This window comes from Neobacillus sp. NPDC097160 (genome assembly GCF_044762155.1).
GTDB lineage: Bacteria > Bacillota > Bacilli > Bacillales > Cytobacillaceae > Neobacillus.
In genome coordinates, this window is record NZ_JBIWDU010000010.1 from 1 (window position 1) to 115,343 (window position 115,343).

The following is a 115,343-nucleotide window of genomic DNA, read 5'->3' on the forward strand; positions in this document are numbered from 1 at the left end:
GACTCATATCAAGGACTAAACGATATTTTATCTGAAACAAATAATAATTATTTGTCTTACTAATAAGAGTTTTGATGAACATATATATAATAAATAATTTATCATTTAAGAAGGTGTTGATTATCAGCACCTTTTTTATTTTGGTGTAAAAAAGAAATTAATAGGGGGATGATGTGATGACAATAAACAAAAACCAAATACCAGTACCTTCTTCACTTAGTCCTGAACAAGTAAACCTTGCAAAAGCTTTTGTTCAGGAACGACATACTTCAGGAATCAGTGTTTCAGATTTCCTTTCTAAACATGGGAAAAGCACTAAAACGTGGTACGAATGGCAAAAGGATGAAGTATTTGATAGTTACCTGAAAGCTTTGGGTGGAACTATAGTTTCAGATGATGAAAGGGAAGCTTTTCAGATTGTAAAAAAGAAAATAATGCAAATGGCAACAAAACAAAGTGCATCAGTAAAGGAAGTTGAACTATTTCTTTCAACTTTTCAATATGTGGTTGAAGCAGAAAAACAAGATCGAATGAAGGAACTTGGTATTCAACCAGCACATGAAAAGGCACGTAATGAAAGAACTGTTGAAGATAGAAAAGCGGTACTTCTTCAGCGTTTAAAAGGGTAAAACAACCAAAAAACAAACAGGGAGAAATGGAAATGAAATTTAAAGCAATGGAAACATTATTTTCAAAAGCAGATACTACCGAAAGTAAATATGAAGCCGTACTTGAACAAAAACAGGAAGAACTTCTGAAACTTCAAGCTAAACTTCAGGATCAGAATAGTATGCTTCGTGATATGCACAAAGAAACCCTTCTAGGAACTATCAGTTCTGAAACATATGAAGCTGAAAAGAAAAAGGTTGAATCACTTCAGGAGAAGGTTCAGGAAGTACAGAAGGAACTGCACATGATAGAAGTGTACCAGACTGAAGATATTAAAGCAGTGATTGAAGAATTGGATGCTGAAAAATCAAAAGCTTTTGTAAAGCATCAAGACGAATTTAAAAAACTACAAATGGAACTGCTTGAAAGTAAGCAATCCTATCTGAAAAAGATGGTGGAAGCAAAGGCAAAATATGATGAACTGGTGGCACCTGAAAGAAAGCTTGATGCTTTGAAAATTAAAATGGGTATCAAGAAAAACTCTTATATTGGTAATGCTTTTGAATCTTTGAACATGGTTTCAGTTGGTGCTGGTTATGAACCCCTAAGGATTGACCAAAAAGAAGTACAAGATGCTTTGTGGTATGGAAAGATACCTGAACGATTAAACAAAGTGATAACTGAAGAAAAAGAAAAAAGGAGTCTTGAAAATTAACTGAAAAAGGAAAAATGTTTTAACTAAATATGTCTTTTACAAAATCAAATAAATCAAAAAAAGCCCACTTCATGAACAGTGGGCTAAAAAAATACTATAAGCTAACTACTAATATTCTCTCTTTCCTTTTCAAATTCTCTCTTTACCAATCTAACAGCCCTTTCAGATTCCACAGACATGCTTTCTTTGTTAGTTTTGTTAAACCCACATTTAATACAAGTCCATTTATACCTTCCGAAAAAATTTACTTTTTCTTCTAGTTCAGTTTCACATTTTGGGCATCTAGCTGGAGTTAAAGCTTCAAGTGAGTCAATATTAATATTTCTTTCACCATAACTTCTTATACTGTAAATAGGATTTTGTATGATCCAGATTACGTCACGGAATGGGACTTTTGCAATTTTCTCCCAACCATATGTTGGTGATTGAAAAGAAGTAAAGAACCTATCATTTCTTCTTTTCATCACCACTACCCTTCTATAAATCAAAGATGCAATTAACCATACTATTAGTAGAGAGGTGCTAATAATAAAGTAAGGGCTACTTAACCATTCAAACCATTCCCCGGTTTTAATTCGTGAAACAATAACTGTTATAACTGGGTTTAGTAGGTTCATGATGATGGATATAACAATTCTGCTTAGTAAGTTCTTAACAAACTTCAATTGAAACTCCCCCAAATTATTTTATTTTTATAGTATTATTATAGGCAAAAATTTTTCCATTTATACCTATATTTTGATATAAAACACTATTAATCTACATATTTATTATTTAAGTGTCAATATATAACATTCAGAAGTCTACTTAAGGAACACAAACAAAACCATAGAAGTCAGTTTTACTGTTAGATATTGTAAAGGTTTGTATTGAAAACTATTAATATTACTGTATAATATACTGTAGGATTTAACGTAAAATACTAGTGATTTTTCAAGTGAATACAAGTGTATAATTCTAATAAACGTTGATTTGACGGTGATTTGAAGGGGTTAAAAGGTTGAAGTTTTTTCCCACAGTCTTCAAAACTGCTTGAGACCTGCGTGCCAGGTCTGGTGGGTTCGATTCCCACGCAGTCCCGCCAATCCTTACACGAATGTATCAAAGAATCTCATACTTGGATTGCATAAGGGGCCTTTCTATAATCGGCTTACTCCTTGTAAACATTACATCATTTAGTTGGCCCGAACTTTACGATTCATCTCCTAACTCATTTTGGAATACTCCCATAGAAAAAGTCATTTATGTATTCCTTACAATTTTTATTCAATCAAACTTCTATCCTATTTTTGCCTTACTGTTTAGTATTAGTGTTAATTTGGTCTTTGAAAGTGCCATTAAAAAAGGATTAGAACCATACCGTATATTAACCAAGCGGATGCTATCTCTATTACTAATCGCCGCAGCATATGCTTTCCTCATTTTGTACGGAGATATTCTAATGGTTTACGCATTGTTTGGACTGATTTTGCTAACATTCTACTGGTGTAAATGGAAAACCTTATTATTCATAGGAATACCCTTATTGTTGATCCCATCTATACGGAGGATTGCTGTATCTTACTAAGACCACAATAATATCATTTAATAATTCTTCGACCATTCAGCTTGTGGTCGATAATTATCAAAATGGTACGATAAAGGCGCAAAGTCAAAATCTTGCTGATTGGAGGACACTCGGTTTATTTTTTTTGATTGTGCCAAGATAATGATAGCTTATCAAGGAAGTAATACCTTATGTGCTGATTACTTTGACGTGATTGTATGATTAATGATAGGAAGTATCCTGTAGGTATTTGTATTAGAAAGGGTGTAATGAATGTACCAAATAAAACAGTATAAAGATAACCATTTCGATATTTATGAACTATTGGACTCAGGATCAAATTCATGGTTAAAAGTGGCACCTGAAAGAGGTGGAATTATTATCGGATTTGGTGTTCAAGGAGAGGAGATATTGTTTTTAAATAAGGAGACCTTTTATGATCCCGAGGCAAATGTAAGAGGGGGGAATCCAATCCTTTTTCCTATATCCGGTCAGCTGGAGAATGGAGAATATGAATGGGACGGGACAACCTATAAGATGAGAAATCATGGAGTGGCTAGAAATCATCCTTGGGAAGTAGTCGAAACTAATGTGAAGGATGAAGCTTCGATAACCATTCGTTTGAAAAGTACCCAAGAAATGAAACATTCATATCCGTTTGGTTTTGAAGTTATTTATACCTATGTCTTACGAAAAAATAGCTTCACCATTTATCAGGAATATAAAAATCTGTCAGATAAGGATATGCCTATATATCCTGGCTTTCACCCATACTTTCGGACTGCTCAAAAAAATATCTCATACGAAACAGATGCAAAAAATTATCTTGATTACAACGATATGAAAATAAAAGAGGTCAGCCAAGGCTTGGATCTAACAAATAAGATAGAATCCCTGGTTCTTTTGGATGCGAAACAAAAGAAGATCTCCTTCGAATTACCGGAAATAAAAAAGAAAATACATATGACTTACGGTGAAGAATTCAAATATGTATATTTATGGACCGAAAAAAATCAGGAATTTATCTGTGTAGAACCATGGATGGCAATGACCAATGAATTAAATCGGAAAGAAGAACTTGTCTTCGTAAAACCAAACGAATCAATAAAAACAGAACTGACCATTTCAGCTGAATAAACAGGCACTTGATTAAAAATATTAAGGGCCATGTAGTATAACTACTACATGGCCCTTTTGTATGTTACTGTCTAAGCGGTGTTTATGCCTTAATGGTCTGATTTTTCAGGTTGAAAAACGTATTTAACGCCAAGATAACGCCATCATGATCATTATCCTCTGTCACGAAATCAGCACTTTCCTTCACACATTCAGGTGCATTTCCCATGGCAATCCCTAAACCGGCTGCTTTTAACATGTCGATATCGTTCGTTCCGTTGCCAATCGTTACAACCTCTTCAGGGGATATTCCGAACTCATTGATGATAGGTAAAATCCCAGACCATTTTGATGCAGTCGGAAAAACCTCTAAACGATCTCCTTCATCAAAACATGCAGCACCGGTTACTTTTTGGTGCAGCATTGAACGCTGAGTTTGATCGAGATACAGGACTAAACGATGTGCTTCCTGGTCGGTGTCCAGTAGATCAGAAACTTCAGCTGTTGGCAGCAAGTACTCAATTCCTTCTGGCTGACGATTACACCGGGATGTTCTATTGGAAAAATGGATATAAGCACCGCCTAATTTCTCGGTTTCGCTACATAATTGATAGGCTAGTGAGGAAGGGATTTTGTCATCATGTATGATTTTCCCGTCCATAAGAGTAAACCCTCCATTATATGTTACGTATAGTGAACACCCGAGCATTTCTCCATATTTTAACGCACCATCAAAAGAGCGTCCAGTAGCTAATCCCACATGAATCCCTTTCTGTTGAAGAGTTTTAATTGTTTCGATTAAGTTGATATCTAATTGCCCTTCAGAATCTAAGATGGTTCCGTCGATATCTAGAAACACCATCCGATACATTTTACTCACCTCGTTATATATTGTTATAACAGTACATTAGTAATAATATACAAAATACATTTTTTTGTATATTAAAATTAATCCTAAATATTTTTTAAAAAAAGTATTGTAAACGCTTTTCAACCATGTTACATTATGTGTACAGAAAGTACAAAAAATTGTATATTCAAAATGAACAGTAGCTCGATGCTAAATATTTGAGAAACGCTTTAAGCGATTTTTATTTTATTACATTATACAAAAAATTGTACATTGAGAGGATGGTGATAATGGAAAGTCTTGAAAACCTTTTTTCAAAAAAGGGAATTATATTGCAAAAGATTGCGGAAGAGCTGATGTTCATAGAGGTAAATGAGCGACTGCCAAAAGTTGGTGACTTTGCTGCTGAATTTCAGGTAGGACGCGGGACCATTCAAACGGTATTAAAAAAATTGGAGAATGAAAACTGCATTAAATTAGAAGCAAGAGGTCATCTTGGAACATTTCTGCGATACAAAAATATTTCGAATTTATTAAAATTCTCTGGAGCTAATCAAATTACAGGCGTCATGCCGCTTCCGTACTCCAAAAAATATGAGGGTCTAGCGACAGGAATCACTTCGCAAATTGAACAGCTGGGACTATCATTGAACATTGCGTTTATGAGAGGATCAAAACCACGTGTTAATGGAGTGAGTGATGGAAGATATGATTTTGCGCTAATGTCTAAGTTTTCAGCGATTGAAGAAATGAAAAAAGACAGATCTTTAAAAATTGCCTTGGAATTTGGGGCAAAGACCTATGTGTCAGAGCATGGAGTAATCTTTTCCGAACCTAGCATGGAAAAAATCACGAGTGGAATGAAAGTTGGGATTGATAGCTTCTCTACTGACCAAAAAATATTAACCAATGCTGAAGTTATGGATATAGATGTTCAGTATTTAGAATTTAACTATATGCATTTATTGCAGCATTTGAAAGCGCATACGATTGACGCGATGATATGGAATGTAGATGAAGTTGATTCGTCATCCTATAACATTAAGCCGCTTACTTCACCGCTTGCAATTAAATTTGAGAAACAGATGAATGAAGCTGTTTGTGTCATCCATGCGGATAATCGAAAGATGGAATACATTATTAAGCTATTATCTTTAAGTAGAATTGTAGATATTCAAAAGCAGGTAGTAAACGGGGATATGATTCCTGAATATTAATTTTTTAAAACTTAATATACAAATATTTGTATTTTGGTGGAGGTGGTTATTTTCGTATTGCGCATCAATAAAAATCACAAAATAAGAGTAATAAACTCATCTGATATACAGTTTTTGGTATATTGATAATCTTAAAAGAATAGAAAGGGGCATTATTGATGGATGCTACTTTAAAAGAAAGAATCGATTTATTACACGATACCAACCAAATTAATGATGAAATATATAACCGTCTGCCTTCACTATTGGAGGAAGTCGAAGAGTTTCTTCATGTAAAACTAACGGAAGAGAATGCTGGTTCTTTTACCAGTCACATTTCGGTGGCCTTGCAGAGAATTAGGGATAACCAGCCGGTATCTGAAATTTCGACTGAGTTAGAAAGTGTAATCGGAAATAACCAAGAGTATTTTCAATTTGCTAAAGAATTACTGAAAAATGACTATACAAATATTGAGGCTGAAGCTGCCTTTATTACATTGTATTTCTGTTTGTTAACTGGAAAGGAGAATGCGTAATGTTACGAATTGTTGTTGGAGGTCTTAAGAAGGACATTATTGAGAGAAGTGCAAAAGCAGCTGGAGGAGAACATGTACTAGTAACGGTTACATCTGATTTTGATGCGGCTAAAAAAGTAAAAGCAGGAGATGCAGATTATTATTTTGGAGCATGTAATAGTGGTGGCGGTGCGGCACTTTCGGTTGCAATTGGGATCCTAGGCTATGGCAAATGTTCTACAGTAGCCAAAAACGGAAAGAAACCAAATCCGCAAGAAATTGAAAAATTAGTGAATGACGGAAAAATCGCTTTTGGTATGGCTGTAGAGAGTATAGAAGAAGCTGTACCAGTCATTGTTAATAGCTTGCTTAAAAAACATGAAGTTGTATAGGAGATGTGGAAATGGATATCTTTCAAAACTTATCTATTATTGAAATTGCAGTTGTTGTCTTGCTTACAACTTTAACTGCATTGGCAGCACATTGGGGGAAATCTGTTTTCCATGATGGAATTCGCCCAATCTTACCTGAGTTTTTGGAAGGGCGAATGAAGCGTCCGGAATTGGCTTCTATCTCCTTCGGATTAAGTATTGGCTTTATTGTATCTGTAGGAATTTCCTTTGCAGTTTCCTTCAAAATGTTAAACCCATGGCTGCTTTTCCTTCCAACCGATATTTTGGGAGTAATGTCTACTAGCTGGTGGATGGCGGCAGGGCTAGGAGCAATTTGGGGACTTGTTGCATTATTTGGACTAGCAGGAGTACAGACTGCATTTTCCTTCTTGCCAATTGATTTACTAGGTTCTTTAGGGGAATTATCAACACCAGTTCTCGTTGCATTTACTGCGTTTCCAATTATCGCGATACTATATCAATTTGGCTGGGTGAGAGCCCTCATTTCCGGGCTTGTGGCATTAGTAGTTCGTCAATTGCTTCCATTTGTAGGTGGCATTTTCACAGATAAAGCGAATGCCAATTTAAATGAAGCAAGTGAAATTGCAGGAGTTACTTTCGCGAAAGATGCAGACTTTGCTGGTAAAGTGAAGGCGCTTCAGGACGCAACTTCAAGTAACCCACAGATTCAAGATTTACTAGCACAAGCAACGAATAATTTTTCTTTGGGAAGTACGATTTCCGGTTTTACCATGCAAGTTGCCGTATTGATGTTAATAGGAATGATTCTATTAATTACGTTTGCCATTATGAAAGATATGAAAGATAAGACTGAAATTACTATCGACGCAGAAGAAGAAAACATTTTTGAAGCACGGACAAAAAGAATTTTTAAAGGTTTGCCAATTTTAGCAGCGATTGGTGCTTTACTTGCCATTGCTACGAATATGGGATTAATGAATGGTTCCGAGGTCGATGGTCCAATCTTACAGCAAGCATGGGCAGCTGAAGGGGAAGAGCGAGCTAATCTTCTTCAAAGTGCGGCTATTGCCGACATTATCAGAGGGATTAGTTTCATTCCATTAATTGCCACAACAGCGCTTGCGACAGGTGTTTATGGTGTAGTAGGTTTAACCTTTGTTTTCCCTGTTGGTCTATTAATGCCAAATCCCATTCTCGCTGGTGTTGTCGGTGCACTTTGGATTTGCATAGAAGTAATTACGCTTCGTGGAATTGGCCGTTTCTTACAGCGTTTCCCATCATTACGTGAAGCGTCAGATAATATTCGTTCATCCATGAACTCTATGATTGAACTTGCTTTATTCATCGGTGGTGCTTTCGCAGCAATGAAAATGGCACCAGAAGCCGTTGGTTTATCTTTAACAATTTATATTCTATTATACGCTGCAAACGAAGGTCTTGGCCGTCCAGTTATGAAACTTGCAGCAGGTCCAGTAGCGATCATATTAACTGGTATTATTTTAAACTTATTATATTTTCTTCATTTAATTTAAAACATTGAAAGGTAGGATTAACCTCCCTTTCCCTTTGGGGGTAATAACATTGAAAGTTCTTTCCGTTACAGGAGCAATCGATCCGCAGCAAGTACAGAAAACGATGATCCATGAACATCTGGTCTTTGATCTTTCTGGAGTGCGTCAAGAAGTAGACCAGGATTCAAGGCTTGAAGACACTCCAATCTTAGACCGAGAAATCGAAATCCTCAAGGAATCAGGCTGTAACACCATTGTAGAGGTTTCAAATCTAGGGATGGGCAGAGCTGCAAAGGCACTTTATCACATAGCTAAAAAGCATGATTTAGTCATTGTTGCTTCAACGGGTTTTTATAAAGAATCCGTGTATCCAGCTTTTGTTTTTGAAAAATCAGCAGAAGAGCTTGCCGATATCATGATCCGAGAAATCACAGAAGGAATGGATGATACGGACATTAAAGCGGGACTCATTTCTGAAATTGGCAGCAGCCTCAACGAAATCACAGCAACGGAACAAAAAGTATTTCAAGCTTCAATTATGGCCCATAAGAAAACAGGTGCACCGATTAGCACACATTGTGAGATTGGAACAATGGGAAAAGGACAGCTGGAGATTTTTCAAAGAAATGATGTAAATATGACTCAGATCTCTTTCGGTCATCAAGATTTAAACACAGATATAGAAGAACAACTTCTCCTTTTAAACAGTGGCGCCTATATCCAATTTGATACGATTGGAAAAAATAGCTACCGCAAGGATTCTGATAAGGTAAATAACCTGCTTGTATTACTAGACCGTGGGTTTGAAGACCAGATTATGCTGTCTTGTGATATTACAAGAAAGTCCCATTTGAAAGCACACGGCGGACATGGTTATAACCATTTATTTGAAAGCTTCATTCCTGCGCTAATAAAAAGTGGCGTAACCAATGAAATCATTGAAAAAATGCTTATTCACAACCCTCGTAAATTTCTTGCATTTTAATACAGAAAGAAGGGTAGGAAATGAGTAATAAATATGAAACTTCTGTTTTAAAAAATATGACTGTAGATGAGGCGAAGAATCTACAGTTTCTACTAATGGATGAAGTAACGAAGGAGTTTACACATAATGAATTCTTTCAAATCGGTGATATAGGTCTTCATCCTGACTATCATCGTCCTAAGATGACAGCCAGAGTAGAAAAAGTCATTGCCAAAACCTTTGGTGCGGAGGCATGTGCATTAGTTCGCGGGAGCGGAACAGGTGCTATCCGTGAGATTTTAAGTATATTACTTGAACCACGTGATCAATGCATTGTCCATTCCGCACCGATGTACACCACAACGAAAGAAACATTTCGTTTAATGGGATTAAAACAAAATAGGGTCAATTTTAATGATAAATCGGATTTCATTCAAGTATTAGAACAAGATCAAGAATCAAAAGTGGTATACGTTCAGCATTCACGACAACAGCCTGTCGATGAGTATACCTTAGAGGAAATCATAACGATAGTAAAAGAGTTACGTCCTGATTTAACCGTTGTCGTTGACGACAATTATTGTGCGATGAAAACGGTCTTGATTGGTACACAGGTAGGTGCCGATTATTCAACTTTTTCAGGATTTAAATTGTTAGGTCCTGAAGGTATTGGTGTGATTTTAGGAAAAAAAGATGCAATTGAACGACTTCACCAACGAAATTATTCTGGTGGAGGGCAAGTACAAGGTTTTGAGGCGCATGAACTGCTTCGAAGCTTGGCGTTTGCTCCTGTTATGATTGCCATTCAAAATGAGCAGGTTGAGGAATTGTGTCAGCGGTTAAATAGTGGAGAAATACTAGGAGTTAAAGATTCCTATATAACCAATTCGCAATCCAAAAACGTGATCATTGAATTTGAGAAACCAATTGCTCAAAAAGTGATCGAACTTGCTTCAAAATATGGTGCAGCAACTTATCCAGTTGGTGCGGAATCACGATATGAATTAATCCCTATGATTTACCGAGTATCTGGAAGTTTTCTCGAAAGTCGACCAGAACTCTCTCAGCATGGGATCAGAGTAAATCCGATGAAATCTTCTGCATCAACAGTGGCTAGAATTTTGCAAAATGTACTAGAAGAAATCTCAAGGGGATGAACAACCCATGTTTATTAATATGACAAAGAAACGAAATCCAGGTCTAATCCAAGCAGCAGTAAAACTTCACCAAGATGGAGTTATTCCTGCGAATACGTATGTAATTGATTTGGATTCGTTAGAAGATAACGTAAGAAAACTTAGCCAAACAGCAAAAGAGCATGGACTAAATTTGTATTATATGTCAAAGCAAATTGGAAGAAGCGGATTTGTTGGACAGGCAGTCGAGCAAAATGGAATTGAACGAGCTGTTGCCGTTGATATCGATGAAGCGTTTGAACTTAAAAAGCAAGATTGCAAAATAGGTAACATTGGTCATATTGTCCAACCTAGTAAATCACAATGGGAAGAAGTATTGACAAAGCTAAACCCTGAGGTTGTTACTCTTTTTTCAGTGGAAAAAGGTAAACAGCTTTCAACAGCAGCAGAAAAGTTGGGTGTCGTTCAGGATGTCATACTTCGCGTGATCAAGCCTTCAGATATGGTTTATCCAGGACAATTCGGTGGTTTCTTAATCAATCAACTTGAAGATAGTTTAGAAGAACTACTGAAACTTAAAGGAATCAAAGTGATTGGTATTACTAGTTTTCCTGTACTACAAATCAATAGTGAAAAAAGTGATTTTGAATTTACTTCCAATATGGAAACGATAAAGCTTTCAAGAAAAATCCTTGAAGACAAGGGGATTACGGTTATCCATGTGAATGCTCCAAGTGCGACAAGCTGTCATACGATACCAATGCTTAAAGAATATGGAGTAACACATGGTGAACCAGGACACGCGTTAACTGGGACGACTCCATTGCATGCCTATAAAGAGGACTTGCCAGAAGTACCAGCGATGATTTATGTATCCGAAATTTCTCATATGGATGATAATTATGCCTACACGATTGCAGGCGGATTTTACCCGCGATCCAATATGGAAAACGCTCTTTATGGCAGTAACGAAACAGAAATTTTGGAACAGCATACAAAAGTCGATTGTGTGTCGCCTGAAAATATTGATTATTATGGCTGTCTAAAGCGTGAGAAAAATATGAAGGTTGCTGATACCGTTATATATGCTTTTCGCACGCAAGTATTCGTAACCCGGGCTCATGTGGCATTTGTTCGTAAGGTAAATTCCATTCAGCCAGAGCTTGTTTATTTTCAGAGAAGGGGGAATTAAGGTATGAGTAAAGTCACGTTACTAGTATTGGATGGATTTGGAGTCGGAGCAATGGAGGACTGCAAAGAACAAAAGATTGAAGATATCAATGCCAATACGTACAAACACATCAGGGAAACCGTTGAGTTAAATATTCCATGCCTTTATAACCTAGGATTAGGAAAAATCGTGGACCAGGTTGGGACTCCAAGTGCTGCTTATGGGAAGAGCAATCTGGCACATCCAGGTGCAGATACCTTTATGGGGCACCAGGAACTTATGGGAAGCAGGCCGCAGGTTTCCAAAAAACGGTTAATGAAAGATATAAGAGGAACACTAAAACAGGCATTAGAAGAAAAGGGCTACTCTGTAACCAATCCGATTAAAGAGTCTACTATTTTACTAGTCAATGGCGCTGTTGTCATTGGCGACAATCTCGAGTCGCAGCTAGGGAATATTATTAACGTAGTGGGAGATTTAAATCAATTATCTTTCGCTGAAGTTACGAAAATAGGAAAAGTAGTAAGACAAAACGTAGATACAAGCAGAGTGATTATTTTTGGCAATAAAAAATCCAATATCGAAACCATTCTTTCAGTGGTCAAGGAGAAAAACCCTGGGCAATGGGGCGTAGATGCTCCTAAAGCCAATGTGTATGGAGAAGGGTACCAAGTTCTCCATCTAGGATTTGGTGTCGACTTTGAAAAGCAATTTGCTCATATTGCAGAAATGCACAATATCCCGGTATACCGAATTGGAAAAACAGCGGATGTTATTCAAGCAAATGGATTTAAAGATCCAGTCGTAAATACAAAGGATGTTCTCGAAACCTATGCTAAGCATTATAAAAATAGTGAAGAAAATGCAGTCTTCTTGGTAAATGTCCAAGAAACCGATTTGGCAGGTCATAAAGAAGACAGCCAGTGGTACAAAGAAGTGTTAGAGGAATCAGATACCTTCTTAGCTTCTTTTCTTCCGCAATTAGGCGAGGATGATATCGTTATCATCACGGCTGATCATGGAAACGATCCAACAATCGGTCACTCTAATCACACAAGAGAAAAGACTCCCATTTTAGTTGTTGGAAAAAAGGTCAAGCCTGTTTCAATTGGAACAAGAGAAACAATGGCAGATATTGCAGCAACAATGGCTGAATTTGTTGGTGTTGAAAAACCTGAATACGGAGTAAGCTTTTTACGAGTTATATTGTGATAAACGTAAGGATCGTTCTTTTAAACATGGAGATAAGAAAATGAGAATAGTGACATTTAAAAGTCATGAAGAAATGAGCGTATTTGCGGCTAAATATATCCTAAATAAAGTGAAGTCATATTCCAAGGTGAACCTGGGTCTCGCAACAGGAGGGACTCCTTTGCGCACATATGAATTGTTAATCGATGATTTTAGAAGAAACTTTACGTCTTATCAGAATGTTTATACCTATAATCTGGACGAGTATTGTGGAATTGCACAGAATCACCCTAATAGCTATCATACTTTTATGTTTGAACATTTATTTAATTATATCAATATCCCAAAGAAAAATGTTCATATCCCAAAGGGACTTTCAGATGATATTCATCAGGAAGCCCGAATCTATGAATCTATCATTGATGAGTTAGGTGGAGTGGATTTGCAATTACTAGGGATTGGTGAGAACGGTCATATTGGGTTTAACGAACCCGGTACCCCATTTGACCGTGAGACACATATTGTCAAACTAACGGAATCAACGAGGAAGGCAAATTCCCGTTACTTTGAGAGTATGGACCATGTTCCTGAAAAAGCCATAACGATGGGAATCGCCAGTATTCTAAAAAGCAAGGAAATTCTACTATTGGCTTCAGGTGAATCAAAAGCAGAAGCCATTTATCAGATGTTTACAGGGGAACCAAATATCGACTGCCCGGCATCAGTGTTAAAAAATCATCCTAATGTAGTGGTCGTAGCGGATAAACAAGCGGCCTCAAAATTAGCACCTATTAAAGTATGAGTAATAGCTAAACCATATATCTATCTGATTCTATTAAAAGAAGCCGTAAAAGTCGCGGCTTTTTTGATGTTTTGAAAATTATGGAATGAATTAGTGTGGATAACTTGGATTTTATGAGATTGTCTCAAGAGAGTTGCTTGTGACCACCGCGCGCTTGCCTATTTGTTCTTTTTGATTTTTTTATTTAATGATAGTCATTTATTGGAATCTCTTTACCAGCAGGCATTAAATTGATATATTCAAGATACAGAATATAGGATTAGTCTGAAGGCGGTTTGATTTAATATGTGGGAAAAGTTTTATTCGAAAAACGGCTTGGCAGCAAGAAATATAGCACTCGAGTTATTAGGTTTAGAATTAGGGAGTAAAATTCCAACTGTTACTGATTTTTGTGATGAACTTAGCTTGGGAAGAGGTACGGTCCAGGGAGCCATTAAACTGCTTGAAATGCTCGGAGCCATTGAGCTAGAGGCAAGAGGTCACTTAGGCACGTTTTTAATAAGAAAGGATGTAAGTCTGCTTCTCGATATATCTGGTACAGGTCCATTAGTTGGAGTGATGCCGTTACCATACTCTAAAAAATACGAGGGATTAGCAACAGGCATCATTGATGGTTTTGATCTTCTTAACAAACGTATTAGCCTTGCTTATATGAGAGGTGCCAGCAATCGTTTGGAAGCGCTTAAAACTAGACGTTATGATTTTGCCATTGTGTCACGCTTAGCAGCAGAAGAGGGGACCCAACACCATAAAGGATTGGAGATTGTTAAATCCTTTGGATTGGGCACCTATGTGTCAGAACATAAGATATTCCTGGCCGATCCTAAGAAGGAAAAGATTGAATCAGGGATGCGAATAGGTATTGATCGTTCGTCACCAGACCAAACAAGCATAACACTGCTGGAATGTGAAGGACTCGATGTTGAATTCATTGACATAAATTATATGCAGCTTTTTCAGATGTTATTGGAAAACCGCATTGATGCGGCAGTTTGGAATTATGATGAAATACGATCCGTACAACATTTTAAATCAGTAGATTTTCAATCAGAAAAAGCAAAAAGCTTAACGAAGAAAACCTCAGAAGCCACGATTGTAATCGATACGAGCAGAAGTGGTGTATTGAGGCAGCTCACTTTGCTTGACACAGAAATTGTTCTAAATGCGCAAATGCAAGTGGAGACAGGAGAAAGATTTCCTCACTATTAATAAAATTTAAATAGGTACTGAAGGAGCTACTTTAGACTACTATCAGCCTGCTTATGGAAAGAATAGACTAAACATATGAACATAGTTAATCAGCTCTGGTTTTTGGAGCTGATTTTTTTAATAAAATATTAAAAAAATAATAAAAAATAATAATTGATATTGAAAAATTTATAATTTATTATGTAATTAAATGAAAATTTTGAATTTTTAGAGGAGGATGAGTTCCATTAAAAAGGTTGAAGAAGCCCCACTGAATTTGGATGAACTAGATTTCGACATCATTAAAAGGTTACAAACGGATGGCAGAACTTCCTATACTGAGATTTCGGAGGAATTAGGTATTACTGTCGGGACCGTCAGAAACAGAGTTCAAAGACTGATAGAAAACCAAATTCTTAAAATTGTAGGTGTAGTCAATCCATTTAAGACAGGAAGTCCTAGTGTGACCATCTTTGGAATGAAGGTGCGTCTTCAAAAATTAGACCATGTTATAAAAAAACTAGTTGCGATCCCTGAGGTCCGTTTTGTAGCCGCCGCAACGGGTGTCTATGACTTATATGTGGAAGTAATTACGTCCTCGAATGAGGAACTTTATCGGGTTATGAAGAATGGCATTAGCCCAATCGATGGTATTGAATCGATAGAATCTTCGTTGATTTTGGAAATCTTTAAGCAGAGCTATGATTGGGAAGTTGGTTCACAATCTTCTCAATAATTAGAATCAGAAAAGGGGGCTACTATGAACGATCTCGTCGAAATTCTAAAGGAAAATCAAGCGGAGATGCTTGAGACATTAAAACAAATAGTAGAAAAAGAATCACCTACTCGGGATAAAGTATTAACTGATGTACTGGCTATTTTCATTGCTGAATTATTTGAAAAATAAACTTCTGGGAAATCATACATTATTCAAAATGAGCTTTTTGGTAATCATGTCAGAGGGGAATTTGGAGATGATGATGAACAAATTCTGCTCCTAGCACACTATGATACAGTTTGGCAAAAAGGGGATATTGTAGAAAAAATCCCTTTTAAAACTGAAGGAGATATCGCCTATGGACCAGGAGTCTTTGATATGAAAGGCGGTATTGTCCAGGGGTTATATGCACTGTGGGCACTAAAAGAAACAAATGCACAATTAAACAAAAAGGTCGTTTTTCTATGTACATCTGATGAAGAGTTGGGAAGCCCATCCTCTCAAAAACTAATAGAAGAAGAAGCAAAAAAAAGTAAATACGTGTTGGTATTAGAACCAGCAATATCGAGGCAAGGCGCATTAAAGACTGCTAGAAAAGGTGTAGGAATATTCAAATTAAATATTAAAGGTAGAGCAGCTCATGCCGGAGTGGAACCTGAAAAAGGAATAAGCGCTATTCTTGAATTAAGCAAACAAGTAACTTATTTACATGAATTAACTGATTATAGTAAAGGAACCACCGTCAATATAGGCAAAATCACAGGTGGAACAACCGTGAATGTCATTGCAGCAGAAGCGGAAGCAGATATCGATTTACGTGTTAAAACGAAAGCAGAATTTGACCGGATCATACCAATCATCAAAAATCTGAAGCCAAGTATGGCTGGTGTAGAAGTTAGAGTAGCCGGCGGTATTAATCGACCGCCATTTGAACGAACAGATCAAGTTATTTCACTTTTTAACATGGCAAAGAAAGTGGCCCAGGAAAATCTGGGTTTTAAATTGGAAGAGAAAGAAACAGGTGGAGGAAGTGACGGGAACTTTACAGCACCGTTTGCTCCAACCCTGGATGGTTTAGGTGCAGTTGGTGACGGGGCACATGCTCTTAATGAACATATCATTATTTCTCAAATGCCGAAAAGAAGTGCATTAGTAGCTTTGTTGATCAAGGAGTTAGCAAATTAACCAATAGGGGGATTTTTGATGAAGGTCAATTTAGAATCTATTAAAAGCCAAATGCTTGAGGAAGTAAATCAGGATCTATTAATGGAATATACTCAAAACATTGCTTCAGAAATTCGTCTATCAGGAACGGAGGAAGAGCTCCGTGCCTTTTATTATGCAAAATCAAAGCTTGAAGAATCTGGCTTAACAACAGAGTTAACATTTAATGATGCTTACATTAGTCTTCCAGGAAAAACGGAGCTAAAGGTTAACGGTCAAAGCTTTCCTGCCATTACTCATTCAATGGCCGTTTCTACGGATGAAACAGGGTTAGAAGGGGAAATTGTGTATTCAGGTAAGTCAGTAAGTGTAGACTATCAAAAAAATCCTGTTAGCGGAAAAATAGTCCTGTTAGATGGTCTCGCTATTCCAGGAGCGGTACTTCAGGCTCAGCAAGCAGGAGCAAAAGCAATTATCTTTATAAATGCTGAATATACGCATGAAATGATCGTTTCACCAGTATGGGGAAACCCCACACCTCATACTTATGACAATTTGCCAAAGATTCCAGTTGTATCGGTAAATTTTCATGATGGACAAAAGATGAAAAGCAATGTAAAAAATCACACCAATTGTCAAGGATGGCTAAAAACTAAGGTTGATACTGGATGGAGAAAAATTCCAACTTTAACTGCTGAGATTCCAGGTAATGACGAGAATGATCATTTTATATTATTTAGCGGCCATATTGATTCATGGCATTATGGGGTAATGGATAATGGAACAGCAAATGCAACGATGTTGGAAGTTGCACGAATACTTGCCCTAAATAAAGACAATCTTCGTCGCAGCTTAAAGCTTGCCTTCTGGTCAGGCCACTCGCATGGCCGTTATGCAGGTTCTGCTTTGTATTGTGATGAACATTGGGAAGACCTTCACGAAAATTGTGTTCTTCATATTAATATTGATTCAGTTGGCGGCAAAGGAGCAACGATATTAACAGAGGCTAATTGTATGGCTGAGACTAGGGATCTTGCTAAACGGTCTATTAAGGAACTAACCGGAGATGAGTTTGAAGGATCACGATTTGGCAGAGCAGGGGATCAATCCTTCTGGGGCCCTGGTGTTCCGTCACTTTTTATGGGGTTATCTGAACAGCCTCAGTCCAATAATCCAGCATCAGAAGCGTTTTCTCAATTATTTGGAGCAGGAAAAGCCGGTGGATTTGGCTGGTGGTGGCATACAACAGAAGATACACTTGACAAGATTTCTCCAGAAAATCTTGTCCGTGATTGCAAAATTTATTTATCTATCGTGTATGAAGCATGTACTACTGAGATTTTACCTGTTAACCAATTAGCAACGGTCGAAGAATTGGAAACATGCATAAAGGACTATCAAAGCAAAACAAATGACCACCTGAATTTTAGTATTACAAATAACCGTATCGAGGAATTGAAAAATAACTTAACACAGTTTGGCAGTTTGTTAGCAACACTTACAGACCCACAAGTTACTCATGCTAACAAAACATTAAAACAACTTTCCAATATTTTAGTTCCCCTTAATTATGTAAAAGGGGACATATTCAACCATGATACAGCATTAAAGCAGCCTCCAATCCCGTTACTAGCGAATTGTGAGAAATTAGCAGACTTAGAGGTAGGAAGTCATCAATATCATTTAGTTCTAACCGAATTAAAACGCAATCTCAATAAAGTAAACTATGCCCTATTAGAAGCAACCCGGACCGTTAACCTCGCCGTTGAGCAAATAAATAAGTAAATAATGATATAAAAAAGGGAGAATGGTCGATCCATTTCTCCCTTTTTACAAAGTCATTTTTAACTTTTCATTCTTTTGTACGGCGACCATTCCAAGGGTTATTTTTAAACCCACCAATAGTAACAAGATGGTTACCGTTACAATTGCATACCACCCAAAATACTCCCAAACAAAACCTAAGACATAACTCCCCAGGCTTCCTCCTGCATAATAGAAAAATAAGTAGAGAGAGGAGGCACTTCCTTTTGCCTCTTTCGCTAGGATACTTACCCAGTTTGTTGCAGCTGCATGTACGAAGAAAAAACCAAAACAGACAATGATAAGACCGATTAAAATCATTAAAAGCGAACTAAAAAGCGTTAGCAAAACACCGACTAACATAATGAGGAGACCTGCACACATCCGATTAGGAATACTCATAACGGCATCCAGTTTCCCGGAAAATGTCGAGCTAAATGTTCCAGCAAGGTAGGATAGAAATAATAGACCGATTATGCTGGAAGATAAATGATACGGTGCCCCGTGTAGATGGTAGGATAAATAATTAAACAACCCCATGAAAATAAAAAAGATGATTCCAGCAATATAATACGCCGATCTTAGTTCGCGATTCTTTAGATGGATAATAAAATGCCCTAAAACCTCCTTAAGCTCCAAAGAGTTGGGGGAAAAATGTTTTGATTTAGGTAAATAAAAAACAAATAACAGAAAACAGAAAATACCTATCAACCCCATTGTTAGATAGGCGTATCGCCATCCCCATAAATCAGACGTGAATCCACCGATGATTCTCCCGCACATTCCCCCAATGGTGTTTCCGCTAATATAAAGACCGATTGCAACTCCTATAGCTCTTTTTTCGAATTCTTCTGCAATGTAGGCATAAGCAATAGCCGGCAAACAAGCTAATGTGACCCCTTGGAATGTTCGTAAAATTAGAAGGAACCAGAAGTCCGAAACAAAAAAGATCGCAAGGGAAAATAAAGATGATGACAAAAGCCCGAAAGACATTAAGTTTTTTCGGCCGATATGGTCAGACAAAGGGCCAGCAAATAATAAAAACAAACTCAATGACAATGTTACAAGCGAAACGGTTAAACTTGCCATTGCAGGAGAAACTTCAAATTCTCTGGATATTAACGGAAGTAACGGCTGTGTAAAATGTAAATTTGAAAATACGAGGAAAGAACCGAAACTTAGTGCTATAGTAGCCTTCCAGAATTGGCTTGTTTTTTCTTTGATATAGAAATTGAGATCTTGTTTCATGTGCTTCACAACCTTTGTATTTCTACTGTTCATCATATTAAAATGCAATTTTTATGCCAATCGAACTTGATGTCCTAAAACTGGCATAGAACTTGCAAGTATTACTAACGAAAACGTAAAAGGAGGAATGACAATGAAAATAGTTTATGTACTGCCAGGACCGATAAGTAGGACGGAACCAGGACGTCAAGAAATGGAGAGAAGATTAGAAATCCTGCGCTCCTATGCAGCGCCTGGTACACATGTTGATATCGTCGATGTAGATGAAGGCCCTGCGTCCATTGAATCTCTTTATGAGGAATACCTAAGTATACCAAATACTGTAGATCTTATGTTGGAGATGGAGAAAAAAGGGTATGATGCAGCCATTTTAGGTTGTTATGGAGACCCAGGTTTGGATGCAGTTAGAGAAGTAACGGGAAAAATGGTGGTAGTGGGACCTGGCGAAGCGGGTGTAATGGCGGCAGCAATGTGTGGTTACCGATTTTCAATCATAACCGTTACAAATAGCATTATAAATCCACTGCATCACCTAGTGGAAAAAGCAGGGGTTGGTAAGAAGCTAGCATCCGTGCGTGCCATAAATACACCTGTTCTCGAACTTGCCAACGACCGTGAAAGAACGATCCAAAAGCTAATTGAAGAGGGGAAAAAAGCGATTCATGAAGACCGGGCAGATACGTTGGTATTAGGCTGTATGTCAATGGGCTTCCTCAATGTTGCAGAAGAAATGTCTAAAGCACTAGGTGTGCCTGTTATCAATCCTGGCAAAACCTCATTAAAGATGGCCGAAGCATTGGTTGGAGCAGGGCTATCACACTCCAAGCTTGCCTATTTTACACCGCCGAAGATTTCAACAGGAACGGTTACTTCTTCTAAAGACTTGCTTGTGAAGAAAAACAAAATCGTCCAATAATGGAATAACCTTATTATTTCAAGAAAAAGGTTATTATTAAAAAGTCTAATCAACCCTAAAACAACCTAATACTCCAAAATAAAAGATCATGATTTTACATTTTCCATTTCTGAGGTAGGAGGAAGCTTTTTGTACATTACAAAGGTAGAGGCAAAGATCGTACGAACACCATTTAAGGTCCCTTTTAAAATGACATATGGGAAAATGCCTCCATATCAATCCCATCTTATTGTTCGAATCACCACCAACACAGGATTGACAGGTCTTGGGGAAGCATCCGAATTACCTTTTTTCACTGGAGAGACTGTTGAAACAATGAAGGCGTTAGTGGAAAAAAAACTCGGCCCTGCCATTATTGGAAAACCGGTTTATTCGGTAAGAGAAATACATCATTCAATGGGAATCATTCTCGGGAATGCAACTGGTGCAAAGTCGGCTATTGATATTGCTTTATGGGATGTTCAAGGAAAAAGGTTGAAAACTCCCGTATATGAGCTTTTAGGTGGTGAAAGGAAACAGCCTGTCAGAGTTGCCTACGTATTAGGGGATGAATTCCCAGAGGAAATGGCAAAAGCTGCAAAAGAAATGGCGGAAGCTGGTTTTGATACGCTGAAAATTAAAATTGGCAGCGACTTTCGAAAAGATATCGAAGCCATTTCTCAAATTCGACAGGCGATAGGTCCAGCCATTCATTTAAGAATTGATGCAAATCAGGGATATAAAGTGAAAACGGCCGTCCAGGTGATTAAAGAAATCGAACCATATAAGATTGATTACATTGAACAACCAGTCCCCGGATGGGATCATGATGGATTAAGACAAATTAGAAGTGCAACATCTATTCCCATCATGGCCGACGAGAGTGCCCATACGTTAAAGGATGTGTATGAGCTTGGAAAAAAGGAAGCCATCGACCTGATCGGTATTAAGCTAATCAAATGCGGTGGTATCACACCATCTGTTCAAATCGCGCAATTTTTAGAAGCGATAGGTCTTCAATGTGTGTTAATCAGTCCATGGGATACTTTGCTTGGAACATGTGCAAGTCTCCATCTTTCCACTATTTTACCTGGGAACTACTCGCATGAAATGGTTGGTCCTTATTATTTAAAGGACGACCCTTTTGGAGTGGTAGAGATTAAGGGAGTGATGGATATACCGAAGGGTATTGGATTCGGGATGGAAGATATTTTCGATGAGATTATGGAGGAGTAGTACCTTGAATAAATTTCAATGGTTCATGGTCTGTTTCGTCAGTTTTATTCATTTTTTAGCTCTATCTCATCGAATGGAAGTCGTTCCTTTTCTGGTCGATCTAAAAGATATGTATCATGTAGGATTTACTGAAGTAGGAGGGCTTTTATCTTCCTTTTTGCTTGGATACGCAATTTTCCAAATTCCTGCAGGAACTCTTGCAGACCGATATTCACCTGTATCGTTAATCGTGCTAGGATTGTCCCTAATGATGATTTCATCGATGATCTTTTCAATGACGCATTCACTTTATCTGGCCCTTATTTTAAGGTTTAATATGGGGGCTTCAGCAGCCATGATCTTTTCTCCAGCGATAAAACTAATTTCAATCCATAGCCCTAGAGAAAAACGGGGATTAAGCATTGGCATACTAGAAGGTGCCGCAGCTGCTGGATCGTTATTAACTTTAACTGTTTTTCCGATTCTATCAATCTATGTAGAATGGAACACATTATTTCTTATGTTATCTATTCTCCTTTTGCCAACATTGCTGCTATTCCTAAAGGTGCCAAAGGGTAAAATCAAATCAGAAATACAGGGAAAGAAAGAAGTCCAGCCCAGGGTTTTCTTGAATTTGTTTAAAGATAAAAAAATCCACCGTCTTTTGGGAATTTCCTTTTTTGGCTTATTTGGACTTTATGGCTTTCTGGCTTGGATGCCCACCTATTTGGAAGCGGCTATGGGATATACGAAGCAAGAGACCGGTCTGATCATGGCGATTATGATGATCGCTCAAATCATCGGAGCCCCTCTTTCAGGTAAACTTTCTGATATAGTAGGGCAAAGAAAATCAACTCTCATCATCGGTTCGATCTTAGCGGCAGGATGTTGTTTATGGTTGATATTCCTAAACGACACGGGGATATATTGTACTGCTTTTGTGATTGGCATCGCTATTTCATGGTCTTTAGCCCCGATGCTGACTCTCGCCACTGAAATGGTTCATATTAGTAGCGCGGGATCGCTTATTAGTATCATGAACACGGTTGGTCAATTAGGATCAGCGATTTCTGGGTATGTATTTGGTATGCTCTATGATACTTTCGGGAGTTTCCAAATAATCTGGATTGTCAGTTTTATTGCTTGTCTGATTCGAATTATGTTCACTTTCGGTGAGCTTGAAAATCATCAAGTCATAGAATCAGAGAAAGAAATTAGTATTTAATTTTTTAGAATTAGTTTCCAGATTATTCATAACTAACAGAATTTGGTGTCAAGAAAAGATACTAGGATTCTCGAAACCATCAAAAGCGAAATGAAGGGGGAAAGTGAAATGAAAAGAATAATCATGTTGCTATTCGGCGTGATGCTGCTTTCAATTAATACCGTTTCGGCAGAAGAAGCAACGCCGGTTTTAAAAAGCGCAAACCTTGAAGTTATGTATGAAGATGTTATTAAAGTAACGGAAAAAATAACGATCGCCAACTCCGAAGCAATCCCTGAGGGAACATTAGAGCATATCCTAACCAAAATCGGGGGTGCGCGGTTTGAAGATTTAGTGATTAATGGAGAGGATCAAGAGCTTACCTATGAGTTAAACGAAGGAAATTCTGTTAATAGAGTACTAGTATCTCTACCTGAAGGCAGTAAAGGAGAATTTACCTATACGGTAAGTTATCAATTTTCAGATACGAGAAATGAGAAAATTCCATTTGTCGTACCGGCTGTTAATACAGCTGGAGATGGTAATGTAGTCTCATTAAATATCAATCTGCCAAAGGGGAAATATCTGCATGAATCATTCCCAATCATTGATTCTGGAGATTCGGGGATGGTCAACGAGGATATGATGAACGTTCCAAGTTACGTAAATCTTGAAACAGGTTCTTCCCCTGCAGGATTATTTACAACCTCGAATCTATATACCTTTTTCGGATTGGCTGTCATCTTGGGAATTATTTTGGCTTGGATCATTAGTGAAAGAAAAAGTAAGGGTGGTGAAGTAGTAAATGTTTAATCTTGGTGCTCCCTTTACCTTTTTTGTCCTCTATACCGTTGTTTGGATTGCTGGGTATTTCCTATGGGCTGTTAAAAGTGAAAAAAATAAATAAAAGGAGGGGATCGTGAATGTTTGAAGTAAGTACGACGTTTTATGTGGTGTTGGTTTTATATTTTGCCGTCATTCTTGGTATCGGAATCTGGTCGGGAACAAAGAACAAAGGTACAGAGGATTTCTTGGTAGCAGGAAGATCCATTGGGCCATTAGTCGGTGGTGCAGCATTTGCAGCTACACAAATGAGTGCAGGTACATTTGTAGGAACACTTGGTATACATTACTTAACTGGCGGGAGCTTCCTTTGGATTTGGGCTGGACTTTGGTTCGGCTGGTTAATTGCGGCTACCCTGGTCGGCCCTAAGTTTCAATCTTTTAAAGGGTTAACGGTACCTGACTACGTAGGTACTAGATTTAATAGTAAAGCGGCTCGGGGAATATCAGCCCTTTTAATATTAGTAGCCTATACCGTTTACCTAACTGCACAGTACCAAGCAGGAGGAAATATTTTTCAGACACTATTCGGAATTCCGTTCATCTGGGGAGCGATCATAACCGTTGGGATCACTTTACTTTATACGATGATTGGCGGAATGAGAGCTACAGCTTATAGTGATTTCGTTCAGGCGATTATTATGGCCGGCTGCTTTTTTGCTGCCCTTCCATTGCTCTTTAATCAAGCAGGTGGAACAGAATTTGTCGGGAATTTCTTAGCCGAATTTAGTCCTAATATGTTAAGCTGGCATTTCGGTTTTAAGGAGTTGCTTGGTTTTGGTGCAGCCTTTGGGTTTGCAATGGCCGCAGCGCCATATGAGTTAGCAAGAATGTATACATTAAGAGATAGGAAAACCGTTAAATTAGCAATCGGCTTTTCATTTGTTTTCCAAGCAGTTGTTGGTATTTCTGTAGCAGCAGCAGGCATGGCCATTCGAGCACTCTTCCCATATATGCCTACACCTGATATTGCTTCTACCATCATGGCCATTAATATACTTCCGCCAGTTGTGGGGTCCTTGATTATTTTAGCAATCCTCTCAGCGATAATGAGTACAGTTTCCGGCATTATGATGGTATCTGCTTCCGCGTTTTCACATGATTTCTATGCCACGATGATCAAGCCTAACGCCAGTGACAGTGAAAAAATGAAGGTAAACCGAATTGCGGTACTAGTACTAGGAATTATCCCTATTTTCTTGGCCTTAAGACAGTTGGACATTGTTCAATTCATAGTCGTTCTCCAGGCATCCTTAACAGCGAGCTTTTTCTTTGCAACGGTGATTCTTGGCCTTAACTGGAAAAGAGGTACAGCTGCGGGCGCCATTGTTTCGATGATCGGCGGCTTCTTCACAGCATTGTTCTGGTATTTAGCAGGTAATCCGTTGGGGATTAATGAGGTTATACCTGGAGTCATGGTCAGTTTCGTCTCATTTATTGTTGTTAGTCTAGTAACGAAACCTGTGCCAAAAGAAGCGCTTCAGCCATTCTTTGAGGATGTGAAGTAAATGTTCAAGGGGGGATTTATTCCTTCCCCTTTTTTAATTGTCATTTGAAACAAATATAAGTTCGTTTAGGTTAAAAAGTAGGCCGTGTATCCTCACCTAAATGAACCTAATTCCTATCGAAACTTTAATATATAATATTAAAAACCTTGTTAACAGATTGGCACAGAACTTGCATTAATATTGTTGTAAAGAGAAAGGGGTGCAAACATGTATGTAGCAATTGAAAAAGTAGTAGATTCGATGAGTAATGAAATCGTATCTCTATTGCAAAAAATGATTCAAATTCCTAGTGGAAATCCACCAGGAAACTATGAGGAAATTTGTAACTTTCTAGAAAAGGAACTATTATCGTTAGGATTTGAGGTAAAGGTAGTCAATGTGCCTGAGGAAGAGACGAGAAAATTAAATCTGCCAACACCCCGGAAAAATGTTATTGCTGTCATGAAGGGGAATGGAGGAGGGAAAAATTTAATTTTTAACTCTCATATTGATACGGTTCCAGCAGGAGACTTGGAACAATGGACCTACCCGCCTTTTTCAGGAGCCATTGCTAATGGTAAGGTATATGGAAGAGGTGCAACAGACTCCAAAGGGCGATTAACTTCTTATATTATGGCTGCTGTGGCGTTAAAGAAATCCGAAATTCCTTTTTACGGTGATATTGTGATCACAGCTACTTGTGATGAAGAAACTGGCGGTGTTCTAGGAGCAGGTTATATAACTGGTCAAGGATTAGTTACCGGTGATATGGTGGTCGTGGAAGGTTACAGCAATCATATCGTTCGCGCTATGGCTGGAGTTCTTCAGTTAAGAATTAAATCAACAGGCCGTCCTGCTCATGCAGCCTTCAAATGGAAGGGAATAAATGCCGTTGAAAAAATGGCAAAAGTCATACTAGAATTAACTAACCTGCAAGAACAATTAAAAAATGAACCTTCAGAAGTTGAGGGAATGAGTTATACAACCGTCAATGTTGGAGTTATCAATGGGGGAACCAAGGTGAATGTTGTCCCTGGGACCTGTGAGATTGAGGTGGACTTTCGGGTGATTCCAGAACAAACCCTTGATGATATTTATAATCGGGTATCTACTACGATCGAAAGGCTTCAGATGGAAGATCCAGAGATGAACATCCAGGTAGAGCGAGTGCCGGATTTTCAAACCAATCCAACCGTAACTGAAGCGAATTCACCTCTAATTGAGGAATTGCAATCGGCCATTCAAGAGGTATCAGGAACCACACTTCCTGTAGTAGGAATGTTAGGGCAATCAGATACACGCTGGTTTATTCAAAATGGAATCCCAGGTATTAATTATGGCCCTGGTACAAACAACAATAATCTCCATGGTTATGATGAGTTCATGGAAATCGAGGATTTAATCCAAACGACAAAAATCTTAACGGTTCTTGCTAAAAATTTCTGTGGAACAAAAGAATTCGTCACAGAATAGCAGAATTTTATCTTGATTTTTCGGAATATAGAAACAATTGAAAAAGGGGTTGGAGAAGAATGGGTACATTTTTGGGGTTATCGGCATCTAATTGGTTTATTTGGATCACTATGGGTGTCTTCATTATCGCCTATTTTGTTGTCACCGAAGCGATCACTAAAAAGGAGGAGAAAAAATAATGGCTATCGCTGTTCTTGTCGCTTATATGCTCGCTGTTATTGGGATTGGATATTACATGAAATCTCGCATCCAAAATGAAATGGATTTCTTAGCGGCTGGCGGGAAATTAGGGGTCTGGGTCGGAGGTATGACGCTTGCAGCTACTCAGATGAGTGCCGGTACAGCCATTGGAACGGTGGGCTTCCACTATCAAGTAGGCTATAATTTTGCTTGGATTTGGCCAGCGATTTGGGCTTCATGGGTCATCATGGCCATCTTTATTGCACCTAAAATGAAAGCATTCTTTAATTCTAATAAGGCCTTAACCATTCCAGACCTATTAGGAACCCGCTATGAAAGTAATGCCATCCGAGTGATTTCTGTTCTTATTCTATTAGTTTGTTATGGGATGACAGTAGTTGCTGAATTAGTTGGGGGATCGTATTTATTAAATGTTGTTTTCGATATCCCTATTACATGGGGGGTATTAATTATTGCATTTATATTTATTGCTTACACTGTAATGGGCGGGTTATTTGCCATTGCTTATACAGACGTGCTCCAAATGATTGTTTTTGCTCTAGGATTTGCGATTGCGGTGCCTTTTGCAGTATCAAAGGCAGGGGGCTTTAGTAAATTAAATGAAACATTATCTTCGATTGATCCGAATCTTGTTGCCACCGGGATGCCTTCATCGGCTTTAACGGCAGTCGCTCTGTCATTCTTTATCATGATGATCGGATATCCTATTATTGCTGTTCGTTTTTATTCAATAAAAGATAATAAAACTATCCGTCGTGCAGTAGGTATATCTTTTATTTTTCAGGCAATTGTAGCGGTTTCTATCGCCATCCTTGGGGTTAGTGCAAGAGTTCTATATCCTAATTTAACTTCACCTGATTTAGCCAGCTCTACAATCGCCATGGATCTATTGCCGCCAGTATTGGGTGGATTGCTTTTAGCAGCGATTTTAGCAGCGATTCAGTCTACTGTAAGTGCCGTTTTGTTGATGCTTGGAAGTTCAATCTCTCATGATATTATGAAAAATGTAATGAAGAAAAAATTAAGCGACAAACAACAATTAAAGATTACCAGAATAGTGGTATTGATTATGGGGATTTTACCAATACCGTTTGCGTTAAACCCGCTGCCATTAATTCAGCAAATTTGGATTAATGCAGCTGCCCTGATTGGTTCATCCTTCGCAGTCTCTATTTTGTTAGGGTTGTACTGGAAACGGGCAACAAAAGCTGGTGCTATAACTTCCATGGTTGGCGGAATAGGCAGCGCTATACTTTGGTTATCACTTGGCAACCCATTTGGATTGGATCCTGTTTATATCAGTGTACCGGTAAGTCTATTAGGAATGGTGTTTGTCAGCTTACTAACGAAGCCGGTGTCAAAACAAGCATTACAACCATTTTTTAAAGATGTCCAAGCATCGGAGTCTGGAAACACAATAGCAGGATAAAAAGGAGGAACTTACATTGCCTTCAACAGATACGAAGCAATTGCTTTATAAGTCAATTGAAGAAATCAGTACATTATACAGAAAAAAAGAGGTATCTCCGGTCGAGATTACGGAAGCAACTTTAGACCGCCTACAGGAATTGGAGCCAAGGCTAAATGCATTTGTTACGGTCCTTGGTGAGCAAGCTTTGGCGAAAGCAAGAAAAGCTGAAGCGGTTTTCGTAAAAGGGGAAAATGCCAGTAAGTTATTTGGGATACCTGTATCATTGAAGGATATTTTTATGACAAAAGGGATTCGTACTTCACTTGGATCAAGAATTATGAAGGACTTTGTTCCAGAAGAAGATGCTTTTGTTTATAGTGCATTACAGGATAATGGTGCCATCATCATTGGGAAAAATAGTATGCTTGAATTTGCTTACGGGTCCGTACACCCAGATTATGGTCAATGCAATAATCCGTGGAATGTAAGCCGTACAGCTGGTGGATCCAGTACTGGGTCAGGCGCGTCAGTTGCCGTAGGGATTGGATATGCCTCAATCGGAACGGATACAGGAGGCTCCATCCGCGTTCCATCTTCCTTTTGCGGTATTGTTGGGCTGAAGCCAACCTATGAAACGGTTTCACGACAAGGGTTGTTCCCTTTATCTCATTCTTTAGACCATATCGGGCCGCTAACTAGGACTGTCCGAGATAATGCAATTGTTCTGGAGCACATTTCTTCCCGCCGCTTTAATGTCGATTCCTGGGGAGAGATTCGCGGGATAAAAGTGGGCGTCATCCGATCATTAACCGATTCTATAATGAATCCGGAAGTATCTGCGTTAATGGTATCGGCCATTCAGCAACTTAAGGAATTAGGTGCTCAGCTTTACGATGTAGAGATTCCAGGAATTGAATCAATCGAAGAAGCTGCCATGCCTATTGTCCTTGCGGAAGCTTCGACGTATCATCAAAAATGGTTTGATTCGAGGGAAAAAGATTATTCTCCAAACACCTATGCCAACCTAAGAGAAGGTTATAAGGTTACAGCAGTAAGCTATTTGGAAGCGTTAGAGAAGAAAAAGGCGTTCACAGAAGCAGTTGATCAAGTATTAAAACAGGTGGATGTGCTGATTTGTCCAACGGTCCCATATCCTGCTACTGAAAAGGACCCTTCCTTTGAGGATGGAAATATCGATATTTCTCAGCGCACGATTCCATTTAATATGAGTGGACATCCGGCTCTAAGTTTGTCAGCAGGGAATACAGGATCAGAAAATCTGCCTGTAGGGCTGCAAATCATTGGACGATACTATGATGAAGAAACGATTTACCGAGTAGCAGATGCTTTCCAACAATCTACTGGCGGCTACAAACAGCCTCCAATATAAATGAAGAAATGAATCGATGGAAGGAGGGGAGCTATGTTAAAAAGTCATTTTAACAATAATATCAAACCAAAACATGTTTCTGATACCATGAAAGCTGTTGTCATCAGGGCACATGGCGGACCAGAAGTACTAAAGTTTGAATCCATCACTACTCCCGTACCTGGTCCAGGAGAGGTATTGCTTAAAGTTGAGGCAACTGCATTAAATCACCTTGACATTTTTGCAAGAGAGGGCTTAAAAGGACCTGGGGTCCCAGAAATCACATTACCGCATATATCGGGTGTAGATATTGTCGGAACCGTTGAATATTATGGGCAAGAGCTCCCTGGACAGAAAGGCGGACCTGCCATAGGAGAAAGAGTCATCATCAATCCTGCTATTGGTTGTAATGAATGCCGCTTTTGCAGACGTGGAGAACCAAGTATGTGCCATGACTATCAAATATTGGGGGAACATTTTTGGGGTGGTTTGGCTGAATATGTAGTGGCCCCTGCACGCAATATTATTCCTGTACCTGTTCACATTCCATCGGAAGTAGCTGCAGCTGCTCCAGTTGTTTACACTACTGCATGGAGAGGCGTTATGACGGTTGCGCAGGTAAATCCATCAGACGTTGTCCTCGTAGTTGGGGCATCTGGAGGTCTGGGATCGGCCCAGGTGGAAATTGCGGCAGCAGCAGGCGCCACTGTAATCGGAATTGCCAGTACGGAAGAGAAACGTCAAAAAGCACGTCAAAAAGGCGCTGTCGCGGTGTTTGATTCAAATGGTGATTGGGAAGCAGACGTAATGGAATGGACCAATGGCCAGGGGGTAAGTGCCGCTTTTGATGCGGTAGGAGCTCCTACCATTAGGAAAAGTTTGCGGTGTCTGGATATGGGCGGGAAACTGGTCCTTTCCGGAGCAACCGCTGGTGATTCGCCTAATTTAAGCATAAGAGAAATCTATCAGCGTCACCGCCAAATACTAGGCGCTCCGATGGGGAATTGGGAAGATTTCTTGCAGGTGACGAACCTGATTTGGAACGGAAAATTACATCCAACTATTCATAAAGTATATCCTTTCGAGGAAATTGCTGAGGCACAGCGAGAGTTGGAAGAGAGAAAGCATTTTGGAAAAATAGTAATAAAGATAAGTTGAAAAAATTGTAAGAGTAAAAACAGCCGCTTGGCTGTTTTTATTTTTTTGAATAGTCCTCATTGACTAAAAAATCAAAAAACTTTAAAATATCCTTTAAGATAGGTTGAATTAGGGGGAGAATAGGTTGCCTAAGATTTTAGCGGTCACGAAAGATAATCGTACATATAAATTGTTTTTTAATCAAATTTCTGACTTTTTTAATGGAAAAGTGACCATTTTATCAAGCGAGCAATGTCAAGATTATGAAAACGTTGATATCATATTGCTCTCTAATAAAGAGCTTCAAGACGACCAGTACCCCGAAGAAAAAGTCTTAATTGCTAGAAGGACGATAAATATTGCAAGACTAGAAGAATTAATCTCTTTGCCGGCAGGAACTGAATGCCTTGTAGTCAATAACTTAGCTTCCACTGCCTCTGAAACGATCGAAATTTTGGAAAACTTCGGTTTTGAATTAAAGTTCTATCCCTATTACCCTGGAATCAAAACGTATCAAAAAGTAGAGGTCGCCATTATTCCTGAGGCACTTGAAATGGTTCCAAAAGGGATAAAAAGAATGATCGATATCGGGTTGCGCCCATTAGATTTTTCAACCCTCATTGAACTTTCACTTAAGTTAAACATCAATATCGATCGAGCCAATATTCAGTCAGCCAGATACATTCAAGAAATCATAAAATTAAGCAGAAACCTTTCACATTCCTTTAAAGAGGTCGCCCATCTCAATCATCAATTAGATGCGATTTTAAATACTGTACATGATGGAATTCTTGCGACAGATGCCGAAAAGAAGATTATAAAAATAAACAGATCCGCAAAATCGATGCTCGGTATGCATCATTCAGAGAATGAGATCATTGGAAAGAAAGTATCAGAAATACTTCCAAAATTGAAGCTGGATTCCTACATAAATGATGATTTATCGCAAAAAAACCATGTTATATCCTTTAACGAAAGAAAATTAATTATCAATAATAGTTCCATTGTAGTGGATCAAAAAAATAGTGGAGACGTCACAGCTTTTCAGGATGTAACACGGATTCAGGCTTTGGAGCAGGAAATCAGAAAGAAGATACAAAAAAAGGGCTTTTCTTCAAAGTATTCCATATCGGATATCATTGGTAAAAGTCAGCAAATGAAGGATATTTTGCATATTATCAATAAGCTAGCAAAAACAGACCGGACTGTATTAATTTTAGGGGAAAATGGAACGGGGAAAGAATTGTTTGCCCATTCTATTCATCAATTATCATTCCGTCATAACGGCCCATTTATTCCCGTGAATTTTGCCGGCTTACCAGAATCATTAGCCGAAAGCGAACTCTTTGGATATGAAGAAGGGACATTTACAGGTGCAGTAAAAGGAGGCAAACAGGGGTTATTTGAATTAGCACATAATGGTACCATCTTCCTCGATGAAATAGGGGATGCACCAAAAAACCTTCAAACGCTGCTGTTACGCGTATTGCAAGAAAAACAAGTGATGCGGGTTGGTGGGAGAAGCATCATCCCAGTCAATGTACGTGTGATCGCCGCAACAAATAAGGATTTAAAAAAAATGGTCGAAGAAGGAAGCTTTCGCGAAGATCTCTATTATCGATTATTTGTATTGCCGCTGCGCGTCCCGCCGCTTAGAGATCGGAAAGAGGATATTCCGGAATTAATCACTCATTTTTTTGAAGAATATTGTCCAATCATTCCAGCTATATCGGACGATGTCTTGGATGAGTTAGTGAATTATGATTGGCCTGGTAACGTAAGAGAACTGGCAAGTGTGGTCCAATACATGATTACGGTGATGGAAAATAACGTTATCACTTTTCTTGATTTACCGGAACAATTTCACCGGACGGGACCAACCGTTATAATAGATGATACCTTAATGCATTTGACTAAAGAAGGAGATTTGGTAGACTTTCATACAATACTATGTAGTTTACTTGAAGCCATGCAGGAGCGGAAGAGCATGGGCAGAGGGAAAATCGTTTCGTATGCTAAGGAAAAAGGAGTCCTCTTAACGGATCAACAAGTTCGGCGCAGAATGGAAACGTTGAGGGATCTGGGATTTATTCAATCTGGAACAAAAGGCCAGGGTAGCAGATTAACCCAAAAGGGTATGAATACCATGAAACAAATGGAAAGAATCATAAATGAAAACGAAAAAGTTATGAAAAGGCTGTCCTAATAGGACAGCCTTTTTTAGCCTATTAGACCCTAAATAGGCAACCTTTGTCGCAGGTGAGTTCTTTATTTCTACGACTTTTGTAATTTAGTAAATTGGCACAATACTTGCATTAATAGTATATGAAACCATGTATCCAAGAAAGGGGATAAAATCAATGTCAACTGTTACAAATATTGCTCTTGAGAAAAGCTTACTTGATGAAATTAGTATGGAGGTTCCCAAAGCCGTCCTGGAAAGATTCAGCACGTTAATTCGTGAATCTGGTAGTGAAGATGAAAGAATTGCCGCTGACTTCTTAACGAATTATTTACAAGAATGGGGTGTACCTCATAAGGTCCATCACCCTGAATTATATTTAAGCGTTCCAAAAAAGGCTTATCTAAAAGTAACAGCTCCCTTTGAAAAAGAAATTCGAGTTAAAACACCTTCTTTCTCAGTTGCAACCGGTGATGATTCGGTCAGTGGCGAGCTTGTTTACATAGCTACTGGATATGCAAAAGGCATTAATGATATTTTCGGAACGGCAGTAGATGGCGACTTAGGAGATTTACAAGGAAAAATCGTCCTAACTGAAGGGTATGCGATGCCAGGAAAGGTAAGGGAATTTGCCGAAAAGGGAGTAAATGCGATGATTTTCATCAACCCTGGCAAAAACATTCACGAGGGCATATGTACACCAATCTGGGGAGCACCGGATTTAGAAAACATGAATAACGAACCAACCATCCCGGTCCTTGCGATCAATAAAAACGATGGCGATGAGTTAAAAGCATTAATTGAAAAAGAAAGCGTAACGATTGAATTCAAGACATATCTTGAAAAAGGCTGGATGGAATGTCCAGTAATCGATATTTTTATAGAAGGAACAGAAGAACCAGAAAAATATGTTCTCCTACATGGCCATTTAGATTCTTGGCATGAAGGAATCGGAGATAATGCTACTGGGAATGCTGCATTACTAGAAATGGCACGGATTTTTTATAATTACCGCCACAAGTTAAAGAGAAGTGTGCGAATTGCGGTTTGGACAGGTCATTCAACGGGCAGATATGCCGGTTCGAGCTGGTTCGTTGACCAATTCGGATTAGATTTAGATAAAAATTGTATAGCACAGGTGAACTGTGACTCTCCAGGATGCCGCTGGGCAACTTCTTATGAATATATGATGTGGATGAGCGAAGTCGATGAATTCTGTACAGATGTTATTACGGATGCTGTCAATCTTCCTTCAAAAGGATCAAGACCACTTCGTGCAGGTGATTATTCATTTAATAACATTGGTATTACTTCATTCTTTATGCTTTCTTCCAGCATTCCAGAGGAGCTTCTAAAAGATAAAGGCTACTATCCTGTAGGCGGGTGTGGAGCAAACATTGAATGGCACACAGAAGAAGATTTAATGCATATAGCGGATTTAGATATCCTTTTAAAGGACATTAAAGTCTATATTACTGGGGTGTTACGTGCAGCTAATAGCACGGTTCATCCATTTAATTTTGTGAAGACCGCGGATGAGTTTGAGAATACGATTAAATCCTATCAGGACGCAGCAGGCTCCAATTTTGATTTTACTCTAGCATTAAATGAAGTGTCTGCACTTCGCGAAGATTTACTAGCATTCTATGACAAAGCAAACACATTAAAAGGTTTGGAAATCAGCAACCCTGTAGTGAAACAAGCAAATCAAGTCATTGAAAAATTAGCGAGAATCTTTGTTCCCATCAACTTCACAAAGCGTGGGAAATTCTGGCATGATCCTGCTCTTAATGTTCCAGCCCTGCCAGACATTGCACCTGCCTTAAACTTTAAACAGGTACAAGAAGGAACTCATGAGTATAAGGTTTTAAAAACTCATTTAACTCGCGGCCAAAACCGTGTCATTTGGGCCCTTCAACAAGCCCGGGAATTACTATCTTAAGAGTGTCTGCTGCTGGGAGTGTCAGGAGCTTGCTGACACTCCTTTTTACGAGAAAGAATGTAGCATTTAAGGCTCGTCCAGACCAGCCTGACAAAATGAGGAGAAACCCACATGGCCATAACAAGTGCAAAAGATTTACTATTTAAAACAATCGATGAAATTGGAACGATGTATCGCCGTAAGGAGGTATCACCGGTTGAAGTAACAAAAGCAACTTTGGAACGTTTGGATGAACTCGAGCCTAAGTTAAATGCTTTTATTACAGTGATGGCCGAAGATGCTCTCCAGAAAGCTAAAGAAGCAGAAGCAGTATTTCTAAAGGGAGAAGCAGTCGGTAAATTGTTCGGTGTGCCTGTATCGATAAAAGATATTTTTAATACACGGGGAATCAAAACGACATTAGGCTCAAGAATTCTACAAAACTATGTTCCAGATGAGGATGCGTATCTATATACAGCGCTGCAATCTTCAGGTGCGATTATTTTTGGTAAGAACAATATGCTTGAATTTGCTTACGGTTCTGTTCATCCTGATTATGGTCAGTGTAATAACCCCTGGGATGTCAATAGAACTTCCGGAGGCTCAAGTACAGGTTCAGCATCATCCGTAGCCGCCGGAATTGGGTTCGCCTCGATCGGAACCGATACAGGGGGCTCAATCCGCCTGCCATCCTCATTTTGTGGGGTTGTCGGTTTAAAGCCTACCTATGATAGAGTTTCGCGTGAGGGATTATTCCATTTATCCCATTCATTGGATCATATTGGGCCGTTAACGAGAACGGTTCGCGACAATGCCATTGTATTGGAAAGTATTTCTTCTATCCCTGTTAACTTTAATTCTATTTTTACCGGTTCGATCAAAGGTATGAAAGTAGGATTTATCCGTTCTTTAATCGACTTATCTGCCATCCATCCAGAGGTAAGAGAACTGGTGAATGCAGGGATTAATCAGCTTACTGAATTAGGTGCTGAAGTTGTGGACATCGAAATACCTGAAATTGCAACCATAGGCGAGATCGCTCTTCCAATATTGATGTCAGAAGGATCTTTCCATCATCAGAAGTGGTATCCAGAACGTGCAGTCGATTACGCAGAAGGCACCAAGATCGTTTTGGCGGAAGGATTCAAGGTTCCAGCTGTAAGTTATATACAAGCACTTGCTAAGAAAAGAAAGTTTGCTGAAAAAATCGACAATCTATTCGATCGTTTCGATGTACTTGTTTGCCCAACCTCACCAAGTCCTGCAACGGAACGTGATCCTTCATTTGAAGATACAACATATGATTATCTCCAACGAACCATTCCGTTTAACATTGCCGGCAATCCTGCATTAACGGTGTCCGCAGGTCTAACGGCATCGGAAAACTTACCTGTAGGTCTTCAGTTCATTGGGCGTCACCATGATGAAGCAACCATTTATCGCATCGCCGATACATTCCAAACAGCCAATGGAGGATATAAACGCCCGCTCATTTAAGGGCGCATTTTTCAAAAATTTATTGGGGGTTGTCCATATGTCATCAATCACTATTGCTGCTGTAGGTGATATTACTCTATCGCAGAAAGTTGGAAAGGAATTATTTAGGGGTGTATGGGATGCTGCGGATATTCGGATTGGAAATCTGGAGTCGCCAATCATGCATACACCGGGTGCTCCTGCTGATAAGCAATTTCGATTGCAACAGCCAATAGAAGCAGGGGAATGGTTGAAAGAGTTGAATCCAACAGCCGTTTCGATTGCTAATAATCACACGATGGACTGGGGCCCAGAGGGACTTTTTCAAACACAAGAAGAACTGGATCGAATTGGCGTAAGCTATGCTGGAGGTGGCCGGAATCTAGAAGAAGCCATTAAACCTGTATATTTTCATGCAGGCGATTATAGAATTGCATTCCTATCTTGGGCCACAACGCTGTCACCAGGATTCCAGGCCATGCACAATCGTCCAGATATAGCGGGTGTAAGGGTTACATCCTTCTATGAATTAGGACCAAGTCTTGATTTGGAGCAGCCTGGAACAGCTCCGTATATTAAATCAGTACCGTTTGAGGAAGATCTAGTATTACTTGAAAAAGTGATTGAGGAGGCGAATAGGGAAGCAGATTTCGTTATATTAGCTCTTCATTGGGGTGTACCGCCTCAGTGGTGTGTTCCATATCAAGGTGTGATTGCAGAATATCAACCAATTATTGCGCAACGTGCAGCCAATGCTGGTGTCGATATTATACTTGGGCACCATGCACATGCTCCATATGGAATGGAAGCATTCAAAGGCAAAGATGAAAAAGAATTGCCTGTGCTTTACAGTCTTGGAAACTACATTTCTCATTACGAATACTCAGGAGTAGGGCTGGATATGTCTTCCTGTACCATTAAATTCCCTCCTAAGCTCCCAGAAAACCGCCAAAGCTGTATTGCAGAAATCAAACTAACTACTTCTAATAAAAGACTTAGTGTTGAACGGGTTACGATCCATCCAGCAGTAATCAGTGAAATTGGTGAACCAATTGAAACTAGTAACCAAGATTGTTTAGACATTGCCAGGCGATTAAATGAGTTTAATAATCAACGTGGTACAGTAACAGTAATCGAAGATAATAAAGTTGTGTGGAATAGCAATAATTAAAACACTGCCTAAAATTTGAATGCATGATTTCTAATATAAAAACAAACCGACTAATGATTTGGAGAGACCCAGATAAATGAGACAAGGATAAAACACCCCCTGAATCGAATTTATACAATATGATTCTTAGAAGGGTGTTTTTCTATGAGCACGAGAGTACATTACCCAGAAGAAATAAAGTGGGAAGCGATTAAGATGAAACAAGCTGGAAAGACAAACAAAGAAATTATGGAGCAGCTTGGGATAAAAAATAAGCCCCAAATTAAATCATGGATGAGATGGTACAAAACAGGTCAAACCTATTGGTTTTCTCAACAAGTGGGAAAACAATATTCCTACGGTAAGGGAACGGAGGAATGAGTGAGCTTGAACAATTGAAACTATAGAATAAACAGTTAGAGGCTCGATTGGCATCTTAAAAAAGTACCAGGAGATCGAAAGGAGTTGAAGCCGCAAATAGTTGTACAAGTAGTAGAGATCTCTCATCCAAGTTTAAAGTAATCGATATTCTTAGTGTCTTAGGCATTCCTAAGGCAACGTATTATCGGTGGAAGAAGAAATATAAAGTTAATGAGTTAACCCCTATAGAGGAACTAGTAATCAAACTGTGAGGAAAATTTTATCTTTATGGTCACCGAAAAATTAAATCATTACAAAACAGAAAGCACGGTATAAATGTTAACCGCAAACCAGTATAAAAGATTATGCAGAAATTCGAGATTCAGTGTCGAGTTAAGAAGAAGCGACAGAAGTACATAATCGTGAGAGTAATATTGTTGTACCGAACATTCTTAATCTAACTTTAAAGCGAGTCAACAAAATGAAATATGGGTAACGGATATTACCTATTTACCTTATGGCTCGACTATGATGTATTTATCAACGATTATGTAATTCTAAAGTAGTACAAATTGTAAATCAATACATATATCTCATAGCTATCTAGCGTTTTCTGGACTGGAAAAGCAGCTTGTTTCAGTCTTCTTTGTCTTTGATTTTCTTCTCTAGACTCTGATTCTGCTTCTAATAAAGCTAATAGAAATTCCTCATAGCTTAAGTTACGATCTTCAGCCTCTCTTGCGAGAGAACGATATTGTGCTGCAATAGTCGGAATTCGTAGTTGTTTAGTAAGGTGATCCAAAAGTAGTTCAGTTGTCATTTCCTAGTTCCTCCTGTCAATTGACCGTACTGTTCTATATTGGACTTGTTCACTTTATAATCAAGTAGATTGACAGGTGTTTTGTCATTTTGAAAGTTTCTTAGAAGCGAGGCAGAAACTAATGAGCGATGCACTGAAATCTATCTTATTGTGAGGTCACGGTTATCCGGTGGTTCGATACTTATCCATATGTAGAAATGAATGCTTACTTCTGTTGCTTTAAGGAGGCAGAGATTGGCGCTTACAATAAGTTGTTAGGTTAGGGAGTGCAGTGATTATATGATTATAGAATGTACAAAAAAGCTGGCTGAAGCCATGAAAATCAATGTAAGTCCATATGATGCTACAAATGCTGACTCGTTTTATGAGTGGCACGCTAACTTGTTTATATTTGATAGGAGAAAAGGTGTTCTTCTTATGAACAATAAGACGAGATACTGTATCGTACTTTACGGAGTGAAAATGGAACACTTCAAGAGATTTGATAAAGTTGTTCTTGATGCAATCAGAGAAACCTTTTTAGCTGAAGGATTTAGTGAAAGCATAGTGAGTAAATACATTGATAACTGCGGTAGCGTAGGTTTTACAAAAACACATGACCGTAGAGTTTTAGGTCAGATGAAAGACTTTGATATCAGCATATCGTGGGAAATTGAAGAGCATTTACTCAGTGAAAACATAAATCTTGTCGAGCTTAATAAATGGATTGGCAGTACTCAAATGTGTGGTTCTTTGGACTATGCACATCCGACCGATTTATTAAGAGAAGCAATGAAAACTGTTGAAAGTGAGAAAAACAATTAGATTCAATGGGTTAAATTGGTAAAAACATGGATTAGAGGTAGAAAATATGGGGTACTCATATAGTGGCACAGTAGATGGATTGAAAACATTTTATAGTTCTATGCGTAAGCTCAAATGTGGAGATAGGGACTTTTGAGCATACATACAATAATGTCATATCAGATGCGATATTTGACACCAGAGATTCCGAAGGTTGGCATCTAACTTTCATAAAAAGAGCAAGTGGCGATGTCCTCCGTATTCCGATTAAAAAAGGATACCGTTTTTCCATTACTGGGATTAAAGAATATGATGCTTTAATTAAATATTTCGGGATTGGGAATGGAAAAGGACAATTCAGTATTAGAGATTTTGTTAATCATTTAGATAATCAAATTCCTGCTCAATATAGACTATCTGATAACAAGAGAACAACAATACTTAAGTATAATAAGTTGGATAACGAGAGTGATGGAATCTATCCTATAGGTATTAAAAATTGGGAAGTTATTCATGCTAAAAATCCCAAACTACCAGAAGATAAATATCATAGAACTTCAAAAAACCTATTAAAAACTAAGGAGCTATATCCAGACATATATAATGCAACTAAAGATATGGATCTAACAATTATGTACGGAATAGATCCCGGAGAAAATACAGAAAAAATTAAGTCTGGAAAAATAGATTATAAGAATTGAGTTAGTCGACTTATCCCCACCTACCTACTAAAAAATACACCCTATCGACCTGTTCCCACGAACGTAGGAAGTCAAAAAAGGGGAAATTCACACACTCAACCCGGGTTGACATCAATCCGAACGGCTCGTTCCATGTGGAGTGGGGAAACATCCATTTGTTACTCACCTAAGTCTACTATTAAATAATTAAATTTAATTGCAATGGACATTAATGTGAATAGTGGAAAAGAGTACGTTGGGGTCAATTGAGAGAGTACAATGTTTAGGTAATCTTTGTTAAGTAGAGGTGAAAGGAAAGTTACTTGGAGGAATTATTAAAAAATAAATAATATTTATTTCATTAGGTTCAGTCTTTACAATCATATTTAATTAATCCGTGTGCTATCAAAAAATTTCCTCCTTTTTTGTGTGACCTTAATAATCATAATATTGATTTTAGAAAAAATTCGGTGCCGAGTTTGGTGCCCATTTTAAAAAATTTAATGGTACTACAAGATACTCTAAATCACAGAAACCTTATTCTATAGTACTTTATGGGACTTTGTGATACTAGAAATCACATACTGTCTAGAACTTCAAAACTGCTTGAGACCTGCGTGCCAGGTCTGGTGGGTTCGATTCCCACGCAGTCCCGCCAATCCACTCATATCAAGGGTTCTATCGAATTCCTTACATACTTAGACCGAGGGCCACTCGGTCTTTTAGCTGTTCATCTCTATAAATTAAATCGTTTTTTTAAAATTATCCAAAAAGTCATTCATAAATTCCTTAGCTACTTTCGTTAAATTTTTCGTTTCTAAATAAATAAACCAGAAATCAACTGGAAAATACTTTTCTTCCTTTAATGGAATAATTTTTATATCGCCGTTCATAACCATTGAACTGTTTTTAATAGAAAAATCATGCAAATACAAGATGGCTTGACTTTCTGTTACCAGCTTATAAAGAAGGCTGCTGCTATTCGATCTAACTAACACATGATTTAAATTCGGTTTTGTTAATTTTAATACCTTTTTATAGTCAGATGAATTATACATCACTAATTTTGAATCTTTTAATGCACTAAGTGTTACATAATCATGATGATAAAAAGGTGAACTTTTACCAACAGCTATACAAATATGCCCTGTATGAATATGTTCAAAAAGAATATTTTTTTCTTTTTTTAACTCTTCTAAAGAAGCGGGAATTAAAGCAAAGTCATAATTTCCCTTGTTGAAATTCTGAATAATTTCTGTAGGGTTTTGCTCTATTAATTCGAATGTAATATCTTTATTTTCCGAATTAAAATATACCATTGTTTCTTGAAGTATTAAAGTAAAGGTAGGAGCAGTTAAGATTTTTAAATGAGTTTGATTACTATTTTTATGCTCAAAAATTTCTTTATTTAGTTCTTTAATGGTGTTTAGTAAAGTCATTGCTTTAGAAATTACGATTTTACCTTCAAAAGTAGGAGTAACTCCTTGTTTTGATCGGTTAAAGATTTTTATACCAAGCTCATTTTCCAACTGGGTAATAGATTGACTCATCCCTGAAGATGAAATGAATAATTTTTCCGCGGCTTTTGAAATTGACATCTCGTTTGCAACATTTACAATATACTCCATTTGTTCGAAATTCATCATTCCACCTCCACTTAAGCAGATTACATCATTATATTTTCATAAATCCTACACTTGATTTTAATTTTTAAAAAAAGAAGATAAGCAAATCTGACCATAATCCCATCGAGCCCTTTCGTGCACAGGGTGAATTTCGAGTGCAATGAAATTTCTCCTGTATCTAAAAGTTCAACCCTCACTTTTGTCCGAATCGGTACGGTAGTATAGACGAGAATTCCATTTATTTTTAACCCGGTTCCACCGATCGGGTTGATGAACGGTGAACTCTATTACAAACTGCAGAACTTTATTTTAAATTCACACCCTTCAGAATCAAATTTTCTTTTTTGCTAAATTGTAAGTGACAAATATTAATAGAGAGTAAATCGAATGTAAAAGTTTCGTAAATGCGTTCTGGGGCAAAAAGATTAAATTGCATTGCTAGTAGTATCTAAAGGTCATTTTAAGTTTTACTTAATACGTTATACAGATTTATGGAATTAATTAAACGTTTCGAACCATGATATGCTTCTTTCTGGCAAGGGACACGACCGCATTATCTAAAATCAATGTTCATTGCCTCGTATTTTTATTCAAAATTATTAAAAGGCAAAAGGTAGGGAGAAAAAATGAAAAGAGTGAAATGGAAAGGGCAACAAATAATCATCTACATGCCAAATAAAGGGATAGCAAAACGATGGAACGATTGATAGAAGTAGTATCTAAACGTTCTGTGCTGGTTTTGATGATGATCCTTCTGATTATGCTGTGGGGCGGGATCTCAGCTTATCAAATGTAGCGTGATTACATGCCAGCGATTAACAATTCGACGTTGATGATTACGGTAAGGGCGGAGAAATTTGATGCCAATCAGGTGAAAAGCGATGTTGCAAGTATGGTGGAAAAAGCTGTGAGAGGAATAGATGGGCTTCAATATCTAGAAACCAGCTCCTATGACGGCGGGTTGTTTGCCAGTCTTTATTTTCCGCTCAATTTTGACGTGAAAAAGGCGGAACAGGAGATTATTCAAGCCTTGAACGGTTATCAGTTTCCAGCAGGAGTCGAAAAGCCGATGGTCACGAGAGTCAGTACTCACTCTTTTCCTATGATGAGAATTGGGTTAGTAAGTGAAGGGACATCGACCGACGAGAAACAGCTTCGAACAGCAGTCCAAACAATGGTAGCAAAGGAGCTGGAGTATGTTTCGGGGGTAAAAGAAGTACGCCTTACGGGGACAGGAAAGAACGGTTATGTCGTAACGGTCCACATGAATGAATTGAAAAAAAACGGACTGATGTTGAAAGACGTCGAGGAGGCGTTGTCTTCCGCCAATACGGTATGGCCGAAAGGAAAGATTCAGAGTCAGCAGGCTCTGATTCCGATTCAAGTAACAGGTGAGACTATCAATCCTGAGCTGCTGAAGCAGATAAAGATAAGGAATGCTGAGGGGGAAACGGTTGCTCTTTCCTCTGTGGCCGATGTATCCGAAGGCGTGGTAAACCTAAAGACGATTTCGCGGACGGACGGTAAACCGAGCGTTCTCATCGATGTGCTGAAAACGCCCTCCTCCAATGTGACGGATAACCACCATTTCAGTTTAATGAGAGCAGCAGAAGGAGAAAATCAAGGTTCCACTATTGGAAACGAAAGGGGGATTTCCGTGACGAAAAATCTCCTCTCATCCCGATCGATGGGAGGATGCCCGCCATCCTTGTAAAGCGGGGCGACCTTCTCCAGCACAATGGAGTCGTCGACATGATCGATATAATCAATGAGTTCCGCATCAAAGTTTCGCTACGGTTTTGTTTTTCACTCAATTTTACAAGTTTTTTGAACAGTCTCTTAAAATACATAAAATATGGAGGTTTTCTGTAATGAAAAGAATTTTATCTATTACACTCGTATTAACGATGATATTCGTTATGTTATCGACCACCACAGACGCACTTGCAAACGAATCGGGCGACAAACTCGTCAAAATCGACAATATGCAGCCGGTTTACGGTCAAACGATCACCGCCAGTGCAATCATGAATCAGGGTTCAATGGGCAAAAATCTAACATTTCAATGGCAAGTACAGGAATCACGTATAAGCGATCAATATATTAATGTAAAATCGGGTGGTACATCCAAAAGCTACACCGTAACGTTAAATGATATTGGTAAAAAATTGCGCGTTGTAGTTAGTTTACCATCAAATGGTGACAAAAAAACTTCATTGCCCACGAACGCAGTATTAAATGCCAACCCCCTTATTGCATCGATGAAATTCGACAATAATTTAAAGGACGATGCAAATCAAGAGAACTTGGAAGGGAAAGGAAATAATAGTTATGTAGACGGTGTATTACCCGGGACCAAAGCTCTGCACTTAGAAAGCGGAGACGACAATTATGTCGGTACGACGCATAGCTTGAATTTTGGTCATGACAGTTTTACCACATCCTTCTGGTATAAGGGTGACACTAACAATAATCAGGTAATATTATCAAACAAGGATTTTACTAAGAGCTCTAACGAAGGCTGGGCGATTTATACATCAGCCAATTCGGTCAATATGAATTTAGGATTCCCGACCACATCAGTAAAATTTGGGCGCGACACGTTTAATGCTTCCGATTGGCGTTACGTGACATTTGTTGTAGACAGAGATAAAATGCTCGGATCGTTGTATATTGATGGTTACAAAATGACTGAAACTACGCTGGGGATCGGAACTTTAGATACATCGAACCCATTAAATATAGGTAGCGACGGATTGGGTAATCATGGCGGTAATTCATTCGATATAGCTGATCTGAATGTTTGGAAAGGTGCATTTAGCAGCGATGTAGTTCAAGCTAATTATAATAGTTACGCTGTAAATAAAGTAGATTTGAATGCACTTAACGACACAATATTAGAAGCAAATAAAATAATAGCAGACGGTCTCGGCAACGGCTTCAGCGAAACCGATTTTGATCATTTGAAAAAGGTTTTGAATACGGCATCTACGGTTGCAACAACGCAAAAAGAAAAATTATATACACAGGAAACCATCAATTATTACGAACGTGAACTAAACAACGCCATATTCATCTATCAAAAAAGCAATAAAACATTAACTCCCGCCGGTTTAAATATGATTGTGGACAGCGACCCGGAAGTAAGTGCTAATCCCGCAACAATCGCGCGCATTGAAAAAGATTACAGAACAGAACTGAGACTCTTCCCACAGGCCGACGTACTCTTTATTCCTGGCGACGTTACTGGCGGTAACAACGCCAATGAATATGTGTGGATGAAAAATCTGACAGGCATATACAATAAACTTAAAGGTGAGGGTCTGTTTGACAATACGAAGCTTTATATGGTAAGAGGCAACCATGATATGGGCGGCGCCGAACAATTTATACCTGTCGGTTCAGCGGGTGCGTGGAACGCCTCAACGAATTCATACGATAACAATTTCTTTAATAGTGCTTATAGGGTAAAGGTAAAAGGATATAATATTGTGGGTTTTGACGGAAATTATAACAACGACAATACGGTGGGAAAAACCAAAAATTTACTCAACCAAATTAAAACAGAAGCGGATTACGATCCAACCAAACCCATATTTGTATCTTCTCACTACCCTATAAGCGGAACCGTGTGGTCAGAGAGATGGAGCAGCGCGGCAAGTAATAATGTAGGTAAATATATTGCCGACAATGACTTGTCGCAGGTGGTATATATGTCAGGTCATACGCAATACGACCCGACCGACGAACGTTCTCACTATCAAGGTTCGGCTACGTTTCTCGACAGCGGTGCGAGTTCATATTCCAGTTATATTGATGACGGTCCGTACGGCGGATATGTAGAAGGCGCGTATATCAACTATAAAACCACACCTCGCATCGTGAATTTCTTAGAGGTTTACGGTTCAAAAATTATCATCAAACAGTATAATTTAAGTACAGATGAATATGTAGGCATACCTTCTGTAAAAATCGTTGGTGAAGGGAAAGAGGCCTTTACCTATAGCAGGAGCGATATAAGAGAACTCATAGCTCCGCAGTTTGAAGAGGGTATTACGGTCGATTCCTACAAAAACAACGAACTTGCTTTTACAATAAAGCAAGCAAATGACAATGTGCGCGTTTTGGAATATAATATTCAGCTTATAAACAAGCTCACGGGGAAAGTGGACAAATCGTTTAACAGCCTTTCACTGCCGCTAGACAAGCCATTCGATGAACACAGGCACTATAAGTTTACAGGTTTGTCGCCGACTACTCCATATAAACTCAGGGTATTCGCCGACGATTCCATGTATAACCGTTCGTCGCAGGACATTGACATTGAGGCTCAAAGTGTTAATTTAAACAGCATCACTGCGCCTGCTGACATAACAGGGTTGACAATCGGAACGGAGAAGACAGCGGACGCCCTTGGATTGCCAAAGACAGTATCGTTGGATACCGATGCAGGCAGGGGGGATGCCGTTGTGACATGGAATGTAGATGCTTCAAACTATGATCCTACGGTAAAGACTGTACAGACCTTTACTGTAAATGGAACTGTAACTTTGCCAACTGGGGTGAAAAATCCCAATAACGTGCCTTTGACAACAAGCATTAAAGTAACGGTTAATAAGATCCCTCAGTCTCAAATGACTGCAACGGCGACAAGTCAGGAAACGATTGGTGAAAATAATTCAGCATCCATGGCGATTGACGGAAATTCACAAACTTTTTGGCATACAAAGTGGGATAAATCTGATGTTCTCCCCCAATCGATCACCTTAAATCTTGGAGGAACTTACGCAATCGATAAGGTCGCGTATTTACCAAGGCCATCAGGCAGCAACGGAAATATTACAGGATATAACGTTTATGTAAGTACAGATGGAGTGACCTTTACTAAAGTTGCAAGCGGAACTTGGGCAAACGACAATGCGGAGAAAGTAGCAACTTTTGATCCGACAGATGCATCATATGTCAAGCTCGAAGCAACGGCGGGTGTTAACGGCTGGGCCGCGGCCGCGGAGATTAGCGTCCTTGAAACAGAAACTGTAAAGAATTAGCTTCTAACTTAAAAGAATTTATTGTATTGAATTCACGCAGGTGTCATCACATTAGTGAAATTTAGGATGGATCGGTAATGAAACTGGGGGAGATCAATTTTCTCCCCCTTATTATGTTCAAGTTGCAGAATGAACGTTCGTAACCGGATAAACTATATTGCAGATTGTAATACTAACATTTCATGAAAAGAGGTTCCGCTATGAAGCAGCGTTCATTTCTGTCCATGTTCATCATCATGATCTTATTATTTTTTGGGACTGCCACAACTTCACTTGCGCATTCCATAAATATGAATTACTCGGATTTAAACATTGAAGGGAACGAGATTCTCTATGATCTTTTTATTGAACAAAGAGACTTGTTTCCACAATTCGGTACTGACTTGGATAATCTGGTGAACGATGAACTGGCCTCGCAAAAAATCGAATCCTATCTACAGAAAGGTCTTCGCATAGATGTGGATTCGAAGCCCTTAACGATGGAATTGGTTTCGATGGACATGGCGCAAAAGGGTGCCGCAAGAGGCGTGGAATTTCAACTGAGGTTTATCGCCGATGAAGAAATCGAACAATTTAATCTTCATTACGATCTGGTGTTTGACGATGCGCCTGCTCATACGAGTGTACTCATGGTCCATGCAGGGGAATATTTTCAGCAGGATATGATTGATAGCGCTAATAGAGATATTCTGATCAACCTTCCCCATATTGATAGCACTAAAAGTGATAATCTGAGCAACGTTCCCCAGCCTAAGATTGGCGCTGTTTTGTGGAAATACTTTAAGCTTGGAATCGAACACATTTTGACAGGTTATGATCATTTGCTGTTTTTGTTATCCTTAGTATTAATTGCATCTCGCTTCAAGGATGCGTTGAAAATTGTTACTGCTTTTACAATCGCCCACAGCATAACACTATTCTTGGTGGCAACCGACCGTATTCAGGTCAGTTCGCATTGGGTCGAAGCCTTGATTGCCCTGACGATCTGTTATGTGGCAGTGGAAAATATGTTTGTTCAAAAGGCGAAATGGCGGTGGATATTGACAGCCATATTTGGCCTGATTCACGGTATGGGCTTCGCTGGGGCTTTGGCTGAAACAGGACTTCCAAAAGGAAATCTGATTGGCTCACTCCTAACGTTTAATTTAGGTGTGGAAGCGGGCCAGCTCATGGTCCTATGCCTATTACTTCCCTTCTTGCTATGGCTGCGAAGGTTCCCCTGGTATCGTAAAATGATGATTTCAACGTCTTGCTTTATTTTTGTGCTGGCATTTTATTGGTTGATTCAAAGATTGTAATTAGGCCATTTATTGATCAATACGAGAGTTAGCGGTATTTTTGCTAGCTCTTTTTTATTATTGCGTGTCTAACCAAGTCAGGCACAACTAGCTGGTATAGTCCGGTCGGGGTAAGAGCCTAGTCGCCTCGTAGATGACAGGCAGCTCGTGAAGAGATCATATCTGATCGGGGTTCACAGTATGTGTCGGAGGATTACTGTACAAGAGATGCAGGTTGGCATGAACCGCAATTTGACGGAACAAACCTGGGTACGCAGCTTTCAATCCTTACAGGCTGTTGAACGATTTGTCCACTTCCCCGGTGAGCTTGTTGATAAGCTGAACATTGTATTCCAACACGCGCACATGTACTCTCTACTCTCTTATAGTAATTTTCAAGGTCATGTCGGTCATTATGACCCATGTGACCTCAAAAATAAATATAAGACATCTTTTTTTTACAAGTTTCCTTACTCTAGTATGGCCGTGTTATTAGCGTATCTGTTATTTTCAAGTGGTCAATCGGAAGAAGTATAAGTGAAACAAAATTATAAGGATGATGAGGGGTATATGCCTTCCGTGATTTTGCGTCTGTCCACGTAATATTTTTCCTTGAAATTCCCACCCAAAACCCCCCCAACACTTTGGGGGATAATACATTATTCTACAAAGCAGAATGAAATAAAAAACCCTAGAAGTTGAGTGATATCAACGTTTCTAGGGTTTTTGCTGTTGCATTTTACAACTCGTATTAATTAACGAGAGTAATCCTCATCTAAAGTGAATTATCTGGTAAAAGAAGTATTTATTTAGAGGAAAAAGGCACGTCCAATTTTTAGGTGCAGGTGCCATGCTTGGTGCCCAAATTTTTAAAATTACAAATCGCAAGAAAACACTAGGAAGCAAGAAACCTTGATTTATCAGTACTTGAGGGCACATCGAGATACTAGAAAAACAGGTGGCAGCAAACTTCAAAACTGTTTGAGACCTGCGTGCCAGGTCTGGTGGGTTCGATTCCCACGCAGTCCCGCCAATTTTGACTTTTTAATGTAGCACCGAATAAGCGTTTGTGCTTATTCCCAAACGGATTTCGACCAGTCTGACGTAAGACCGTGTTAGACTGTTAAAGAAAACTGATTTAGACTAATACATAAAACCGTTCAACCTCTTACTTAATTTATTATGGAAGGGGTTTTTTATTTTCCCTCGAGGTCAGTTAAGAGGAGTAAAACATGTAGTGAAATCAGTAAATATTGGAGGGTATGTTTATTCAATTTCTGAGATGTTTGAGCAATTTATGTTAATAAAAAAAGGGGAAGGTTTAGCAAAAAGAACTATTAATGAATACTACAAAAACTTTCAATTTAAGTTAGGCGAATTTTCGCTGATTATTTCTTGATGGACTATTGCCTTCATAAATTTGAGCAAATCTTCGTTCGTAGAAATAATCCCGCCCCCGGCATGCATTTTAAAACTAAGACTGTTGTAATATATTTGGGTCCCACTCTCTAAAATTTTGTCGATTTAGGACAAACTTTGGCTAATGAAAACGCTCACATAAAGAACCTTTCTTGCTGTAATATTTTAAATATAAACAATGCAAAATTATTTATTGCAAAGAAAGGATGATAATCTGTGGCTCATACCCGTTTGTTTGAAGATCTTATCAAAGCATTGTCACTAGCTAATGACCAGGAAGGAGAGCAAAATAAAGTATCTAGGAGAGATTTTTTGGCTAAAGCGGCAGTCACCGGAACAGCACTTATGCTTCCAAGTTTTGTTTGGAGCACGGCTGCCACTGCCGCCCAAAGTTCATTAGCCCCACGGATTGTTATCATTGGTGCGGGGCTTGCGGGTTTGACCTGCGGATATCGCCTTAAACAAGCTGGGTATAACACTCAAATATATGAGGCGTCAAATCGTTTAGGAGGAAGATGCTGGTCATTAAGAGGGCATTTCGATCAAGGGCAAATCGCCGAGCATGGTGGAGAACTAATCGATCAAGAACATAGGGAGATACGGCAGCTTGTCCAAGAACTAGGGCTGAAATTAGATAATCTTGTTCAAGCAGAGCCCAATGACACAAAAATAATAAGTTATATCAATGGAAGTCCCTACACATTTAAGCAAGCTACGAACGATATTAAAGAAATATGGCAGCAGATTCACGGTGATTTGGTTGCAGCAGGGTATCCGACCACGTATAAAAGCTATACGAAAAGAGGCTGGGAGCTTGATCAAATGTCAATCCTTGATTGGATAAGAAAGTACGTACCAGGAGGTGTAAATTCAAACCTCGGAAAGTTGTTGGATATTGCGTACAATATCGAGTACGGTGCCGATTCAAGCGAACAAAGCGCTTTGAATTTGATTTATTTACTAGCATTCTCAGGGCAGGGACAAATGAGATTATTCGGGCCTTCCAACGAAAAGTACCGGGTTCGCGGAGGAAATGATCAAATTGTAAGTTTATTAGCACAACAACTGGAAAGCCAAATCCAGCTAAATTCAGAATTAACCTCTATTAAACTTTCAAAAGACAATACTTATATACTGACGTTTAAAAAAGGCTCAGGCTATGTTGATGTAATAGCTGATCAAGTCGTAGTTGCCATCCCATTCTCAAAGTTGCGAAATGTGGATTACTCAAAAGCGAATTTTAAGCCAGTAAAACAGATTGCTATTCAAGAACTGCAAATGGGAACAAACACAAAATTACAGGTTCAATTTACGAAACGATATTGGCAGCAATTCAATTGCAATGGAGATACTATTTCTGATACGGGCTATCAAAATACGTGGGAAGTATCGAGATCCCAATCTGGTGATTATGGGATTTTAGTTAACTATACAGGTGGGAAAATCGCAGCGAAAAAAAGTAACTGGACCAACCCGATAATTGCAGCCAATCAATTTTTAAATCAACTGGAACCAGTGCTGCCGGGTATTACCGATACTATGAATAAAAGGGTAGTACCAACAATCGATTATTGGACAGGAAACCCGTATACATTAGGTGCGTACTCCTATTGGGGAGTTGGACAGTATACGAAATTTGCTGGAGTAGAAGGAGAGCCCGAAGGAAACTGTTATTTTGCGGGGGAACATACATCAATTGATTTCCAAGGCTTCTTAAATGGTGCCGTAGAATCCGGGCAGCGTACTGCACAAGAAATCCTTAAGTATATTAAGATTACTAAATAATATAAAGTAGTTCCAAGTTGAGTTAGAAGTATGGATATGCTCCATGAATCCTAGAACTCCACCGTAACTAAAGAGGTATTTATTGAAATAAACCCATTTCTAGTTTAATTAGGAGGAAATTTATGCTAGAACGGAGCCCATCGGTATTAACTTGGAAGTTTATGACAAGGGTATTTCAACATTTTAAGGAAGGGGTCATTATAATAGATCCCGAGGGAGAAGTGCTTATATTAAATACAGCCGCGAGGAAAATGATAGGAATTGATCATGCTGTCCATACCATAAAAGAGCTGCCAAGTGAAATTCAACATATGTGGGAACATCGTCACCAGCGTTTCTCCAATATGCATACTCTTGAAGTTGAAGTGGATGTAATTCCTGGTTTTGGTGACGGTATGGCACTCATTATGAGAAAACCGAACCAATCTATACCGCAAGAGCAGGTTGGGAATCATGATGAATTCCAGGTGCTGATGGATTTATCCGTTGATGACATCATGATTGCAGATGGACAAGGTAAAATCCTTCGAGTCAATGATCGGTGTGAACTGTACTATAATTGTTCGAAGGAGCAATTGATTGGTAGAAATGTACGGGATTTAGAGTCTGAAGGAGTTTTTTTTCCTTCTGCCATCTCCCTGGCTATCGGGAAAAAAGAAAACATTACTATTCTTCAGGACACGGTTAATAGAAAGCGTCTACTCGTGCAAGTTAATATCCTATGGGAGAAAAACGGCGAAATCAGCCGCCTAATTTGTACCTCAAAAGACATTTCAACGATACAACTTCGATCCATCCTTCCATCCTTACAAAGTCACCCTGACTTTATAGAGTTTCTAAGACAGGAGAATTTCGTCATAAAGAGTGGGAGAATGAAGAACTTTTTCAAATTTGCTTCGAAAGTGGCTCAAACAGATTCTACCATTTTGCTACTGGGAGAGTCGGGAAATGGAAAATCGGAACTGGCAAGGCTTATTCATAAAATAAGCAAAAGACAACATCAACCATTCATTTCAATAAACTGTGCCGCAATACCTGAAACGCTAATGGAAAGTGAGATGTTTGGTTATGTGGAAGGAGCTTTTACGGGTACAAAACGCCAAGGAAAGAAGGGTTTTTTTGAGCAGGCAAACGGAGGAACCATCTTTCTAGATGAAGTAGCGGAACTTCCCTTGTCACTTCAAGCAAAACTTTTGCACGTTCTTCAGAATAAATCTTTTTACCGCGTTGGCGGTTCTGATCTCATTCAGGTTAATATTCGGGTGATTGCTGCTACAAATCACAATTTAGAAGAATTAGTCGAAAGTGGAAAATTTAGAAAAGATCTTTATTATCGACTTCATGTCATTCCATTAACGGTTCCAACATTAAGAGAACGCCCAGAGGATATTATCCCTCTACTTCTAACAACATTAGAGATGTTAAATGCTAGAGAAGGGGTTGAAAAGCAATTTTCAACTGACGTGTTGTCTTTATTAAGCAGATATCACTGGCCTGGGAATGTAAGAGAGTTGCAAAATACGGTAGAGTGGTTATATATTGCTTCCGAAGGAGAAACCATAGAAGTAGATGCGCTGCCGTCAAAAATTAAAGAGTCGCTCCTTGGAATTAGTGAGGACTTGCCGATTATTATTAAAAAGATTATTCCTTTAAAAGATGCAATCGACTTGGTTGAAAAAGAATTAATCAAAAAAGCACAAACAATGGTAACAAGCACCTATAAAATTGCTGATCTTTTAAAAATTAATCAATCTACGGTAGTTCGAAAGTTAAATAAAATGGATATGTTATAATGCTTTGCGGTATTACTGCTAATGCATCTGTAAAAGAGACGTCCACTATGCCTTTCGTATACATTTTATTATTTTCATGATGTAGCGGCGCATTAAAAATCTATTACAATATCAAGATATAAAGCACAGAATTCCCAAGGATTCTGTGTTTTTTTCTTTCTCTAACGATTGGCACGAATCTTGCTTGTAGATAGTTAGATGACTTAAGGAGGGATCTGTATGAAAAACAAAAAACGATGGTGGAATGTTTTTGTTGTTTTAGGTATTGTACTGGCGTTAACAGCCTGCAGCGGAGATAAACAATCCGCAACTACACCAAAGAGTGATGGGAAAACGCTCAACCTGCTTACATGGGAGGGGTATGCCGATCCGAAATTTGTGAAGGGATTTGAAGAAAAATATGGGGTAAAAATTACCGCAACCTATTTCGGGTCTAGTGATGAGCTTGTCTCCAAATTAAAAGGCGGTGGCGGTAATGTATACGATGTCATTTCCCCGTCCTCCGATGTTGCTGGTTATCTTGTAAACGAGGGTCTAGTTGCACCCATCAATTTAGACCACGTCCCAAACTATCAAAACTTAGCTTCTAAACTCGTCGATATGAACGATGTCAAAAAGGATGGAAAAATATACGGCATTCCGTTTACTTGGGGACCTGATTCTCTAATTTATGATGCGGATGTCATAAAGGATCCGCCGGATAGCTGGAATATTTTTTGGGATCCAAAATATAAAGGAAAAGTTTCTTTGTGGGATGATATTTCGAATATTTATCTCGTCGGCCAAATGAACGGGCTAGATAAGAATGATCCATCGGCTGTTTACAATATGACGGATCAACAGCTGCAGGATGCAAAGAAAAAATTAATTGAATTAAAGCCGCAGATTCGTAAATATTGGGCGACAGGCGGTGAGCTTAATGATCTCTTTTCAAATAAAGAAGTTGTCTTAGCTGTCGGTTGGCCGCTTACTCCGACAACAGTCAATGCTTCAGGAAGACACTTAAAGGAAGTGATTCCAAAAGAGGGCATTACAGGATGGATTGACAGATTGATGATTGTTAAATCTTCACCGAATAAGGAGCTCGCCGAAAAGTATATCAATTATGTGACGGATGCTCAAACCCAAAAGTTGGTTAGCGATGCAACAGGATATGGGGTTGCAAATAAAGATGCGGCAAAATACATGTCGAAAGAGCAAGCAGAGGCCATTCATATTGATGATATGGAGAATTATATGAAGAAAATTAATTTTTGGCAAATTGTGAAGGACCGCAACAAGTACAATGAGATTTGGAATGAAGTCAAAGCACAGTAAAGAGAATATACAATCTAATTTTTTGATAGTCAGAACGCTAGTTTCAGCTCACTGAAGGGAGTTGCGTTATGTCCGTTAACCTATCAACACAGGTCGGTCAGACAACCGTTCGCCAAAAAAAGAAACGCCTGCGACTTAACCCAAGGTTATTGTGTTTGCTTATACCACCTTTAATCTGGTTGTCTGTATTATTATTTGCTCCCTACTTCACCCTGTTTTTGAACAGCTTTTGGAAGGTGGATTTTGGCACCATTGTTCATGACTTTACCTGGGACAATTATAAAAAATTTTTTACAAATGAATTGTACTACGGGACACTCTTGAAAACGTTAAAAATAGCTTCATTCGTCACCATCTTTAGTGTTTTGCTCAGTTTTCCTCTGGCCTACTTCATCTGCTTTAAGGTCAAGAAAAATAAACAGCTCATGTATACACTGGTGATTATTCCTCTTTGGGTCAGTTATTTAGTTAGAGCCTATGCATGGAAAATTGTCCTTGGCCAAGATGGAATTTTAAATAATGTATTAATTAGCATAGGTATTATACACAAACCACTTGAAATCTTTTTATACAGCCCATATGCCGTTGTCCTTGCGTTAACACACATTTATACCCCGTGGGTGCTCATGTCTATTTATACTTCGTTAGAGCATATTCCCAGGAACTTGCAAGAGGCATCAAAGGACTTGGGGGCTGGCAGATTTCAAACATTTTTTAAAATAATTTTGCCGCTAAGCTTGCCAGGCGTAATTGCTGGAGCAACATTTGCCTTCGTGTTGACGATGGGTGATTTTCTGGCGCCACAATTGTTAGGTGGAACAAGCAGCATGATGATCTCAAATGTCGTATATAGTCTTTTCGGGGTTGCCAACAACTGGCCGCTGGGTTCAACCATTGGAATCGTGACTCTTGCATTAGTTCTCCTGATTCTAGAGGTTACCCATCGATTGGAAAAAAGGACTTCTAGTTTTGAAAATGGCAAAGAAAATAAGGGGGTGTAATCATGGGGAAGACATCACGTTTCGATTGGATTTCTTCAAGTCTTAGAGCTTCCTCTGCGCTCATCTTTCTGTTTATTTATCTCCCGATGATAGTTGTGGTGGTATATTCCTTTAACGGCAATGCTGTAAATAGTTTTCCCATACAAACCTGGTCCACGAAATGGTACGGTGTCATGCTGCAAGATAGCGCTCTGTTGGCATCGTTAAAAAACAGTGTTTTAGTAGCTGTCTTAGGTACCATTATTGGGTTATTTCTTGGTATTCCTGCCGCCTTTGTGGTTGATCGTTTCCGTTTTCCAGGGAAAATCATCTTTGAGCGGATTGTCCTTTTGCCGATGATTTTACCTGGAATTATCACAGGCGTGGCAATGATGAGTGTCTTTGTTATGATGCGGCTTGAATTGTCGTTAACAACGATTTTCATCGGTCATGGTACCTTCCTGATCGCAGTGGTGATGACGCAGGTGTACGCTCGGCTCAAGATATTAGACCAGGCTATCGAGGAAGCTTCAATGGATTTAGGGGCTACAAGGATGAAGACGTTTTTCTATGTCACACTGCCTAACATCAAAACAGCAGTGATTGGAGCAACTTTACTATCATTTACCCTATCGTTTGATGAAATCGCTGTTAGTTATTTCTTGACAGGAAGGGACTTGACCCTGCCCGTCCAAATATGGGCCATGCTTCGCAGAGGAATTACACCCGAAGTGAATGCAATTTCGACGCTCATCTTCCTTTTTTCGGTGGCTATGATTGTTATTGTTACGATATTGAATCGAGAAGTTGAAAAGTAGGAAGGAGTTTGGAGATTGGATTATATTGTGAAAATTCAACGAGTGGAAAAGGGGTTCGGAAAAGAGCTTGTTGTCAAAGGGATCAATCTTGACATCAACCGGGGAGAATTTCTAACCTTGCTTGGTCCAAGCGGATGCGGAAAAACAACAACCCTTCGAATGATTGCCGGGTTTGAGGAACCGGATGCCGGAGAGATTTGGATAGATGGGAAACCTGTCTCTGGTACTCCTCCCTATAAACGGGACGTAAATACCGTCTTTCAAAATTATGCTTTATTTCCGCATATGACCATCAATGAAAATATTGCTTATGGATTAAAAATGAAAGGTGTTCCAAAGACTGAGCGAGCGGCCCGGGTAAAAGAAGCATTAAGACTCGTTCAACTTGAGTCCTTTGGGGATAGAAAACCGCGTCAGCTAAGCGGGGGTCAGCAGCAGCGTGTAGCTGTGGCACGGGCGTTAATCAATAATCCAAAGGTATTACTCCTTGATGAGCCTTTGGGCGCGCTTGATTTGAAGTTAAGAAAGCAAATGCAAATCGAACTGAAACATCTACAGCAGAAATTAGAAATTACCTTTATCTATGTAACGCATGATCAAGAAGAGGCACTTACCATTTCAGACCGCATTGCCGTCATGAATAAAGGAGTGATCGAACAGGTTGCAGCCCCAAAAGAAATCTATGAAAGTCCTTCTACCAAATTCGTTGCAGATTTCATTGGGGACACCAACTTGTTTGAGATTGAAGTGTCACCCACAATGGAAAATGTTGTTGCCCTCGATTTGTTAGGAACAAAGGTGGGCGGAAGGATTCGGGATCGACAATCCCTAACCAAACGGAATTATTTGTCGATTCGGCCAGAAAGGGTAAAGATTCTGGCCATCGGTGAAGAGGCTCCATACTTTCTAACAGGGACAGTAGAAGAACTCATTTATGTAGGTTCGTTTATTCGATCGGTGGTACAGCTGCCACAAGGACAGAGAATTGTAGCTATGTGGCAGAGCAAAGGAGATCAGACTTGCCAACCCGGTGATCAAGTGAGGGTCACATGGAAAGAGGAAGATGGGATTGTCGTCGGTCAGTAAGAAAAAGAAATAGAAATCTGCATAAAGTACAATAGATTTTTTCAAAAGCGGGAGTTGAAAAAAGAGTAACCTATCTTACAAGATCAATTTGGTTGGTAAGAGGGATACTCTTTTTTAATGTTGAATGGCTGAAGAAAAACGAATGGGAGGACACGGACAAATGTGATCAATGCAGTGCATATAAAGGGTCGGCGTATATATGCCCGGAATGTAGACTTTAACGTCTAGTATGGCGTTTTTTTAATATACAATCCGAACGTTTGTTTTTATATAAAAGCTGTGAGATGATATTTGTTGTGATTTGATTTTGCGGTATTTTTTTCGAGCTGTTCTTATACACGTGGGCTTTTAGGTGCCATGCTTGGGGCTAGAATTTTAAAAATTGTAAATCACTAGAAAAAATTAGGAATCACGAAACCTTGATAAATCAATACATGAGGGTATATCAAGGTACCAGAAAAACAGGTGCCAGCAAACTTCAAAACTGCTTGAGACCTGCGTGCCAGGTCTGATGGGTTCGATTCCCACGCAGTCCCGTCAAAAAGTCAATTATATCAAGGGTTTTCGCAGATTTACTTTGATTAAAGTTTTTACATATTCCTTCACAGTCTCACTCCTATCTACTTGCAAGAATGAATAGGGACTGTTGCCGGGACTGTAGAGAACGTTACCTTCAACCTCCAAATAATTATTTATTGGAGGTTGTTTTTATGCAAACAAAGATTATGCAAAAAAAGGTTAAGCCGAAACTAGGTAAGATAAGAGAGGGTAGCAAAAAGAAAACAAGCTCAACAAGCTATTTCCTTTTACAAATTTTTATGAGTTCATTTCAGAAAAATTATGGTAAATTCAAATGGAGGAGATTGGAATTTTTTAAGTGGTATATTTAACCATATAAACTAAGTGTGGGTGGTTGTCTTGGAAAAAGTAGAAAATAATATAAAAGTAGAAAAATGTATAAAAATTGAAGAACATATAAATGGACTTGTAGACCTTTTAAAAGATGTTGTTGAGGATGGTGCTTCTATTGGATTTTTACCACCACTTGAACTTTCAGAGGCAAATAAGTATTGGGAAAGTGTACTAAATCCTGACGTGTTCCTTTTTGTTGCTAAGGTCAAAAACGAAATAGTTGGTAGCGTGCAATTACATCTATGCTCAAAACAGAATGGTGTACATAGAGCTGAAATTGCAAAATTAATGACTCATCCAAATTATCGGAGGAATGGAATTGGTCGTTTATTAATGGAGAAGGCTCATGAAACAGCTTTAATAATGGGTAGAACACTATTGATTCTCGATACCAGAGAAGGAGACTCCTCCAATTTACTTTATATTTCATTAGGATACATTAATGCAGGGCGGATACCTGCTTATGCAATGTCCGAAAACGGTAATTTCGATGCGACAATAATTTATTATAAAAATTTGATGTAAGCAGGCAGGATTGTAGATTGTGAAATATTAAGGTCTAGCTTTTTATTGAACTCTTCCTATTTTAATTATAGCATCTAAAAAATGGTTAATATAGACTTTTTATTCTCATTTACTACTGCTAAAATCAATAGAACATTAATGGTTAGGAGAGATGTGAGTGAGTTCTTTGGTTCTCGGTTTTCAGGAAATGGAAAAAACACAGCTTTTGCTCGTTGGCGGAAAAGGGTTAAATTTAGGGGAATTATCGAAAATTCAAGGAATACAAGTACCTGAAGGATTTTGTATTACAACAGTAGGATATCAAAAAGCCATCGTACAAAACGAAACGTTTCAAGCTTTGTTGGATCAACTAAAAATGCTAAAAATAGAGGATCGAGCTCAAATTGGTGAAATCAGCAGGAAGATTCGACAAATCATTTTGGAAGTAGAAATTCCTTCCGATGTGGTGAAAGCAGTTACTCACTATCTCTCCCAGTACGGCGAGGAACATGCGTATGCAGTGCGTTCAAGTGCGACTGCTGAAGATTTACCACATGCCTCTTTTGCTGGTCAACAAGACACCTATTTAAATATCATCGGAAAGGAAGCCATCTTGCAGCATATCCACAAATGTTGGGCTTCCCTATTTACGGATCGTGCCGTGATTTACCGTATGCAAAACGGATTTGACCACAGCCAAGTGTATTTATCCGTTATCGTTCAAAGGATGGTTTTCCCACATGCCTCAGGGATATTATTTACCGCTGATCCGATTACTTCTAACCGAAAGCTACTATCAATTGATGCCAGTTTTGGACTTGGAGAAGCACTGGTCTCTGGCTTGGTCTCTGCCGATAATTATAAAGTTCAAGAAGATAAAATCGTCGATAAGATGATTGCAGCCAAGAAATTGGCTATCTATGGACGAAAAGAAGGCGGAACAGAGACACAAGAGATCGATCCGGATCAGCAAAAGGCGCAAACACTTACTGATCAACAGATTTTACAACTAGCACGTATCGGAGGACAGATAGAGGCTTATTTTGGTTGCCCGCAAGATATCGAATGGTGTTTAGTTGATGATACATTTTATATCGTCCAGAGTCGTCCAATCACTACTTTATATCCCATCCCGGAAGCGAACGATGAAGAAAATCACGTCTATGTATCTGTTGGTCATCAACAAATGATGACCGACCCAATGAAACCATTGGGATTATCTTTTTGGCTGTTAACGACTCCTGCACCCATGCGTAAAGCTGGTGGAAGGTTGTTTGTGGATGTCACACATCAACTTGCTTCACCTGTCAGTAGAAACATGTTATTAAATGGCATGGGACAACACGATCCGCTCATGAAAGACGCACTCATGAACATCATTGAGCGGGGGAACTTTATAAAATTGTTACCAAATGATCATAAAGCACCGAGTCCCACGAGAGGCAATACAGATATGCAGGCACAAATCGAAAACAATGCATCCATCGTTTCTGATTTGATTAAGCGTAGTCAAATATCGATAGAACAGTTAAAACAGAACATCCGAACGAAATCAGGAAAAGATTTATTTGATTTTATTCTCGAAGATATTCAGGAATTAAAGATGATTTTATTTGACCCACAAAGTTCAGCTGTATTTATGGCAGCTATAAATGCTTCAACATGGATCAATGAAAAAATGAACGAGTGGTTAGGTGAAAAAAACGCAGCAGACACACTTTCTCAATCTGTACCAAACAATATTACTTCGGAAATGGGTCTAGCACTATTGGATGTCGCAGATGCGATTCGTCCTTATCCAGAAGTAATTGATTATTTCCATCAAATAAAAGATGATAACTTTTTGGATGAATTGGTAAATTTTTACGGTGGACAAGAGGCTAGAGACGCTTTCAATGCTTTTCTCAACAAATACGGAATGCGATGTGCCGGAGAAATCGATATCACAACAACTCGTTGGAGTGAAAAACCAATTACACTTGTCCCCATTATCCTTGGCAACATCAAAAACTTTGAAGCCAATGCTGGCAAGAGAAAATTCGAGCAAGGGCGGCGTGTTGCTTTGAAAAAGGAGCAAGAGCTATTAGACCGATTGAAACAATTACCGGATGGTGAACAAAAGGCCAAAGAAACAAAACGGATGATTGACCTAATCCGGAATTTTATCGGATATCGTGAATATCCAAAATACGGCATGATTAGTCGTTACTTCGTTTATAAGCAGGCATTACTGAAAGAAGCTGAACAACTCGTGCAAGTGGGCATTATTCATGAAAAAGAAGATATATACTATCTCACTTTTGAAGAACTTTTTGATGTCGTACAAACAAATAAACTGGATTACCAGATCATCAACAAGCGAAAAGACGATTACAAATTATATGAAAAACTGACTCCCCCGCGTGTGATCACATCTGATGGTGAAATCATTGTAGGTAAGTATAAACGAGAAAATCTCCCAGACGAAGCGATTGCGGGTCTACCTGTTTCTTCTGGAGTTATAGAGGGGCGCGCTCGTGTCATCTTAAACATGGAAGAAGCTTATTTAGAAGAGGGAGATATATTAGTCACTGCCTTTACTGATCCTAGCTGGACACCATTGTTTGTATCCATAAAAGGTCTCGTCACCGAAGTTGGTGGACTGATGACTCATGGAGCAGTTATCGCACGTGAATACGGATTACCAGCTGTTGTTGGAGTGGAAAATGCCACCAAACTGATAAAAGACGGGCAACGAATTCGTGTGCATGGAACAGAAGGGTATATCGAAATATTGTAATTGCTGAATACCTTACAGTATGAAAGATGTTATATAGAAATTCTTATCTTTTATAATAGAATTATCATTTTTTTTGTTTTAAGGTTTTTTGTTCAACTAATGGGGCGATGCTTAATGAAGCATCGCCTTTCCATTTCCTTCATAAAGGGATATTCTTTTTGCGTTCATTTTTTTCAGTCCTTTTAGAATTATAAAATTGATAATTTTGTTGCAAATGCAATAAAATTAGGTTAAATTTAATTTATATCAATTTTGTAGTAAATGCAACAAAAAATATGGATTAAGGAGTTAATCATGAAGGGAATTTTACGTGAAATTGGAATGATAGCTAGGGCATTAGATTCTATAAGCAATATTGAATTTAAAGAATTTGAGCTTACAAAAGGGCAGTATTTGTACCTTGTACGGATATGTGAAAACCCTGGTATCATCCAGGAAAAGGTAGCTGAAATGATCAAAGTAGATCGAACAACAGCAGCTCGTGCTATAAAAAAACTAGAAATGAATGGCTTTATTGAAAAGAAAGATGATGAACATAACCAAAAAATAAAAAAACTTTTTCCAACAGAGAAAGGGAAAGAGGTCTATCCTTTCATTATAAGAGAAAATGATTATTCCAATATGGTCGCATTATCTGGATTTTCCGAAAGAGAAGTAGAAACCATTTTTAATCTTCTTCAAAGAGTTAGAAAAAATATAGAAATAGACTGGGAATTTGTAAAAAAGGGACACAAGAGAAATTATTGAATATAGAAAGGAGTGACATATTTAAATGACTATAAATATAATAAAGTGTAGCCTTGAAGATTCACGCAAACTTCAAGAAATTAGTTATGAAACATTTAATGACACATTTAGGCATCAGAATTCACCTGAAAATATGAACGCCTACTTGGAAAGGGCATTTAACTTAGAACAATTAGAAAAAGAATTATCCAATATTTCTTCGCAATTCTTTTTTGTTTATTTTAATCATGAAGTCGCTGGATATTTAAAGGTCAATACTAATGATGCCCAGACTGAAGAAATGGGAGATGAATCACTTGAAATCGAGAGGATTTATATAAAGAACAAATTTCAAAAACATGGGCTTGGTAAATATCTACTAAATAAAGCGATGGAAATTGCGATGGACCGTAATAAAATGAAAATCTGGCTAGGCGTATGGGAAAAAAATGAAAATGCAATTGCTTTTTATAAGAAAATGGGGTTTGTTCAAACTGGAGCCCACTCTTTTTATATGGGTGATGAAGAACAAATAGACTTTATAATGACCAAAACGCTCATATAATGAGCGGAACGGAGATGTCATATTGGCAGCTTCACCTTACCGTAAAGGATTAGATTGATAGAAACAGTTATCAATCTAATCCTTTACATTAACATTACATTTAGCTTCTTGAATTAAATAAATAAGTGATTTATTATATAAGCAAATAATTATATGTAAATACAGATGTTTGATATGGTAAGAATCACTTAGCCATGTATAAAGTATTGTTTGGAACGCTATTTTTTTTCATTGCCATAATTATTATATCGTTAATTCTAGATGAAATTGGTTTCTTTGATGAAATCGTAGACCGCATTAAGCGTTTTGCTGAAACTGGGGAGTAAGAAATAAATAGCAAAGGCCAAGGGACGATCCCTTGGCTTTGTTTAGTTTATTCTATTAAGTTATTGTTTCGTAGAATCGGCTTGTAAATCAAGATTATTCAAGGGATATACATCCCCATCTTCTTCCAAGGCAAACTTCCAAGACTCAATCAACCCACTCTAATTTGAGTTAGCAAAAAACCTACATAGACATTTCATCGGGATTGTTTTGCTGAAAGCTATTTTTCGGTATTGCATCATCATACGGCATATCACTGTGTCCGTAGCTGCTATGAATCATCATATACAGTAAACCAGCAACAACTACTACTACACCTGAAATGAGCACAATATAGTTATCATACCAGGCTGCATCTGGCGTTCTCGGCCAACACATGTTGATCATTGCGATGATTCCATAGACAAGTGCACCAATATTGACAGTCAGTCCCCACTTGCCCAATTGATACTTGCCACTTGGCTTCCATCCTTTTAGTCTAGCACGGAGTGCAGCAAGGACAACCATTTGGAATCCAAGATAAATGCCCAATGCCGCAAAACTGATTATCTTTGTGAGTGCATCTGTAGACACTTTTGATCCAAGCACAATGATGGCTGGAACAATAGCTGCAAGAAGCAACGCATAAGGTGGAATGTGACGAGCAGCCGAAAACTTCTTTAACAATCGGCTTCCAATAATCATGTCATCACGCCCATACGAATAGGCAAGTCTGCTTGCTGCTGCCTGTAAACTCATTACACATGAAAGGAAGGAAATCAACACAATACCCAGTACAATCTTCGCACCAACAGCACCAAATGCATCGTTAAGCAATGTATCAACAGGCGTTAAGTCCTTACCAGCGATAACTGCTGGGATATCAGCAACTGAAAGTACTAAAGCAAGGCAAACAAAGGTAGCTGCTGCACCGCCAATGTAAATCGTCCGGCGCATTGCCTTTGGGATAAGAACACCTGGATTTGGTACTTCCTCAGCAACATCGCCACAAGCTTCGAACCCATAATATTGAAAAATTCCAATTAATCCAGCTGCTGCAAATGCATACAAGTAGCTATGACTGCCTTGAGCACCAAAAGAATCGAAGAGCACATCAAGACCGTGGACCCTGTGGGTGATAAGCAGCCAAAAACCAACTACAAGCGCACCAATAAGCTCAGCAGCAAAACCAATAACTGCTGCAGCTGCTAGAACCTTTGTACCAAGAAAATTGATAATAGTCGACAGTACAAGAATGACTAATGCACAAAGAATGGCGTTGTTCACCGATACTCCAAATCCAAAAACTTGTGCGAGATAAGGGCCTGCTCCGTACGCAACACTGGCAATCGTCACAAGTAAAGCCATTAAGTATAACCAGCCAGTCATCCATGCCCACTTGCGCCCCCATAATCTTCGTGCCCAGGGATAAACTCCTCCTGCAACAGGGTATTGCGCAACAATCTCACTGAAGACAAGTGCCACCAGTAATTGTCCGAGTCCAACAATGACAAAACTCCAAATCATTGGCGGTCCACCTTGTGCAAGTGCGTATGCAAATAGTGTGTATACACCTACTACCGGAGAAAGATAAGTGAACCCGAGCGAAAAGTTTGCCCACGGACTCATGTCGCGGCGAAATTCAGATTCATATCCAAGCGATGCCAGTTGTGCTGCATCACTATTATGATGTTCTACCGCAGATCCGCCAATAATTTTGTTCAGATTTTCTTGCATGTTTTTGAGCCTCCTTAAAATAGTAGTTATGTTCTTATTTGCAATTACAGTGCTAATTTAAATTATAGCAATATTCAGAAAAAAATATCTTAGGTAGTGGTTGATTCAAAGACATATCGTGTCCTTGAATCAACCTCCTTAATACATTCCTTATTTAATGTTAGAAAACCAGTCTGTTGGTCCTACAGCAAGATTAATGTTAATTTGTTTAACTTCTTGGAATTCAGCTAATCCAAATGTTCCAAGGCTTGAACCAATACCGCTTTGCTTATATCCATGCCATGGCGCTTCGTTATATGTTGGTCCATATGCGTTGATCCAAGTAATTCCAGCACGTACTTGTTTAATCACACGCATTGCCTTTGCACCATCCGAAGTGAATACACCACCGGCAAGACCATAGATCGTGTCATTTGCTAGTTTAATAGCTTCTTCTTCATCTTTGAACTTTTGAATAACGGCAACAGGTCCGAAGATTTCTTCTTGTACGATACGCATTTCTGGAGTTACATCAATGAATACGGTTGGTTCAACAAAGAATCCTTTATCTAAACCATTTACCGTGATACGATTTCCACCGCAAGCTAATGCAGCACCTTCTGTTTTACCGATTTCAATATATTCTAGAATGGTATTAAGTTGTGCTTCACTTACAATTGCACCCATTTCGGAACCTTCTTCTAATCCTGGACCTACTTTGATATTTTTGGCGCGTCTTACGAACTCTTTAACGAATTGATCATAAATGCTTTCTTCCACAATAATTCGGCTTCCGGCAGAACATACTTGACCAGAGCCATAGAAAATACCAAGTAATGCATTATCAATAGCAGCTCCAAAATCAGCATCAGCAAATATAATATTGGGTGACTTTCCACCTAATTCAAGGGAGATTTTTTTCAAATTACCTGCAGCGTTACGCATAATACTTCTTCCAACTTCAGTGCTTCCTGTGAATGAAACCATATCTACATTATGGCTGGCTGCGATTGCGTCACCAATTACAGAGCCTTTTCCTAATACCAAATTCACTACACCTTTTGGGACACCAACTTCATCAATAATTCCAACTAATTTCGTCGCAGTTACAGGGGTTACCTCAGCTGGCTTATACACAATCGTATTTCCAGCCGCTAATGCAGGAGCAAATTTCCAAACACTCATCAAGAATGGGAAATTCCAAGGAACAATTAGCCCTGTAACCCCTATTGGTTCACGTACTACCATTGCTTGCATTGGATCCGCAACATGAAATGTTTGTCCATCCGGAGTTCTAATTAAACCTGCATAATAGCGGAAACAAGAGGCAGCATCGTGTATATCAATATCAGCCTCAGCTTTGATTTTTCCATTGTCTTTTACTTCAAGTTCTACTAGTTCATCGTGCTTTTCATCAATTTTATCAGCAATTTTTAATAGGTATTCCGCGCGTTGTTGTGCACTCAACTTAGACCAAATACCACTTTCAAAGGTTTCTTTTGCCGCTTTTATTGCTTCTTCCGTTTCTTCAATTGTTGCTCTAGGAGCTATCGCAATTAATTCACCATTTGCCGGATTAATAACCTTATTTGTGTCTGGATTACTAGAAGGTCTCCATTCACCATTAATAAACAGCTTTAATTCTAACACTTGAGTAGTTGTTGTCATTTGAATTGCCTCCTATTATATGGATTTTATTTAATGAATCTATTAATAGCTCTATTATAGGTTTAAAACGAGCACTTTTTCAGGTTCTTTTGCTCTTGAGCAACAAGTTAAAATAACTTTCTTCGCATGTCTTTCATCCTCTTTGTAGTAGTGATCTCGGTGATCAACTTCTCCTTCAACTACCTGCAATTCGCAGCTTCCGCATCCTCCTACTCTACAAGAATAGGGAACTTCTACTCCAGCCTTTAATAGTGCCTCTAATAACGTTTCCTCTTTAGAAACTTCTACCTTAATACCGCTGTTCATTAATTCTACAACAAAGGGATTTCTTGGGCCTTCATCAGACGAAGTAAATAATTCAAAATGAATGGAATGGCTTGGGTAACCGTATGAGTCAGCTGCTTCTCTAAATTCTTTCACCATTGATACTGGTCCACAGAAATACACATGTGAGCCAATCCGATGTTCCGCCATTGTTTCAGGTATCATTTTATTAGGATTTTCCGTTCTTGAGAAATAGAAGTGACATTTTTCAGGATATTTTGCATTCAAATCATCATAAAAAGCACAATCTTCTTTCGTTCTTGCAGCATAATGTAATTCAAATGATTTACCTTCCGCTGTTAAATCTTCCATCATTGTCATAAATGGAGTAATACCGATTCCAGCTGCATAAAACACATGATTTTTAGCAGCTTTGAAAGCGAGTGGGAAATGATTTTTAGGCCAACTGATTTCTAAATGATCTCCCACTTTGATCTTATCATGCCAATAAACAGATCCCCCCCTTGAATGTTCATTCTTTCGAATGGCAATCGCATATTGAGTGCGGTCAGTTGGATGACTAACAAGTGAGTAATTTCTTTCAATAATCTCGTCGCCATTTTTTACATAAGTTGCGATATGTGAACCACCAGTAAATGCAGGCAGTAATTCTAGGTCAACCGGATATAGATGGAAGCGCTTTACCCATTTTGTTTGCTCTACTATTTTTCCTACATATACATTAATCTTTCCGAATGCCCTCATAGAAATCACTCCTTATCGTCATATCTGCTTTTTATTATATTCACTCTCACGATACATTAAGTTGATGTTACGAAAGCAGGATTATAAGGATATCCAATATAACCTTTTCGCTCTCTTGAGAAGAAGGGGCCAATTTCCATGCTGATTTGGCAATGATAACAAATCGTATCCGTTTCTTCAGCCTCAACTTCTTGGAGATGATAGCATTTGATACAATAAACAAAACGCCTCTTCTCGCCAGAAATAAGTGTTTGAATCTCATCTTCCGAAAAACCAGCTTCAATTGCCGCTGTGAAAATAGTTACCGCATCATCCCATTTAGCCGAAATATAAAGCTGTGTTCCCATTTTTTGACGATCTAATACTTCACAACTCTTCTTTATTTGTAATTTATCATTCATTTCAATTAGTTCATATTCTTTTTGACCATTCATTTCACTGATAAATTGTTGGATTGTATCTGATTCTTTTAGTTCAGCAGAAATAATAAGTAATTTTCTTCGATCATGTCTTACTGTGAATTTTTCTACAATGGTTGCTGATTTATCGAATAATACCGGGCTGTTGTATACCACCTAACATACCTCCAACCTTTACGGCCTTAGTAATTTTGTAATTCTACTTTTTCAAGTAAGTTTTTCAAATATTCAACTGTAGGTTCAATAAATGGGGTAAATCCTTTATAATCAGCCATTGGCTTAGGGATGTCCGATAGTATAGAGTATGTTTGCTTTAGCCATTCTGGTTTTAATGCTAAATCCTCCATTGGCAGGAATTGAGTATTTAATACGAACAAAATTGCATTACTCCTTGGCATACGATAGAAAAATTGTTCTTCTACACGAAGCCTTACTAGTTTACCGGCATTTTCAGGAGTGACTAAAGAACGTGTTGGTCCCCAAGTATCAAATGTTTCATAGTTAACATCCCAACGGTTCGCCATCAAATTCCAATTGATTCTAGTCCAAGGTTCACCAGGTAAAACATTACGGATTAAGAAATTACGAACTCTTTCAGCTAGCGACACACCTGTGTGTGACACAAATGGTACTGGTGCGTGAATTTCGTCAAATGACATCCCTTTATTCCAGTGAGGAGAGAATAGTGCTGCATAAGATTCTTGTGCAACTTCCAAATAAAGATTGTCATCTCTATGAACCATTAATACAAAATCAGTGGTGAAATGACGGCCAATTAAATCAAGAGGCTCAAGCTCGATGCTTGATGCATCACCAAATATGAAAGATTCCGTTTCATTTAAGATTAAATTACGAAATATCCAGTGATTACCATTTTTTTCTAATTGGAAGTACTCTGGATAGCGTTCAACCGCCATATTAATCAGCATTTCTGCTACTTCCCATTGCATTTCCATTGTATGTGGATAGGATTGGAACCTTACTTCAGGTTGTTCTTTCAGTAATACCCTTTTTCTAATTATTTGTTTTTCATATTCTGGTGTTATTCCAACACAAATCTGTTTATCCTTTTCAAGTTTTCTTAAGTCATTGGAATACCGATAGTTGGAACCTTCTTTAATATTGTTAAAAGGATATGGAAATAGCTCGAGATTAGTAGATTTGTACATGATAAATTCCTCCTTTAATTTTTGACCTTTGTTATATTCATTAGCAATTTTTGTGCCAAACTGAAAAAGTTCACAAAATAGCCACAATTTAATATTTGTTATGATTTGTTAATTTCAAAATTGAAATCTGTATTCAAATATGAAATAATTTATTTTGAATAATCTAAAAATTCTAATTCTATTGAAGGAAGGGTTATATGTGTGGTGTCCATGATTTTGGCTAATGATCAACTACTTCAAGCTTATCAATCGGGTTTTCTATCTATTTACGATGAGATGATTGTAACGAATTTAAAGGGAACTATTTTATTTCGAAGTGGAAAACTGAAAAATTTTTGGTCAACAAACTCTACCTCACTTAAAGGAAGGCAATTTACTGAATTAGTGGAAATTTCATTCTTCGGTGATCCCATTTTCCAATTATTAAATAGAGAGGTACAAACTCTTCAATTGAAGGCTTGGAATGGCAGTAATATTCTAATAACCGTGTTCACATCCAATGGTAATAATGATGATTTAATGCTATGGGGATTAAAAAGTATTTCAGATCATTTAATGGATTCAATTGAAATAACAGATGTTCCGGATACAAAACACACTCCTTCAATGGTCGTCCATAGTCAAAAAATGAAAGATGTACTTAACACAATAGATATGGTTTCAAAAGTTTCAACAACAGTTCTTTTATTAGGGGAATCTGGTGTAGGAAAAGAAATGATTGCTAAAACCATTCATCAATTAGGAAATAGAAGGTCTAAATCTTTTATTGCAGTTAACTGTGGTGCAATTCCGGAAAATTTATTAGAAAGTGAATTGTTTGGTTATGTGGGCGGTGCATTTACTGGTGCAAATAAAAATGGTGCTCCGGGTAAATTTGAACTATCAAATGAAGGGATTTTATTCCTCGATGAAATTGCAGAAATGCCACTGAACTTGCAAGTAAAGTTACTTCGGATTTTACAGGAAAAAGAAATCACCCCTTTAGGAGGGTCAAAACCGATTCATATTGACGTCCAAATTATTGCAGCAACGAATCAATCACTAGAAAAAATGGTCAGAGATGGACGATTCAGAGAAGACTTATTTTATCGATTAAATGTAGTACCAATTGAAATCCCTTCATTAAGGGAAAGAACAGAAGAGATCCCCTATTTAATCTATCATTTCCTAGCAAAGTATAATACGATATATAATAGAAACATCAATATTTTACCAGATGCTATTGAATTATTATGTATTTACGATTGGCCGGGAAATGTTCGGCAATTAGAGAATACAATTGAACGAATAGTTGTGACTAGTAGAGAATTAATCGTGGACTCAAGCTTAGTTTACAATTACATTGCGAAAAAGGCTGTTTTAAAGGAACCACTTATTATTAATCACATTATGCCTCTGCAAGAAGCAGTTGATATGATTGAAGAACAATTGATTAAAATGGCCATGGATAAATATAAATCAATTAAACTTGCTGCAAAAGTACTGGATATCAGTCAACCAACTATGAGTAGAAAATATAAAAAATTTCGTGAAAAAATTCAACACAAAACTCTCTCTCCATTAAATAAAAGAAAAATACTGGAACAACATCTAAATAAGCAATTGCGATCAATGGCTATTGTTACATCTGCTGTCATTCTAACAGAAGAAATCTCCGAATTAGTGAATCATAATGTGTCACCATCCAACCCAACTTATAAAAAAGTTCAGAAAAAATTAACTAAAATACGAGAACAAGAAGGAATCATTGAGTGGGTCTACATTTTTAAAGTTTTAGATAATAACAAAATGCTGACTATTGTAGCCGATGAAGATTTCGTGATTCCACCTGGACATTTATATGAAGGTCCGCCTGAAATGATGGAAGTAGCATTTGAGGCAATGGATGGGAAAGCAGGAGTAACTCCTTTATATGAAGATATTTATGGAGAATGGAAAACAAGCTTTGCTCCCTTAATGGATCATAACGGAAAAGTTTTGGCCATTATTGGTCTTGACCATAGCAGATCTTATATCGAAACAGAGTTAAAGAAAATAGAAAGGATGTAAAAAACAATTAGGAGATCAAATATACATTTTGTTTAACAAAAAAAAGGAAAAAGATGTTTTTAAAGAAGTAATTTTGTATTTGATAGTTCTGAATGAATACCTTTGTGTTACTATGACATTGTTCGTATTAGTTTGATCACTAAAATCTTTACACTGGGTGTTGGGTCCATTCTTGTCGAATAAGAATTATTAGAAAATTAAGGAGGAATTACTTTGTCGAAAACAAATCGAAAAATCGTTCCGCATTTATGGTATGACAAGGAGGCGAAAGAAGCAGCCGAGTTTTACGCTTCCATATTCCCTGACTCAAAAATTACGGATGTAACAACAATCCACGACACACCATCAGGCGACTCCGATATAGTCACTTTTGAGCTTTGGGGACAGAAGTTCATGGCAATTAGTGCAGGGCCTTACTTCAAGATCAATCCTTCGGTTTCATTCACGGTTAATTTTGACCCATCGCGAGAAAAAGACGCCAGAGAAAAAATTGATGAGGTTTGGAACAAATTGTCCGATGGTGGCACAGCATTAATGCCGCTTGATCAGTATCCGTTCAGTGAGAGGTTTGGCTGGATTCAGGATAAGTATGGTTTGTCCTGGCAATTAATCCTTTCCAATCCAGAAGGTGAAGAGCGGCCAGCTATCGTGCCGTCACTTTTGTTTGTCGGAGATCAATGCGGCAACGCGGAAGAGGCCTTTAATTTTTATTTATCTATATTCAAGAACGCACAGCTGGGACATATCACCCGCTACCCTGAAGGCATGGAACCTGACAAAGAAGGAACTATTATGTTCTCTGATTTCATGCTTGAAAATCAGTGGTTTACCGCAATGGATAGCGCGCATGAGCATAAATTCAGTTTTAACGAGGCCATCTCATTTATGGTGTACTGCGACACACAAGAAGAGATTGATTACTATTGGGAGAAGCTTTCTGCGGTACCTGAAGCCGAGCAATGCGGCTGGCTGAAAGATAAGCATGGAATATCCTGGCAGATTGTGCCAAGTGAGATGGACGAGATCATGAGCAAGGGCACACCGGAGCAACTTGCGCGCGTAACGAAAGCATTTCTTAAAATGAAGAAATTTGATATTGTCGAATTACAGAAAGCATACAAGGGAGAATGAGAATATAGCATTTGGAAATTTTATCTATCTTCTCTGAGAGTGGAATATCAAAATGGCATGGAGTTAAGCCGGATGTCATTCAAAGGACTGTATTAGGCATTTCTTATAAAAAGGTTTGAATAAATAAGGTTCCCTTGAAGAGGGAACCTTATTTATTATCTATAGTTTCGCTTCAATACGTTCTAAAGCTTGTAAGATTTTGTTTAGAACATCTAATACTTCCGAATTCGTTTGTTCAGGAGAGCTTTGTGAATTGGTCTGTGCAACTGGAGTAATATTGCTTGGTTGTTGCAACTGGTATCTGATTCATTAACGGAACTACAGTTTCATGGAATGCGACGACCCAATTCTTATGTTAAGAAGTCATTAACGCGCCGGGGGACTGACCCGGTTTTTTTATTTGTCCTTTTCCAGCAGAACATTATGTTTAGAAAATTTCATTTACCAACAATTACGCAACTAGTTTATAATATAAGGATGTCCAAAATTGGATAAGGAGTGGATTTCTAACACTCTAAGAAGATGTAAGTAGGTGAATACAATCGATATCATTGAAACACGGGTGAGAGGATTTATAGCTGATATTCAACACCCTAATCAAAAAAAGAAAATAAATAGTAATGATTTAGAAATTCAGTTGCGCAAGCTTATGGATGATTATTTTGAAATGGACGGTTATGAGTTGTTTTATCATGCTATTGAAACATTGCAGGTGGAAGGTCAACTTATCCCTATTAAAAATAATCAATACAATGGTCGAACCCCAGCGCTTGCCTTATATTACTGGGTAAATATAAAAGATCAGGCAGACAAATGGGATCGTCTCGAGATGATGAAATTAAGTGATCAGTTTAATTTTTCCTTTTATGAACGGCATCCCGAATGGCAAATGAAGGACGAATGGGATCGAATCCAGAATGTATATACTTTTCTAAAGTCCAGTCAGGAACGGGAAGTCGTGTCATTCGAAGAAAGAAGTCTGGAGCTCTTTGGCCATGAAAAATTCTTACTTGACGCTGATAGCTTTCCTGATGGAAAAGGCTTTTTAGCTAGAATTGGAATATCTGAAGAGCAACTTAAAATGGTGAACTACGGGGAGCCTTTTGTATATTGGATGAAACAAGGGAAAGAATTAAAAGATATTCAGCGGGTACTAATTGTCGAGAATCTATCTTTCTTCCATACTTCCATTAAGTTATTGGTAGAAAATAAACTCGATTATGAACCTGAACTAATTATTTATGGAGAAGGGACTAAAATTGAACGGAGCTTTTCGTTTTTCTTCCGAATGTTTCCGCCAAAATCCTATCTTTTCTATTACGTGGGAGATCTTGATGCCGCCGGATATGGGATCATCATTCGACTTATAGAAAAATTCCCGGATTGCTGTATTCAGCCTGCCTTAAAAATATATCGCAAAATGCTCGAATGTCTAGAACAAAAGAATGGCCAAAAACAAGGCCAAACGCAGAACATCAAATACCGTGATTTATTCCTTCAATGGTTTACGGAAGAGGAGCAAGCGGTATTAATGCAATTATGGCAGGCAAATAAGCGGATACCTCAAGAAGTTTTAACAATAGAAACATGGAGGAGATGGCAGTGAACGAATCATGGGAAGGTTTTGCCCAGCGGATGCAACGATTAAATCCACTGTTTGAGCTTGGGAGGGGAATGGAAGTAGGTGAGCTGAAGCCACATATCCAAACCATTCTCATGCAAGTGCTCCTCACCATCTTTTATAGAGAATTAAATGATGATGATAGTAGACGCAAATCAGATATCAAGTATATGGTTGAAGACTCTATTAAACAAATGAAGCTTTTAGCAGACGATAAGCAAATTGAACGAATTACAAGTGGGCTCCTGTATCAGGGGAAAGAAGAGTATAGTAAACCGTTTGAAGCCTTATATTACGATGAAATAAGACAATCCTGGGAGACTCAGGTCTTTCGCTATGTCACAATGGATGAATTATATACGAATTTAGAGATGGGCGGATCCATTGTTTATAAACTCACAGATGTTGCTCAGGAAATGATTTTTATGAGCAGGGAAATGGCTGAGGAATTCTCGATAACGATTGAACAACTCTATAGTATGCAGCTGATTAAAAACGGTAATTTTCGAAAAGCCACAAGAAACCTCGATCACCTCATTTCACGAGTAAACCGCTTAATGGCAAATGAATTCTCTTTTCAAAAGGAAATGATCAACAATCCTAAAATCTTATTGATTGAAGAGGAATGGCAAAGGGCAGACAATCGTGTTGAAATTGAAAAGCAATTTGAAGAAGAAAAAAATCACTTCCGTACCATTACTAGTATGATAGAAAAGACGAAACGAAGGAATGAAGAAGATGATTATATTCAGAAAGAATTGATTCTTCTCCAAGAAAAAATTAGCCATACAAGGCAATTGCATGATCGATTTGCTAAGCTAGTCATTCAAAATATTTCCTATGAGATGAAATTAAAAGCGGAAAACCCTTCATTGTTTTGGGAAAACAGTCTCGTTTCATTTCGCGAGCATATATATGAAAATTGGTTCATGAAGGAAGGGGTTCATCGTTTTACGGATATAGAAAGAGTCCTTTCACCTTTATTTTCACCGAAGAATGAATTTATTTTGCCACTTGATTGGATTTGGGGTGAGCAAGAATTCGATGAAAAACAATTAATGGAAGCTGTTATTGAAGATGAGGCTGAAGAAAGCATTACTCGTCAGCACGTGACGAACTGGGATTCTGTTATTAAGGCATGGAGTTATGTATTTCAATTTTTACAAACAAACGGAGAGTTTTCGTTAACGGATTTAAAGTCGATGCCATTAGAAGTGCAGGATTTATGGTTTGAAGAATCTGAAACGATAGATTTGTGGATGATGTTCGATAAAAAGCCGCTGAAGGTTCAAGTACTGCACCGTAAGGAAGAAACATTAAGCGATGAGAGGGAAATTCTTCTTTATAAATTAATGAAGGAATATCCACAATTTGAAATGTTTGAAGGCATGAAGATCTTTACAATGTTTGATCATCGGGCTGAGCCTTTCCTTTGGTATCAAATGAAAATGACCCCTTTTAAAATATGTGTACAGGAGGAGAAACGATGAATGCAGAAACTGTCAAAAGAGCATCAGCTGTCTATTTTACACTATTAAAAGAAAAAGTAATCGACGAAAATAGTGAACACTTCCAGACTTATTTTGATCCAGAAGTGAGACAGACGGTGCTTTTATTAGCAGACGAATCAGGTACATATATCATTGAATCGCCTAAACGAATCCAATTAGTTGTCCAGCCTACCGGCTCCGTCTTTGCTACGAATTTTACACATATGAAAGAAAAGCATCGGCAAATCGAGACGAAAAAACATTTTCATATTATGAGCGTTGTGATTATGTCCTTTTTAGCAGCAATAGACCGCAACCAGGCTGCAAAAATCCGCACGAAGCGGGAAGGGATTAGCTACTACGCATTAGAACGGCAAGTCAACGACCTCATGATTAATTGGGATAGCATTCTTAAAGCTAAACCTACCTTCGGGGAAGAAGAGCGGATTGATATGAAGGAAGTTGTGACAATGTGGAAATATATGGAGGTTGACACGGACGATTATGGGGTTAAAAAAGGCAATAGACGAACGAGAATCGGTTTAATTGCCAGTGCTATGCGCTTATTAGAGACAGAGGGGCTGATCGTCATTCTTGATCGGGACGATATTCCAAAGGTAATTCCAAAAACGGAGCTATTTGAGCGCATTGAATACTTGTATCACGATTATGATCGTTATGAATTATTTAAAAAATTAATGATGACAGAGGAGGATGAGCATGCCGAAAATCCATCGAATTAGAATTGTTGGCCTGAAGTATGATGGCATGCAAAAGCAATATAAAGATACCACTTTTAATTTCCATAATGATGAGACATCAACCAATGGCCTCATTGCGATGATGAATGGGGGTGGGAAAGGCGTGTTCCTGCAAACGATCTTCCAAATACTCAAACCTGGAACTTCGTGGGGAAAACATAACAATCGATATTATCAGCAGTTCTTTTTTAATAATAAAGAGCAATTTATTCCATATACCTTTCATGTTCTCATTCAGTGGGAATTGGACGGTGCCGACCGCCGGCATCTGATAACTGGAGGAATGTTCTCAGCCGAACAGCGGATCTCGATGAGTGAAGACAGTGGAAATGAAAGTAGAACATTGGAACAGGAAGCAAAGATCCTCCCTAACATTACATTTTATACTAGAGAATTTGAACGGAAAGAAGAGGCATCGCTAGAGCATATTCCACTCTATGAAAATGATGAGGTTGCTGAAACCGAAAGCTTGAAGGACTATTTAAAATGGAATGGCTTTGATGTTTACCGGGATACGAAGAAGCACTATCGCATCCTTGATACATACGGAATTAACCGTAAAGACTGGGATATTATGAAGGACATTAACAAAGATGAAGGAGGCGTTGGGAAATACTTTGAGGGAGCGGAAGATGATCACTCCCTGTTCCAAAAACGAATTATTCCAACTGTTAGTCAAGTCCTGCATAGAACGGAACACCAAAAGAACGATCTTGTGGAGATTTTCAAGAGTCAGGCAAGTATCGCAAAGGACCTTCCTGTTCTCTTAAAAAGGGAGCAAGCTCATAAAGAGTTTTTGGAAGACATTGTCCCATTTGAAGAGCACTTGGCAAAAGGAGTAGAGCATAAAGAAATTGCTCTTACAAGTATACAGGCAGGAAGACGACTGCTTGGTGCTTTAGAGCATTTGAAGCAATCGGAAGAGGAAACACTGCTTACTTTAGAGAAAGACATGGAGAAATCAATCATAAGGCAGGCAGATTTGCGCTATCAAAAAGATAATTTAGAGTTTGCAAAAGCACATAGAGAGGTCATGCATTGGGATAAGAAATTAGTGGGTGAAAGGGATAAACATACTTCCTTACAAGCGATTGTTAAAGAGAAACAGGAACGAAAAGAACAACTTGCCTTTCAGTTATTATTAAAAGAGTGGAGTGAAAACGAACAAAGTATTCGCTCACTTTCACAGCAGATAGCGACATTGGAACAAAATAGCGGCTTAGAGCAAGTGAATCAAAGAATGGATGAAATTAAACAAGAAGCTAGAAAGCAATGGGAGCAAGCCTATTTATCGATACAAGAAGGTATTAAACAGTATTTAGGGTATCAAAAGTTCTTAAATAAAAAAGCACTGGATCTGTCTAGGCAGGATAAACAAAAGACAAAAGATATTGCTAAGCTTAGTACTGAAATTGATTTTCTTTATACGCAAATGCATACTTTTGAGACTAAGGAAGCAGCACTCATCCAAGAATTTGGGGACCGCCTAACCTATGATTTAAAGGGTTTAATCGAGAATTTTTTAAAACAAATTGAGGACAAAAAGGCTAAGTTAGTAGAGTTGCAAGCAAAAGAAAAAGAATCTAATGAAAAGCAAAATCAACTTGCCACTTCACATGGTACGCTCGTCAAATCTATTCAGTTTTCAGAAGAAAAATGTGAAGAATTAAAGGCAGCCAATGATGTGCAAAAGCAAAAAGAAGCAAAACTATTAGATAAGCTTCTTGGTTTAATAGATGATGTCACAGCACCGTTTACTCACTCGCTCTTATCGAAGTATGCGATACAAATAGAAGAAACACTGGGCAATAACCGTCAACACGCTGAACAGATTAAAAAAGAACTTTGGGAAACACAACTCGACCATTCCTTAAACAATGAGCCCTTCTGGATCGCAAATAAAGATGTAAAAGAATTAAAGGATTGGATCGATGAAAAGACTGGAATTGATGTGTTTTATGGAACTCAATTTCTCCAATCATTAGGTACAGAGGAAATGGTAAATTCCCTTATGACCAATCCGCTTCTTCCATACGGTTTGGTGGTAAGTGGGCAGCAATGGCAAAAAATTAATCAGCAGGTTCTTTCAGGAAGAATGTTTAAAAGTCCTGTACCGATTTTCATGCGTGAAGAAATGAACAGCGAAAATCACCAACCATCCTTTGTGATTATTAATGGAACCGAGAAAGAGCTATTATCTGATAAAAATCAATTCACCAGCTGGAAAATAAAGATTGCTAAACAAATAGAAGAAAAGAAAGATACTCTCAGTGAAATTGAAAAGACAGAAACCTCCTTACGTCGTAATTTAAAAGAAATCGATCGGTTTTTATCAAGTGAGCTTTCTATTGATATCGAAAAAGCCTTTAATCTCGAACAAAACACTCTTCTTTCTCTGAAAACGACGTTACAGGAAATCAAAACACAAGAAGAAAAAGAAAAAGATGCTCAGCTTGGGTTAAAAGAACAGCTGGAAAATACACATCGAAAGGTAGAAAAGCTTACAAGAAATGTGGAAACATTAGAGGAGTTTGATCAAGAAAAAACGCTTCATCAAGAAAATAAACGTGTGAAACTAGAGAAAGAGAATAAAAGGGAAGCCTTAGGTTCTCAGCAGCAAGAAATAGGAATAGAGCACCAAAATACAGTTGAACTGCAAAACCAGTGGAATCAAACGTATTTAGAATGGAAGCTTACAACCGAACAAACTATAAAGGAGATCGCCTTCTTTATTGAAGAAGCAGTTTTTCCTGCTGATAATAAAGCAGACCTATGTGAAGAGGTCCCTCATCTTTCAGCACATTTATTACAAGAGATAAACGGAAGTATCGAAGAGCTGAAACAGCTCCAAAAATCAAAAGAAGAACAGGCTAGAGAATTACTTATTATTCAAGCAAAAAAAGAAACCGAACAAAAGCAGCAAAAGAAATTAGAGAAAAAGCTTAATACTCATGATCAGGATTGGAATCAAGCTCCAGAACCGGATGAACCAATCAGTATATTAGAAAATATGATGCAAACCGCACAGAAGGAAGCAAAGACAGCAGAAAAAGAAGAACGGGAACAAGGAACTGCTGTAACAGTTGCAGAAACGTCCTTAAAGCATGCGATCGAACAGCGTGACAAGTCAGGAAAAAAGATAGCAAAGCATGAGAAACAGCCTGAAGAATGGGCAGAGCTTGACTTAGAAGTAAAGGCTGTAGAAATTAAGGACCAAATAAAAATAGTGAGTGAGGAGGTAAAGCAGGCGGAAAAACGCCATAAAGAAACAGAAACGAATATTTCGGGTTTCGAAGGGGATTTGTTAACTTTATCCGTTATCCTAAAGGAGGAAGCGGCAGCATTCACGAATGATGATTTAGAAAAAATTAAGAGTCAGGGAAAAGCAGGTATCTTATCCTGGTGTCAAGAACATCAAGCCATTCAGGAAGAAGGTCAAGAAAAGCATGCGAAAATCGATCAATCATTGCGCAATTTAAAGCTCACGATTGAAGGTAAAGATTGGGAGATTCGATTTAAAAATGAAGTAGTAACAACACTAGACCACATGGATACAAGGCATTATACGCATATTCAAAGCATTGTTAAAAATATGAAGCGCTTTTCCCAAAGTGGATTGGAACAATTAGAACGCGACAAAGAAAGGGCAGAAAAGGCGCAAAACTTCTGGGCCAGCCGTGCCAGCATGAAAGTGATGAGCATTTCAGAGGCGATTCGTTCCATGATTGCGAAAATGAAACTGAAAAATGAACGAGGATCCTTTCCTCTTGTCCAGCTTAAAGAAGACATTTTACCTAAAAAGGCTGAAGATATCGAACCATTATTGAAACAGCATTTCGTAACGGCCATTAACAAAATTACCAAACAATTTGATTTGATTGATGATCATAATCGAGCCTTAGACGAAGAAATAAAACAACTCATTAGTGATGAGCAAATTTTGTTTGTATCACTTCGAAATCGATATCCTGAGCTGCTTGTTTATAATATGCGAACGGATAATGCCTTTATGTACGGTAAACCGCAAAGAGAGCATTATTCAACCTGGCAGACTATTAATCAAGGTTCAAAGACGAAATCGGACGGCAGTGGAGGACAAAAGCTATCAGCCCGCATGGTTATGATGATGATGTTATTATCCGTTAAAAGTGAAACCGATCATAGCTGGGTTCCTTTAGTCTGTGATAATCCATTTGGACAAGCGGCATCGGCACATGTCCTTGACCCGATCTTCGCCGTAGCTGAAAAACTGAAGTTCCAATTCATCGTTGTCACGCCACCCGAACTGGTGAAAACGGAAATCAGCCAAAGATTTGATGCCTATTATAAATTAGACTTCATTCGTGAAAAGGGAAAAGAAATTGTTTCGGACACGATTGTTCCAGCCTTTCGGATTTATCAGGGAGAGGAAGTCGTTCAGGTAAGGTAACAAAATGGTAAAATCGAGGATTAACGTAAAAATCTCACTTTCTGTATGGAAGGTGGGATTTTTATTTGTACACGAGCCACAATATGTAAATATAAATTCAGATTGGCTTATTAACTATAAGTGCCTTAAAATTCAATTCCATTGACAATATTCTGATATAGTTGTACTGTTATATGGATACGCGGGAATTTGAATCTTTGGAATTGGTGGAATATTTTAATATCTGTGGAAATACAAAGGATTTAAGTTTTTAGTAATCTTATCAAATAGAAAGAAGTGTAATGATGCAAAAAAATAGAAAATCATTCAAAGAACTTGTGAAGGAGAATAAAGAAGAATTACTGAAAGATAAAAAAGAACTAGAAAGAATTGAAAAGAGAATTGAAAATCGGCATGAATTGGTAAAGTTAGCATAAAACAAAACTTGATTCACTAACTGAGACCATACCCCCCCCCGACTTATATGGCCTCCTTGTAATATTGGGTTTCCCAATAATACGAAGGAGGTTTTTTTATTTTTCAAATAAGAAAATATCCGTTAAACTAATTGAATGAGGATTGGTTTAATTGTTTAGTTTTAAATGGATAATAATAAAGCCACTACCAATTAAATTTTACTTCGAAAGTAGGAAAAAAATGACAAATCAAAGTATTATATTTTTTGATATAGACGGAACCTTGCTTAATCATGATAAAGAATTACCCCTTTCAACCAAAGAATCAATATTTAAATTAAAGGAACTTGGACATGAAGTAGCAATTGCAACCGGACGAGCCCCTTTTATGTTTGAGGATTTGCGAAAAGAATTGGATATTAATACTTATGTTAGTTATAACGGGCAATACGTTGTTTTAAAAGGCGAGGTATTATATACAAATCCTTTAAAGATTTCATCCCTTGAAAAGTTAACAGAAGCAGCCCTTCAAAACAATCATCCTGTAGTCTTTATGGATCATGAGGATATGAAAGCTAATGTCCCAGAGCATACTTACATTAAGGAAAGTATTGATACCTTAAAAATTAGCCGTTTTCCTACACATGATCCACATTATTATAAAGGACGGAATCTGTTTCAAACTCTCCTTTTTTGTCCAGTAGGAGAAGAGGAACAATACGAACGGGAGTTTCACGATTTTGATTTTATAAGATGGCATCCTGTTTCAGTCGATGTACTTCCAAAGGGAGGGTCAAAAGAAAAAGGAATTGAAAAAATAGTTAAAAATCTAGGAATTCCAAAGGAACGACAATATGCTTTTGGAGATGGGCTAAATGATATTGAAATGCTTTCAACTGTAAAAAACAGTGTGGCAATGGGAAATGCAGAAGAATATGTGAAGGTTCACGCAAAATATATTACGAAGTCAGTTGAAGAAGATGGAATATTTCATGGTCTTCAAATGGTGGGTCTGTTATAATGTAGTGCAGATTTTAGGGTCAGTCTCCCAGCGAACTAAACCATTAACGCGCCGGGGGACTACCTCTGCAAAAAAGACTTAACACCATGGTTAAGTCCTTATTATATTTTATGAAGTTGTGTAAACCTTTTATGGGTAAGCCCCTTCACCATCCCTTCGTGTAAAAATGGTTTGGTTCTGATCACCCGGACCGATAAAATCTAATGCGGCAGGAGAGAATACCGGAACTCTTCTTTTAATGCCCTCCAAAAGGATTCGGATTGGACCAACTATACCATTTTCCTGAAAGACAGTGCCTCCTCTGATTAACTTCTTTTTACCCCTCCTTCTGATGAATGCCATATTTTTCATCCTGACAATGTTGACGGCTTCATACTCTTCCGCTTCCTCTTTCATTTTCAATAATCCATTTTCTGTTTGTAAAACTGCTTCATCAATTGAAGCGATGACGCCAATTTCACGTTTATTTAATAATAAGACGAAGTCATATCCGGTTTCTGTTTTCTTTTGCACGATAGCCACTTCATCTGTAATGAACGTGACCAATTCTTCGGATTCATTTGTGAGTGAGGCTGGGGAGGTTTCTTTTTTCTTAATGACCCGAAAAGATGCTTTTGCACCTATTTCTTCATCTGAGAAGTCAAAGGGTTTAATACTTTGTGTGCGGACAAGGTACAAATTATTGACCTTTTCTTTGTGGTTTAATTGGACACATAGAGCAACTTCTTCATTCACAACCTTTTCCTCTTCGTTCGAGGGTATGGGGACATTCATTTTCATTCCTGGAAAATTAACAAAGATGTAACTGAAGTTTTTCTTAGGTTGGACATCCAGAAGTCTCATAAACTCACAACCTTTCCGAATTGTTACAAGATTATTTGCCTTGTAGGTGTATAATTCCATATCGTTTCTCTTCTTTCCTGTTGGGTATGAAGAGTTTTCATCGTCACTTTCTTATGAAATGCGATGGTTCCTCTTATTAGTTGAGGAATTATGAGGAATTCTCCTATCGAATGAAATAGAAAGAAAAGTTTTTGTCGTTTCATTCCACGTTCTTCATTTTTATTTTTCTGGATTTGCACTATTACGGTATCCTCCAACATTCTATGGAATCATCCGATTGTAAAAAAACATGTAGAGATAAAACAAAAAGGACTTAACACCATGGTTAAGTCTTTTTAACTTAATGGCCTACGAATCAAAGATACAATTTGCTAAGAAGCGATTGCTGTAGTGTGTGTGTGCTCTATAGGCAAGCTCACAGGCAAAAAGAGTAATGGTAATATTATTAGTGGTATGTGTAAAGGCAAGAATTTGTCCCTTCGCTTTTTCATGTCCAGGCCACCAACCAGCTACATAGAAATCATCGCGATTACTGAAGGATGCTAATACTTCCGCACCTACAGGTACAGAACTAATCCATGCACCTGAAGTTGAATAAAGAAGCTCATCTGTCTTATAACCAGAGGTAAGCACATGGTCTTTGATTTCTGCTTTCACTAAGCCCTCATGGCCATTTCTTGTAAAAACAAAATTATAGCCTGGGAGCAATCCATTATTTTTTACAGCCGTTAATGCGGATAATCCAATTCCCACATATGATTTTCCAGCCAAAGTCCTTGAATTAAAGCTGCTGCTATCGCTAACAATCACATCGGCATTCGCTTGATCGACTATGTTAAAACCTAGCTCTTTTACCGTAAATTTCAATGAAGAAGACCCAAGTACAGCAACTTTTGGCAGCTTTAATTTCTCGGTTTTTATCGGATTAGAAGGTTCTAATGGTTTAGCTTCGAAATAATAGTTATTTTCAAATCCTTGTAAATCGTTTGTGCTGACAATAATGTCTCCTTTCGTTACTCCACCTTTTGTTTCCAGCGCTTTCTCTACAACTGCTCCATTCTTAAGAAGCATATTTACTAGTTTGATTGTGTCATTATTCGTATTTGACAACACTTGTTTAGGTGCGTTGGCGATTACTTTTCCTGTTGGAGTCGTTACACTTTTTATTTCAATTAGGTATTGATCTAAAGCACCTGCATTACGAATTGCTTGTATAGTAAATCCTCTCAGATCCGGGAAATTTACTAAAAATGTGTCGTACATAGCTTCCCAGTCAGAAACATTGTCCCCCTTATAGAGCATTGCATTGGCTACACCGCGTTTTGCCTGATTCATAGGAATAACAAAAGTTCCTTTAGGATACATTCTTCCGTTTATTTTCATATATTTCGTTGTTTGTTTGACCTTCACGCCATTTCGAAGTAAATATTGTACCATTTTATGTGCTTCCAGATTATTTTTTTGTTGATTTTTATGAAATGGAATCAAATAGTAGTCTGGAAAGAAATTTTTATTTTTCCCTCTTATCCGTCCAATTGATTCACCTGAAGCATTTACAAAATACTTGTCAACTGCTCTGTTATCTTCGCTGTTCACACTGCGTTTAAAAATTTCAAGTTGATTCTTATATAATGCATCTTTATTTTCTGTTACAAAATGGACAGCCCCCAACCCAACTCCAACCATCGCCCGAAAACCTTTTTGACTTAATGCCGGTATTTCTATTGTATGACCTAAAGAGCCGTGCAGCATTGCATACATGGGTGTGTAGGCAACAGACATATCGTCCCAGCCAGCTTTGTAATCTAGTGCCGGAATTAAGTAGGAATGAAAAGAAGAATTGCCTAATCCTGCCTGTCCCATTGAATGGGCCTGTTCTATCATATGGTTGTAAAGTAAATCATATTCATAGTTTGGATTGTGAGGAGGAGTGGTCGGCTCGATTAAAAACCCGCCAATATAACCATGCATATCTAGGAAAGAGAGGGGTGTCCATTTTGCAATTTCCTGAGTCACAAGTTGTGTTTCAACTTGTGTTTGAAAATGGTTGTCACGGTTTAAGTCAAAGCCATTTGTATTTCTTCTAGTATTTGCAACTCTTCCATCAGGATTATTTGTAAACATGAATAGAAAAATGACATTTTCAAGAACCTTATCCACATTCAGAGTTACGGTACTTTTTTGATCATCTTTAACCGTATGAAATGTTACTTCACCCCTAAGTGCAAATTTCTTCAATAATTCAACCTGAGCATCGGCACCTTCAATTTCATCAGGATGAATATTGTTAAACCAAATTGGAACTTGATAATTTCCGATTGTGCCGTTCTTCAGTTTCTCTAATAAACTCTCAGGATCTTCTAACGATGTCGGCAGCGTTTTGTTTAGATAATTGTCAACAGCATCTTTATCTTTTGCTAAAATAACAGAGTGAAGGTCTCTTCCTTGTACGGACTTGCCGAGACTTTGGTATTTTACGTAACGATTTTGCTTTTTGTTTGCTTGTTCTAATATTTGGTCGATTTCTGGTTTTAGTTGTTGATAAAATAGGAATTCGTCATATACATTTAGTTTGACAGTTGTTGCAGCCTTAATTTTTTTTTGCGGATCGAGCATTGCCAATTCATAATCTCCGATATACTTTTGATATTGATTTCGAATCGTTCTCGTTGAGAGACTCTCTCTATTAAAAAGAAGATCAAACTTCAATGTAGCCTTAACCATCGTTGTTCCTTCAACAAATTGAGGTTTCACAGTTAATGTAATAAAGGGTTCCCCGTTAAAATTTGATCCGCTTGTCCATTTTTTCCATTTAGAAAGGCTTTTCCCTCCAAATTGAAACTCTAGTTGACTTAAATCAACGTTTGCTCCCATATCAGCTTGAACTTCAACTGTTCTTGCTTCAGTCAGAGAAAATAAATCCCTGCTTACTTCAAGCTTCACCATACTGTACTCATCCGCTCTTCATTTCCTAAAATTTTCAGAAGGGTACTCCACCTAGCAGAGTTATTCATAAAATTTTCCTTTCTATATAAAAATAATATTTTATTAAATCACTATACAGGATATTCAGAAACTTTTGATGAAGTGACTCGAAAAATCAATATTTTTTTCGACTTATTCCAATTTATTTGCTTGTTAATTACAGAATAAGAACCCATGATAGTCTTTTTTATCCATTCACTTTATTCATTTCCTATTATAATATAAGAAATAATTATGAAGCGGGGAAGGAAGATCTGTGTGAACACTGATCAAGCTTATGAATTACTATCGGATGCAGGGGTTACAGAAGAAATTTGTATTCTAACGGTAAGGCGCTGGCTGCGTGAAAGAAAGATTAAATATGAGGGAAAAGGGCAACGAAAATCAGGGTACATATTTAATGATACAGTTCAGGCCCTAAGCGTACTAAAAGACGCAGGTGTAGCCGAAAGTAGTGGTATTCAAATTGTCCAACGTTGGCTGGGTGAAGGAAAGGTGAAATCCATAGGGAACCAAACTCGAAAAACGGAGTATATACCTAATGAAACAGAAGTGTACCGTTCCATAAATGGTTCTATAGATTCCAATAACATAATCCGCCAACTAAAAGTAAAGATAAAAGCACAGAATCAGCAATTAAAAGGGATTGAACAGCTTCATCAATCTTCGATTAATTCTTTAATTCAACAAAGAGAAAAATTAAAAAAAGAAATGATGAAACAAGAGCAAGAAAAAAGTGAACTACAATACGAAACCAAGAAATTATTACAAGAAAACATGGATTTGCGCAATGAAATATCAAGATTAAAAGAAGAGCTTGCTAAAGGCACTAATAAGGAACGTTATCAGACGAACGGTACTCAACTTCCTCCTCAAACGAATGATTATCGACAAAAATTAGGACTTTCAAAAAACGCAAGCCATAAAGAAGTTTTAGCAGGATATAAGAAATTATTAAAAATAACACACCCCGATCACGGTGGCAACGCAGCAGCCTTTCATTACATTAAAACTGAATATGATTCATATAAAAATGTATGAAAGAGTAAGGGGATGCCACGGTCAGTACCGAGGGCATCCTTTTGAACTATTTCCACTGAATTTCAAGGCGATCTCCATGTTCATTACCACAGGGATACATTATTGGGCATGAACCAATGGGGATTGTAGAAGAGGTTGGACCAGCAGTGTCAAAAGTGAAAAAAGGGGATCGTGTTGTTATTCTGTTTACTGTTTCTTGCGGTCAATGCTTTTATTGCCAGCATGAAATGGAGAGTCAATGCGATAATTCCAACCGGCATTATGATTCTGGGGGATATTTTGGTTACTCGGAGAAGTGTTAATACAACTAATAAAAAAAGGTTATCTCTAAAATAAAATGAGATTAACCTTTTTTCGTTTCTTTTCCTTATTTCTTTTCATTAAAACTTACGGCTATTTGAGCTCCAATAACGGCATTGTTTTTAACTAAAGCAATGTTTGCATCAAGGCTTTTGCCTTCTGTTAGTTCTTTTACCTTACCTAATAGGAATGGTGTTACATTTTTACCGGAAATGTGTTTTTCTTCTGCCTCTTTTAACGCGGATTCAATGACGTTATTAATGGTTTTCTCGTCCATGGCGAATTCTTCTGGAATTGGGTTGGCAATTACTACCCCGCCCTTAAGGTTTAAATCCCACTTTACTTTTAATGTAGAGGCGATTGTTTCCGCATCATCAGCACGGACGTTCACTGAGAATTCACTATTACGTGTATAGAAAGCAGGGAGGACATCGGTTTGATAGCCAATAACCGGTACACCTTTTGTTTCAAGATATTCCATCGTTAATCCTAAATCTAGAATCGATTTGGCACCAGCACAAATGACGGCCACGTTTGTTTGTCCAAGTTCTTCTAAATCTGCTGAGATATCCATGGTAGTTTCAGCACCGCGATGTGCACCGCCTATTCCGCCTGTTACAAAGATATTAATCCCAGCCAATTCTGCACAAATCATGGTTGCCGCTACAGTTGTTGCTCCGAGTTTTTTTGTAGCGATCAGGTAAGCTAAATCACGTCGTGATGCTTTTGCTACATCAGAACTTTTACCGAACATTTCTAACTCTTCATCAGATAATCCAATTTTAATTTTTCCATCTACAATGGCAATCGTTGCTGGAACGGCTCCATTATCACGGATAATTTGTTCTACTTCACGTGCAGTTTTCACATTTTGCGGATAGGGCATACCATGAGAGATAATCGTAGATTCTAAAGCAACGATTGGTTTTCCTTGTTCCTTGGCAGCACGTACTTCTTCAGATAAAGTAATATATTGTTTCATGAGTTATTCCTCCATGTCTTTTTGTAGTTGTTCTGCTGATAAATCTTGTCGGACTGTATATGGTGATTGCAGTGTTTTAGAAGCATTGATACTTCCGGCTTTGGCAATCTCGATTAGTGTTTTACCCTCTAACCATGAGTAAATAACAGCGGAGGAAAAAGCGTCTCCCGCCCCTGTTACATCTACGACTTCATCAATTTCAATAGGGGGTACACGGAAAATCCCCTCATTCTTATTCCCAATCATAGAGCCTTCTTTACCGTTAGTGATCACCACATTGTCGATGCCTAGTGAAAGCCATTTTTCTAAAGCGTTCTTCCAATCTTCTTCATTTTGGATTTCAGTTTGAAAGTATGTTTCCGATTCATCGCGGTTCGTAATGAGCCATGTTACACCATCTAAATCGTCTGGCAATCTACTCATCTTTGGTGATGAAACAGGAATTAAGACAATCGGTAAGTCATGACTTTTTGCAAAATGGCACAAGAATTGAATGGTTTCTTTCGGACAATTTAGATCGACCATGATACATTTTGATTGGCTTAATAAAACGTCATGTTTAAGCAGTAAGTCAGGCGTGATTGCTTCATACACTTCCATGTCTGCCAAGGCAATGATTAGTTCCCCATTAGAATCTAAAACAGCAGTGTAGGAACCTGTTGATTTTTCAGGGAACTGGGTTACGGTTTCTAAGTTCATGTATAGTGATGATGTTTCTTCAATGATTGACCAATCCTTATCAACGCCGCTAGTCGATATTAGTGCCACTTCCATTCCAAGCCTTCCTAGGTTTTCAGCGATATTCCGTGCAACGCCGCCTGCATTCTGAGTGGCATAGATCGGATTGGAGGTGCCTAACTGGGCTTTATCTTTAATGTGGAATTTACGGTCAATATTAGCGCCACCGATACAAATGACATGTTGTGAATCACTTAAAATATAGGCTCTGCCTAAAATATTTCCTTTTTTGATTAAACCAGAAATAATATTTGCAATGGAGGGCCGAGATAATCCTAATATCTCGGCCAGCTCTTGTTGAGAAACATAGGGATTCTTACGGATTAAATCGAGAATCATTTGTTCTTTCTCAGACATTCTTTCAGGCACAAACTCACCTCATTAAATACAGTAATCTTGTCCATTTCTATCAATCCTATTTTTGGGGATTAAAGGATTTTAATTCATCACGTGTTCCAGGAACTTTTATAGTACCTGATTTAATCTTTTCAACCCAATCTTTTACAGATGCTTCAATATCTGCTTTATTTGCAGCATTCGCATTAATTGGCGCTAAGCCAACACCATCTTCAGCTAACCCATATAACGTAACTTCGCCTCCAGGAAAATGGCCATCTTTTGTTTTTGTTGAGAGGTCCTTAACTGCTACATCAACGCGTTTAATAGCTGATGTAAGAACTACATTTTGACCCATATCAGCTTGGTCACGGTCTACACCAATTGCCCAAAACTCTTTGCTAGGATCTTTTTTCTTTCGGTCATTCGCTTCTTTAAAAAGGCCTACACCAGTTGCGCCAGCTGCGTGGAAGATGACGTCCGCACCGGAAGAATACATTTTAGAAGCGATTGCTTGTCCAAGCTCGGCCTTATCAAACGCACCTGCAAATTGAACGTCAACTTGTACCTCTGGTTTAGAAGCCTTAACACCAGCCAAGAAACCAGATTGGAAACGTTCGATAACAGGAACGTCCATACCGCCAATAAATCCGATATGGTTAGATTTTGTTGTTTGAGCAGCAGCTACTCCCGCAAGGAATCCTGCTTCTTGCTCTTTGAATAGAATACTTGCCACGTTTGGCAGTTTTACTTCAGCATCAACGATAGCAAATTTAGAATCTTTTTGCTGGTTTGCAATTTCTTCCAAAGCGGCCGGCATCAAGAAGCCAATCGCATAAACTAGGTCAAACCCTTCACGAGCTAGTTTATTTAAGTTTGTTGTATAATCGGCATCCGATTTGGAGGCAAGGTAATCATAACCGCCCTTACCTTTAGTTAATCCATTTTCTTTACCAAAATTTTGGAGTCCTTCCCAAGAAGATTGGTTAAATGATTTGTCATCAACACCGCCGACGTCAGTCACCATTGCTACAGAGAAGGCTTTTTCTTTGTTTCCATCTTTGCCTGCTTTATCTCCATCATTACTTTTTCCACAAGCTCCTAGCAGTGTACCGGCAGCAAGGACTAGTGATAGTGTCATTCCAATTTTATGTTTTTTCAAGATGTCTTCCTCCTAGTGGTTAGTTTTTAAACTTTTGTTTACTTTTTAAACTTATGTTTGCAATTATATTACTTATTCAATTGTAGGTCAACTTATTTGTGTCCAGGTTACAAATGGGTATACATAACTTTGCTATTTACTTCAACACAATACAAAAAATTTCAAGTGCTGTTTAAAAAGTAACGAATATGGAGAATTTTATTGAAGTGTGGTTAATTTTTACAGGTATCACTAGGAGATGTAGTTTAAGGAGGCTTTGAGATGTTATTGGTACCACGAGAGATTGACAAACTTATGATAGTTGTGGCAGCCGATCTTGCTAAGAGAAGAAGAGATCGTGGGTTGAAGTTAAATTACCCTGAGGCAGTAGCGCTCATTACTTATGAGGTATTAGAAGGGGCAAGAGATGGAAAAACCGTGGCGGAATTGATGGAATACGGTGCTAATATCTTAACACGTGAAGATGTAATGGAAGGTATTGGGGAGATCATTGATGATATTCAGGTGGAGGCTACTTTTCCTGATGGAACAAAACTCGTGACGGTGCATGATCCAATTCGCTAGAGATGATGGGAGGGATACGAATGGAAATGGAACCAGGTCAATTGTTTTTAAAAGAGGAACCTATTATTTGTAATGAGGGAAGAGATTTATTCAGGGTAAAGGTAACGAATACCGGTGATCGGCCAGTTCAAATAGGTTCACACTTTCATTTTTTTGAAGTGAATAAATCCCTAAAATTTAATCGGGATGAGGCATTTGGGAAACGATTGAATATCCCGGCAGGTGCGGCAGTGCGCTTTGAACCGGGGGATGAGAAGGAAGTGGAATTAGTTAGTTACGCAGGTGAACGAAGGGTTTATGGTTTTAACAATAAAACGGATGGATCTGTTGAAGGAGGGTATCACAAGTGAGCTTCAAAATGACGCGTAAGCAATATGCCCAAATGTATGGACCAACTACAGGAGATTCTATCCGTTTGGCAGATACCAACCTAATTATCCAAATTGAGAAGGATTTTACAACGTATGGCGAGGAGGTTGTCTTTGGAGGCGGAAAAGTGATCCGTGATGGAATGGGGCAGCATCCACTTGTAACACGAGGTGATGGCATCCCTGATGTGGTTATTACGAATGCTGTTATTTTAGATTATACAGGGATTGTTAAAGCCGATATTGCCATCCGTGACGGGAAAATAGCTGGAATTGGAAAAGCCGGCAATCCATTGATCATGGATGGTGTGGATATTGTCATTGGGGCTTCGACAGAAATCATTGCTGGTGAAGGTATGATTGTGACAGCCGGAGGAATTGATACACATGTCCATTTTATCAATCCCGCACAAGTAGAGGTTGCCCTCACTGGGGGCCTTACAACTTTAATTGGCGGTGGTACAGGTCCATCAGCCGGTTCAAGGGCAACAACCGTTACCCCGGGGGAATGGAATATTCACCGCATGCTTGAGGCAGTGGAAGGACTGCCGATTAATGTAGGGTTAACAGGTAAAGGCCAAGCAGCAACGGAAGAACCATTAGCAGAGCAAATCCGGGCAGGTGTAATCGGACTAAAGGTTCATGAAGACTGGGGAGCAACTGCTTCTGCCCTTGATTATTCGTTAAGAGTTGCCGATCAATATGACGTTCAAGTGGCCCTACATGCGGACACACTGAATGAAGGAGGTTTTGTTGAAAATACGGTGGCAGCCCTAAAGGACAGGGTTATTCATATGTACCATACTGAAGGGGCTGGAGGCGGTCATGCTCCTGATTTAATCAAATCGGCCAGCTTTATGAATGTCCTTCCTTCCTCAACGAATCCAACGATGCCGTATACCGTTAATACGGTCGATGAACACTTGGATATGCTTATGGTTTGTCATCACCTAAATCCTTCAGTACCTGAAGATATTGCCTTTGCCGATTCAAGGATTAGAAAAGAAACAATTGCTGCTGAAGACATCCTTCAGGATATGGGGATTTTCAGTATGACCAGTTCAGATGCGCAAGCAATGGGGCGAGTTGGCGAAGTTGTGATCAGGACTTGGCAGGTTGCAGACAAAATGAAGCTGCAGCGTGGTTCCCTTAAAGGGGACGGGAAACTATCTGATAACAATCGGGCAAAGCGTTATATAGCCAAATATACGATTAATCCGGCCATTACGCATGGAATAGCTGATTATGTCGGTTCGATTGAGGTAGGAAAAATTGCCGATCTTGTCATTTGGTCCCCAGCCTTCTTTGGTGTGAAACCAGAATTAGTGATTAAAAGCGGACTTATTGTACATGGAATGATGGGGGATGCGAACGCATCGATTCCAACACCGCAGCCGGTGATTAGCCGTCCAATGTATGCTGCTACCGGGAAAGCGCTAGCAAAAAGTTCGATTACATTTGTATCACAAGCTGCTTTCGAAGGAAAGGTACATGAAAAACTTGGTTTAGAAAAACTAATACTGCCAGTACACGGCATTCGAAAACTAACGAAAAAAGACATGAAGCTCAACTCTGAAACCCCTGAGATCTCAGTTGATCCGCAAACATATGAGGTAAGAGTGAACGGGGAGCATATCACATGTGATCCGGTAGACAAGGTGCCGATGGGACAACGATATTTTTTATTTTGAGGTGAAAAGCATGCTAATAGAAAGAATTGAAGCGAATATTGAAAACATCGAAAAGGAAGAAATTATCCGACGTCATATTGAAAAAGTTTACTTGGATAGTGATCACCTAGTAAAACGTATTCAAAGAGTAACAACTGACCACGGCCGAGAAATCGGCATTCGGTTAAAGGATCCCCGCGACCTTGTTGCCGGTGATGTATTGTATATGGATGAAAAAAATATGATTGTTGTTGATGTTGTCGCAGATGACTTATTAGTTATAAGCCCGAGCAGTTTAAAGGAAATGGGAACGATCGCTCATCAGTTAGGTAATCGACACCTCCCTGCCCAATTCGAAGATAACGAAATGATGGTTCAATATGATTACCTCGTGGAAGAACTATTGAAGGATCTAGCTATTCCCTATAAAAGAGAAGACCGAAAAGTGAAGCAGGCGTTTCGCCATATTGGTCATAGTCATGGATCATAAAATACTATCATTATTCCAGTTATGTGATTCAAACTTTCCAACAGGTGCCTTTAGTCATTCATTCGGACTTGAAAGCTATATTCAAGAGAATATAGTAAATAATCCAGAAACCTTTTCACAATGGCTTCAGGTTTATATCAAAGAGCAGCTCATCTTTTCAGATGGGCTGGCAAGTCATCTTGTTTATCAAGCACTGGAACAGAAAGATTTTCAAAAAGTATGGAAATTGGATCGATTATTGACCGTACAAAATTTACCTAGAGAAACGAGAGAGGGTACACAAAGAATGGGTGAGCGGATGTTAAACCTGGTGCAGTCATTATATGATGCACCTATTCTTTCGATTTATAGAAAAAGAATTGAATCGAAGCAATCTTTCGGCCACCCTTCCATTGTTTTTACCATCGTTGCACAACACCTTGGTGTGCCAAAATCCACGGCTGTTTTATTTTACCTGTATTCCGTTGTTTCAAGTCTTGTCCAAAATGCAGTCCGTGCCATCCCATTGGGGCAGACAGCCGGGCAGATTATCATACGCGATGCTCAAGATACTTTAGTAGAAGCTATTGAAACCATTCAACAGCTGGATGAAGAAGATTTTGGTATTATCTCTCCAGGTCTCGAGTTGTCACAAATGAGGCATGAGCGCGTAAATATTCGTATTTTCATGTCATAAAAAATGAAGGGAAGTGGTTTTTTATGGAACCAATTAAAATCGGAGTGGGTGGACCTGTTGGAGCAGGAAAAACCATGTTAGTCGAAAAATTGACTCGACATTTGAATAATGAATTAAGTATGGCCGTCGTCACAAATGATATTTATACAAAAGAAGATGCAAAATTTTTAATGCAAAATGGAGTCCTTCCTGCCGATCGTATTATAGGGGTGGAAACAGGGGGATGTCCGCATACTGCTATACGAGAAGATGCTTCTATGAATTTTGCAGCAATCAATGAATTAAAAGAAAAACACCCGGATGTACAGCTGATTTTTGTTGAAAGCGGCGGGGACAATCTAGCAGCTACTTTTAGCCCTGAATTGGTTGATTTCTCCATCTACATTATTGATGTGGCCCAAGGTGAGAAAATCCCACGAAAAGGCGGTCAGGGGATGATTAAATCCGATTTATTTATTATAAATAAAACTGATCTAGCCCCACATGTTGGAGCAAGTCTTGAAGTCATGGAATCAGATACAAAAGTTTTTCGCGGAGAAAAACCATTTGCTTTTACAAATTTAAAAGATAATACCGGTTTGGATGATGTAATCGGTTGGTTAAAGGAAAATGCATTATTAAAAGGGTTGGCTTAATATGGGCGATTGGACAGGTGTTTTGCATTTAGATGCTGAAGCCAGAAAAGGGAAAACGGTTGCGAAAAATGTTTATTTTCAGGGCGCTTTTAAAGTAATGCGCCCTATTTATCATGATGATTCTGGTCAGGCTTGTTATTATTTATTAAACCCCGGAGGCGGCTATTTGGACGGAGATCGCTATAAAATGAAGATCTCACTGGATGAAAATGCTAGACTTACTTTAACAACACAGGGTGCCACCAAGATTTATAAAACACCAAAAAACTATGCCTACCAAGAATCAGAAATCTTCCTTGGGGCAGGAAGTTATCTTGAGTATATTCCCGATCCGCTGATAGCCTATCAAAATGCAAAATACAAACAAAAAAATGTCATTCGAATGGATCGAAGTGCTACTTTTCTTTATTCAGATATTCTTACCCCTGGGTGGTCACCGGGAGGAGAACGTTTTAGCTATAAGACGGTTCAATTATTAAATGAAATTTATATGGATGATGAACTGGTGGTTTATGATCATATCAAATTGAACCCTGCTGAGCAAAATATTAAGGGACTTGGATTTATGGAAGGATATTCACATCTAGGTTCTATGATCGTGATAAGTGCGCTGGCGAATAGTACTTTTCTTGATCAGTTATATTCTGCTCTTGATGTGAAGTCATATGATTGTAAAGTTGGACTTTCCTTACTACCTGTACAAGGGTTTACGATTAGAGTATTAGCATATTCAACCCAATTCATTGAAAAAATCTTTTCGGATATTCATCAAATGATTAGTCAGGAATGGTTTCAAACAAAGCCAAGCCCGCTCCGGAAATATTAATTGGCGTATACAGCCTTATTTTTCTGGAAAAACTTTAAAGTGAAAAACATGAGGAGGCGATTTTATGCTTGAAGACTTTGAAATATTTCAACTTCAAGAAGGATCTGCACGTGAACAATCTCATTTTTCTTTAAATATAGAAGGTCATGATTATAAGGGAATGGTACATGATGGGAAAATTCATTGGTACCACCCACATCCTAAGCAAAAGATTGAAGAAGAACATTTAAGTGCAGTCGAATCGCAGGTATTTAATTTGATGAATGAAAATATAGAATCATAAAAGAAAGCATCTCGGAATTCGGGATGCTTTCTGTTTTCTCTTATCAAAATGCCGGGAGTACTTTTCGAGCACCGAGGAACAGCCATGTACAAAATACAAATGGCATGGTTAGTGGTGGGAGTCCATATGGTAATAGCCATGTAACAATGCTTGCTGTAATCGGAACAGTAATACACGCAGCAATCGTTCCAAATAAGAGACCAGTCCTATGGTTCTCATTAAAAACAAGTGAAACCGCAATAATCGTTAAAATGGCATTATATCCGTAAAGTCCCATGAAAATCAAACTGTGCTCCCCGCCAAGACCATACGATGTTAATAATGCAGCAAAGTTGCCAACTATAGCGTAAAGTCCTATTCTCCAGCCAGCCCAAAATAGAGCGATAAAAAGGAGGATTCCGGAAACAGTATGATCAAGAAAGAAGACTTGACCGATTCCATTTACGGCCCCATCCAGCCAATTTGCCTCACCTTTAATATTGAGGGTCCAATTGGATAATGATTGCGGCGTAAGCTCCGGGCTTATTTTAAAAGATGTCAACCTGTATGTGGTTAACAGCAAAAACCAGGTTAGAATGATATATGGAAACGTAAGAATGGGGACGCCTGTCTGCCGCATAAAATGAATCATCGCAGCTGTAAAGAATGCAGTGATAGCAGCACCAACGAGTGCGATGATCCAACGATCGTCCCCGCTTAAAAACAAGAAAAGAGCCATTCCAGTTAGAACAGAGTTATATCCAAACAACCCTTGATTCACACTCTTCTGATCTGCCATGCCAATTTTCGCAATTAACGTTCCGATAACCGCTGAGAAAAGGGTGATTAATCCTAATGAATATGAGGCAATGGTTACTGCTACAAAAATAATAAACCCGGAAACAGCATTCTCAACTAAGACTACTTGTGAGATTCCTTTAAGGGAAGTAACGATTAACCAATTCAATGTTTCCCTGTTAATTACCCTGCTAAGATTGTTATGAATGATCACCACTCCTTTACAGGGCGTCAAAGATTTTTGGAAAAAAGATCAAGGATGGTAAATAGTTACGGATCCAAATTCTTTATTAAATTTCCCAAGAGCATGAAAAAGTATGACTGTTAGATGATAATATTAATGTTTTCACTGAAATGTACAGCTAAACATAAGATATCTAATAATGACGAAGCGAGAATGGGAGGAAACAGGTATGCCTTCAGTCATTAATTTAGGAATCATGAACATTAATTCTCCCCAGCCAAACGCAGCAATTTTTGTAGGTGAGTCTATTGTGACCGGAATGGATGGTAACAGGAAGTATAACTTGAATTTTGGCGGACAATACGGTGCTTTTAATATTATTGCTGGAAATTTAGGCAATATTGTAGATAGTTTTAATGCTTTTGATGGGGTTATTTTTGATCAAGATTTTAAACCAAATTTAGGCTCTAATATTTAGAAAAAAGGGCAAAAAAAAATCCTAATCAGGACCTCTGTTTTTCATGTGGGTTCTCTTTTTTTTCTGCCGTCATTTGTTCCTGTTTCATTTGGCTTGATTCGTAATTTGTTAAGGAAGCAGTTGTATGCGCAAAGTTGTTGCGATCCCCATGAATGTTACCTAATCCTTGGTTATGTTTTTTGCTGCTTGTAAAGTCTTCGATAAAATTGTTTCCCATACTAAAGCATGAAGCCTCTGCAATGCTCCCAATTTTGATCGTACCAATATGAAAGGTAGGAGAAAGAATAGGGGAGGTCACGATTATTTCTCCTCCCAGTTTTCTTTATTTTTTATCCATTCGTTATCGTTTACCCAATTTTCATTACCGGAAATGGTCCCAACCACTTCATTAATCACACTCTCATGGCGGAAATTTTTATGAGTGTTTTGTTTGCCAATGAAAATCCCGGAGCTATTTCTCATATTTAGTACAGATACCTGATCAAAAGTAATTTTAATCATTCCAACCATCTCCTGTGACTATTTTTAATTAATGTATTCAATCATTGGGCGAATGACACAATTTTTCGTAAGTGGCAGGCATATATCACACTCCTGACTGTCTATCATAATATAAAATAGAGAAAAGGCGGGTTCTCAATGATTAACGAGAAAAATAATCAAAACGTGGTGAGTTATGTATGTTGAAAACTTCACATATTCATTTCACAGGGGATATTAATGTCCAAACAATGCAAAGGCAATGCGGGATTTTTATCGGGGAACGGAATAATGCGATCGGCTGGAGTACTCATGGGAAAGAAAACAGTGTGATTGGAAATATTAGCGGCATGTCCAATATCCTTATGAACAATATCTCCATCTTGAATGACCCTGATTTTATTGATACACCCATTGATGATCGAGATATTAATATTTCTATTGAAGCAAATGGGGAGGAAGGACATATCACGAACTTGGATATGGAGAGTTTAAACGTAAACACGATGGATCAAAATAGTGCCGTATTCGTCGGAAATGGGCATGTGACTGGAATAGATGGAAACGAAAAAGCAAATTATTCTCAGGGCGCTTTATTCGGAAACCATAATCATTTATTAAATAACATGAATGTAAATAATGATCCAGATGTGATTGATGCGATAATGGAAGATCAAGATATTAAAATAGCCAATATTCATAAAGGAGTATGATCGTTCTCTTAAGTGGCACTGCTAGAAATTATTTTTGAATCGATATCCCTTGGAGGTTTTTGTCATTTTTGCATCATGATGTGAAGATGTGTCGGACATGGCCTCCTTTTTGGCATTTTCCTTATTAATCTTTTGAATGAGTGTGTTAGTTAAGTCTTCTTTGCCATGAATATTATTTCCAATGCTTAATTTACCGCTTAGCTCGTCAATTTCTATATTATCGAGCCGAAAGACGATGTTCTCCAAATGTTCAATATGAACATGATCAAAGTGAATATTAGTACCTTCACTTTCCTTCTTTTGTTGTTCGAGTAATTCAATAATTCGATCTAATTTGATAGAAATAAGAGAGTGAGCTTTTGTTTCCTTATCTTTTTGTTTCTTTCTGTTGAAAAAAAATGTAAACATAAGCTCACCCCCATATATCTTTAAGAAATCTTATGCAAAGAAAAAGGGACTTAGTATTAAACCAAAAAGTTGGTGAAATCATCCATGAATTGAAAAGCAAACATTAGTGTTTACATCTCCTCTTGCTTAGTACATAAATACTGCCGCCAAGTGTTAGGACGGATATAAATTTACTGGCAATGATTAGATAGCTGGCGGTTTGTGAATCTAGGGTGATGTGAGGGAGTTTAAAGAGGCCAATTATGACAAGAATGCTGAAAATAAGAATGCTGTAATAATATTGATATGCTTTGTTAATAATCCAACTCCCTTTTTCATCATTTTCAGTGGTAAAAATCATAATCACATAAGTTAAGACTAATAAAGTCACATATGTTAAGAGCACAACCGCGATACTGATGCCCATATTTTATCTTACAATCTCCTTTCCTTAACAAGCTAACAATGATGGATGTAATTCATCATTGTTAGCCTATTTGTTTTTTTATAACCCAGGACTATTCTTATCTTCCTGTTGAATTGGTGGGGGAGGGTTCGATTGTTTTTTTGTAATCTTGTTTGTTTTAACTTCCCAACGAAATAGCTTATTTAAAAATTTATATATATTTTTAGATTCCTTTGTTAAAAGTGGACCAAGGATCGCCAAGATTAACACATAAACGGCGGTAAATGGTTTTAATATCGGCATCAAGCCCCCGGCTAGGCCTAAATTAGCAACAATGATCGAAAATTCACCCCTAGAAACGATTGTTAATCCGATATTTGAAGAGGCTTTATGAGACAAACCAGCCTTTCTTCCGGAAATCATTCCCGCTACAAAGTTGCTAATGATCGTAAGGATAACTGCGCCTAAAGCTAGCCAAACGGCACCACCCAAGCTAAAAGGATCAATACTTAATCCGAAGCTAAAGAAAAATATTGCTCCAAAGAAATCTCTAAAGGGGATAACTAAATGTTCAATGCGTTCGCGATGTTCTGTTTCAGAAAAGACTAACCCCAACAATAAGGCACCGATGGCCTCAGCTACATGGAGTTTTTCTGAAAAACCGGCAACAAAAAATAGTGAAGCAAAGATCACGAGGATGAAAATCTCATTAGACTTAATGTTTAATAGTTTATTTAGGATTGGAGCGCCTTTTCGGGCGATTACGAAAAATAGTATCATATAACCAAGTGAAATTAGAACAGATGTGATGGTACCTAAAATCGTCGTTGACCCGCCAAGTAAAAGGCCAGACATGATTGAGAGGAATATTGCAAGGAAAATATCATCAAATAAAATAATTCCCAGGATTAATTCTGTTTCTGAATTCGCGGTTCTTTTTAAATCGACTAAAACCTTAGCGACAATAGCTGAAGAGGATACACTAAGAAGACCCGCAATAATGAACGTTTCCATAATAGGGAAGCCTACAGACACTCCATAAACTAAACCTAAAATGAAATTAAGGGCTACATAAATACTTCCACCAACTACAATAGAACGACCCGAACGAATTAATTTTCCTACAGAGAATTCAAGCCCAAGATAAAATAATAAAAACAAAACCCCAATGCGCCCGAAAAATTCAATTATTTCTGAGCTTTCTATGAATCTTAGATCGATTATTCCAAAATGGGGTGCATGGGGACCAACCACCATCCCTAAAAGGATCAGAAATGGAATGATGGAGAATTTTAACCTTCCTGCTAACAATGCTGCTAGAGCCACTAAAATTAACGCTGTACCTACCTCGAAAACTAAGTGATTTGTCATACGTATCACCCGTCCCTTCTTGAAAGAATTTCTTTTACGATCGTTTTTACTTGATTGCGCTGCCCGGATACGATGACCGTGTCGCCTGCTTCTAAAAGGGTTTCAGGACCAGGGGTGTGAATTTTTTTATGATTTTGTCGTTTAATAATCGCTACAATATTAACTTCATAGGATTGACGAATATTGAGATTACCGATTGTTTGATTTTCTGCTATGGCTCCGGGCTCTACCTTAGACCATTCAATTACCAAATCATCAAAAGCCATTTCAATGGTTTCTAATGCCTTTGGTGCATAAGTCATCCCGCCAATTATCGCAGCAATCTGCCTTGCCTCCGAATCATCAAAGGTTGCACTGGCAATGGATTCCTCATAATCCTCTTGGTCAAAATAATAAATATCTCTTCTGCCGTCGTCGTGAATAATAACCACTATTTTATCCTTGTTTTTTGTGATGATTTCATACTTTTTCCCGATACCAGGAAGTTCGATTTCGCGAATATTCATTCTCGATTCCTCCTCATTTAGATTGTTCATAGATTAAGAAGTTTTTTAAAGGTTCACATCAATTTCTGTTCTAATTTTTTCTTCCTTGGAAATTCCAAGATACTTGAGCGTTTCGGAAGGGGTTGAATGATTGAAATGTTTTTGCAGCAGTGATATGGCTATTCCACGTTTGTAGGCATGGTATCCAAAGGTTTTCCGCATGGAGTTGGTACCGATCTTTCCTTCAATGCCAATAGCTTCTGCGGCCTGATGAATAATGCGATAGGCTTGTTGGCGGGTAATCGGCTTGTCAGTCTTGCTGGACTTAAACAAAAAATCTTCATCTGAAAGATGTAGGGTATGAACATAATGGAGAATAGCCTGCTGTACTTTATGGTTAAGGTAGACTTCCTTTACCGTTTCTTTATGTGGTAACAAATAGAAGTCCTTAACACAGTTTTCTTTTTCTGTAACATCGCCAACTTTGATTTCCAACATTTCTGTTATTTTTAACCCCGTATTAATTCCGAAGACAAAGAGAACAAAGTCACGCTCAGAATGTTTTTTTAAATATTTTTTTATAGAATTGATTTGCTTGATGCTTCTCAGAGCCTCAACATATTCCATATAAAAACGCTCCTTAATCCATGTTACATAATTATATTATATCATGGTATTATGTAACATTCAAATTTTTTCTAAAAACGCACGAAAGTCTTCAAATCATGTTGAATTCTTCTTATTTTGTTCATTGATTATTCATATTTAACTGTTATGATAGATGTTAGTGTATTTGGTTTCAATCTCATTTTTTAGAAGGGCATTTCATTTTGTTATAATGATGTGCTAGAAGGCGGTGCAAATAAATGAATAAGTTATTTCAAAATGGTCAAGGTATTTTCCACAAATATATTGGCTTTTTCTTATTGGCGGTATTCTTTCTTTGGATTAAAACATATATCGTTCAATTAACCCAGTTTGATTTGGGTATAGAAAATTCATTGCAGAAAATTCTATTATTTATAAATCCTTTAGGTTCAGCCTTACTATTTTTAGGCATATCATTCTTTTTTAAAGGTCGGAAAAAGTATATCTCACTTGTTGTGATTGATTTCCTATTATCTTTTCTCTTATATGCAAATATTTTATTTTACCGGTTCTTTAATGATTTCATTACCTTACCGACATTAACGCAGACACAAAATTTTGGTGATGTCAGTGGCAGTGTTGTTACACTCTTAAAGCCTTATGATTTTTTATTTTTCATCGATACTCTTCTATTGATTGCCTTACTTGCGTTTCGTTTTGTGAAAATTGAGGTTAAGGATATGCATCGCGGGAAAGTGGCTGTTTTATTTTCCTTATCACTGGCTATTTCTTGTGCGAATCTATCTCTAGCAGAAGTGGACCGTCCTCAATTATTGACGAGAGGATTTGATCGGAATTATATTGTCAAATATTTAGGAATGTACAATTACACGATTTATGATGCGGTAAAAAGTACGCATGCCTCTGCACAAAGGGTAATGGCTAAAAGTGACGATATTACTGAAGTGATTAACTATACAAAATCTAATTATGCGGAGCCAAACCCAGCTTACTTTGGTGCTGGCAAAGGCATGAATGTGATCTATTTACATCTTGAGTCGATGCAAAACTTCCTGATTAATTACAAGTTAAATGGGGAGGAAGTAACTCCTTTCTTAAATTCGTTGACGCATGATGAAAATACAACGTATTTCGATAATTTTTTCCATCAAACAGCACAAGGAAAGACGTCTGATGCTGAATTTATGCTTGAAAACTCATTGTTTGGCTTACCGCAGGGTTCAGCCTATACAACGAAAGGGCTAAATACGTATCAAGCTGCTCCAGCTATTTTGGGTCAACAGGGCTATACGTCCGCAGTGTTCCACGGGAATTCAGGAAGCTTTTGGAATCGGAATGAGATTTATAAATCATTTGGTTTTAATAAGTTTTTTGATTCCAACTACTATCAAATCAACACTATGGAGCAAGCAGAATATGGGCTGATGGATAAGCCGTTCTTTGAGCAATCCATTCCACTATTGGAATCCTTGCCGCAGCCGTTTTACACCAAATTTATTACAGTATCGAACCATTATCCATATCCAATAAATGAAGAAGATGCAACAATTGCACCGGCTGCAACAGGTGATAAATCTGTCGATGGATACTTCCAAACTGCTCGTTACGCAGATGAAGCCATGAAGCAATTCTTTGATTACTTAAAAGAATCAGGTTTATATGATCATTCAATTATTATTTTGTACGGAGACCATTACGGAATTTCAGAAAATCATAATAAAGCAATGGCACAAGTGCTTGGGAAAAAAATTACTCCATTCGAAAATGCAGGGCTGCAACGTGTACCATTATTCATTCGAGTGCCGGGAATGGAAGGTGGAGTAAACCATGAATACGGAGGACAAGTTGACCTTCTCCCAACACTTCTACACTTGCTGGGAACTGATACAAAAGACTATGTCCAATTTGGAACAGACCTATTGTCTGAACAGCATGATGATCTTGTTGCCTTTCGCAATGGGGACTATGTGAGTCCGACGATTACTGCTGTTAACGGTAAATTCTATGATTCCACTACCGGGATGAAATTAGAAGAGAATAAGATGGAAGAGGCTAAGAAATATAAAGAAATCGTCCAGCAAAAATTAACATTCTCAGATAAAGTCGTAAATGGAGATTTATTGCGTTTCTATACTCCTGATAACTTTATTCCAATTGACAGATCCAAATATAACTATAATAAAGAGTCCGAAAGTGTTTCAAAAAGTAAATAAAAACTAGGAAAGGCTGTCTCTGTCGCAGAGATGACTTTCATCCAATCGCGGGCAGTGAACAGATACTGCTCGCTTTTTTTAAACACAAAATCGAGTCCTTTACATATGATAATTCAGAAATAGCTGGGAGGTGGATTTAATGGATGGTGCAGCAGGCTTCGGCAACGGCTTTGCGTTAATCGTAGTTTTATTCATCCTGCTTATTATCATCGGTGCAAGCTTTGTCGGTGGTGGCGGGTTTTATTAAGTAACAGTGGTTTTTTTAAAAATTGTAAAATGGATTGGGATTGCTGCCGGCAATCCCTATTTATTTTTACAAATAGAATCTTTCCATGCATTTGGTGAAAAGATAAGGGAAATGTACGTATGGCTAAGGATGGGGATAATGGGAAAAATCTGGCGCATTTATAAAACCGATTGGAAAAATATATTTAGTGTTCCTTCTGTCGCATTGTTAATTTTGGCACTTATGATATTGCCCTCGGCCTATGCATGGGTCAATATACAGGCGATGTGGGATCCCTATAGCAATACATCAGGAATCAAAGTGGCAGTCGCCAATGACGATGAAGGGGCAGAAATTCAAGGAAAAAAAATCAATGTCGGAAATGATACCGTAAATAATCTTAAAAAAAACCATAAGCTTGGCTGGGTGTTTGTTAATAGAAGTGAAGCCGAAAGTGGTGTCAAAAGAGGAAAGTATTATGCTTATCTCATTATTCCAAAAGATTTCTCGAAAAAACTGACAAGCATTATAGAAGTAAGCCCGCAAAAACCCAAAATTATATTTGGAGTAAATGAGAAAATCAATGCTGTTGCACCAAAGATCGCTAGCTCGGGCGCATCCAGCGTAACTGCTCAAATCAGCCAGACCTTTGTTAAAACAGTGGGTGATGCCATTTTCTCTGGATTTTTTAAAGCTGGAATTGAATTAGAGAATGCACTACCGTCGATACATAATGTAGAAAAACAAATTTTTGAGCTAGAAAAGGCTCTGCCAGAGATAGAGGAAATGGGAAAGAAAGCGATAGAGCTAGAAGGGAAACTGCCGGAGATACGGGAAAAGGGAAAAAAGATTATTGAGTTAGAGCAAAGAATTCCGGAAATCGATCAAGCCAGAAGCAGTATCTTGAAGGTTGAAGCAAATTTGCCCCAAATCAATGAAGCAGGTGAAAGAGTGTTGGCTCTACAAGAGAAGCTTGCAGATTTGCAGCGTGTCAATGAAATCATCACAGATGTAATTACTAATATGACGGAAATAGAAACGAATATTAAACAGGGGATTAATAGTGCACAGCAAGCACAAACTCTCCAGACTGATACCGCGAAAAGTCAGGAGAAGCTTTCCCGTCTTCACGAGGAACTAGTGAAGATACATAATCAAGTAAGTCAAACTCGTCTTGCACTTCAACAAAAAGTGTCCGAAGGGGAAAACATAATAAACACAGCAGGAGACTTTTTCAAAAATGATATGCCTGCCGTTGAGCAAAAAATTAGAAGGGCGGCTGATTTTGTTCGAAACGATTTACCAGCACTAGAGGAAGATATTCTAAATGCGGCAAAGCTTGTCCAAACAAAGCTGCCTGAACTTGAAAGGGCGGTCCATAAGGCAGCAGACCTTGCCCGAAATGATTTACCGGGATTTGAAGCCAAAATCAGGAGCGCCGCTGATAAAATTCGCAAGTTTGAAAGTAGCGTGAATGTGAACGATCTTATTCAATTTTTGAAGCATGATCCGCAAAAAGAAAGTGGCTTTTTATCAAGCCCAGTCCTCTTAGAAACGAAAAGGATTTTTCCAATTCCAAATTACGGATCTGCGATGACACCTTTTTATACAATGCTGGCATTATGGGTAGGGGCTACTTTCTTGATTGCCTCTCTTCGCGTAGATGTTGAAAACGTTGAATCCGAGTACAAGGGGATCCACCTCTATTTTGGAAGGCTTCTAACGTTTCTTACCATTGGAATCTTCCAAGCTGTCATTGTGGCCATGGGCGATTTATTTTTGATTCATACGTACGCAGTGGATAAACTCTGGTTTGTATTATTGAGTATTTTAATCAGCGTGGTGTTTGTCATTATCACCTTTACACTATGTTCGGTATTCGGCAATATTGGAAAAGGTTTTGCCATCATTTTCTTAGTGTTGCAAATCTCCAGCTCTGGTGCAACCTTTCCGGTTAGTACAACTTCTTCCTTTTTTCAAATGATTTACCCTTTCATGCCCTTTACATATGCGGTGAGCATGCTCCGTGAAACGGTAGGAGGAATGGTTGTGGATGTAGTATGGAAGGACGTGTTATCCTTGATTGCCTTTGCTGCCGCCAGCTTTGTGCTAGCGCTTGTATTGAAAAAACCTTTAAGTAAACGAATTCAACAAACAGCAGAAAGGGCCAGAGCAACTAAAATCATTCCGTAATGTGAAACGTCAAACAGTGGTACAGGATTGAGTAATTTAATTAATCAATTATTGCAGGAAACGCTTTCATGTTTGTCGAAATATAGTACAAACGGGAGGCGAGGACAATGAGTTTGAAAATGGCTGCTACTACTAATAATGTTCTTGTTGGGGAAAAAAACTGCGTTTTATGTAGTGAAAAAATGGATTATGTTGCAATTGTAAGTGGTAAACCAAATTTAGAGGAACTTCAACTCGTTCATAAAGGAAAGGTAATAACCGATCAAGTCGTAGTCCTTAAAAAGAGTTACGCTAATAATGGTAACCTAAAAATAGTAGACGTTGAAATGACGGTAAGATGTCCTTATTGTCAGTCTAACAATCAATTTACTACCTATCTTACTATTGAAAATGTGGATTAAGACTTGAAGATAGTGAGCATCCTCTAACTGGATGCTTTTTCTATTAAAATTAGAAAGATTAAATTTCGACTTTGAGAATTGTCCAGCTCCAGCGCCCTAGCAGCTAGTGTCCTTCGCTCTCCGCCCTACGATAAGTCAACATCGAATCGCCTCCGGCTCTTCGTGTTTCTTTCCTTTATCTCAGTTGGAGCGCTCCAGGCCATACGCTGCTGACCAGGGCGCTTGCGCTTTTCTTATTTCTTGACGAAAATTTTTTTATATGGTATTAAAATAAAGGTTAGCACTCACATGAGTAGAGTGCTAAAATTATTTATGAAATGAAATCTGAAGGAGCGGTCTTAATGGAAACAAAACAGTTTAAAGCCGAATCGAAGCGATTATTAGACATGATGATCAACTCCATCTATACTCATCGGGAGATATTTTTAAGAGAGTTATTGTCAAATGCCAGCGATGCCATTGATAAAATTTATTACAAGGCGTTAACAGATGATTCATTAACTTTTGACAAAGACAGTTACTTTATAAAAGTAACGGCTGAAAAAGAAAATAGAATTTTGAAAATTACAGACACAGGTATTGGAATGACCCTGGAAGAGCTTGAAAATAACCTTGGAACCATTGCCAAGAGCGGTTCTTTAGCATTTAAAAGTGAAAATGAAGTAAAAGATGGTCACGATATCATTGGTCAATTTGGTGTTGGATTTTATTCTGCTTTCATGGTTGCTGACGAAGTAATTGTCATCAGTAAAGCTCTAGGTAGTGAAGTAGCATATAAGTGGGAATCTAAAGGGGCGGAAGGCTATACAATTGTCCCATGTGAAAAGGATTCGGTCGGTACCGAGATTGTTTTGAAAATTAAAGAGAATGAAGAAGAAGAGAATTATGATGAATATTTAGAAGAATATCGCTTAAAGTCAATCATCAAAAAGTATTCTGATTTCATTCGCTACCCGATCAAAATGGATGTCACCGATAGAAGGCTTAAAGAAGGCAGCGAAGATGAATACGAGGATGTTCAAGAAGAACAAACGATTAATAGTATGGTTCCAATATGGAGAAAAAATAAAAAGGATCTTACAACAGAAGATTATAAAGAATTTTACGCGGAAAAACATTATGGTTTTGACAAGCCGATCAAACATATCCATATCAGTGTTGACGGTGCGGTAAGATATAATGCCATTTTATATATTCCTGAAAAAATCCCTTTCGATTTTTACTCCCAGGAATATGAAAAGGGGTTAGAGTTATATTCTAATGGTGTGTTAATCATGAACAAATGTGCCGACCTGTTGCCTGACTATTTCAGTTTTGTGAAAGGGATGGTGGATTCAGAGGATCTTTCGTTAAATATTTCAAGAGAGATGCTGCAGCATGACCGCCAATTAAAGCTTATTGCGAAAAACATTAATAAAAAAATTAAAAGTGAATTGCTAACTATATTGAATAATGAACGCGAAAAGTACGAAGAGTTTTATAACTCCTTTGGCAGACAGCTTAAATACGGTGTCTACAGTGACTATGGCATGCACAAAGAAGAATTACAGGATTTGTTGATGTTCTACTCATCGAAGGAAAAGAAAATGGTCACCCTTGATGAATATGTGTCAAGAATGCCGGAGGATCAAAAATATATTTATTATGCTACCGGTGAAACAAACGAAAGAATTGACAAGTTGCCACAAACGGAAATGATCAATGATAAAGGGTATGAAATTTTATATTTCACTGAAGAAATTGACGAGTTTGCCATTAGAATGATCATGACTTACAAAGAAAAAGAATTTAAATCCGTTTCAAGCGGTGATTTAGGATTTGAAGCTGATGAAAATCAACAGACTGCTTCAGAAGAGAAAGAGAACAAAGAGCTTTTTGACTATATGAAAAACATCCTAAATGGAAAAGTAACGGATGTAAGAGTATCGAAAAGATTAAAAACCCATCCTGTATGCTTAACGACAGATGGGGCGGTATCGATTGAAATGGAAAAGATTCTTAATGCGATGCCTAACAACCAAAACGTGAAAGCTGACAAGATTTTAGAAATTAACGTCCATCACGATGTATTTGAGTCATTAAAAGCTGCTTTTGAACAAGATAAAGAAAAAGTAACACTCTATACGACCTTGTTATATAGCCAGGCTCTTCTAATTGAAGGCTTGCCAATCGAGGATCCAGTTGAATTTACCAATGATATTTGCAAAATCATGGTTTAATAAAAAAAAGGATTGCAACGATGTGGTTGCAATCCTTTTTTTTATTTGAATATGAACTCGAGTTCACTTTTAAAGTAAAAATATGATATACTAAAATAAATTAGATAATAAAATTCTTTTTCTAAAGAAAAATAATAATAAATGCAAAAATAAATGAAAAGGTGTGGTTCAATGACAGAGTTAGCTAAAGAATACATTAAACATCGCAAACTGCCACTCAGCAGGGTTATTTTTCGAGTAATTGCTATCACAATTGGAGCAATTCTTATGGCAACAGGGTTAGAAATATTTTTAGTGCCCAACCATGTTATTGATGGAGGAATAACAGGTATTTCCATCATGCTATCACATATAACCGGTTGGAAATTAGGAATCTTTCTATTTATTTTAAACCTGCCATTTGTCTATATGGGGTACAAGCAAATGGGGAAGACATTCGCTTTTTCTACTGTATACGGAATTATCGTTTTATCCATCTTTACCTCGTTCTTTCATCCAATCCCCGCTTTTACTGATGATATACTCCTAGCGACCCTTTTCGGCGGAATGATATTAGGTATTGGGGTAGGCCTCGTGATTCGGAATGGGGGAGCTTTAGATGGGACAGAAATTCTCGCCCTTGTGATAAACAAAAAGGTTCCATTTTCAGTCGGGCAAATCATTATGATGATGAACATCTTTATTTTAGGTGCTGCAGGCTTTGTCTTTAGTTGGGATCGCGCCATGTATTCGCTGTTAGCCTATGTCATCGCTTCTAAAGCTATCGACGCTGTAGTTGCGGGTCTTGAAGAAACAAAATCGGTTTGGATCATTAGTGATGTGGCTGAAGAAATTGGCGATGCCGTAAATGATCGCTTAGGTCGTGGTGTTACCTATTTAAAAGGTCAAGGTGCCTATACTGGAGACGATAAAAAGGTAATCTTTAGTATTATTTCAAGGTTGGAAGAATCCAAATTAACTACTATAGTGGAGGATATTGATCCTTCGGCATTCCTGGCGATAGCGGACATTTCTGAAGTGCGCGGTGGACGGTTTAAGAAACGAGATATTCATTAACGTACATGAAAAGTAAAAAGGATCTGCACACTCGTCAGATCCTTTTAAAAATTATTAATGTCCTATTTCAGCGTCATCAACATGCTTAACATGTTGATTGTTGACTATGATAAAGAGAACGGAAATAAGTACAAAACCTCCCCCGACAATGAAAGGGACGGAAGGATTATAAATTTCAGCAAGTTTTCCAGCCATAAAAGGTGCAATGGCACCGCCGATAAACCGGAGGAAGCTGTAGGCAGCAGATGCGGTGGAGCGCTCCACAGGTGCTGCATTCATCACTGCGGTTGTAATCAATGTATTATTGTTCCCCAGTAATGCCCCGGCGGCAATAACGGCAGCAATGATCACCCATTGTGTTGATGTCCAGATACCCATTGCAAAAAGGAGCAGGGCAAACAAAATTAACATGGCGCACATCGATTTTACTGTTCCAAACCATTGCTGGAGCTTTGGTGCCATGAAAACAGAAGTAACAGCCAACAAAATGCCCCAGCCAAGGAACACAAACCCTAGTCCGTGCTCATCTAATCCCATAACGAAAGGTGCATAGGCTAGCAAGGTGAAAAAACCAAAGTTGTATAGGGCTGCTGTGATCCCGAAAATTAGCAGTGAGCGGTGTTTTAAGGCACGGAATGGATCTAATAAAGATGTTTTTTGTTGTTTCGTATTTTGTTGTGCGGTCTTTGGCATTAATAAAAATAACCCGATAAACGCAACGACCATCAATGTGGCGACACCAAGGAATGGCCCTCTCCATGACATGGCCCCTAACCAGCCGCCAAGCAGCGGTCCAACTGATATTCCCAGCCCAATTGCTGCTTCATATAGAATAATCGCTTTTGCAGTACCGCTGTTTGAAAGGGAAACAATAGCGGCTAATGCTGTTGCAACAAATAAAGCGTTACCTAATCCCCATCCGCCCCGAAGGCTGACAAGTGTCCAAATGCCGTTTGAAAGGCCTCCAAGTGCAGAAAATATTGCAATAATTACAATACCTGCAAGGAGTGTCCACTTAATCCCAAGTCTGGATGAAATCATTCCAGTTATGAGCATGGCCACTGCCATCACAGCATTATAGCTGGTGAAAAGCAATGTAACTTGACTATGGGATGCATGCAATTGTTCAGCAATTGCCGGCAAAATCGGGTCAACAAGACCAATCCCCATAAAAGCAATGATACAGGCGAAAAAAACTGCCCATATAGCTTTTGGCTGTGCGAATAAACTTCCTTTTATTTCTGGAGCTGAAGTAATTTTTGAGGCTGAAGACTCTATAGATGGTTGTGTTGATGACATTAACATTTCTCCTTTATAAAAATTTTTTTAATGGTTGTATGATACAATTAAATAGTATACTTGTATTATACAACTATTTTCCACTACGTCAATAGTGTTTTCTGTCTAGTCACTTTTGTCCTTTTATAAAACCATGAATAATTATGTTATGATAGTTTTAAGAAAACGTTTAACAGTGAGGTAATGAAGACATGTATGAACAAGCTTTGGAAATGATTGAACTGGAACTGGCAATCTTAATACGGCGAACCACCGCCGTTACAACCAATAAAAAGATTTGGAAACTTGACAGGTCTGCCTATTTATTGCTCCGCCGGATAGCTACAAAAGGGGCAGTAGGAGTTAAGGTTTTGGCCGGTGAGTTCGGATTAGATATTTCCACCATAAGTAGACAAGCAGCTGCTTTAGAGCACAAGGGTTATTTGCATAGAATACCTGATCCATTAGACGGAAGGGCGTATTCTTTTCAAATTACGGAACTGGGAACAAAAGAATTAAAAGAACATAAACAGGCACGATTGGACAGGATAGCTGAACTAATACATGACTGGCCTGAAGAGGAACGGAAAGTTTTTGGACAACTGTTAAAAAAATTTAATCAGGCTCTTCTTTAAAATGACGCTAGAAAAAAAGGAAGCTGTACAAGCTTCCTATCTTGCTGCAATTAAAGCAGCAAACTGATTTATAGTGGTGGAGTATGAAATCCGAACACGATGCATTAAGAGCTTTTCATCCTGCTGGTCTCGCTCAATAAATTGACCAGGCTTCGTTGTTGTGGCAAACGTATAATATTTTTTTGTTTCTGCTACAACCCTTTCATTAAAATGACCAAATGGATAGGCAATAGCAATAACTGGCTTTCCGGTTATTTGTTCAAGTTTTTCCTTTGATGTCTTTAACTCTTCTTCAAAGTTCGTGATTGTCGGCAGATCAGCATGTGACATCGTGTGGGATTGGATAGAAAAAATACCGGAATTGACCATCTCCTTTAGATCCTCCGTAGATAAAGAGGCGTCATTGCCAATATTACCTGCAATCATATATTCCGTTGCTGCAGGGTGGAATTGATCATCCTGCAATTCCTGCAGAATCCGAAAAGCATTCAGATTGTTTTTCATTCCATCATCGAATGTGACTAGAATCGGCTTGTCCACTTTATTCACTTCATCCCAGTGTTCGAATGTAAGGAGAGTGTATCCGTTTTCCTTTAAATAGCGCATCTGTGCCTCGAAATTTGCAGGAGTAACGAATAATTCTTTAATCCCATATCCATTATAGTCGTCAATCGCATGATACATTAAGATGGGCACATGCTTTTGCAAGGTGAATGACGATTTTGAAAGTAGTTCCTGCGTTCCATCTTCATATACACCGTACGCCTCAACTTGATACTCGCCGCGTTGGCCCAGAAATTCCTTTGTATCAATGACATACGAATAGTCATTTTCTTTTTGAATGGACGAGTATGTCCTTACACCATCTCGGCCGTCAGCAGTACGCCAAATATGGTATTGAACCTCAGAAACATCATTTCTTCTTTCTATTGTTGTGAATGTAACTCTAGTAGAATCAAAAGTAATTGGGGATATCTCAATACTTGCTTTAGGTTTGAAGGTAGGTATTGTTTTATAATCTGGCGATACCTTACTATATCCCCTTTTCATTTCTGTAGGTGATATCGGCTGGTTTACTGCCTTATCACTTGCATTTGCAACCTTTAAGCTGCAGCCTGAAAGAAATAATGTGAAAAATAGAGCGAAAAAAAGTAGTTTATCCATTATTGTCATCCTTGTAAATTAGTAATCACGCAGAATATCATACCACTTACAACTGCTGAAGAAAAGACTCCCTTAGGTGGCTGTTACCTAATTTTTTGCAAAAGAACTTATTACAAGTTTGCGTTATTAATGAAAAATTATTGAAGCGAAATCTTGGATTTGTATGTAAAAAATAACATTTGCTCAAATCAAATACGGAAATTATTCGGTTATTTCTGTTGCTCTCGAAAAGTTTTTTACATTAATAAGGAATTAACAGTGAAAAGGAAGACAGAAAAGAATTAAACTGATATTATTTGTGTGGGAATCAATTTCTATTACTTCACTATTGTGTACTTAAATAAGTAGATGGGAGAAATTAAGCAAATGGACACAAAACGAATCGAACAAGACTTTTTAGGAAAAAAAGAGATACCGGCAGATGTGTATTATGGGATCCAAACACTAAGGGCAGTCGAAAATTTTCCGATTACTGGCTATCGCATTCATGGAGAGTTAATTAAGGCACTCGCGATGGTAAAAAAAGCTGCGGCAATTGCCAATATGAATACAAAGCAGTTGTACAGCGGGCTTGGTGAGGTCATCAGTAAGGCAGCTGATGAAATCATCGCGGGTAAATGGAATGACCAATTCATTGTTGACCCAATCCAAGGCGGTGCAGGGACATCGATGAATATGAATGCGAACGAGGTAATTGCGAACAGAGCGCTTGAATTGCTTGGCCATGAAAAAGGGGCCTACATGCATTTAAGTCCTAATTCCCATGTGAATATGTCACAATCGACAAATGATGTATTTCCTACAGCTATACATATTGCCACACTTAAGTTACTTGAAAAATTACTTGATACCATGGAATATATGCACAAGGTTTTTAAGGAAAAGGCGAAACAGTTTGAAAACGTTATCAAAATGGGGCGTACCCATCTTCAAGATGCCGTTCCGATTCGTCTTGGCCAAGAATTTGAAGCATACTCTCGTGTGCTTGAACGAGATATCAAGCGTATTTCGCAATCTCAATTTCATTTATATGAAGTAAATATGGGAGCAACGGCAGTAGGTACGGGTTTAAATGCAGACCCTAAATATATTAAGGATGTCGTCAAACACTTAGCGGACATTAGCGGACTTCCACTTGTTAATGCGGAACATCTTGTTGATGCTACACAAAACACCGATGCCTATACCGAAGTTTCGGCTTCATTAAAGGTATGTATGATGAATATGTCCAAAATTTCCAATGACCTCCGAATGATGGCTTCTGGCCCGCGAGCAGGTCTTGCAGAAATCACCCTGCCGGCGCGCCAACCGGGTTCTTCCATTATGCCGGGTAAAGTGAACCCTGTTATGCCTGAGCTTATCAATCAAATTGCATTCCAGGTGATTGGAAACGATCATACCATTTGCCTCGCATCTGAAGCAGGTCAGCTAGAATTAAACGTTATGGAGCCCGTATTGGTGTTTAACTTGCTCCAATCAATCAGCATTATGAACAACGGATTCCGTTCATTTACTGATCATTGTCTTGCGGGGATAGAAGCAAATGAAGCGCGGTTAAAAGATTATGTAGAAAAAAGTGTTGGGATTATCACAGCTGTAAATCCTCATTTAGGATATGAAGTGGCGGCACGAATTGCTAGAGAAGCCACAATAACAGGAAAATCAGTACGTGAATTATGTTTGAAGTACGATGTATTAACAGAGGAAGAGTTAGACCTTATTTTGAATGTTTATGAAATGACCAAGCCTGGAATTGCAGGCGCAGCTCTTTTAGATCGTGACTAATAGCGCGAATATTACTTTAATAAAGTCCTCATTCCATTATTTATTTGGAGTGAGGACTTTTCTATTCTTTAATATAGTTTTTTGTTTAACAGCCTAAAGATCTTCAAGGCTAATTGAATTTGCAG

General features: G+C 38.3%; 102 protein-coding genes, 1 tRNA gene and 2 pseudogenes (1 of these 105 running past the window's edge). 79 read left to right on the forward strand and 26 right to left on the reverse strand.

Features of this window, described 5'->3' with window-relative positions; genetic code table 11:
* Positions 1–176 precede the first annotated feature (176 nt).
* Positions 177–629 carry a hypothetical protein gene (locus ACIQXV_RS15130; RefSeq protein WP_402960049.1) on the forward strand — a complete coding sequence of 151 codons (453 nt, stop codon included), beginning with the start codon at positions 177–179 and terminating at the stop codon, positions 627–629.
* Between the two features lie 32 nt (positions 630–661).
* Complete coding sequence (locus ACIQXV_RS15135) at positions 662–1,324, forward strand: hypothetical protein (protein ID WP_402960050.1); 663 nt, start codon at positions 662–664, stop codon at positions 1,322–1,324.
* A gap of 101 nt (positions 1,325–1,425) precedes the next feature.
* Here the strand turns inward: ACIQXV_RS15135 and ACIQXV_RS15140 are convergent, their stop codons facing one another.
* Positions 1,426–1,989, reverse strand: coding sequence for a hypothetical protein (locus ACIQXV_RS15140; protein ID WP_402960051.1), 564 nt, complete (start codon positions 1,987–1,989; stop codon positions 1,426–1,428).
* A 323-nt stretch (positions 1,990–2,312) separates the two neighbouring features.
* Here ACIQXV_RS15140 and ACIQXV_RS15145 point away from each other — a divergent pair.
* Positions 2,313–2,408 (forward strand) — tRNA-Sec (locus ACIQXV_RS15145).
* Between the two features lie 735 nt (positions 2,409–3,143).
* Entirely contained in the window at positions 3,144–4,007 is an 864-nt protein-coding gene (locus tag ACIQXV_RS15150) for an aldose epimerase family protein (RefSeq protein WP_402960052.1), read from the forward strand.
* An 82-nt stretch (positions 4,008–4,089) separates the two neighbouring features.
* Here ACIQXV_RS15150 and ACIQXV_RS15155 read toward each other — a convergent pair whose 3' ends face one another.
* Positions 4,090–4,857: an HAD family hydrolase gene (locus ACIQXV_RS15155; protein ID WP_402960053.1), complete on the reverse strand. Its 768-nt coding sequence runs from the start codon at positions 4,855–4,857 to the stop codon at positions 4,090–4,092.
* A gap of 269 nt (positions 4,858–5,126) precedes the next feature.
* Between ACIQXV_RS15155 and yhfZ (ACIQXV_RS15160) the strand changes: the two genes are divergently transcribed.
* From yhfZ (ACIQXV_RS15160) to ACIQXV_RS15225, 14 genes are all read left to right on the forward strand, one after another.
* Positions 5,127–6,053, forward strand: a complete 927-nt coding sequence (yhfZ, locus tag ACIQXV_RS15160; RefSeq protein ID WP_402960054.1) for a GntR family transcriptional regulator YhfZ — start codon at positions 5,127–5,129, stop codon at positions 6,051–6,053.
* A gap of 158 nt (positions 6,054–6,211) precedes the next feature.
* Positions 6,212–6,568, forward strand: a complete 357-nt coding sequence (locus tag ACIQXV_RS15165) for a PRD domain-containing protein (protein WP_402960055.1) — start codon at positions 6,212–6,214, stop codon at positions 6,566–6,568.
* On the forward strand, positions 6,568–6,939 hold the full coding sequence (locus tag ACIQXV_RS15170; protein ID WP_402960056.1) for a DUF2620 domain-containing protein: 372 nt from the start codon (positions 6,568–6,570) through the stop codon (positions 6,937–6,939). The genes ACIQXV_RS15165 and ACIQXV_RS15170 overlap by 1 nt, the downstream gene beginning before the upstream one ends.
* Before the next feature lie 11 nt (positions 6,940–6,950).
* A complete protein-coding gene (locus ACIQXV_RS15175) occupies positions 6,951–8,453 on the forward strand; it encodes a YhfT family protein (protein WP_402960057.1) in 1,503 nt (500 codons plus the stop codon).
* Positions 8,454–8,502: 49 nt separating this feature from the next.
* Positions 8,503–9,417, forward strand: a complete 915-nt coding sequence (locus ACIQXV_RS15180; RefSeq protein WP_402960058.1) for a phosphotriesterase family protein — start codon at positions 8,503–8,505, stop codon at positions 9,415–9,417.
* Positions 9,418–9,437: 20 nt separating this feature from the next.
* A complete protein-coding gene (locus tag ACIQXV_RS15185) occupies positions 9,438–10,553 on the forward strand; it encodes an aminotransferase class V-fold PLP-dependent enzyme (RefSeq protein ID WP_402960059.1) in 1,116 nt (371 codons plus the stop codon).
* 7 nt (positions 10,554–10,560) lie between these two features.
* A complete protein-coding gene (locus ACIQXV_RS15190) occupies positions 10,561–11,724 on the forward strand; it encodes a YhfX family PLP-dependent enzyme (protein WP_402960060.1) in 1,164 nt (387 codons plus the stop codon).
* A gap of 3 nt (positions 11,725–11,727) precedes the next feature.
* A complete protein-coding gene (locus ACIQXV_RS15195; RefSeq protein ID WP_402960061.1) occupies positions 11,728–12,915 on the forward strand; it encodes a phosphopentomutase in 1,188 nt (395 codons plus the stop codon).
* 40 nt (positions 12,916–12,955) lie between these two features.
* Positions 12,956–13,696, forward strand: coding sequence for a glucosamine-6-phosphate deaminase (gene nagB, locus ACIQXV_RS15200; RefSeq protein ID WP_402960062.1), 741 nt, complete (start codon positions 12,956–12,958; stop codon positions 13,694–13,696).
* Between the two features lie 285 nt (positions 13,697–13,981).
* Positions 13,982–14,905, forward strand: a complete 924-nt coding sequence (yhfZ, locus tag ACIQXV_RS15205) for a GntR family transcriptional regulator YhfZ (RefSeq protein WP_402960063.1) — start codon at positions 13,982–13,984, stop codon at positions 14,903–14,905.
* A 217-nt stretch (positions 14,906–15,122) separates the two neighbouring features.
* Positions 15,123–15,620 carry an Lrp/AsnC family transcriptional regulator gene (locus tag ACIQXV_RS15210; RefSeq protein WP_402960064.1) on the forward strand — a complete coding sequence of 166 codons (498 nt, stop codon included), beginning with the start codon at positions 15,123–15,125 and terminating at the stop codon, positions 15,618–15,620.
* 24 nt (positions 15,621–15,644) lie between these two features.
* Positions 15,645–15,791: a hypothetical protein gene (locus tag ACIQXV_RS15215; RefSeq protein WP_402960065.1), complete on the forward strand. Its 147-nt coding sequence runs from the start codon at positions 15,645–15,647 to the stop codon at positions 15,789–15,791.
* Positions 15,792–15,812: 21 nt separating this feature from the next.
* Complete coding sequence (locus tag ACIQXV_RS15220) at positions 15,813–16,787, forward strand: M20 family metallopeptidase (protein WP_402960250.1); 975 nt, start codon at positions 15,813–15,815, stop codon at positions 16,785–16,787.
* Positions 16,788–16,805: 18 nt separating this feature from the next.
* A complete protein-coding gene (locus ACIQXV_RS15225) occupies positions 16,806–18,551 on the forward strand; it encodes a M28 family peptidase (protein WP_402960066.1) in 1,746 nt (581 codons plus the stop codon).
* Positions 18,552–18,596: 45 nt separating this feature from the next.
* Here ACIQXV_RS15225 and ACIQXV_RS15230 read toward each other — a convergent pair whose 3' ends face one another.
* On the reverse strand, positions 18,597–19,817 hold the full coding sequence (locus tag ACIQXV_RS15230; protein WP_402960067.1) for an MFS transporter: 1,221 nt from the start codon (positions 19,815–19,817) through the stop codon (positions 18,597–18,599).
* Between the two features lie 133 nt (positions 19,818–19,950).
* Here ACIQXV_RS15230 and ACIQXV_RS15235 point away from each other — a divergent pair, with 133 nt between their 5' ends.
* The 14 genes from ACIQXV_RS15235 to ACIQXV_RS15300 all read left to right on the forward strand — a co-directional run bounded on the left by ACIQXV_RS15235 (position 19,951) and on the right by ACIQXV_RS15300 (position 38,162).
* Positions 19,951–20,733: an aspartate/glutamate racemase family protein gene (locus tag ACIQXV_RS15235; protein ID WP_402960068.1), complete on the forward strand. Its 783-nt coding sequence runs from the start codon at positions 19,951–19,953 to the stop codon at positions 20,731–20,733.
* A 129-nt stretch (positions 20,734–20,862) separates the two neighbouring features.
* Complete coding sequence (locus tag ACIQXV_RS15240) at positions 20,863–21,948, forward strand: mandelate racemase/muconate lactonizing enzyme family protein (RefSeq protein ID WP_402960069.1); 1,086 nt, start codon at positions 20,863–20,865, stop codon at positions 21,946–21,948.
* 4 nt (positions 21,949–21,952) lie between these two features.
* A complete protein-coding gene (locus ACIQXV_RS15245; protein ID WP_402960070.1) occupies positions 21,953–23,152 on the forward strand; it encodes an MFS transporter in 1,200 nt (399 codons plus the stop codon).
* A gap of 108 nt (positions 23,153–23,260) precedes the next feature.
* Entirely contained in the window at positions 23,261–23,944 is a 684-nt protein-coding gene (locus ACIQXV_RS15250; protein ID WP_402960071.1) for a hypothetical protein, read from the forward strand.
* A 110-nt stretch (positions 23,945–24,054) separates the two neighbouring features.
* Positions 24,055–25,482 (forward strand): sodium:solute symporter family protein, encoded by a 1,428-nt coding sequence (locus ACIQXV_RS15255; RefSeq protein ID WP_402960072.1) that lies wholly within the window; start codon positions 24,055–24,057, stop codon positions 25,480–25,482.
* A 207-nt stretch (positions 25,483–25,689) separates the two neighbouring features.
* Positions 25,690–26,934, forward strand: coding sequence for a M20 family metallopeptidase (locus tag ACIQXV_RS15260; protein WP_402960073.1), 1,245 nt, complete (start codon positions 25,690–25,692; stop codon positions 26,932–26,934).
* A 178-nt stretch (positions 26,935–27,112) separates the two neighbouring features.
* Positions 27,113–28,564, forward strand: a complete 1,452-nt coding sequence (locus ACIQXV_RS15265; RefSeq protein WP_133368720.1) for a sodium:solute symporter family protein — start codon at positions 27,113–27,115, stop codon at positions 28,562–28,564.
* 16 nt (positions 28,565–28,580) lie between these two features.
* Complete coding sequence (locus ACIQXV_RS15270; protein ID WP_402960074.1) at positions 28,581–29,936, forward strand: amidase; 1,356 nt, start codon at positions 28,581–28,583, stop codon at positions 29,934–29,936.
* 33 nt (positions 29,937–29,969) lie between these two features.
* Complete coding sequence (locus ACIQXV_RS15275) at positions 29,970–31,073, forward strand: zinc-binding dehydrogenase (protein WP_402960075.1); 1,104 nt, start codon at positions 29,970–29,972, stop codon at positions 31,071–31,073.
* Between the two features lie 124 nt (positions 31,074–31,197).
* Complete coding sequence (locus ACIQXV_RS15280; protein WP_402960076.1) at positions 31,198–33,258, forward strand: sigma-54 interaction domain-containing protein; 2,061 nt, start codon at positions 31,198–31,200, stop codon at positions 33,256–33,258.
* 154 nt (positions 33,259–33,412) lie between these two features.
* Positions 33,413–35,176 (forward strand): M28 family peptidase, encoded by a 1,764-nt coding sequence (locus tag ACIQXV_RS15285; protein WP_402960077.1) that lies wholly within the window; start codon positions 33,413–33,415, stop codon positions 35,174–35,176.
* Between the two features lie 111 nt (positions 35,177–35,287).
* On the forward strand, positions 35,288–36,652 hold the full coding sequence (locus ACIQXV_RS15290) for an amidase (RefSeq protein ID WP_402960078.1): 1,365 nt from the start codon (positions 35,288–35,290) through the stop codon (positions 36,650–36,652).
* Between the two features lie 37 nt (positions 36,653–36,689).
* Complete coding sequence (locus ACIQXV_RS15295; protein ID WP_402960079.1) at positions 36,690–37,802, forward strand: CapA family protein; 1,113 nt, start codon at positions 36,690–36,692, stop codon at positions 37,800–37,802.
* 144 nt (positions 37,803–37,946) lie between these two features.
* Positions 37,947–38,162 carry a helix-turn-helix domain-containing protein gene (locus ACIQXV_RS15300; RefSeq protein ID WP_402960080.1) on the forward strand — a complete coding sequence of 72 codons (216 nt, stop codon included), beginning with the start codon at positions 37,947–37,949 and terminating at the stop codon, positions 38,160–38,162.
* Positions 38,163–38,688: 526 nt separating this feature from the next.
* Here the strand turns inward: ACIQXV_RS15300 and ACIQXV_RS15305 are convergent.
* On the reverse strand, positions 38,689–38,961 hold the full coding sequence (locus tag ACIQXV_RS15305; RefSeq protein ID WP_402960081.1) for an ATP-binding protein: 273 nt from the start codon (positions 38,959–38,961) through the stop codon (positions 38,689–38,691).
* A gap of 279 nt (positions 38,962–39,240) precedes the next feature.
* Between ACIQXV_RS15305 and ACIQXV_RS15310 the strand changes: the two genes are divergently transcribed.
* Both ACIQXV_RS15310 and ACIQXV_RS15315 read left to right on the forward strand, forming a co-directional pair.
* Positions 39,241–39,765, forward strand: coding sequence for a DUF6933 domain-containing protein (locus tag ACIQXV_RS15310; protein ID WP_402960082.1), 525 nt, complete (start codon positions 39,241–39,243; stop codon positions 39,763–39,765).
* Between the two features lie 116 nt (positions 39,766–39,881).
* Positions 39,882–40,445 (forward strand): DUF6037 family protein, encoded by a 564-nt coding sequence (locus ACIQXV_RS15315; RefSeq protein WP_402960083.1) that lies wholly within the window; start codon positions 39,882–39,884, stop codon positions 40,443–40,445.
* Between the two features lie 722 nt (positions 40,446–41,167).
* On the opposite strand, the gene ACIQXV_RS15320 is transcribed toward ACIQXV_RS15315, so the two are convergent.
* Positions 41,168–42,067, reverse strand: a complete 900-nt coding sequence (locus ACIQXV_RS15320; protein WP_402960084.1) for a LysR family transcriptional regulator — start codon at positions 42,065–42,067, stop codon at positions 41,168–41,170.
* Between the two features lie 787 nt (positions 42,068–42,854).
* Here ACIQXV_RS15320 and ACIQXV_RS15325 point away from each other — a divergent pair.
* From ACIQXV_RS15325 to ACIQXV_RS15405, 17 genes and pseudogenes are all read left to right on the forward strand, one after another.
* Entirely contained in the window at positions 42,855–43,763 is a 909-nt protein-coding gene (locus tag ACIQXV_RS15325) for an efflux RND transporter permease subunit (protein ID WP_402960085.1), read from the forward strand.
* A gap of 157 nt (positions 43,764–43,920) precedes the next feature.
* The gene (locus ACIQXV_RS15330; RefSeq protein ID WP_402960086.1) at positions 43,921–47,097 is read left to right on the forward strand and encodes a discoidin domain-containing protein; all 3,177 of its coding nucleotides are present in this window, start codon (positions 43,921–43,923) and stop codon (positions 47,095–47,097) included.
* A gap of 200 nt (positions 47,098–47,297) precedes the next feature.
* Entirely contained in the window at positions 47,298–48,395 is a 1,098-nt protein-coding gene (locus ACIQXV_RS15335; protein ID WP_402960087.1) for a HupE/UreJ family protein, read from the forward strand.
* A 180-nt stretch (positions 48,396–48,575) separates the two neighbouring features.
* Complete coding sequence (locus ACIQXV_RS15340; RefSeq protein ID WP_402960088.1) at positions 48,576–48,911, forward strand: hypothetical protein; 336 nt, start codon at positions 48,576–48,578, stop codon at positions 48,909–48,911.
* A gap of 700 nt (positions 48,912–49,611) precedes the next feature.
* A complete protein-coding gene (locus tag ACIQXV_RS15345; RefSeq protein WP_402960089.1) occupies positions 49,612–49,773 on the forward strand; it encodes a hypothetical protein in 162 nt (53 codons plus the stop codon).
* 236 nt (positions 49,774–50,009) lie between these two features.
* On the forward strand, positions 50,010–51,578 hold the full coding sequence (locus ACIQXV_RS15350) for a flavin monoamine oxidase family protein (protein WP_402960090.1): 1,569 nt from the start codon (positions 50,010–50,012) through the stop codon (positions 51,576–51,578).
* A gap of 122 nt (positions 51,579–51,700) precedes the next feature.
* Complete coding sequence (locus tag ACIQXV_RS15355; RefSeq protein ID WP_402960091.1) at positions 51,701–53,371, forward strand: sigma 54-interacting transcriptional regulator; 1,671 nt, start codon at positions 51,701–51,703, stop codon at positions 53,369–53,371.
* Between the two features lie 219 nt (positions 53,372–53,590).
* The gene (locus ACIQXV_RS15360) at positions 53,591–54,688 is read left to right on the forward strand and encodes an ABC transporter substrate-binding protein (RefSeq protein WP_402960092.1); all 1,098 of its coding nucleotides are present in this window, start codon (positions 53,591–53,593) and stop codon (positions 54,686–54,688) included.
* A gap of 68 nt (positions 54,689–54,756) precedes the next feature.
* The gene (locus ACIQXV_RS15365; RefSeq protein WP_402960093.1) at positions 54,757–55,689 is read left to right on the forward strand and encodes an ABC transporter permease; all 933 of its coding nucleotides are present in this window, start codon (positions 54,757–54,759) and stop codon (positions 55,687–55,689) included.
* A gap of 2 nt (positions 55,690–55,691) precedes the next feature.
* Positions 55,692–56,486 (forward strand): ABC transporter permease, encoded by a 795-nt coding sequence (locus tag ACIQXV_RS15370; RefSeq protein ID WP_402960094.1) that lies wholly within the window; start codon positions 55,692–55,694, stop codon positions 56,484–56,486.
* A gap of 15 nt (positions 56,487–56,501) precedes the next feature.
* Positions 56,502–57,572, forward strand: a complete 1,071-nt coding sequence (locus ACIQXV_RS15375; RefSeq protein WP_402960095.1) for an ABC transporter ATP-binding protein — start codon at positions 56,502–56,504, stop codon at positions 57,570–57,572.
* Between the two features lie 710 nt (positions 57,573–58,282).
* Positions 58,283–58,462, forward strand: coding sequence for a hypothetical protein (locus tag ACIQXV_RS15380; RefSeq protein WP_402960096.1), 180 nt, complete (start codon positions 58,283–58,285; stop codon positions 58,460–58,462).
* Between the two features lie 49 nt (positions 58,463–58,511).
* Positions 58,512–59,009 (forward strand): GNAT family N-acetyltransferase, encoded by a 498-nt coding sequence (locus tag ACIQXV_RS15385; protein ID WP_402960251.1) that lies wholly within the window; start codon positions 58,512–58,514, stop codon positions 59,007–59,009.
* A 157-nt stretch (positions 59,010–59,166) separates the two neighbouring features.
* On the forward strand, positions 59,167–61,767 hold the full coding sequence (ppsA, locus tag ACIQXV_RS15390) for a phosphoenolpyruvate synthase (RefSeq protein WP_402960097.1): 2,601 nt from the start codon (positions 59,167–59,169) through the stop codon (positions 61,765–61,767).
* Positions 61,768–62,061: 294 nt separating this feature from the next.
* The gene (locus tag ACIQXV_RS15395; RefSeq protein WP_402960098.1) at positions 62,062–62,514 is read left to right on the forward strand and encodes a MarR family winged helix-turn-helix transcriptional regulator; all 453 of its coding nucleotides are present in this window, start codon (positions 62,062–62,064) and stop codon (positions 62,512–62,514) included.
* 25 nt (positions 62,515–62,539) lie between these two features.
* Positions 62,540–63,058, forward strand: coding sequence for a spermidine/spermine N(1)-acetyltransferase (paiA, locus tag ACIQXV_RS15400; RefSeq protein WP_402960099.1), 519 nt, complete (start codon positions 62,540–62,542; stop codon positions 63,056–63,058).
* 205 nt (positions 63,059–63,263) lie between these two features.
* Positions 63,264–63,339 (forward strand): annotated as a pseudogene (locus ACIQXV_RS15405) (ArsB/NhaD family transporter); the annotation flags it as partial.
* Between the two features lie 226 nt (positions 63,340–63,565).
* Here the strand turns inward: ACIQXV_RS15405 and ACIQXV_RS15410 are convergent.
* From ACIQXV_RS15410 to ACIQXV_RS15430, 5 genes are all read right to left on the reverse strand, one after another.
* Positions 63,566–65,098, reverse strand: a complete 1,533-nt coding sequence (locus ACIQXV_RS15410) for an APC family permease (RefSeq protein ID WP_402960100.1) — start codon at positions 65,096–65,098, stop codon at positions 63,566–63,568.
* A gap of 150 nt (positions 65,099–65,248) precedes the next feature.
* Complete coding sequence (locus tag ACIQXV_RS15415; protein WP_402960252.1) at positions 65,249–66,727, reverse strand: aldehyde dehydrogenase family protein; 1,479 nt, start codon at positions 66,725–66,727, stop codon at positions 65,249–65,251.
* A 72-nt stretch (positions 66,728–66,799) separates the two neighbouring features.
* Positions 66,800–67,774 carry a PDR/VanB family oxidoreductase gene (locus ACIQXV_RS15420; protein WP_402960101.1) on the reverse strand — a complete coding sequence of 325 codons (975 nt, stop codon included), beginning with the start codon at positions 67,772–67,774 and terminating at the stop codon, positions 66,800–66,802.
* 56 nt (positions 67,775–67,830) lie between these two features.
* Positions 67,831–68,349, reverse strand: coding sequence for a dimethylamine monooxygenase subunit DmmA family protein (locus ACIQXV_RS15425; protein ID WP_402960102.1), 519 nt, complete (start codon positions 68,347–68,349; stop codon positions 67,831–67,833).
* Between the two features lie 26 nt (positions 68,350–68,375).
* The gene (locus ACIQXV_RS15430) at positions 68,376–69,362 is read right to left on the reverse strand and encodes a heme-dependent oxidative N-demethylase family protein (protein WP_402960103.1); all 987 of its coding nucleotides are present in this window, start codon (positions 69,360–69,362) and stop codon (positions 68,376–68,378) included.
* A gap of 210 nt (positions 69,363–69,572) precedes the next feature.
* On the opposite strand from ACIQXV_RS15430, the gene ACIQXV_RS15435 reads away from it, so the two are divergent.
* The 8 genes from ACIQXV_RS15435 to ACIQXV_RS15470 all read left to right on the forward strand — a co-directional run bounded on the left by ACIQXV_RS15435 (position 69,573) and on the right by ACIQXV_RS15470 (position 82,259).
* Entirely contained in the window at positions 69,573–71,411 is a 1,839-nt protein-coding gene (locus ACIQXV_RS15435) for a sigma-54 interaction domain-containing protein (protein WP_402960253.1), read from the forward strand.
* Positions 71,412–71,624: 213 nt separating this feature from the next.
* Positions 71,625–72,542 (forward strand): VOC family protein, encoded by a 918-nt coding sequence (locus ACIQXV_RS15440; protein WP_402960104.1) that lies wholly within the window; start codon positions 71,625–71,627, stop codon positions 72,540–72,542.
* A gap of 532 nt (positions 72,543–73,074) precedes the next feature.
* Complete coding sequence (locus tag ACIQXV_RS15445; RefSeq protein WP_402960105.1) at positions 73,075–74,148, forward strand: Wadjet anti-phage system protein JetD domain-containing protein; 1,074 nt, start codon at positions 73,075–73,077, stop codon at positions 74,146–74,148.
* Positions 74,139–75,653, forward strand: a complete 1,515-nt coding sequence (locus ACIQXV_RS15450) for a hypothetical protein (protein ID WP_402960106.1) — start codon at positions 74,139–74,141, stop codon at positions 75,651–75,653. The genes ACIQXV_RS15445 and ACIQXV_RS15450 overlap by 10 nt, the downstream gene beginning before the upstream one ends.
* Positions 75,650–76,396, forward strand: a complete 747-nt coding sequence (locus ACIQXV_RS15455; protein WP_402960107.1) for a DUF6063 family protein — start codon at positions 75,650–75,652, stop codon at positions 76,394–76,396. Before ACIQXV_RS15450 ends, ACIQXV_RS15455 begins: the two co-directional genes overlap by 4 nt.
* Positions 76,374–80,843: a hypothetical protein gene (locus tag ACIQXV_RS15460; RefSeq protein WP_402960108.1), complete on the forward strand. Its 4,470-nt coding sequence runs from the start codon at positions 76,374–76,376 to the stop codon at positions 80,841–80,843. Before ACIQXV_RS15455 ends, ACIQXV_RS15460 begins: the two co-directional genes overlap by 23 nt.
* Before the next feature lie 284 nt (positions 80,844–81,127).
* Positions 81,128–81,259: an FbpB family small basic protein gene (locus tag ACIQXV_RS15465; RefSeq protein ID WP_402960254.1), complete on the forward strand. Its 132-nt coding sequence runs from the start codon at positions 81,128–81,130 to the stop codon at positions 81,257–81,259.
* A gap of 220 nt (positions 81,260–81,479) precedes the next feature.
* A complete protein-coding gene (locus tag ACIQXV_RS15470; protein ID WP_402960255.1) occupies positions 81,480–82,259 on the forward strand; it encodes a Cof-type HAD-IIB family hydrolase in 780 nt (259 codons plus the stop codon).
* 129 nt (positions 82,260–82,388) lie between these two features.
* Here ACIQXV_RS15470 and ACIQXV_RS15475 read toward each other — a convergent pair whose 3' ends face one another.
* Both ACIQXV_RS15475 and ACIQXV_RS15480 read right to left on the reverse strand, forming a co-directional pair.
* Positions 82,389–83,162: a hypothetical protein gene (locus ACIQXV_RS15475; RefSeq protein WP_402960109.1), complete on the reverse strand. Its 774-nt coding sequence runs from the start codon at positions 83,160–83,162 to the stop codon at positions 82,389–82,391.
* A gap of 288 nt (positions 83,163–83,450) precedes the next feature.
* On the reverse strand, positions 83,451–86,048 hold the full coding sequence (locus tag ACIQXV_RS15480; protein WP_402960110.1) for a M14 family metallopeptidase: 2,598 nt from the start codon (positions 86,046–86,048) through the stop codon (positions 83,451–83,453).
* 297 nt (positions 86,049–86,345) lie between these two features.
* On the opposite strand from ACIQXV_RS15480, the gene ACIQXV_RS15485 reads away from it, so the two are divergent.
* Entirely contained in the window at positions 86,346–87,128 is a 783-nt protein-coding gene (locus ACIQXV_RS15485) for a hypothetical protein (protein WP_402960111.1), read from the forward strand.
* A gap of 83 nt (positions 87,129–87,211) precedes the next feature.
* Positions 87,212–87,424 (forward strand): annotated as a pseudogene (locus ACIQXV_RS15490) (alcohol dehydrogenase catalytic domain-containing protein); the annotation flags it as partial.
* A 71-nt stretch (positions 87,425–87,495) separates the two neighbouring features.
* On the opposite strand, the gene ACIQXV_RS15495 reads toward ACIQXV_RS15490, so the two are convergent.
* The 3 genes from ACIQXV_RS15495 to ACIQXV_RS15505 are packed head-to-tail and all read right to left on the reverse strand — an operon-like array spanning position 87,496 to position 90,646.
* Complete coding sequence (locus tag ACIQXV_RS15495) at positions 87,496–88,410, reverse strand: pseudouridine-5'-phosphate glycosidase (RefSeq protein WP_402960112.1); 915 nt, start codon at positions 88,408–88,410, stop codon at positions 87,496–87,498.
* A 3-nt stretch (positions 88,411–88,413) separates the two neighbouring features.
* Positions 88,414–89,505 (reverse strand): carbohydrate kinase, encoded by a 1,092-nt coding sequence (locus tag ACIQXV_RS15500; protein ID WP_402960256.1) that lies wholly within the window; start codon positions 89,503–89,505, stop codon positions 88,414–88,416.
* 58 nt (positions 89,506–89,563) lie between these two features.
* On the reverse strand, positions 89,564–90,646 hold the full coding sequence (locus ACIQXV_RS15505; protein WP_402960113.1) for a BMP family lipoprotein: 1,083 nt from the start codon (positions 90,644–90,646) through the stop codon (positions 89,564–89,566).
* A 261-nt stretch (positions 90,647–90,907) separates the two neighbouring features.
* Between ACIQXV_RS15505 and ACIQXV_RS15510 the strand changes: the two genes are divergently transcribed.
* The 8 genes from ACIQXV_RS15510 to ACIQXV_RS15545 all read left to right on the forward strand — a co-directional run bounded on the left by ACIQXV_RS15510 (position 90,908) and on the right by ACIQXV_RS15545 (position 96,158).
* Positions 90,908–91,210 carry an urease subunit gamma gene (locus tag ACIQXV_RS15510; protein WP_402960114.1) on the forward strand — a complete coding sequence of 101 codons (303 nt, stop codon included), beginning with the start codon at positions 90,908–90,910 and terminating at the stop codon, positions 91,208–91,210.
* Between the two features lie 26 nt (positions 91,211–91,236).
* On the forward strand, positions 91,237–91,560 hold the full coding sequence (ureB, locus tag ACIQXV_RS15515; RefSeq protein WP_402960257.1) for an urease subunit beta: 324 nt from the start codon (positions 91,237–91,239) through the stop codon (positions 91,558–91,560).
* A complete protein-coding gene (gene ureC / locus ACIQXV_RS15520) occupies positions 91,557–93,269 on the forward strand; it encodes an urease subunit alpha (RefSeq protein ID WP_402960115.1) in 1,713 nt (570 codons plus the stop codon). Before ureB ends, ureC begins: the two co-directional genes overlap by 4 nt.
* A 10-nt stretch (positions 93,270–93,279) precedes the next feature.
* Positions 93,280–93,738 carry an urease accessory protein UreE gene (gene ureE, locus ACIQXV_RS15525; RefSeq protein ID WP_402960116.1) on the forward strand — a complete coding sequence of 153 codons (459 nt, stop codon included), beginning with the start codon at positions 93,280–93,282 and terminating at the stop codon, positions 93,736–93,738.
* Positions 93,728–94,414 carry an urease accessory protein UreF gene (locus ACIQXV_RS15530; RefSeq protein WP_402960258.1) on the forward strand — a complete coding sequence of 229 codons (687 nt, stop codon included), beginning with the start codon at positions 93,728–93,730 and terminating at the stop codon, positions 94,412–94,414. The genes ureE and ACIQXV_RS15530 overlap by 11 nt, the downstream gene beginning before the upstream one ends.
* Before the next feature lie 23 nt (positions 94,415–94,437).
* A complete protein-coding gene (gene ureG, locus ACIQXV_RS15535; RefSeq protein ID WP_402960117.1) occupies positions 94,438–95,049 on the forward strand; it encodes an urease accessory protein UreG in 612 nt (203 codons plus the stop codon).
* A gap of 1 nt (position 95,050) precedes the next feature.
* Complete coding sequence (locus ACIQXV_RS15540) at positions 95,051–95,875, forward strand: urease accessory protein UreD (protein WP_402960118.1); 825 nt, start codon at positions 95,051–95,053, stop codon at positions 95,873–95,875.
* Positions 95,876–95,939: 64 nt separating this feature from the next.
* Positions 95,940–96,158: a hypothetical protein gene (locus tag ACIQXV_RS15545; RefSeq protein ID WP_402960119.1), complete on the forward strand. Its 219-nt coding sequence runs from the start codon at positions 95,940–95,942 to the stop codon at positions 96,156–96,158.
* Between the two features lie 43 nt (positions 96,159–96,201).
* On the opposite strand, the gene ACIQXV_RS15550 is transcribed toward ACIQXV_RS15545, so the two are convergent.
* Positions 96,202–97,149 (reverse strand): urea transporter, encoded by a 948-nt coding sequence (locus ACIQXV_RS15550; protein WP_402960120.1) that lies wholly within the window; start codon positions 97,147–97,149, stop codon positions 96,202–96,204.
* Between the two features lie 199 nt (positions 97,150–97,348).
* Between ACIQXV_RS15550 and ACIQXV_RS15555 the strand changes: the two genes are divergently transcribed.
* Entirely contained in the window at positions 97,349–97,597 is a 249-nt protein-coding gene (locus ACIQXV_RS15555; protein ID WP_402960121.1) for a hypothetical protein, read from the forward strand.
* Positions 97,598–97,622: 25 nt separating this feature from the next.
* Here ACIQXV_RS15555 and ACIQXV_RS15560 read toward each other — a convergent pair whose 3' ends face one another.
* Together ACIQXV_RS15560 and ACIQXV_RS15565 are read right to left on the reverse strand one after the other, a co-directional pair.
* The gene (locus tag ACIQXV_RS15560) at positions 97,623–97,895 is read right to left on the reverse strand and encodes a hypothetical protein (protein WP_402960122.1); all 273 of its coding nucleotides are present in this window, start codon (positions 97,893–97,895) and stop codon (positions 97,623–97,625) included.
* Positions 97,896–97,897: 2 nt separating this feature from the next.
* Positions 97,898–98,098, reverse strand: coding sequence for a hypothetical protein (locus ACIQXV_RS15565; protein ID WP_402960123.1), 201 nt, complete (start codon positions 98,096–98,098; stop codon positions 97,898–97,900).
* Positions 98,099–98,277: 179 nt separating this feature from the next.
* On the opposite strand from ACIQXV_RS15565, the gene ACIQXV_RS15570 reads away from it, so the two are divergent.
* Positions 98,278–98,790, forward strand: coding sequence for a hypothetical protein (locus tag ACIQXV_RS15570; RefSeq protein ID WP_402960124.1), 513 nt, complete (start codon positions 98,278–98,280; stop codon positions 98,788–98,790).
* A gap of 21 nt (positions 98,791–98,811) precedes the next feature.
* Here the strand turns inward: ACIQXV_RS15570 and ACIQXV_RS15575 are convergent, their stop codons facing one another.
* The 5 genes from ACIQXV_RS15575 to ACIQXV_RS15595 form a co-directional block, all read right to left on the reverse strand.
* Positions 98,812–99,198: a hypothetical protein gene (locus ACIQXV_RS15575; protein ID WP_402960125.1), complete on the reverse strand. Its 387-nt coding sequence runs from the start codon at positions 99,196–99,198 to the stop codon at positions 98,812–98,814.
* A 103-nt stretch (positions 99,199–99,301) separates the two neighbouring features.
* A complete protein-coding gene (locus tag ACIQXV_RS15580; RefSeq protein WP_402960126.1) occupies positions 99,302–99,604 on the reverse strand; it encodes a hypothetical protein in 303 nt (100 codons plus the stop codon).
* Between the two features lie 78 nt (positions 99,605–99,682).
* Positions 99,683–100,954 (reverse strand): cation:proton antiporter, encoded by a 1,272-nt coding sequence (locus ACIQXV_RS15585; RefSeq protein ID WP_402960127.1) that lies wholly within the window; start codon positions 100,952–100,954, stop codon positions 99,683–99,685.
* A gap of 5 nt (positions 100,955–100,959) precedes the next feature.
* Positions 100,960–101,460 (reverse strand): cation:proton antiporter regulatory subunit, encoded by a 501-nt coding sequence (locus ACIQXV_RS15590; RefSeq protein WP_402960128.1) that lies wholly within the window; start codon positions 101,458–101,460, stop codon positions 100,960–100,962.
* A 45-nt stretch (positions 101,461–101,505) separates the two neighbouring features.
* Positions 101,506–102,066 (reverse strand): tyrosine-type recombinase/integrase, encoded by a 561-nt coding sequence (locus tag ACIQXV_RS15595; RefSeq protein WP_402960129.1) that lies wholly within the window; start codon positions 102,064–102,066, stop codon positions 101,506–101,508.
* Between the two features lie 239 nt (positions 102,067–102,305).
* Here ACIQXV_RS15595 and ltaS point away from each other — a divergent pair, with 239 nt between their 5' ends.
* The 6 genes from ltaS (at position 102,306) to ACIQXV_RS15625 (ending at position 110,356) form a co-directional block, all read left to right on the forward strand.
* Positions 102,306–104,261 (forward strand): lipoteichoic acid synthase, encoded by a 1,956-nt coding sequence (gene ltaS, locus ACIQXV_RS15600; protein WP_402960130.1) that lies wholly within the window; start codon positions 102,306–102,308, stop codon positions 104,259–104,261.
* A 139-nt stretch (positions 104,262–104,400) separates the two neighbouring features.
* Positions 104,401–104,508, forward strand: coding sequence for a YjcZ family sporulation protein (locus ACIQXV_RS15605; protein WP_402960131.1), 108 nt, complete (start codon positions 104,401–104,403; stop codon positions 104,506–104,508).
* 138 nt (positions 104,509–104,646) lie between these two features.
* Positions 104,647–106,680: a YhgE/Pip family protein gene (locus ACIQXV_RS15610; protein WP_402960132.1), complete on the forward strand. Its 2,034-nt coding sequence runs from the start codon at positions 104,647–104,649 to the stop codon at positions 106,678–106,680.
* A 107-nt stretch (positions 106,681–106,787) separates the two neighbouring features.
* Positions 106,788–107,081, forward strand: a complete 294-nt coding sequence (locus ACIQXV_RS15615) for a hypothetical protein (RefSeq protein WP_402960133.1) — start codon at positions 106,788–106,790, stop codon at positions 107,079–107,081.
* A gap of 341 nt (positions 107,082–107,422) precedes the next feature.
* The gene (gene htpG / locus ACIQXV_RS15620; RefSeq protein WP_402960134.1) at positions 107,423–109,300 is read left to right on the forward strand and encodes a molecular chaperone HtpG; all 1,878 of its coding nucleotides are present in this window, start codon (positions 107,423–107,425) and stop codon (positions 109,298–109,300) included.
* A gap of 171 nt (positions 109,301–109,471) precedes the next feature.
* Positions 109,472–110,356, forward strand: coding sequence for a YitT family protein (locus ACIQXV_RS15625; protein ID WP_402960135.1), 885 nt, complete (start codon positions 109,472–109,474; stop codon positions 110,354–110,356).
* Between the two features lie 54 nt (positions 110,357–110,410).
* Here ACIQXV_RS15625 and ACIQXV_RS15630 read toward each other — a convergent pair whose 3' ends face one another.
* Entirely contained in the window at positions 110,411–111,655 is a 1,245-nt protein-coding gene (locus ACIQXV_RS15630; protein ID WP_402960136.1) for an MFS transporter, read from the reverse strand.
* Between the two features lie 191 nt (positions 111,656–111,846).
* Here ACIQXV_RS15630 and ACIQXV_RS15635 point away from each other — a divergent pair, with 191 nt between their 5' ends.
* Positions 111,847–112,269: a MarR family winged helix-turn-helix transcriptional regulator gene (locus ACIQXV_RS15635; RefSeq protein WP_402960137.1), complete on the forward strand. Its 423-nt coding sequence runs from the start codon at positions 111,847–111,849 to the stop codon at positions 112,267–112,269.
* 36 nt (positions 112,270–112,305) lie between these two features.
* Here the strand turns inward: ACIQXV_RS15635 and ACIQXV_RS15640 are convergent, their stop codons facing one another.
* Entirely contained in the window at positions 112,306–113,433 is a 1,128-nt protein-coding gene (locus tag ACIQXV_RS15640; protein WP_402960138.1) for a polysaccharide deacetylase family protein, read from the reverse strand.
* A gap of 366 nt (positions 113,434–113,799) precedes the next feature.
* Here ACIQXV_RS15640 and aspA point away from each other — a divergent pair, with 366 nt between their 5' ends.
* Complete coding sequence (gene aspA / locus ACIQXV_RS15645) at positions 113,800–115,218, forward strand: aspartate ammonia-lyase (protein ID WP_402960139.1); 1,419 nt, start codon at positions 113,800–113,802, stop codon at positions 115,216–115,218.
* Between the two features lie 68 nt (positions 115,219–115,286).
* On the opposite strand, the gene ACIQXV_RS15650 is transcribed toward aspA, so the two are convergent.
* Positions 115,287–115,343: the final stretch of a PucR family transcriptional regulator gene (locus ACIQXV_RS15650; protein ID WP_402960140.1), read on the reverse strand. It continues 1,644 nt past the right edge of the window; 57 of the gene's 1,701 nt are visible here — the last part of the coding sequence; the start codon falls outside the window, past its right edge; the stop codon is at positions 115,287–115,289.

What these genes read in the sequence shown, in the direction of transcription:
- ACIQXV_RS15130 (WP_402960049.1), top strand. Translation starts at nt 177, where the DNA reads ATGACAATAAACAAAAACCAAATACCAGTACCTTCTTCACTTAGTCCT.
- ACIQXV_RS15135 (WP_402960050.1), top strand. Translation starts at nt 662, where the DNA reads ATGAAATTTAAAGCAATGGAAACATTATTTTCAAAAGCAGATACTACC.
- ACIQXV_RS15150 (WP_402960052.1), top strand. Translation starts at nt 3,144, where the DNA reads ATGTACCAAATAAAACAGTATAAAGATAACCATTTCGATATTTATGAA.
- ACIQXV_RS15155 (WP_402960053.1), bottom strand. Translation starts at nt 4,857, where the DNA reads ATGTATCGGATGGTGTTTCTAGATATCGACGGAACCATCTTAGATTCT.
- yhfZ (WP_402960054.1), top strand. Translation starts at nt 5,127, where the DNA reads ATGGAAAGTCTTGAAAACCTTTTTTCAAAAAAGGGAATTATATTGCAA.
- ACIQXV_RS15165 (WP_402960055.1), top strand. Translation starts at nt 6,212, where the DNA reads ATGGATGCTACTTTAAAAGAAAGAATCGATTTATTACACGATACCAAC.
- ACIQXV_RS15170 (WP_402960056.1), top strand. Translation starts at nt 6,568, where the DNA reads ATGTTACGAATTGTTGTTGGAGGTCTTAAGAAGGACATTATTGAGAGA.
- ACIQXV_RS15175 (WP_402960057.1), top strand. Translation starts at nt 6,951, where the DNA reads ATGGATATCTTTCAAAACTTATCTATTATTGAAATTGCAGTTGTTGTC.
- ACIQXV_RS15185 (WP_402960059.1), top strand. Translation starts at nt 9,438, where the DNA reads ATGAGTAATAAATATGAAACTTCTGTTTTAAAAAATATGACTGTAGAT.
- ACIQXV_RS15190 (WP_402960060.1), top strand. Translation starts at nt 10,561, where the DNA reads ATGTTTATTAATATGACAAAGAAACGAAATCCAGGTCTAATCCAAGCA.
- ACIQXV_RS15195 (WP_402960061.1), top strand. Translation starts at nt 11,728, where the DNA reads ATGAGTAAAGTCACGTTACTAGTATTGGATGGATTTGGAGTCGGAGCA.
- nagB (WP_402960062.1), top strand. Translation starts at nt 12,956, where the DNA reads ATGAGAATAGTGACATTTAAAAGTCATGAAGAAATGAGCGTATTTGCG.
- yhfZ (WP_402960063.1), top strand. Translation starts at nt 13,982, where the DNA reads ATGTGGGAAAAGTTTTATTCGAAAAACGGCTTGGCAGCAAGAAATATA.
- ACIQXV_RS15210 (WP_402960064.1), top strand. Translation starts at nt 15,123, where the DNA reads ATGAGTTCCATTAAAAAGGTTGAAGAAGCCCCACTGAATTTGGATGAA.
- ACIQXV_RS15215 (WP_402960065.1), top strand. Translation starts at nt 15,645, where the DNA reads ATGAACGATCTCGTCGAAATTCTAAAGGAAAATCAAGCGGAGATGCTT.
- ACIQXV_RS15225 (WP_402960066.1), top strand. Translation starts at nt 16,806, where the DNA reads ATGAAGGTCAATTTAGAATCTATTAAAAGCCAAATGCTTGAGGAAGTA.
- ACIQXV_RS15230 (WP_402960067.1), bottom strand. Translation starts at nt 19,817, where the DNA reads ATGAAACAAGATCTCAATTTCTATATCAAAGAAAAAACAAGCCAATTC.
- ACIQXV_RS15235 (WP_402960068.1), top strand. Translation starts at nt 19,951, where the DNA reads ATGAAAATAGTTTATGTACTGCCAGGACCGATAAGTAGGACGGAACCA.
- ACIQXV_RS15250 (WP_402960071.1), top strand. Translation starts at nt 23,261, where the DNA reads ATGAAAAGAATAATCATGTTGCTATTCGGCGTGATGCTGCTTTCAATT.
- ACIQXV_RS15255 (WP_402960072.1), top strand. Translation starts at nt 24,055, where the DNA reads ATGTTTGAAGTAAGTACGACGTTTTATGTGGTGTTGGTTTTATATTTT.
- ACIQXV_RS15260 (WP_402960073.1), top strand. Translation starts at nt 25,690, where the DNA reads ATGTATGTAGCAATTGAAAAAGTAGTAGATTCGATGAGTAATGAAATC.
- ACIQXV_RS15265 (WP_133368720.1), top strand. Translation starts at nt 27,113, where the DNA reads ATGGCTATCGCTGTTCTTGTCGCTTATATGCTCGCTGTTATTGGGATT.
- ACIQXV_RS15275 (WP_402960075.1), top strand. Translation starts at nt 29,970, where the DNA reads ATGTTAAAAAGTCATTTTAACAATAATATCAAACCAAAACATGTTTCT.
- ACIQXV_RS15285 (WP_402960077.1), top strand. Translation starts at nt 33,413, where the DNA reads ATGTCAACTGTTACAAATATTGCTCTTGAGAAAAGCTTACTTGATGAA.
- ACIQXV_RS15290 (WP_402960078.1), top strand. Translation starts at nt 35,288, where the DNA reads ATGGCCATAACAAGTGCAAAAGATTTACTATTTAAAACAATCGATGAA.
- ACIQXV_RS15295 (WP_402960079.1), top strand. Translation starts at nt 36,690, where the DNA reads ATGTCATCAATCACTATTGCTGCTGTAGGTGATATTACTCTATCGCAG.
- ACIQXV_RS15300 (WP_402960080.1), top strand. Translation starts at nt 37,947, where the DNA reads ATGAGCACGAGAGTACATTACCCAGAAGAAATAAAGTGGGAAGCGATT.
- ACIQXV_RS15305 (WP_402960081.1), bottom strand. Translation starts at nt 38,961, where the DNA reads ATGACAACTGAACTACTTTTGGATCACCTTACTAAACAACTACGAATT.
- ACIQXV_RS15310 (WP_402960082.1), top strand. Translation starts at nt 39,241, where the DNA reads ATGATTATAGAATGTACAAAAAAGCTGGCTGAAGCCATGAAAATCAAT.
- ACIQXV_RS15320 (WP_402960084.1), bottom strand. Translation starts at nt 42,067, where the DNA reads ATGAATTTCGAACAAATGGAGTATATTGTAAATGTTGCAAACGAGATG.
- ACIQXV_RS15325 (WP_402960085.1), top strand. Translation starts at nt 42,855, where the DNA reads ATGCCAGCGATTAACAATTCGACGTTGATGATTACGGTAAGGGCGGAG.
- ACIQXV_RS15330 (WP_402960086.1), top strand. Translation starts at nt 43,921, where the DNA reads ATGAAAAGAATTTTATCTATTACACTCGTATTAACGATGATATTCGTT.
- ACIQXV_RS15335 (WP_402960087.1), top strand. Translation starts at nt 47,298, where the DNA reads ATGAAGCAGCGTTCATTTCTGTCCATGTTCATCATCATGATCTTATTA.
- ACIQXV_RS15340 (WP_402960088.1), top strand. Translation starts at nt 48,576, where the DNA reads ATGTGTCGGAGGATTACTGTACAAGAGATGCAGGTTGGCATGAACCGC.
- ACIQXV_RS15355 (WP_402960091.1), top strand. Translation starts at nt 51,701, where the DNA reads ATGCTAGAACGGAGCCCATCGGTATTAACTTGGAAGTTTATGACAAGG.
- ACIQXV_RS15360 (WP_402960092.1), top strand. Translation starts at nt 53,591, where the DNA reads ATGAAAAACAAAAAACGATGGTGGAATGTTTTTGTTGTTTTAGGTATT.
- ACIQXV_RS15365 (WP_402960093.1), top strand. Translation starts at nt 54,757, where the DNA reads ATGTCCGTTAACCTATCAACACAGGTCGGTCAGACAACCGTTCGCCAA.
- ACIQXV_RS15370 (WP_402960094.1), top strand. Translation starts at nt 55,692, where the DNA reads ATGGGGAAGACATCACGTTTCGATTGGATTTCTTCAAGTCTTAGAGCT.
- ACIQXV_RS15380 (WP_402960096.1), top strand. Translation starts at nt 58,283, where the DNA reads ATGCAAACAAAGATTATGCAAAAAAAGGTTAAGCCGAAACTAGGTAAG.
- ACIQXV_RS15395 (WP_402960098.1), top strand. Translation starts at nt 62,062, where the DNA reads ATGAAGGGAATTTTACGTGAAATTGGAATGATAGCTAGGGCATTAGAT.
- paiA (WP_402960099.1), top strand. Translation starts at nt 62,540, where the DNA reads ATGACTATAAATATAATAAAGTGTAGCCTTGAAGATTCACGCAAACTT.
- ACIQXV_RS15410 (WP_402960100.1), bottom strand. Translation starts at nt 65,098, where the DNA reads ATGCAAGAAAATCTGAACAAAATTATTGGCGGATCTGCGGTAGAACAT.
- ACIQXV_RS15420 (WP_402960101.1), bottom strand. Translation starts at nt 67,774, where the DNA reads ATGAGGGCATTCGGAAAGATTAATGTATATGTAGGAAAAATAGTAGAG.
- ACIQXV_RS15430 (WP_402960103.1), bottom strand. Translation starts at nt 69,362, where the DNA reads ATGTACAAATCTACTAATCTCGAGCTATTTCCATATCCTTTTAACAAT.
- ACIQXV_RS15435 (WP_402960253.1), top strand. Translation starts at nt 69,573, where the DNA reads ATGATTTTGGCTAATGATCAACTACTTCAAGCTTATCAATCGGGTTTT.
- ACIQXV_RS15450 (WP_402960106.1), top strand. Translation starts at nt 74,139, where the DNA reads ATGGCAGTGAACGAATCATGGGAAGGTTTTGCCCAGCGGATGCAACGA.
- ACIQXV_RS15455 (WP_402960107.1), top strand. Translation starts at nt 75,650, where the DNA reads ATGAATGCAGAAACTGTCAAAAGAGCATCAGCTGTCTATTTTACACTA.
- ACIQXV_RS15460 (WP_402960108.1), top strand. Translation starts at nt 76,374, where the DNA reads ATGCCGAAAATCCATCGAATTAGAATTGTTGGCCTGAAGTATGATGGC.
- ACIQXV_RS15465 (WP_402960254.1), top strand. Translation starts at nt 81,128, where the DNA reads ATGCAAAAAAATAGAAAATCATTCAAAGAACTTGTGAAGGAGAATAAA.
- ACIQXV_RS15470 (WP_402960255.1), top strand. Translation starts at nt 81,480, where the DNA reads ATGACAAATCAAAGTATTATATTTTTTGATATAGACGGAACCTTGCTT.
- ACIQXV_RS15475 (WP_402960109.1), bottom strand. Translation starts at nt 83,162, where the DNA reads ATGGAATTATACACCTACAAGGCAAATAATCTTGTAACAATTCGGAAA.
- ACIQXV_RS15480 (WP_402960110.1), bottom strand. Translation starts at nt 86,048, where the DNA reads ATGGTGAAGCTTGAAGTAAGCAGGGATTTATTTTCTCTGACTGAAGCA.
- ACIQXV_RS15495 (WP_402960112.1), bottom strand. Translation starts at nt 88,410, where the DNA reads ATGAAACAATATATTACTTTATCTGAAGAAGTACGTGCTGCCAAGGAA.
- ACIQXV_RS15500 (WP_402960256.1), bottom strand. Translation starts at nt 89,505, where the DNA reads ATGTCTGAGAAAGAACAAATGATTCTCGATTTAATCCGTAAGAATCCC.
- ACIQXV_RS15510 (WP_402960114.1), top strand. Translation starts at nt 90,908, where the DNA reads ATGTTATTGGTACCACGAGAGATTGACAAACTTATGATAGTTGTGGCA.
- ureB (WP_402960257.1), top strand. Translation starts at nt 91,237, where the DNA reads ATGGAACCAGGTCAATTGTTTTTAAAAGAGGAACCTATTATTTGTAAT.
- ureE (WP_402960116.1), top strand. Translation starts at nt 93,280, where the DNA reads ATGCTAATAGAAAGAATTGAAGCGAATATTGAAAACATCGAAAAGGAA.
- ACIQXV_RS15530 (WP_402960258.1), top strand. Translation starts at nt 93,728, where the DNA reads ATGGATCATAAAATACTATCATTATTCCAGTTATGTGATTCAAACTTT.
- ureG (WP_402960117.1), top strand. Translation starts at nt 94,438, where the DNA reads ATGGAACCAATTAAAATCGGAGTGGGTGGACCTGTTGGAGCAGGAAAA.
- ACIQXV_RS15540 (WP_402960118.1), top strand. Translation starts at nt 95,051, where the DNA reads ATGGGCGATTGGACAGGTGTTTTGCATTTAGATGCTGAAGCCAGAAAA.
- ACIQXV_RS15545 (WP_402960119.1), top strand. Translation starts at nt 95,940, where the DNA reads ATGCTTGAAGACTTTGAAATATTTCAACTTCAAGAAGGATCTGCACGT.
- ACIQXV_RS15555 (WP_402960121.1), top strand. Translation starts at nt 97,349, where the DNA reads ATGCCTTCAGTCATTAATTTAGGAATCATGAACATTAATTCTCCCCAG.
- ACIQXV_RS15565 (WP_402960123.1), bottom strand. Translation starts at nt 98,098, where the DNA reads ATGATTAAAATTACTTTTGATCAGGTATCTGTACTAAATATGAGAAAT.
- ACIQXV_RS15570 (WP_402960124.1), top strand. Translation starts at nt 98,278, where the DNA reads ATGTTGAAAACTTCACATATTCATTTCACAGGGGATATTAATGTCCAA.
- ACIQXV_RS15575 (WP_402960125.1), bottom strand. Translation starts at nt 99,198, where the DNA reads ATGTTTACATTTTTTTTCAACAGAAAGAAACAAAAAGATAAGGAAACA.
- ACIQXV_RS15580 (WP_402960126.1), bottom strand. Translation starts at nt 99,604, where the DNA reads ATGGGCATCAGTATCGCGGTTGTGCTCTTAACATATGTGACTTTATTA.
- ACIQXV_RS15585 (WP_402960127.1), bottom strand. Translation starts at nt 100,954, where the DNA reads ATGACAAATCACTTAGTTTTCGAGGTAGGTACAGCGTTAATTTTAGTG.
- ACIQXV_RS15590 (WP_402960128.1), bottom strand. Translation starts at nt 101,460, where the DNA reads ATGAATATTCGCGAAATCGAACTTCCTGGTATCGGGAAAAAGTATGAA.
- ACIQXV_RS15595 (WP_402960129.1), bottom strand. Translation starts at nt 102,066, where the DNA reads ATGGAATATGTTGAGGCTCTGAGAAGCATCAAGCAAATCAATTCTATA.
- ltaS (WP_402960130.1), top strand. Translation starts at nt 102,306, where the DNA reads ATGAATAAGTTATTTCAAAATGGTCAAGGTATTTTCCACAAATATATT.
- ACIQXV_RS15605 (WP_402960131.1), top strand. Translation starts at nt 104,401, where the DNA reads ATGGATGGTGCAGCAGGCTTCGGCAACGGCTTTGCGTTAATCGTAGTT.
- ACIQXV_RS15610 (WP_402960132.1), top strand. Translation starts at nt 104,647, where the DNA reads ATGGGAAAAATCTGGCGCATTTATAAAACCGATTGGAAAAATATATTT.
- ACIQXV_RS15615 (WP_402960133.1), top strand. Translation starts at nt 106,788, where the DNA reads ATGAGTTTGAAAATGGCTGCTACTACTAATAATGTTCTTGTTGGGGAA.
- htpG (WP_402960134.1), top strand. Translation starts at nt 107,423, where the DNA reads ATGGAAACAAAACAGTTTAAAGCCGAATCGAAGCGATTATTAGACATG.
- ACIQXV_RS15625 (WP_402960135.1), top strand. Translation starts at nt 109,472, where the DNA reads ATGACAGAGTTAGCTAAAGAATACATTAAACATCGCAAACTGCCACTC.
- ACIQXV_RS15630 (WP_402960136.1), bottom strand. Translation starts at nt 111,655, where the DNA reads ATGTCATCAACACAACCATCTATAGAGTCTTCAGCCTCAAAAATTACT.
- ACIQXV_RS15635 (WP_402960137.1), top strand. Translation starts at nt 111,847, where the DNA reads ATGTATGAACAAGCTTTGGAAATGATTGAACTGGAACTGGCAATCTTA.
- ACIQXV_RS15640 (WP_402960138.1), bottom strand. Translation starts at nt 113,433, where the DNA reads ATGGATAAACTACTTTTTTTCGCTCTATTTTTCACATTATTTCTTTCA.
- aspA (WP_402960139.1), top strand. Translation starts at nt 113,800, where the DNA reads ATGGACACAAAACGAATCGAACAAGACTTTTTAGGAAAAAAAGAGATA.